The 100,535-nt window shown below is 58.8% G+C and carries 64 protein-coding genes (1 of these 64 cut by a window edge); 40 read left to right on the forward strand and 24 right to left on the reverse strand.

Annotated elements, in window-relative coordinates; genetic code table 11:
* Positions 1-347, forward strand: the 3' portion of a protein-coding gene (locus tag D9N14_RS13180) for an acyl-CoA thioesterase (RefSeq protein ID WP_290580391.1). 115 nt of this gene lie to the left of the window's left edge; the window shows 347 of its 462 coding nt (coding positions 116-462); its start codon lies beyond the left edge, outside the window; it ends in the stop codon at positions 345-347.
* Here the strand turns inward: D9N14_RS13180 and D9N14_RS13185 are convergent.
* The 4 genes from D9N14_RS13185 to D9N14_RS13200 all read right to left on the reverse strand — a co-directional run bounded on the left by D9N14_RS13185 (position 340) and on the right by D9N14_RS13200 (position 3,822).
* Entirely contained in the window at positions 340-627 is a 288-nt protein-coding gene (locus D9N14_RS13185; protein ID WP_290580393.1) for a putative quinol monooxygenase, read from the reverse strand. The two genes, D9N14_RS13180 and D9N14_RS13185, sit on opposite strands and share 8 nt — an antisense overlap.
* Positions 624-1,016: a VOC family protein gene (locus tag D9N14_RS13190; RefSeq protein ID WP_290580395.1), complete on the reverse strand. Its 393-nt coding sequence runs from the start codon at positions 1,014-1,016 to the stop codon at positions 624-626. The genes D9N14_RS13185 and D9N14_RS13190 overlap by 4 nt, the downstream gene beginning before the upstream one ends.
* 30 nt (positions 1,017-1,046) lie before the next feature.
* The gene (locus D9N14_RS13195) at positions 1,047-2,510 is read right to left on the reverse strand and encodes a WS/DGAT/MGAT family O-acyltransferase (RefSeq protein ID WP_290580397.1); all 1,464 of its coding nucleotides are present in this window, start codon (positions 2,508-2,510) and stop codon (positions 1,047-1,049) included.
* Between the two features lie 169 nt (positions 2,511-2,679).
* Complete coding sequence (locus tag D9N14_RS13200; RefSeq protein ID WP_290580399.1) at positions 2,680-3,822, reverse strand: alpha/beta hydrolase family protein; 1,143 nt, start codon at positions 3,820-3,822, stop codon at positions 2,680-2,682.
* A 157-nt stretch (positions 3,823-3,979) separates the two neighbouring features.
* On the opposite strand from D9N14_RS13200, the gene D9N14_RS13205 reads away from it, so the two are divergent.
* Entirely contained in the window at positions 3,980-6,424 is a 2,445-nt protein-coding gene (locus D9N14_RS13205) for an efflux RND transporter permease subunit (protein WP_290580401.1), read from the forward strand.
* Positions 6,425-6,441: 17 nt separating this feature from the next.
* Here D9N14_RS13205 and D9N14_RS13210 read toward each other — a convergent pair whose 3' ends face one another.
* Together D9N14_RS13210 and D9N14_RS13215 are read right to left on the reverse strand one after the other, a co-directional pair.
* Positions 6,442-6,765, reverse strand: coding sequence for a hypothetical protein (locus tag D9N14_RS13210; protein ID WP_290580403.1), 324 nt, complete (start codon positions 6,763-6,765; stop codon positions 6,442-6,444).
* On the reverse strand, positions 6,752-7,213 hold the full coding sequence (locus D9N14_RS13215) for a flavodoxin domain-containing protein (protein ID WP_290580406.1): 462 nt from the start codon (positions 7,211-7,213) through the stop codon (positions 6,752-6,754). The genes D9N14_RS13210 and D9N14_RS13215 overlap by 14 nt, the downstream gene beginning before the upstream one ends.
* Before the next feature lie 71 nt (positions 7,214-7,284).
* Here D9N14_RS13215 and D9N14_RS13220 point away from each other — a divergent pair, with 71 nt between their 5' ends.
* Positions 7,285-9,846, forward strand: coding sequence for an EAL domain-containing protein (locus D9N14_RS13220; RefSeq protein ID WP_290580408.1), 2,562 nt, complete (start codon positions 7,285-7,287; stop codon positions 9,844-9,846).
* Positions 9,847-9,896: 50 nt separating this feature from the next.
* On the opposite strand, the gene D9N14_RS13225 is transcribed toward D9N14_RS13220, so the two are convergent.
* Together D9N14_RS13225 and D9N14_RS13230 are read right to left on the reverse strand one after the other, a co-directional pair.
* Complete coding sequence (locus D9N14_RS13225; protein WP_290580410.1) at positions 9,897-12,566, reverse strand: beta-propeller fold lactonase family protein; 2,670 nt, start codon at positions 12,564-12,566, stop codon at positions 9,897-9,899.
* Between the two features lie 216 nt (positions 12,567-12,782).
* Positions 12,783-14,015: an amidohydrolase family protein gene (locus tag D9N14_RS13230; protein ID WP_290580412.1), complete on the reverse strand. Its 1,233-nt coding sequence runs from the start codon at positions 14,013-14,015 to the stop codon at positions 12,783-12,785.
* Between the two features lie 298 nt (positions 14,016-14,313).
* Here D9N14_RS13230 and D9N14_RS13235 point away from each other — a divergent pair, with 298 nt between their 5' ends.
* Positions 14,314-14,964 (forward strand): YopT-type cysteine protease domain-containing protein, encoded by a 651-nt coding sequence (locus D9N14_RS13235; RefSeq protein WP_290580414.1) that lies wholly within the window; start codon positions 14,314-14,316, stop codon positions 14,962-14,964.
* Positions 14,965-15,015: 51 nt separating this feature from the next.
* Entirely contained in the window at positions 15,016-15,969 is a 954-nt protein-coding gene (locus tag D9N14_RS13240) for an alpha/beta hydrolase family esterase (protein ID WP_290580415.1), read from the forward strand.
* A 55-nt stretch (positions 15,970-16,024) separates the two neighbouring features.
* Here D9N14_RS13240 and katG read toward each other — a convergent pair whose 3' ends face one another.
* The gene (katG, locus tag D9N14_RS13245) at positions 16,025-18,211 is read right to left on the reverse strand and encodes a catalase/peroxidase HPI (RefSeq protein ID WP_290580417.1); all 2,187 of its coding nucleotides are present in this window, start codon (positions 18,209-18,211) and stop codon (positions 16,025-16,027) included.
* A gap of 290 nt (positions 18,212-18,501) precedes the next feature.
* Here katG and D9N14_RS13250 point away from each other — a divergent pair, with 290 nt between their 5' ends.
* From D9N14_RS13250 to D9N14_RS13300, 11 genes are all read left to right on the forward strand, one after another.
* Positions 18,502-20,034 carry a M48 family metallopeptidase gene (locus D9N14_RS13250; protein ID WP_290580419.1) on the forward strand — a complete coding sequence of 511 codons (1,533 nt, stop codon included), beginning with the start codon at positions 18,502-18,504 and terminating at the stop codon, positions 20,032-20,034.
* A 391-nt stretch (positions 20,035-20,425) separates the two neighbouring features.
* A complete protein-coding gene (locus D9N14_RS13255) occupies positions 20,426-21,025 on the forward strand; it encodes a hypothetical protein (RefSeq protein WP_290580421.1) in 600 nt (199 codons plus the stop codon).
* A 2-nt stretch (positions 21,026-21,027) separates the two neighbouring features.
* Positions 21,028-30,918: a DUF6603 domain-containing protein gene (locus tag D9N14_RS13260; RefSeq protein ID WP_290580423.1), complete on the forward strand. Its 9,891-nt coding sequence runs from the start codon at positions 21,028-21,030 to the stop codon at positions 30,916-30,918.
* Between the two features lie 64 nt (positions 30,919-30,982).
* On the forward strand, positions 30,983-33,043 hold the full coding sequence (locus D9N14_RS13265; protein ID WP_290580425.1) for a hypothetical protein: 2,061 nt from the start codon (positions 30,983-30,985) through the stop codon (positions 33,041-33,043).
* Positions 33,040-34,011, forward strand: a complete 972-nt coding sequence (locus D9N14_RS13270; RefSeq protein ID WP_290580427.1) for a hypothetical protein — start codon at positions 33,040-33,042, stop codon at positions 34,009-34,011. Before D9N14_RS13265 ends, D9N14_RS13270 begins: the two co-directional genes overlap by 4 nt.
* Positions 34,012-34,020: 9 nt before the next feature.
* Complete coding sequence (locus D9N14_RS13275; protein ID WP_290580429.1) at positions 34,021-37,833, forward strand: hypothetical protein; 3,813 nt, start codon at positions 34,021-34,023, stop codon at positions 37,831-37,833.
* A 2-nt stretch (positions 37,834-37,835) separates the two neighbouring features.
* The gene (locus D9N14_RS13280; RefSeq protein ID WP_290580431.1) at positions 37,836-41,702 is read left to right on the forward strand and encodes a hypothetical protein; all 3,867 of its coding nucleotides are present in this window, start codon (positions 37,836-37,838) and stop codon (positions 41,700-41,702) included.
* 13 nt (positions 41,703-41,715) lie between these two features.
* Positions 41,716-42,468, forward strand: a complete 753-nt coding sequence (locus D9N14_RS13285) for a sulfite exporter TauE/SafE family protein (protein WP_290580433.1) — start codon at positions 41,716-41,718, stop codon at positions 42,466-42,468.
* Complete coding sequence (locus tag D9N14_RS13290) at positions 42,465-42,770, forward strand: hypothetical protein (RefSeq protein WP_290580435.1); 306 nt, start codon at positions 42,465-42,467, stop codon at positions 42,768-42,770. The genes D9N14_RS13285 and D9N14_RS13290 overlap by 4 nt, the downstream gene beginning before the upstream one ends.
* Positions 42,751-43,968, forward strand: a complete 1,218-nt coding sequence (locus D9N14_RS13295) for a hypothetical protein (RefSeq protein WP_290580437.1) — start codon at positions 42,751-42,753, stop codon at positions 43,966-43,968. The genes D9N14_RS13290 and D9N14_RS13295 overlap by 20 nt, the downstream gene beginning before the upstream one ends.
* A gap of 170 nt (positions 43,969-44,138) precedes the next feature.
* Positions 44,139-46,286, forward strand: coding sequence for a hypothetical protein (locus tag D9N14_RS13300; protein WP_290580439.1), 2,148 nt, complete (start codon positions 44,139-44,141; stop codon positions 46,284-46,286).
* A gap of 33 nt (positions 46,287-46,319) precedes the next feature.
* On the opposite strand, the gene D9N14_RS13305 is transcribed toward D9N14_RS13300, so the two are convergent.
* From D9N14_RS13305 to D9N14_RS13320, 4 genes are all read right to left on the reverse strand, one after another.
* Positions 46,320-46,859, reverse strand: a complete 540-nt coding sequence (locus D9N14_RS13305) for a porin family protein (protein ID WP_290580441.1) — start codon at positions 46,857-46,859, stop codon at positions 46,320-46,322.
* Positions 46,843-47,568 (reverse strand): DUF3943 domain-containing protein, encoded by a 726-nt coding sequence (locus tag D9N14_RS13310; RefSeq protein WP_290580443.1) that lies wholly within the window; start codon positions 47,566-47,568, stop codon positions 46,843-46,845. The genes D9N14_RS13305 and D9N14_RS13310 overlap by 17 nt, the downstream gene beginning before the upstream one ends.
* A gap of 119 nt (positions 47,569-47,687) precedes the next feature.
* Positions 47,688-47,984, reverse strand: coding sequence for a hypothetical protein (locus tag D9N14_RS13315; protein ID WP_290580446.1), 297 nt, complete (start codon positions 47,982-47,984; stop codon positions 47,688-47,690).
* Positions 47,985-48,061: 77 nt separating this feature from the next.
* Complete coding sequence (locus tag D9N14_RS13320; protein ID WP_290580448.1) at positions 48,062-49,033, reverse strand: hypothetical protein; 972 nt, start codon at positions 49,031-49,033, stop codon at positions 48,062-48,064.
* Between the two features lie 195 nt (positions 49,034-49,228).
* Here D9N14_RS13320 and D9N14_RS13325 point away from each other — a divergent pair, with 195 nt between their 5' ends.
* The 4 genes from D9N14_RS13325 to D9N14_RS13340 all read left to right on the forward strand — a co-directional run bounded on the left by D9N14_RS13325 (position 49,229) and on the right by D9N14_RS13340 (position 55,972).
* Positions 49,229-50,116, forward strand: coding sequence for a hypothetical protein (locus tag D9N14_RS13325; RefSeq protein WP_290580450.1), 888 nt, complete (start codon positions 49,229-49,231; stop codon positions 50,114-50,116).
* A gap of 191 nt (positions 50,117-50,307) precedes the next feature.
* Complete coding sequence (locus D9N14_RS13330; protein WP_290580452.1) at positions 50,308-52,665, forward strand: DUF3553 domain-containing protein; 2,358 nt, start codon at positions 50,308-50,310, stop codon at positions 52,663-52,665.
* Positions 52,666-52,916: 251 nt separating this feature from the next.
* A complete protein-coding gene (gene fusA / locus D9N14_RS13335) occupies positions 52,917-55,004 on the forward strand; it encodes an elongation factor G (RefSeq protein ID WP_290580454.1) in 2,088 nt (695 codons plus the stop codon).
* Between the two features lie 269 nt (positions 55,005-55,273).
* Positions 55,274-55,972, forward strand: a complete 699-nt coding sequence (locus D9N14_RS13340) for a TetR/AcrR family transcriptional regulator (RefSeq protein WP_290580456.1) — start codon at positions 55,274-55,276, stop codon at positions 55,970-55,972.
* Positions 55,973-55,981: 9 nt separating this feature from the next.
* On the opposite strand, the gene D9N14_RS13345 is transcribed toward D9N14_RS13340, so the two are convergent.
* Positions 55,982-56,605 (reverse strand): DUF3365 domain-containing protein, encoded by a 624-nt coding sequence (locus D9N14_RS13345; protein ID WP_290580458.1) that lies wholly within the window; start codon positions 56,603-56,605, stop codon positions 55,982-55,984.
* Between the two features lie 154 nt (positions 56,606-56,759).
* On the opposite strand from D9N14_RS13345, the gene D9N14_RS13350 reads away from it, so the two are divergent.
* Positions 56,760-57,179 carry a hypothetical protein gene (locus D9N14_RS13350; RefSeq protein ID WP_290580460.1) on the forward strand — a complete coding sequence of 140 codons (420 nt, stop codon included), beginning with the start codon at positions 56,760-56,762 and terminating at the stop codon, positions 57,177-57,179.
* Between the two features lie 9 nt (positions 57,180-57,188).
* Here the strand turns inward: D9N14_RS13350 and D9N14_RS13355 are convergent, their stop codons facing one another.
* Positions 57,189-58,307, reverse strand: coding sequence for an alpha/beta fold hydrolase (locus D9N14_RS13355; RefSeq protein ID WP_290580462.1), 1,119 nt, complete (start codon positions 58,305-58,307; stop codon positions 57,189-57,191).
* A 197-nt stretch (positions 58,308-58,504) separates the two neighbouring features.
* Here D9N14_RS13355 and D9N14_RS13360 point away from each other — a divergent pair, with 197 nt between their 5' ends.
* The 5 genes from D9N14_RS13360 (at position 58,505) to D9N14_RS13380 (ending at position 73,991) form a co-directional block, all read left to right on the forward strand.
* The gene (locus tag D9N14_RS13360) at positions 58,505-60,454 is read left to right on the forward strand and encodes a diguanylate cyclase (RefSeq protein WP_290580464.1); all 1,950 of its coding nucleotides are present in this window, start codon (positions 58,505-58,507) and stop codon (positions 60,452-60,454) included.
* Entirely contained in the window at positions 60,447-62,264 is a 1,818-nt protein-coding gene (locus D9N14_RS13365) for a diguanylate cyclase (RefSeq protein WP_290580466.1), read from the forward strand. Before D9N14_RS13360 ends, D9N14_RS13365 begins: the two co-directional genes overlap by 8 nt.
* Positions 62,265-62,645: 381 nt before the next feature.
* Complete coding sequence (locus D9N14_RS13370; protein ID WP_290580468.1) at positions 62,646-69,944, forward strand: thrombospondin type 3 repeat-containing protein; 7,299 nt, start codon at positions 62,646-62,648, stop codon at positions 69,942-69,944.
* Positions 69,945-70,059: 115 nt separating this feature from the next.
* A complete protein-coding gene (locus D9N14_RS13375) occupies positions 70,060-70,521 on the forward strand; it encodes a glutaredoxin domain-containing protein (RefSeq protein ID WP_290580470.1) in 462 nt (153 codons plus the stop codon).
* 410 nt (positions 70,522-70,931) lie between these two features.
* Entirely contained in the window at positions 70,932-73,991 is a 3,060-nt protein-coding gene (locus D9N14_RS13380) for a YncE family protein (protein ID WP_290580472.1), read from the forward strand.
* Positions 73,992-74,073: 82 nt separating this feature from the next.
* Here D9N14_RS13380 and D9N14_RS13385 read toward each other — a convergent pair whose 3' ends face one another.
* Entirely contained in the window at positions 74,074-75,453 is a 1,380-nt protein-coding gene (locus tag D9N14_RS13385; protein WP_290580474.1) for a diguanylate cyclase, read from the reverse strand.
* Between the two features lie 77 nt (positions 75,454-75,530).
* Here D9N14_RS13385 and D9N14_RS13390 point away from each other — a divergent pair, with 77 nt between their 5' ends.
* The 11 genes from D9N14_RS13390 to D9N14_RS13440 all read left to right on the forward strand — a co-directional run bounded on the left by D9N14_RS13390 (position 75,531) and on the right by D9N14_RS13440 (position 87,612).
* Entirely contained in the window at positions 75,531-76,850 is a 1,320-nt protein-coding gene (locus D9N14_RS13390; RefSeq protein WP_290580476.1) for a WD40/YVTN/BNR-like repeat-containing protein, read from the forward strand.
* A 5-nt stretch (positions 76,851-76,855) separates the two neighbouring features.
* Positions 76,856-77,158: a MoaD/ThiS family protein gene (locus tag D9N14_RS13395; protein ID WP_290580478.1), complete on the forward strand. Its 303-nt coding sequence runs from the start codon at positions 76,856-76,858 to the stop codon at positions 77,156-77,158.
* A 3-nt stretch (positions 77,159-77,161) separates the two neighbouring features.
* The gene (locus D9N14_RS13400; RefSeq protein WP_290580480.1) at positions 77,162-77,695 is read left to right on the forward strand and encodes a GNAT family N-acetyltransferase; all 534 of its coding nucleotides are present in this window, start codon (positions 77,162-77,164) and stop codon (positions 77,693-77,695) included.
* A gap of 125 nt (positions 77,696-77,820) precedes the next feature.
* Positions 77,821-78,180: a hypothetical protein gene (locus tag D9N14_RS13405; protein WP_290580481.1), complete on the forward strand. Its 360-nt coding sequence runs from the start codon at positions 77,821-77,823 to the stop codon at positions 78,178-78,180.
* A 15-nt stretch (positions 78,181-78,195) separates the two neighbouring features.
* Positions 78,196-78,834, forward strand: coding sequence for a paraquat-inducible protein A (locus D9N14_RS13410; RefSeq protein ID WP_290580483.1), 639 nt, complete (start codon positions 78,196-78,198; stop codon positions 78,832-78,834).
* Complete coding sequence (locus D9N14_RS13415; RefSeq protein WP_290580485.1) at positions 78,815-79,432, forward strand: paraquat-inducible protein A; 618 nt, start codon at positions 78,815-78,817, stop codon at positions 79,430-79,432. Before D9N14_RS13410 ends, D9N14_RS13415 begins: the two co-directional genes overlap by 20 nt.
* Complete coding sequence (locus tag D9N14_RS13420; RefSeq protein ID WP_290580487.1) at positions 79,425-81,728, forward strand: PqiB family protein; 2,304 nt, start codon at positions 79,425-79,427, stop codon at positions 81,726-81,728. The genes D9N14_RS13415 and D9N14_RS13420 overlap by 8 nt, the downstream gene beginning before the upstream one ends.
* A gap of 131 nt (positions 81,729-81,859) precedes the next feature.
* Positions 81,860-83,683, forward strand: a complete 1,824-nt coding sequence (locus D9N14_RS13425; RefSeq protein WP_290580489.1) for a long-chain-acyl-CoA synthetase — start codon at positions 81,860-81,862, stop codon at positions 83,681-83,683.
* Positions 83,684-83,764: 81 nt separating this feature from the next.
* On the forward strand, positions 83,765-84,796 hold the full coding sequence (gene astA, locus D9N14_RS13430) for an arginine N-succinyltransferase (protein ID WP_290580491.1): 1,032 nt from the start codon (positions 83,765-83,767) through the stop codon (positions 84,794-84,796).
* A complete protein-coding gene (astD, locus tag D9N14_RS13435; RefSeq protein WP_290580493.1) occupies positions 84,789-86,264 on the forward strand; it encodes a succinylglutamate-semialdehyde dehydrogenase in 1,476 nt (491 codons plus the stop codon). The genes astA and astD overlap by 8 nt, the downstream gene beginning before the upstream one ends.
* Positions 86,251-87,612: an N-succinylarginine dihydrolase gene (locus D9N14_RS13440; protein WP_290580495.1), complete on the forward strand. Its 1,362-nt coding sequence runs from the start codon at positions 86,251-86,253 to the stop codon at positions 87,610-87,612. The genes astD and D9N14_RS13440 overlap by 14 nt, the downstream gene beginning before the upstream one ends.
* On the opposite strand, the gene D9N14_RS13445 is transcribed toward D9N14_RS13440, so the two are convergent.
* Positions 87,592-88,536, reverse strand: a complete 945-nt coding sequence (locus D9N14_RS13445) for a succinylglutamate desuccinylase (protein WP_290580497.1) — start codon at positions 88,534-88,536, stop codon at positions 87,592-87,594. The genes D9N14_RS13440 and D9N14_RS13445 overlap by 21 nt on opposite strands.
* A gap of 188 nt (positions 88,537-88,724) precedes the next feature.
* On the opposite strand from D9N14_RS13445, the gene D9N14_RS13450 reads away from it, so the two are divergent.
* Positions 88,725-90,419, forward strand: coding sequence for a FimV family protein (locus tag D9N14_RS13450; protein ID WP_290580499.1), 1,695 nt, complete (start codon positions 88,725-88,727; stop codon positions 90,417-90,419).
* A gap of 10 nt (positions 90,420-90,429) precedes the next feature.
* Here the strand turns inward: D9N14_RS13450 and D9N14_RS13455 are convergent, their stop codons facing one another.
* Positions 90,430-93,132: a LuxR C-terminal-related transcriptional regulator gene (locus D9N14_RS13455; protein WP_290580501.1), complete on the reverse strand. Its 2,703-nt coding sequence runs from the start codon at positions 93,130-93,132 to the stop codon at positions 90,430-90,432.
* Positions 93,133-93,642: 510 nt separating this feature from the next.
* Here D9N14_RS13455 and D9N14_RS13460 point away from each other — a divergent pair.
* Positions 93,643-95,403 (forward strand): peroxidase family protein, encoded by a 1,761-nt coding sequence (locus D9N14_RS13460; protein ID WP_290580503.1) that lies wholly within the window; start codon positions 93,643-93,645, stop codon positions 95,401-95,403.
* A 94-nt stretch (positions 95,404-95,497) separates the two neighbouring features.
* Here D9N14_RS13460 and D9N14_RS13465 read toward each other — a convergent pair whose 3' ends face one another.
* The 4 genes from D9N14_RS13465 to D9N14_RS13480 form a co-directional block, all read right to left on the reverse strand.
* Complete coding sequence (locus tag D9N14_RS13465) at positions 95,498-95,671, reverse strand: hypothetical protein (protein WP_290580505.1); 174 nt, start codon at positions 95,669-95,671, stop codon at positions 95,498-95,500.
* A gap of 199 nt (positions 95,672-95,870) precedes the next feature.
* A complete protein-coding gene (locus D9N14_RS13470; protein ID WP_290580507.1) occupies positions 95,871-96,704 on the reverse strand; it encodes an SGNH/GDSL hydrolase family protein in 834 nt (277 codons plus the stop codon).
* Between the two features lie 269 nt (positions 96,705-96,973).
* On the reverse strand, positions 96,974-97,183 hold the full coding sequence (locus D9N14_RS13475; protein ID WP_290580509.1) for a cold-shock protein: 210 nt from the start codon (positions 97,181-97,183) through the stop codon (positions 96,974-96,976).
* Positions 97,184-97,494: 311 nt separating this feature from the next.
* Complete coding sequence (locus D9N14_RS13480) at positions 97,495-97,875, reverse strand: hypothetical protein (RefSeq protein WP_290580511.1); 381 nt, start codon at positions 97,873-97,875, stop codon at positions 97,495-97,497.
* 238 nt (positions 97,876-98,113) lie between these two features.
* On the opposite strand from D9N14_RS13480, the gene D9N14_RS13485 reads away from it, so the two are divergent.
* The gene (locus tag D9N14_RS13485) at positions 98,114-98,881 is read left to right on the forward strand and encodes an EAL domain-containing protein (RefSeq protein ID WP_290580513.1); all 768 of its coding nucleotides are present in this window, start codon (positions 98,114-98,116) and stop codon (positions 98,879-98,881) included.
* Between the two features lie 277 nt (positions 98,882-99,158).
* Here the strand turns inward: D9N14_RS13485 and D9N14_RS13490 are convergent, their stop codons facing one another.
* Together D9N14_RS13490 and D9N14_RS13495 are read right to left on the reverse strand one after the other, a co-directional pair.
* A complete protein-coding gene (locus D9N14_RS13490; protein WP_290580515.1) occupies positions 99,159-99,641 on the reverse strand; it encodes a macro domain-containing protein in 483 nt (160 codons plus the stop codon).
* Positions 99,642-99,755: 114 nt separating this feature from the next.
* Positions 99,756-100,400, reverse strand: coding sequence for a hypothetical protein (locus tag D9N14_RS13495; RefSeq protein ID WP_290580517.1), 645 nt, complete (start codon positions 100,398-100,400; stop codon positions 99,756-99,758).
* Between the last annotated feature and the right edge of the window lie 135 nt (positions 100,401-100,535).

The raw sequence follows: 100,535 nt of genomic DNA on the forward strand, positions 1-100,535 counted from the left end.
TTCGGGCTGTGTTCGGCGACTATAAAAATCTGTTGGCCCGGGGCCTCGACTGCCAAGTGGTGAAACAGACCACCCAGTGGAAAACCTCTGCCCGTTTCGATGACGTGCTGGCCATTGCGGTGCGGGCAACTCAGGTGGGCACCAGTTCGTTCACCCTGGTGTTTGAGCTGCTGAATCACGCCACCGGTGCGACGGTGGCGCAATGCGAAACCGTGTATGTGATGGTGCACGCGGCGGACTTCACCAAGACGCCGGTGCCGGATGATATCCGGGAGCGTTTGTTGCAAGGTGCCCCCGGCGTCATCATCAATCACGCCGGGGTGCCGTTGGCAGACGCCTTCAGCTGATTTCAAAAAACTCCGATTCGGGCGCTCCAGCCAGGAACTCCGCCATGGCGTTCATGGAACCGGAAGCCCGCATTTTTTCGGCATAGGCATCATGCAGTTCCTTGCTTTGCCAGATTTCCGACAACACCACCTTGCCCGGGTTCTCGGTGCTGTGCAGCACCTCCACGCCTTCACAACCTTCGGCTGCGGCGATCCTGGATTTGGCGCCTTGCAGCAATTGCAGAAAACCGTCCACCTGATCCGGCTTAACCGGAAACTGAACCAGTAATTGAAAACTCATGATGGGTTACTCCCGCTGCGATGCATGGCACAGACTTTGTTGCCGTATGGGTCCCGTAAATAGGCCACGTACAGATTGCCGAAACCACCGGCGCGAAGCCCGGGGGGATCTTCGCATTCGGTACCACCGTTGGCCAGACCCGCCTGGTGCCAGGCGTCCACGGCCGCTTCATTCGCTGCCATAAACCCCACTGTGCCGCCGTTGGCGTGGGTGGCGGCCTGACCGTTGATGGGTTGGGTGATACCAAACACCCCTGTGGGTGTGACGTAAAAGCAGCGGCCCCTGTCGTCTATGTGGCCGGGCTTGTAGCCCAGGGCACCCAGGGTGGCGTCATAGAATGTTTTGGCTTTGCTGACATCATCTGCGCCAAACATTACATGGCTAAACATGGTGTGATTCCTTCTGTCGGGTTGGGTAAGTTAATTTTCCAGCGCCACCGTCGTCTCTTTTGCGGGGCGTTGAGCCGTGGTTGAGGTGGAGGATGCCGTCGGCGTAGAAGAGGGGCCTGGCGGTTGCATGGTGTCTTCCAGCTCCACCAGCGCGTCCTCCAGATACTTGAGCAAACGCTGCATCTGCGGCACGGTTTTGCGACAGGCGATGATACCCACATCCACAAAATCGTGGCGGCTGATCAGGGTAATATTGAGGGCTCCGTAATCCACCACCAGTGACGCCGGATACAGGCCACACAACTTGGCACCCTGCCAGTACATGGTGCGGCGCGGGCCGGGCACATGGGAGATGATGACGTTGCCCAGTACCGAATCGGGGGAGAAACCGGTGATGGCATTGAGCGCACCGGGCAGGAGCTTGATGGCACCGCTCACCAGGGATTGATCCGGAGACAGTTTGCGCAGGTGGGCCTTGTTGTAATCCATGCAGTTTTTGATGGCGACCATGCGCTGGAGGGCGTCGCTCAGGTGGGTGCCCAGATGGGCAAAGGTGAATGAGATTTCATTACTCAATTCGGAGTTGTCCCGTCGCACGGACACCGGCACTGCTGCCACCAGTGGCCGGTCCGGCAACTCATGCAGGTCCATCAGGTAGCGGCGCAGGGCGCCACCGCACATGGCCAAAACCACATCGTTCATGGTGGTCTGGTAGTGGTCGGCCACCGCTTTGATACGGGGTGTGGAATAGGATTGTGCGGCAAAGCGGCGGGTGGCGCTGACCTTTTGATTGAAGAGGCTGCGGGGGGCCTGGCCACCGAACACAAAATCCGGATTGCGGTTCCAGATGTCCTGGATGTTGCTGCGCACTTCTTTCAACACCGGAATCACCGAATTCACATGCTCCCGGGCCAGGGAGCGCAGCGCCGCCAGGCTACCGGTGGCGGGACTGGGCACCGGCAGGTTGCGGGTTCGGGATTTCTTGGTGGGCACTTCCCAGGGCGGTGGCAGCTCCAGTGAGGTGTCCAGATTGGTGGACATGGATTTCAATAGCAGGCGCATGCCGGCAACGCCGTCCATCAGGGCATGGTGCACTTTGATGTAGACGGCAAAGCGGCCGTCTTCCAGGCCTTCGATCAGATACAGGCGCCACAGCGGATAGGCCCGGTCCAGGTGCCCACAATGCACCCGCGATACCATGGCCAGCAGTTCCCGGATGCGGCCGGGTTTGGGCAGGGCCACATGGACAAAGTGGTGGGCCAGGTCAAAGTCCTTGGTTTCCTTCCAGTAGTGAATGCCGCGGCGTACCACTAACCGTTGATTGAACGGTGCCGCTGCCATATTGGATTGGCGCAGACGTTCAGTGAGTTTGCTGACAAAGTCCTTGGGCGCTTCGCCTTGGGGTTCGAACAACATCAGGGTGCCGATGTGCAGCGGTTGTCGACGACTTTCAAAACGCAAAAACGTGTCATCGATGAAGCCGAGTTTCTTCACTCAACGTTCCTCCTTGAGAGTGCAAATAAAGGCTGGTGCCAAAATTTATTAGAGTTATTTTGGAAGGAATACTCTATTGACTCATTGCCACACCCTGGCTGTCAACCGCAGGGTGTTGCCGGTTCCTGCCATCCGGCTTGACTGTTCAAGCGATTGAATTGCTGCTGCTTCAGTCGATAAAACCGATGTCCTGCAGAAACGCCTTTTTCACCTGATTGGTGTGTTGCTGTTGGCGCGGCAGGGCATGGGCGCCGGGGTGCCAATGCAATGCACACTGCCCCCAGTGTTGTTGCAGGGCTTCCGAATGGCGGGGGGTGGCCAGTTTGTCCCCCAGTCCGCCAATGATCAGCAGGCGCTCGGCGGGCAGCAAGGCCGGGCGCGATAACGGACTGTGGAAGGCGGTGGTGGCGCGCACCTCCTGCATGCTGACTTTGTACCAGCGCATGGCGGCCCTGATCATGGTGTCCAGGGGTTTCCATTCCATCATGGCGTCCGGCAGACTGATCAGCGGCACCATAGGAATGGCAAACTGAAAGCGATCCTCAAGCCCGGCCATCAGCGCCGTGGTATACCCCCCCAGACTCACACCGGTGATGCCGATCTGCTCCACTGCGCGGGATTGCAGAAAATCCACCAGGGTGCGGATATCGTAGGTGCTTTGCACCACCGCATGGTTCAGGGCGTCGATGCCGCGGGACATAAAATCCATGCCGCTGACGTTCTTGGCGCGGCGGCTGCGAGGGCCGTGATGGGGCAGGGTTTTCAGTATCACGTCACAACCCAGGTGATACAGAAAATGAGAGCCCAGATAGAAATCATTGACCTCCCACCAGGGCGCCAGGAATCCGTGCACCAGGATCACCGTGGGCCGTGGCTTGTCACCGTGGCGCCAGTACCAGGCCACCACTTCATCGTTGTTCTGGTGCGACTGATGGTTGATGGCCTCATACACCGACCGCCACTGCACCTGTTCGAAGATACCGCCTTCCACCCCTTTGGGGCGGGTGGGCTCGGAGACGGTGAAGGTGGGCATTGGGCGGGGTTGGTGGAAGATCTGTTCATCGCTGCCGCGATGGGAAGCGTGTTCGCCACGCAGGGTCTGCGCCAGGCTGGCACCGGGGTAGCTGGGAAAGCTGATGCCGGCCATCCAGGCAGACAGCCCGGTGCGAATGGCCAGGTCCACCATGGCAGTGAGGCTGGTGCCGGGATCGAACGGGACTTTGACCTGCTGGGGGCGACGGTAGAAGTCTTCCGGCAATTCGGCAATCCAGGGGGCTTGGGGGTAATTCTGGTTGAGCGCGGCAGACGTCATGGCAAGTGTCCTTGTGATGGGCTCCGTGATTGGATCAACCCACTAGATTTAATAATCAATCGGTGTGCCCAATTGGTCAATAGGCCATACGGCCTATTGACCAAACATTCGCCTCAACTCATTATGGAGCCTGAATAATTGGGGTCTTTTCAAACACATGTCTAACAAGAATAAATCCAACTGGAAAGCCCGCGTGGAGCGGGGGTTCGAATCTCTCGGTTTGTCCATGGGGCATCACCCCTGGATCTGGCTGCTCAGCTGCCTGCTGATTGTGGGGGTCATGTCCTCCCAGTTGCCGCACCTGGAACAGGACACCAGCATTGAAGGCTTCCTGGAGAAAGGCTCACCGGAAATCCAGCTCTACGATCACTTCAAGGAAACCTTCGGTCGCGATGAAGTGTTCATCATCACCATTGAAGTGGACGATATTTTCAACCACACCTTCACCGGGCAGTTGCATGCCTTGCATCGCCACCTGGAGGACGAGGTGCCCTATGTGGACACGGTGGATTCGTTGGCGAATGCCCGTTACACCTATGGGGCGGACGATACCCTCTACATCGAAGAATTGTTGCCGGAGACCCTGCCCACCGACCCTGCAGAACTGCAGGCGCTCAAAGACTATGTCCTGAACAGCGACAACTATCGCAACTTTTTGATTTCCCCCGATGGCAAGATGGTGGCCATGCTGGTGCGCCTGGATTCCTTTCTGCACAGCCAGAATGCCCAGGGTGAGTGGCAACGGGGTTACCTGGGTGAGAAGGAATCCGGCGAGGCGGAAGTCAAAATACAAAGCATTCTTGATCAGTACCGGGGTGTGATGTCGGATCAGATCCGTTTGACCGGCAGCATGCCCATTGCCATGATGCTGTCGAAAATTCTGGAGCGGGACTTCACAGTGTTCTCCGCTTTGGGCAATCTCATCATCGGCATTCTGTTGTTCATTATTTTTCGGCGTTGGTCCGGTGTCTTCATGCCGTTGCTGGCCATGACCCTGGGGGTGTTGGTGACATTGTCGCTGATGGCCATCTTCGGTACACCCATGCAGGTGAGCACTTCGATTCTGCCGGCGTTTCTGTTGGCGGTGTGTGTGGGGGACAGCATCCACCTGCTGACCATGTTCTACCGCAATTACGATGCCGGCGACGAAAAAATTCACGCCATGGCCGCCGCCATGGGGCACACCGGCCTGCCCATGTTTTTCACCAGCATCACCACCGCCGCCGGTCTTGCCTCGTTCGCCACTTCGGATCTGACGCTGGTGGCGGCCTTGGGTATTTACGGCGCCCTGGGTTCGCTGATTGCCTTCCTGCTGACCATTTTTATCCTGCCCAGCCTGATTGCCATCCTGCCCATCAAGCGGCGTCCGCTTACCGTGGAATCCAATCGGGGTTTGCAACCCATTCTGGCCTGGTCGGCCCGGGTCTCCACCCGGCACCCCAAATGGATTGTGGGCACGGGGCTGACATTGCTGGTTGGAGCGGTGGCCATTGCCAGCCAGATTCAGTTTTCCCATCACCCCCTGGCCTGGTTACCGGAGGATAACGAAGCTCTGCAGGGCATCAAGAATTACGAACAGCACATGGGGTCCACCATCAACTTTGAAATTCTGCTGGATACCGGCAAAGACCGGGGCGTAATCAATGCGCCGTTATTGCAGACGCTGGACAAGGTGCAGCAGGAAATCGTCACCTGGCAGGGGGAGCACTGGAGCATCACCAAAGCCATCAGCGTGGTGAACATCATCAAGGAATCCAACCGTGCTTTGCACGATAATGATGAAACCCAGTACGCCGTGCCGGATGATCCGGCGTTGATCAGCCAGGAACTGTTCCTGGTGGAGCTGGACGAACCGGATGACATTCTCAACGTGGTGGACAAGGGGTATCAGGTGGCGCGGCTGACGGTTACCACACCCTGGTTTGATGCGATCTATGCCCAGGAAGTGGTGGAAAAAGTACAAGCCTATCTGCAGGCGGAAATGGCGCCCCACGACGTGGTGGTCAGCTTCACTGGCGTGGCGCCGATTCTGGGGGTCACTTTCGGTAAGATGTTGATCTCCACTGCGGAAAGTTATGGCATTGCTGCGGTCATCATTACGCTGATGATGATTCTGTTGATCGGCAATCTGAAGCTGGGCCTGCTCAGCATGATTCCCTCCCTGTTGCCGATTCTGATTATCCTGGCGGGATTGCACCTGGCCGGGGTGCGGTTGGATATGCTCACCATGCTGGTGGGGTCCATCGCCATCGGGCTCACCGTGGACGACAACATTCACTTCATGCACAGCTTCCGCCGTATCTACCTGAAGACCGGTGATCCCGCCCACGCGGTGGAGGCCACGTTGCTCTCCACCGGCCGGGCCATGTTGATCACATCCATTGTGTTGAGCGTGGGCTTTTCCATCTATACCCAGTCGTTGATGTCGAACATGGTGATCTTTGGTATTACCACTGCTGGCTGCATTGTGTTGGCACTGGTGGCCACCTATCTGCTGGCACCGGCGTTGATGGTGTTGGCCAACAAACAATGGCACCAGCAGCGGCCCGGTCACGAACAGGACAGTCACGACCGAAAATCCAGTGATCATGAGCGAGCCTGAGTCGGGGCGCGATGGGGTTACAGCGTTTGCGCCTGCTGATAAGACCAGGTGATGAGTTGCTTCAGCAGTTCGCCGTCAAAATTTTCCACCCGTTCAATAGTGAGCCAATGCTCATCGGGCTGCTCCTTAACCTGGCGTACCCTGGGCGGGTCCGGCAGTTCCACATAGTGTTGTGGCGTCACCCGCAGGGTGAATTGCCATTGAATCGGCGCTCCGGTTTGGAAGTAACCGAAGGTATTGGAATCCACCGTCAGGGCAAAGGCGGTGCCGGATGGCGTCAGCAGCTTGCGCTCTGCCTTGGGCAGCGCCAGGCAGAATTTCATGACATCAATGTAGTTCATGGTGAAAATGATTTACCCAGTCTTTGGCCCAGAGTGCCGCGGCAAAATGCGGTCGCTCTTCCACCTGGGCGTCGATGGTCAGCAGTTCACCCACGCGTCTGGCACCGGAACGATAGAGTGCATCCTCCAGCAGAAAGCCGGCGTGGGCAAAGCGCGGATAACCCCGGTCCCCCAATGCGATGACGCCGTAATGGCGCCCGGATAGATCCAGCACTTCATGATCCAGTGCGGAATACACCGGATAAAGGTTGCGGGGAATCTCGCCGTTGCCGGTGGTGGAGCAACACACCAGTAAGATTTCGGCAGGGTCGCGCAGCAGGTCCTGAGGGGTGGCTTCCTCATTCACCTGGGTGTGGTGACCCAGCCGGTCCATAATGACGGCTGCGGACTGCGCTGCTTTCCAGGCACTGCCCTGCACGGTGCCGACGATGATCTGTATCTTAGCCATGACCACAGTCCAGCAATATGCGCACCAGCTGAAGCATTTTCGTTGGGCCTGAATAAAGCCAATGAAATCAGATGGATGCCCTATGGGTGCAGATGAATGCTGCCAAACCGGGGTGTACGGATGCCGACATTGCCGTTGTTCGGTTGCAGGGTTTGCCTCATGGATTAAGATTCTGGTATGGACATGACGTGATAAGGCAGTTTATGGAAGCCGGGAAAGTTCTGATTGTAGAAGATGAAAATATTGTCGCGCTGGATATGCGACAACGACTTACCAAATTAGGGTATGAGGTGGTGGGGACGGCCTCTTCGGGCAAGCGTGCCCTGGAGCTGGTGGAGAAACACAGCCCGCACATCATCCTGATGGACATCCATATCAAGGGCAGCCAGGATGGCATCGAGGTGGCGCAGGCCATCAAGCAGACCCACCGCATTCCCATTATTTTCCTCACCGCCTATTCCGAGGACTCCATTCTGGCCCGGGCCCGGCAGTCGGAACCCTATGGCTACCTGTTGAAACCTTTCACGGAGCGGGAATTGCACGTGGCCATCCAGGTGGCCCTGGATAAACACGGCTTTATTCAGCAGCTGGCCCATCGGGAGGCGCACCTGAAGCTGGCGGTCAACGCGGCCCAGCTCAGCACCTGGGAAACCGACGTCAATGCGGGTGCGATCATTATGGGGTATTCCGCTGTCCAGGCGTTGCAGGAACTGACCTGGCCGCAATTGGAAGCCACCATTGTGGCGTCCGACCGGGACCGGGTGCGTCAGGGACTGGCCCGGTTGCAACGACATCCCCACAGTGAACTGGACCTGGAATTCCAGATGCAGGCCCAGAATCAAGCTCAAACCCAGGCCCGCCGCTGGTTTCGCTTATGTGGCAAGTCGTTCAGTTCCGGCCGCACACCGGTTCGGGTGGTAGGCGTGTTGCAGGAAGTGACAGAGCAGAAGCGGGCGCGGGAAAAACTCCTGCAGGCGGACATTGCCTTCCGTTGCAGTGTAGACGGCATCGTAGTGCTGAATCGGGCGCGGCGGATTGAAAGTGTGAATCAATCGTTCCTGCGCATTACCGGCAGCCGGGAAGCCGATTGCGTGGGTTCGGAGCTGGCCCTGATCAGTGAAAAAAACCTGGGGGCGGGTACCTATGCTGCCCTGTGGGAGAGTCTGCATACCGACGGCAGTTGGCAGGGGGAGGCGCGTTTTCACGATGCCCACAACCGCCTGATCCACGCCCTCATCAATATTGGCCTGGTGCCGGATCCGGACATCAGTGAGATTCAATACGTGGTGGTGGTATCGGACATCACTCCCATTCGTCATGTGCAGAAAGAGCTGGCCCATGCCGCTTATTATGACGCTTTGACCGGGCTGCCCAATCGTCACCTGTTTTATGACCGGCTGGATACCTGTTTGTCCCAGGCCAGTCGACGCAAGTTTGTGGTGGGCTTGATGTATCTGGACCTGGATCAGTTCAAGTGGGTGAATGATACCCTGGGCCACCAGATGGGAGACGATTTTTTGCGGGCGGTGGCCCTGCGGTTGCGCTCGGTTCTACGTTCCTGTGACACCCTGTGCCGCTGGGGCGGCGATGAGTTTACCATCATTGTGCATCAGGCGGATTCGACCGAAGAGCTGGAGGCGCTGGCGAGAAAATTACTGACGGTGCTGGCGCGCCCACTGCGCATCGGCAACAGCCTGGAAGTGGTGCCTCGCGCCAGCATTGGCATCAGTCTGTTTCCGGAACATACCCGGGATCGGGATGAAATGGTGCGGATGGCGGACATTGCGATGTACTCCGCCAAGAAAGACAGCACGGCGAGCTTTGCCTTTTTCCAACCGTTTATGTCGACCCAGGTGGCGGCCCATTTCAATCGGGAACAGGAGCTGCACCGGGCCCTGAAAGAAGATGAACTCAGGCTCTTCTATCAACCCCAGTTTGACAGTGACAGTGGTGCCTTGGTGGGTGTGGAGGCGCTGATCCGTTGGCAGCATCCGCTGGAAGGTTTGTTGGGTGCCGGCGAGGTTATCCCGTTCGCGGAATCCAGTTCCCTGATCCTGGAAATAGGCAAGTGGGTGTTCAACGAAGTGTGCCGGCAACTGGCATGCTGGCTTGCAGACGGTTTTGATCCCAAGCGTATTTCGATCAATGTCTCAGCCCGGCAGCTGGAAGATCGGGAATTTGGGTGTTGGGTCAGCAATACAGTCGAACAGCACCAGGTGTCCTATCGCTATCTGGATGTTGAAGTAACAGAATCCTGCCTGCAGGACAATGAAACCGGGATCAGTAATCTGTTCTGGTTGCGGGACAAAGGCGCCAACATCAGCATTGACGATTTTGGTACCGGTTATTCCTGTATGCAGTCGCTCAAATCGTTGCCGATCACAGCGTTGAAAATCGACCAGGCCTTTGTGCGCTGCGTGCACCGGGATGAAAGTGACAAAGCCATCTGCAATGCGATCATTGCGTTGTCCAGTCAATTGGGTCTGCGCACCATTGCCGAAGGCGTTGAAACCGAGGCCCAGGCGGAGTTTCTGCGCCGCGCCGGGTGCAACGAACTGCAGGGTTTCTTACTGGGCAAACCGCAGCCGGTAAGTGCGGTCACGCCACTGTTACCACGCAGCAGGCCGGATTGAAAAACAATCCGGCCTGTCTGGTTTTGGTGTTGCCCTTGTTTCAAATCACCTTAGTAGAAGGGAGACGTTTCACCATCAATTGAGAGCACAAAGGCCTTCAGGTATTCCAGGTCCGCCCCATTGCCCATTGCCTCGGCGATGGTCTGGCCGCCGGCATCCGGCAAGCGGTGGCGGTTGAATACTTCGTCCAGGGTTTCGGCGCTGCCATCGTGGAAATACGGTGCGTGGTAGGCCACACCCAACAGGGACGGCGCGTTGAAGCCGGCACCACCCAGCGCGGCAAAACCTTGAGTTGATTGCGGGCTTACCGCCACCCCTTCGTTGGGATCACCGGCTACCGAGATCACGCCCCCGCCAATGGCCCCGGCACCGCGCAGCTCCAGTGGATTGGCGCTGTCCAGGGTGCCCACGTCATCCAGAAAACGCAGCGTGTCTCCATTCAGCGCCAGGGCGATGATCTGGGGGCCACCCACCGTCAGGTTGGCATCCAGCGCCGGCTCCCGGCCCTGGGCAAAGAAATTGGCGCCCAGCGGATCGTTGTTGAAGGTGGGGTTGTTCTGATAATGCCGGATCGAACTTTTCGTCCACTTGTCACCACCGTGACAGGCGCTGCAGTTGGCGTCGAACAGGGGGCGACCATATAGCTCCGCGTCGGCCTCTGCGCTCGGCATGATGGGCGCACGCACCGCTCCGGCCACCCAATCGGTCATGGCATCCAGGGCGTCACTGATACCGCCGGTGGGGCCATGGTTGAAGATCTCGGCTGTGCGGTTAACTCCGTCCACATCGGTGGCGTGACCGATGCCGCCCTGTACCCCGCGGGAATTGTTGTTGAAGTCGGTGACGCTGCCGCGTACGGCGTTCCAGTTCAGGATCCGTTGATCCGCCCGATTGAGCTTGGAGAAGGTGCCTTCCAGGGCGATGGTCTGGCGGGGGCCGGTGGGGAAGATCCAGGTAACGTTGTCGCTGTGGCCATCATCATGACAGGAGGCGCAGCTGCTCCAGGCGTTATCGGAGGCCTTGCCGCGGAAGGCGAGGGGCTCGATATCCCGAATCGCCACATCAAAGTGACCGTCCGCGTTCAGGTCCAGCGAATCCGGAATACCCAGAGCCGTGAAGAACGCCAGTTTCCCCACAATGCTGCGGTGTTTGGCGGTGCCGGGTGCCGGTGGCGCGCTGGAGGAGATGTCCCGTTGCAGGACGCTGTTGGTGGTCAGGTCCAGTGCCGTGACGGAAGTGCTGACTTCGTTGTTGGTATACGCCCGCGTGCCGTCGCGACTCATGACCACACCGGTGGGAATATTGCCGGTCTGGAAGCGGGTGACGCCGCTGGGTGCACCGATGTCCAGGGTGCCGTCCGGTGCCACACTGGCGCGCACCACATAGTTGCCACCCCGGCTTACCATCAGAAAATCATTGCCCTGGGCATTGGCATCGATGGCCACCAGTTCGTTACCGAACAACCGATCCAGAGATGTGGTGGGGTCTGCCGGCTGGGCCTCGGTTTTGATCTGGTTGTTGAGGTTGGTGGTGGCCTGGTGCCCCGTGCGGGTGTCCAGCGTGGTCACCAGCGCCTGCACGTTCAGGTTGAACTTCACCGGCGGCTCCGGTGAGGCACCCACGTTGGGAAGGTACAGATTCCTATCCCGCAGCACGGCGCTGAACAACTGATTGGGGTAGGCCCCTTGCAGGGTTCTCGCAATGACACCGTCGGCAGCGGCATCCTCACTGCTGGTGTCCGGGCAGAACACATCACTGGCCAGAGCGGCGGCGCCATCGCCGTCACCGTTAACGCCGGAATTGAAAAACACCGTGGCACCCTGGTCCTGCAGAATGTCCCGGGTGTTTTGGCAGAAAGCCCGACGGTCGGCATTGAAGCCGCTGTTGTCCAGGGGCGCGATGGTGTAGTGGGCCACGCCGGGGTGAGATGTGAGGGCCGCCTGCACACCAAAGTAATCGACCACACCCTGCTTGGCGTCGTTAAAACCATCGGGCCGATTGTCGGGGTCGATCACCTCGGAAAAAAAACGGGTCACATACACCACTTCGTCGTGATCGTCGGTATCCCCGTCGTTACTGATGCTCACTGCCATGGGGTGGCCGCCCACCGCCACGTTGTTGATGACCGCGTTGCTGTGCAGATCGATCACCGACACGCTGCCGGCGGTATGGTTGGCAACAAAGGCGTATTGCCCGTTGGGGCTGATGGCGATGCCGCGGGGTTCTGTGCCCACCGCAATCGGGTGTCCCAGCAGGCTGGGCGTTGCGCCACTGAGGTCGATCACGCTCACGGTGCCGTCCACAGCATTGGTGACATAGGCCCGTTGGTCATCCGGTGTCAGGGCCAGGTAGCGGGGTTCCTGACCCACGCTGACCTCGGCCACTTTCGATTCGGTGTCCTGACCCTGATCATCCTTCACCTGCAGCACAGAAACACTGTTGTTCTGGCGATTCACCACCACCAGGTAACGGTCGTCGGAGGTGAGGGCGATGTTGGTGGAGCGGCTGGGTAAGGCAGCGTTGGCACGGGGTTGATCCGCGCCACGGCCGTCGTCATTGTTGCCACCACCTCCGCCACCGCCGCAGCCGAACAGCAGGCTGGTGGAGGTGCAAAGACACAGGAACAAATGCCTGGCGCGGGGCCGGCTGCTGGACAAGCGTGGCGCTTCAGCTGTGAAGCGGGCGCCACGACGGTGGTGGCGGTGTGACCCAAATAACATAACGTTCTCCCTGAATTGGTATTGGCATAGAGGCTGACAAACCGGGTTGTCGAAGGAGATACGCCCAGGGGGAGAAAAGAGTTGCACCGTTGTGGTGTGAATTTTTCACAGTCCGGCAGGTGGGAAGTAAAAGTGTGCAGTGCGAGGGGCGGGCTGGGTCGCGGGACAAGCTGAAAGGTGAGTAACCTGAACCCGTCCCCTCACACTGCAAGGAGGTTAGCCGTTGGCGCGCTTGGCCTGCGCTTCCTGGGGGACCAGATCCAGCAGCTTCATCATGTTGGTGCGCATGATTTTATCTTTGTCCTCAGCGCTCAAACCGCTCAGGCATTCCACCCAGTCGGCCGGGCGCACCAGCCCTTCCGGGTGGGGCCAATCGCTGCCGAAGATAACGTGATCCACACCCACCAGGTCAATCAGTCGCTGCGGGTTTTCTTCAAAGTGCGGGTGGAACCACACGTGCTCGCGGATGGTGTCATGAGGGTGACGGGTGAACAGTTGCGGCGCCATGTTGTAGACGTGGGCCATGCGCTCCCATAAGGGATAGAGCCAGGCCACACCGGTTTCCACGTAACATACCTTGAGGTTGGGGTGACGGTCGAACACGCCGTGGCACACCAGGCCCGCCAGGTTATGGCCCACGGTGGCCTGGTTCAGGTCCATCACCAGTTCCAGCGGGTCGGTTTTCTTGAAGGGCTGGTATTCACCCTGCAGGCCCAGCTCGCTGCGCTGGTGACGCTCGTACATGTCGTACACGCCGTTGTCGGAATTATGGAAGGTGATGATGACGTTGTTGGCGGCGAGCAATTCATAGATCGGATCGAACTCCGCCGATCCCATGCCACGGGGGCCACGAATGCCCGGCACAAACGAGGGCCGCATCAATACCACCTTGGAACCCTTGGAGACAATCCAGCGGGCTTCTTCCAGGGCTTTTTCCGCATCCATCAGAGTGATCACCGGCGTGGCAAAGAACTGGCCATCCTCACCAAAGCCCCATTCATCCAGCATCCACTGATTCAGGGAGTGGATCATGGCGTGACACAGATCCGGATCTTCGTACATATGACCTTCCACCACCGAGGCCAGGGTGGGGAACATTAGGGTGCCGCACAGGCCGTGTTCTTCCAGCAATTCATAGCGCTTGGGGGTTTTGACCCGGTATTCGGGGATGCAGCGCTGCACCTGCATAAAGTCACGATAGGACTTGCCTTCGGGGTTGTTGCCTTTCAGGTATTCCACGGTGCTGCCGGGGGCCGCCACCACTTCAAAGGTGGGATTGGGAATGTAGTCTGACAGCTTTCCGTTCACCATCATTTTGGTCTTGCCGTCGATTTCGATGAAACGCAGGGCTTTTTTATAGCGCTCCGGCAGATAGCGCAGAAAGGATTCTGCAGATTCGTAAAAATGATTATCACAATCAAAATACATTGGGTTGGCGGGCATGGACATAGTTCTTATAGCTCCTGCGTTTATTCCATAATCAACAGTGTTGTATAGTTCGGTTACTGTAGCGGCCCCGCAACGGGCTGGCTTTGACTTAGGTCATGAAATGCCGCATTTGCTTACGTGGCGCCGCTGCTTTCCCTGCACACACTGCCCTTCGAGCGTTGAGTAGCCCGTTGATTTTGTGACTTTTTCACGTTCACCCAGCGCAACCATTTTCCCACCCGCTGCGTAAGTAGAACCGAGGATCGAATCCTGGTGAGGTCACCGGGATCGAATTAACTGTTCTATCAGGAGAAGAAAAATGCCCAATCGCGCTTATGCACTGAACGACGTTGAACAACTGGTCGACAACTATCACGGAGTCTGTACCTGGGATTTCAGTCAGGGCCTGCCCCTGGACTTTATCGCCGGCCCGGCAGGAAATGGGATCTGTCTGGCGCTATCCTGCCATTGGATCAAGTATCACGCGCTGGATGATTCGCTGGTCAATCATCTGGGCGGTATCTGGAACCCCGCCAATCGAACCTATATCCAGTTCAATCACCAGGAGTACCAGCGCATCGCCCAATGGCAGCGGAACCTGGAGCGCTTTCCCGACTGGATCATGGGCTACCAGAACTGGCTGCGCAATCAGGGCCTGGGGGTGAACCGGGGTACCACGGTGCCCATGAGTGCGTCGGCACTGCGCACGGAACTGGAGCGGATTCATGGCGGCTATGCCATGATTATTCTGAAGAGCCGCAATGTGCGGGAATCCCATGCCATTGCGGTTTACATCGGGGAACAGGGGGGGGATGCCTGTTTCTTTGATCCGAATTTTGGTGAATACTGGTTCCCGAATCGCGATGACTTTTTCTTCTTCCTGCATTTGTTCGCGAACTTCGTGTATCACCGTAATCACCGAGACAACGTCGGGTTTGACAGCCATGAAATCATTCGGGTTTGGAGATAGCGTCATTTGATACAACGGCTCAGCGCGCTGGGAATCCTTTGGCTTTGTTGGGTGGCCACCGGCTGCACGGCGGCGCAGTCGCTGACGGCGGACCATGCTCCGCAGCAATCCGGGCGTCATAGCCTGAGCCTGACGGTGGATGGCCTTGAGCGCAGTATCGTGCTGCAGCTGCCCAAGCAATACGACGGCACCGATGCCAGCGGGGTAAGGCTCTGGCCGCTGGTGGTGGTGTTGCACGGTGGCGGCGGCAGTGCCAAGTCCACCCTGTGGGAAACCGGGTGGGCCGATAAAGCGGAACAGGCGGGGTTTATCGCAGTATTCCCCAATGCCGCGGCCCGTAATCCCCAGCGCCGCAGTAGTTTCGCCCTCAATCCGCAATTGTGGAACGATGGCTCGGAGCGCTTCTATGAGGGCCAGGCGGCGGTGGACGACGTACGCTTTCTGGATGCTCTGATCACACAATTGTCCCGGCTCTATCAGGTGGACCCGGGCCGCATCTACCTCACCGGTTTTTCCAACGGCGCCTCCATGAGTTTTTTGGCCGCCGCCCGGCTGCCGCACCGGTTTGCCGCCATTGCGCCGGTGGCCGGGGCCTGCTGGATTGAACCGGGCCGCCTGCGCCCGCCGGTGTCCATGCTGTACATCACTGGCACCGACGACCCCCTGAACCTGATTGAGGGCGGTGCTCCCAGGCTTGCCACCGGCAAAGCGGATGCGGTGCGCTCCAAACCCAAGCCGCCGGTGCGGGAGTCCATTCTCAAATGGGTGCGGGCCCTGGGCATGCCCGAGCAGCCGTACTCGGTCACCCGCGATGACGGTGTCAGCACGGAAAGGTATGGGCAGAAAAACAGCGCGGTGGAAGTGCGGTATGTGGCGGTGGAAGGATTGGGCCACACCTGGGCCGGTGGGCGCAGCATTTTACCGCAGTTCATGGTGGGGGCCACGTCCGACAAGATCAATGCCACCGACCTGATATGGGAATTCTTTCAGCTGCATAGCAGATGAGAACGACGGCACACCGGTGGTAACCGATGTGCCGTCGAGGCGGTTCATTGCAAGGTTATTTCAGGTCGAAGCGGTCCGCGTTCATCACCTTGGTCCAGGCGTTGACGAAATCCATCACGAACTTTTCCTTGGCGTCATCCTGGGCGTACACTTCCGCATAGGCGCGCAGGATGGAGTTGGAACCGAACACCAGGTCCACCCGGGTGGCGGTCCACTTCACAGCACCGCTCTTGCGTTCCTGCAGTTCGTACAGGTTGTTTCCCGCCGGCTTCCACTGGTAGCGCATATCCATCAGGTTAACGAAGAAGTCGTTGCTGAGGACGCCCACCCGATCGGTGAACACGCCGTGGGCCGTGCCGCCATGGTTGGTGCCCAGCACCCGCATACCACCCACCAGCACGGTCATCTCCGGAGCGGTGAGGCCCATCAGTTGGGTGCGGTCCAACATCAGTTTTTCCGCCGCCACGTCATAGTCTTGTTTCAGCCAGTTGCGGAAACCGTCATGAATCGGCTCCAACACGGCAAAGGCCTCCACATCGGTCATGGCGTCGGTGGCGTCACCGCGTCCGGAGGCGAAGGGCACGGTCACGTTGACCCCGGCATCCCGAGCGGCTTTCTCTACGGCCGCGCTGCCACCCAGCACGATTAGGTCGGCCAGGCTCACCGGCTTGCTGAGTCCGGACTGAATGTCTGCCAGCACACCCAGGACTTTCTGCAGCCGTTGCGGTTCATTGCCGACCCAGTCTTTTTGCGGAGCCAGGCGAATGCGGGCACCGTTGGCGCCGCCACGGTGGTCAGAGCCGCGGTAGGTGCGGGCGCTGTCCCAGGCGGTGGCCACCAGTTCTGCCACGCTGAGTCCGCTGGCCAGGATCTTGGCTTTCAGGTCATTGATCTCGGCATCACTCAGGGTGTAATCCACCGCCGGAATCGGGTCCTGCCAGATCAGGTCTTCGGCCGGCACTTCCGGCCCCAGGTAGCGGCTTTTCGGGCCCAGGTCGCGGTGCGTGAGTTTGAACCAGGCGCGGGCAAACACCTCGGAGAAATAAGCCGGGTCCTTGTAGAAACGCTCGGATATTTCCCGGTAGATGGGATCTTTGATCATGGCCATGTCCGCGTCGGTCATGATCGGGTTGTACTTGATACTGGGGTCTTCCACATCAACCGGTTTGTCTTCCTCTTTGATGTTGATGGGCTCCCACTGCCAGGCCCCGGCGGGGCTCTTTTTCAGCTCCCAGTCGTAGCTGAACAGCATGTGGAAGTAGCCGTTGTCCCACTGGGTGGGGTGCGTGGTCCAGGCGCCTTCGATGCCACTGGTGACGGTATCGCGGCCAAAGCCCTTGCCCTTGGGGTTGTGCCAGCCGAAGCCCTGTTCGGCGACGTCCGCACCTTCCGGTTCCGGGCCCAGTTTGGAGGCATCGCCGTTACCATGGGCTTTACCCACGGTGTGGCCACCGGCGGTCAGCGCCACGGTTTCTTCATCGTTCATGGCCATGCGGGAGAAGGTGAGGCGGATGTCTTTGGCGGTTTTTAATGGGTCGGGATTGCCGTCCACCCCTTCCGGGTTCACGTAGATCAGACCCATGTGGGAGGCGGCCAACGGATTGTCCATGGCATCCCGGTCTTCGGCATAGGCGCGCTCGGAGCCTTTGCCCAGCCATTCCTGCTCCGAGCCCCAGTCGATGTCTTTTTCCGGGTGCCAGATGTCGGCGCGGCCGCCGGCGAAGCCGAAGGTTTTCAGGCCCATGGATTCATAGGCGACGTTGCCCGCCAGGATCATCAGATCGGCCCACGACAGGCGGTTGCCGTATTTTTTCTTGATGGGCCACAACAGGCGGCGGGCCTTGTCCAGGTTGACGTTATCCGGCCAGCTGTTCAACGGTGCGAAACGCTGGTTGCCGGTACCACCGCCACCGCGGCCGTCGGCGATCCGGTAAGTACCCGCTGAGTGCCAGGCCATGCGGATCATCAGACCGCCGTAGTGACCCCAGTCTGCCGGCCACCAGTCCTGGCTGTCGGTCATCAGTTGGGTGAGGTCTTGTTTGACCGCCGCCAGATCCAACTTCTTGAACTCCTCGGCGTAGTCGAACTCCGCCCCCAGGGGATTGGGTTTGGTGTCATGCTGATGCAGGATATCCAGGTCCAGGGCCTCGGGCCACCAATCGGTACTGGTTTTACCGGCAGAGGTGCTGCCGCCGTGCATCACGGGGCATTTGCCGGCAGAGTTGTTCGAGTTGTTGTTCATAGCAAGCGTCCTTTTCGTTCTCAGTGAGTGCGGACCAGAGGTCGGCGCGGTCGTTCGTCCAGGCTGTACCACCATAGCAGAGTTAGATGAACACTTTATAGTGTAGCCTTCCTGCCAGAATAGGGGATGGGGGTTAATGAGTAAAATCTATAATATGTATGGCGGTGATAGGTGGTGGCTATGGCGTGCCGGCCCTGGCCGTGGCGGCTGGCAATCCCGCTGACAGCGCCTACGCTTTTTGTAAGAAACCCACATAACTTCATATACATTCAGAGAACAAGGACCTGACAGTGGCGAAACGGTATCGGGTGGTATCGCAGGGGGCGGTGCTCAGCGGCAAACAGGAAGAGGAGGTCTATCAGGCGCTTCTCAATATCAAACTCCAGCCGCAGCAGGCTCGCGCCCTGCTAAGTGGGCCCATGGTGATCAAGGCGGACCTGGATAACCCCAAGGCGCTGCACTATGTGGACGTGTTCTCAAAATTGGGGCTGCAGGTAAAAATCGAGGGTTATCAGGCGGCTGGATCGCAGTCGGCGTCTCCTCAGGATGAAACCTTTGCGCTGCTGGAAAAAACCTTCAGCCAACCCATCGAGCCCACCGCGTTGAGCCGCGAATATCAGAAATCCATGGTGCTGGCGTTGCTGTCGGCGGTCATTGCCCCGGCCATCTACGGCGCCCTGGTGGCGGCGGTGGTGTTGGCATTGGCCTGGTATCTGTTCAGTGGGCATGTGGAATATTTCGGCAGCATCGGTGAGCGTGCCCATAATCTTCGTCCCACTACCTGGATCGTGCTGTTGCTGGTGCCCAGCGTGATCGGCGGCATTCTGCTGTTGTTCCTGCTGTACCCGCTGTGGCCCCGGGGGCGGGCGCCGTCACCCTACATTCTCGATCGCAAAAAGAACCCAAAATTCTATTGCCTGACGGAGCAGATGGCCCAGGCCATTGGTGTACCGGCACCGGAATTCATCGAACTGATTCCGGATGTGAATGCCGCCGCGGGGCCGGTGAAAGGCATGGTGAGTCTGTGGCAGGGCAAGTTACGCCTGGTGGTCGGGTTGTCCCTGGTGTCCGGCTGTACGGTGCAGGAGCTGGTGGGCATTATCGCTCACGAGTATGGTCATTTTTCCCAGCGCAAATCCATGCTGGTGTACGCCTGGATCAATCGGGTCACCCGCTGGTTGTCGGAGTGTGCCCACGGCCAGGATTTCTGGCACCACCGCTTACTGCAGTGGCGTGAAAACTACGATGATGTGCCGGCGATCTATTTTACCCTGTTGGCCACGGACTACGCCTTGCGCGGTGTGCGCCTGCTGTTTCAACAGCTGCTGGAAATCCACATCAAAATGACCAGTCGGGTTTCCCAGCAAATGGAATTTGATGCTGACCTGTATGAAGCAAAGGTGGTGGGCAGCGAGCGTTTTCGGGCCGGTTCCCTGTCCTTGCGCAAGCTGGCCTATGCCGCCTCCTACGTGCGTCACCACAATTTTGATGCGCTCGATCAGCGGGATAAACTGCTGAAGAATATTCCCGCGGCGGTGGAGGACATTGCCCGCCGTTATAGCGATGAGATTATGAATAAAATCGAACAGAGCCTGGGGGATGAACAAACCGAATACTGGCATTCCCATCCGGCGGACATTGAGCGCATTCGCCACGCGGAACAGGCGCAGGAGCCGGGCATACTCAGCTGTGCTTTACCGGCCAAGTTGTTGTTCAACGACTTCGACCGTCTGTGTGAGAAAAGCACCATGGGACTGTACAACGCCTATGGTATCCACGGTGCCAAAGATTACGTGGTGGACAACGATCAGGTGCTGGGTTAAGCCTCAGGCACAGCTGGTCAATTCTGAATCAGTTGTGCCAAGGTTCACTTTTCCAATCAGACTAATTTGTGAAAGCTTTGCTTTTTGCCGGGTGCCGGTTGAAAACCCAAGAGTGATGATTTAACGTGCTCAGGCAATTGTTCAAGGATTAAGACCGGGTAAATCATTACGTCAGGAATTGGGTCCTTCTTAACAAGCTCTCTACGGAAACGCAGTAATCTATAACGACGTGGGTTGTGTTGTGTTTGTAGTATAAAAACTGAGCTTTTTTCTCATCCCCCGCCGCGCTTGTTAACCAAGCTTTAACACTTTTCCTGCTTGCTGCACGGCAAGTATCGCCTTTGTCGTTGGCAGCGTCGTCCATATTGGAAACTGGCCGCGAGGGAGTGTTATGGCAACCCTGTTCACCGATAAGTTGGTCGCTGACTTCAATAAGTTCAAGTGGCTGAAACGGTTGGATCAAAGCGTTATTCTCAATACCGGTGAAGCCTCGCCGGATCTTCTTAAAGTCCCCGAAAAAGATGCCCAGCGCGTGCTCAGTGAAGTGGTGCGCGTGGTGTTGGACCTGCCGCGAAATTCCACGCCGCTGGTGGTGTGGCATCACGCTGACAGCGAACTGCTGGTGCACAGCGATCAGACCACGCTGCGTTGTACCAGTGGGGTGGTTACTGTCAGCGTGAGTGTGGAATGCGATCAGTTTCAACAGCTGACCATTCCGGTGCCCATCGGCGTTGGCCAGAAGAAAGCCGTCAGCGGACTGGTGATGTCATCGTTCCAGGATCTGCAGGGGCCCCGGGGCCTGGTGGACACCTGGGCCGATGCGATCATCGCCTTCGCCTGGGAATCCCTGCTGGAAGTGGCCAGCACCATCTGCGAGCAGGTGGGACGCGATGCCCGCGGATTGCCGTTGGTGCCCGGCAGCATCGGGGCAGAACCGGACCGGCTGCTGATTCAGCCGGTGTCACGTTACTCACTGAGTGCGGGGATCTGAGCATGGGTGCGGAAGAAAATCTCGACGTCTTTTCCACCCTGGCGGAAGCCGTTGGCCTGACCCAGGATGGTCAGCTGCGCGGTGAATGGTTCCAGGACCCTATCGGTACGGCCAACGGCAGCAAGCGTGGCCTCAGCTCCATGATGTACACCCATCAGCAGCGGGAAGCGTTGATGAGTTTCGTGGACGATGTGCTGGGGCCGCCGGAACGGGAAACGGAAGATCAGGCGGTGTGGGTGCCGCTGTTCTCGGAATCCGGCGCCACCGTTTTTGTGGTGGTGGAGCAGGCCAGTGACAGCGCCCGGGTGGGTTTTGGCATCGAGTATGAAAGTGGCTCGTCCACGCCGTCGGTGGCGGTGAAAGCCCATGTGCCGGTGTTCCAGTTTGCCCGTGAAGGGGGCGCGTCCATGGATGTGTCCGGCGGCCAACCGGACTGGCTGGTGCTGGGGCGTTCCGGCGCCAACATTGAGTTGTCACTGGAAGTCACCCTCTCCAACGGGGCCCCGGTGGCCGGTGAGTTGTACGTGGGCGGTGTGTTTTTATCGATCCTGATTCCCACCGATCCGGCGGACAATTTCGCTTTGGCGGTGGGCTTCCGCCGTCTGCAGTTGCCCGGCACCCGTGTGCCAAAAGATTTCGATCTGAACGTGGATTCCCTGGCGGAATTGGGCCCGGAGTTTCTGGAATTCATGGCCGGTCTGCTGCAGGCCCAGGCAGACGCGTTGGACCCGGCGAATCCCGATACTGCTCCCTTCGCCGCCCTGGCGGGCATGTTCGGTCTGCGTACGGTCACCGACATTCCTGCCTTTCCGTTGGAGGGGCTGATCACCCGCGGCGTGCCGGCACTGATTCAATGGCTGGAATCTATCTTCACCGTGACGGCTGCCCGCAATGCCTGGCTCGGGCAGTTCGGCGCCTTGGTGGGCGGCACGGTGAACGCCAGCCGCGGTGCCATCGAGTTCAGCTCCGGCATCATTACCGGCGCCATCGGCTTGCGGGTGGCGGCTTCCAGCGGTGGCGGGGTGCAGATCACACCCTGGACCGAAGTGGCACTGCGCCCGCAAACCGGGGCGGAAGTACGCATCAGTGCCGACCTGCTCACCACCGATACCGCCACCGGTGACATCAGCGCGTTGCCATCCCTGCAAGCCGGCGCGGTATTCGGCCGCGATGCCGGGCTGGCCACCCATCTGCTGGAGGGTGATCCGGGCATTGGCTCCATTCATCTGGGTATCAAACTGCTGTCTGGGCAGCCGGCGTTTATGCTCACCGCCCACGACGTCACCCTCGGTGGTGCTGCCCATTCCATACTGGATCTGTCCAGCCCGGAGGCGGTGCTGGACGCCGCCGGAGGTGTCATCAATTCCGCCCTGGTGAACGCGCTCAATGACCTGGGGCGCCCCGGGGAACTGGTGGCCGTCCTGCTGGGCATCAACCCGCCGGCTGGCATCACCGCCTTGAATCCCCTGGAGTTGCTTACCGATCCGTTGGCGGAACTCAAGGATTACTGGCAATCCCTGAAAGGCAATGCGAGCGCGTTTGCGGACGTGTTGGCGGCGCTGCGGGAACTGATCACCGGCGCCACCGGGGCCCTCAACGGCAGTGGCACCGAGGTGGCACCCTGGGTGATCGAGATCGGCCCGTTGCAGGTGCTGGTGTATCTGCAGGGCGATTACATTTTCCTGGCGTTGTCTGCCGAGTTGGCCGCCACGGTGATGACCGATTACGAAGCGGTGATGGCGGTGCGGGCCCGCATGGCACGCATTGATGTGGTGAATCCGGCGGTGCAGTTCTTCAGTGTGTTTGCCGGTGGTCTGCATTTACGTCGCGCTGATCGCAACACCGCCCGCCTGGATCTGGGGCCGGTGGATTTATTGGCCAATGCTTTTGGCTTTGAACTGGCCTGGAACGCCCGGGATGGGGTGGGCTTTGCCGTGGCGGCGCCCGGTTTGGCGCTGGAACTGGAAGGGGGGCTCGAAGCTTCCGGTGATGCCTCCAGCACGCTGTCCGTGAGCATTCCGTTGCCTGAGTTTCATGGGGACGGTAGCGTTACCTACAGCCCAGACTGGAATGAAATCGAGCAGGCCATAGCAGCGCTGCTGGCGCGCATAGGTTCCCCCGTGGTGGATGTACTGTTGAACCTGGTGGGCTGGTCCGGTCAGGGGGCCCGCCTGCAATTGGGGGAATTGATCAGTCATCCGGAAACGGCGTTGCGCACCTGGTTGGGGGATTTGATCCTGGATTGCAGTAACGTGCGCACTGCGTTGAGTCCGTTGGCCTATCTGATCAGTGGCTTCCGCCTGTCGGCGCCGCTGGGCAGTGGCAACGAACGGGACCCATTCCGCCTGGCCATCGCCGGGGAGCCCCGGGCGCCCGGTGTGGCGGTGTGGCTGGACCCGGGTTGCCGCCTGCCGTTAACCCGCTACGAGCCGCCGCCGGGGTTCTTTGATCGCAGTGAGCCACCGGAGGAAGGGGTGCTGGTGGCGGCACTGCAGGATGCGGGCCGTAGCATTCCTGATCTGAAAGACCTGCTTGTGGGTCGGCAGAGCCTGGCCCAGGGCCTTCAGAATCTGAGTGATCGAATCACCGGCACGGACGGTCTATTGGGGCAGCCTGCCGTATTGCCACCCGGCGTCAACGGGATCGATATCGAAGGCTACAGCTATCGGGAGCTGGTGGCGCTGGGTGCCATCGATGCCATTCTTATGGAAGCCCTGGACCCGGTGCCCGGTGCCGTGCTGTATGTGGGCTGTGAAGACGTCTGGACCACCTGTTTTGATGGCCACAGTTTTGATGCCCGCAGCGGCAATGCCAGTGGCACAGTGGACGCGAGCGGTGACGGCAGTTGGTCGTTGGCGCTGCCGGACCCGGCCGCTGCCGTGGCGGCCCGACCGGATCGCGGCGCCGTGGGTGAGCAGGCGGAGCGTCTGAAAACCGCGTTGGCCGGGCGTACCGCTGCCATCACGGTGGTGGCGTACGGCGCCGCCGGTGCCGCTGCCATCAAAGCAGCAGAGACCACGCCGGCCATCGAGCGGGTGGTGACCGTGGGCAGCCCTTGGGCCCCGCTGGCCGTGTCCGGTTACACCACCGGTCTGAGCGGTGATGCTTTGCGCTTCCTGCAGCAGATTCGCCGCCCCTTTACCGAAGAACTGGATGAGCATCTGCTGGCCGGTGAATCCGGTCCGCTACTGCAGATGTCCTACGTGATTGAGCGGGCGGTGGCCGCCGCTGGATTCACCGAAAGCAAGCTGGGTGAGATTCCCCTGGCCAGTGACCAGGTGCGCCGGGCCGGGCTCAACGTGGATGCGGTGTTCGGCAAACTGGATGGCGATACCGTGGACCGGGGCCTGGCGGAACTGGTGGCGGATGCCATCGCCTATCGCTATGAATCGCTGGCGGAGCCGGTAGGGCCACCCACCGCCTTGCACGCCGGTGTAGACCTGCCGGTGTTCGATGTCAGCCTGGGGCCGGTCCTGCTGGGTGCCGGGGCGATCCTGGAATTGATCTCCTGCGATCGCGGTGCGTCCGGTGACAGCTTTGCCGTGCACACCCACCAGCAGGTGATCCTGGATCTGCATTTCGGCGTCAATGATGGCTGGCTGATCGGCGGCCCCGGTGCGTTGCAGAACGATGTGGAAGCCCGCTGGCTGTCGGTGCGGCTGTATCTTCCTATCAATTCCGGCAGCGGCACGGGCAGCTCCGGCAGCTCTGGCAGCGGCTCAGGCTCTCCGCTCGCCAAGGCGCGTTTTATTTTTCACGAAGCCAACTGTTTCGGGGTAAAGCGGGAACGCTGGGTGATCGAACCGGATGCGGATGGCATTGCGGCCACCCTGCCCACGTCGGAAGTGCATCTGCTGATGGCGGAAGTGATCGGTCGCCTGGCGGCGGAATCCGCTGAACTGGCCCAGTTGCTGGCGGACCTGGGGCTGGTGCGCTCCGGCGGTTACGATCCCCAGGGCTTTGACCGTTTGATCTTCGACACCCAGTTGGTGATCACCGATGCCTTGACCCAATCGGCCACCAGCATGGCCGGTGCGTTGCGCACCATCGGCGGTTTCACCGGCAGTGGCAGCAATCTGGCCTGGACCATCGACAGCGCCACCGTGTCATTGAATCTGCAAACCCGTTCCATTGAGGTGTCCGCCCAGCACGCTCCGGCAGAGCTGGTGCCGGTGGGTGCCTCCGTGCGCATCAACAGCAGCGGCGTGGCCGTGTCCGCTTCCCTGGGGGAAATTGATCCGGGCGCCGGTGGTATTCAGTTGCGTACTTCGATTGATACGGCCGCAGTGAGCAGCGGGCAGTTGGGCCTGGACTGGCGCTTGCCCGGTGCCGCCAACACCGCCACCATCGACTTGCTGAACCTGTCCGATCCATCGGACCTGATCCGGTTATCCGCCTCCCTGGTGCCCGCCACCCTGGCCACCGGTTTTATCAATCATCTGCGGGATGAAGCGGACGACAGCGCCCGCAGCGCCATCGACACGCTGCTGAACAGCCTCAACCTGTTGGGACCGGTGCCGGAATCCGGCCAGCGTCGCATGCTCCTGCCCTGGGCCCTGTTCCTGGACCCCATGGCCTGGTTGCAGCACGCCACCAGCGCCTGGTCGTCCGATCCTTTTGGCCAGGCGGTGATGACCCTGGACGCGGTGGCGGATTTGGTGGTGCCCGCTCGCACCGGCGCGGGGTGGCCGGTGAGCGAGGACGTTACCCTCACCTACGCCGTGGATTCCGGGCGCCTGTTGTTGGGGGTGGAGATAGACCTCAATCATACCCTGGGGACGGCGGCGATGGCGGTGTCCATCAACGGCGGCATTGCCATCAGCAGCAATGGCTCGGTTTTGCCCCAATTGACCACCGCCGTCACCTTCGATGGCAAAGGCGTATCCCTGGCCATCTCGCCGGACATCCGCATCGCCCTGTTGCGGCCCCCGGCGGCTCCCATGCCGATCTATCCCAACGGGCCGGGTGCGGCATCGTTGCTGGCCACCGGTGCGGGCATGGCCATTCCGCTGGTGTTGAATGCGTTGATTGCCGAACGCAGCAACCCTGCACCGTCCCTGCAAAAGGACGTGGGCCTGGCCCTGTTTGAAATCGGCGGCGCCCTTAACCTGCTGGAAGCGAACAGCTTTACCGATGCCCGTATCTCGGCGTTCGCGGCAGACCCGGTGGCGGCGCTGACGGCGAACCTGCCCAATCTGGTGGCCACCGCCATCGGGCAGCTGGCCGCGGCGTTGGACCCGGCCGGCACTGTGGTCAGCACCACCGTGGTTGGGCCTGGTATCACCCGCCTCAACCTCGGCAGCACAGCGCCACTGGCGGTGACTTTTGATGGCAGTGTGAGCGGTCCAGCCATTGAGCTTGCCGGCGCCATTGCCATTGCCGATGTGGGCACCCTGAGGGCCGACAAGGTGCGCCTGAGCAGCAGCGGGGTGCAGATTGCGGTGTCGTATATGGCCGACGGATTCGATGTGGGCAACGGTTTGGAATTGCTGCCCGTGGCCACCATTCGTGCCGGCGTCAGTGGCGCTGGATTCACCCGCATGGTGGGCGTGGGCCTGGCCACCGATGGGGTGGGGGACCAGAGCGTGGAGTTCCGTTGGGCGCTGGATGCCTCACCGCCGCGGGTGGTGTTGGTGAACCGCACGCTGGGCGGTGAAACCGAAGACAGCAGCCCGGAAGCGGTGGCCCTGGCGTTGTTGTCCCAGGCCATTTCCATGGCGTCCGGCATTGTGCTGGAAGCGCTGGACCCCATGGGCGCCCAGGTGGTGACCAGCCTGCAGGACGTGGTGTTCACCGGCGGTGGTGCCACCCTGGACCCGCAACTGTTTGCGGATTTCTCCGACCCCGAAGCATTGCTGAATCGTCTCTACAACCTTGCATTCAACCTGGCGGGTGCCAACCTTAAAATCACCATCGACGGCAAAGTGGATATCGGCTTCACCAAAAACGGAAATCAGGCCGGCGTCGCCATCTCTCTGACCCCGGGAGAGCGCATTGCCCTGGCCAGTGGTGATCCCACCGTGGACCTGGAAATCGTGGCCGGCTGGATCAAATCGCCGGGGATTGTGCCTGGTCTGTCGGTGTACCTGATTGAAAAAGTCGGCGACAACTTCGAGTTCAGCGCCGGCTTCGCCATTGCCGGTTTGGGCGTGCGGGTGGGCAAGAATGCCGGCCCGTTGTTGAACCTGGGCATCATGAGCATCGATGCCATCGGCGTGCATGTGTACGGCGAGGCCGGTTCCGGTGGCGGCGGTGGTGGTGTGCAGGTGCAACTGGACGGCCTGGCCATGGTGCCTTCGGCCGCCGGTGGTGATAACGCGGTGGCGAATAACTTAATGAGCGATGCCGGCAACGATGCCTCACCCTCGGCGCGCCCGGCTTTCAGCCCGACCATCGCCATTCAAAAACCGCCGGGCCAGAATCTGGGCATCAGCCTCAGTGCCGGTGATCCACCGGGCCCCTGGTGGCTGGTGATTCAGCGGCAGCTGGGGCCCATCTACCTGGAACAGTTCGGTTTTGATGTGCGGGAAACCAACGGCACCGTCACCGGTATTTCATTGCTGTTTGACGCCCGGGTGTCCCTGTTCGGCTTGAATGCGGAAGTGGACCAACTGGGTCTGCATTGGCTGGGGGGCGACGTCTTTGCCCTGGAAAACTGGGCGGTGGATCTGCAGGGCCTGGGGGTTTCCGGTGACTTCTCCGGGCTCTCCATTTCCGGTGGCCTGTTGAAAACCAACATCGACGGAAAGATCGGTTACGTGGGCATGTTGATGGGCCGCTTCGGCGTCTATGGCCTGTCGTTGTTTGGCGGCTACAACGAAGACAAGGGCCTGCCGTCCTTCTTCGTGTTCGGTGCGATACAAGGGCCGATCGGCGGGCCACCGGCGTTCTTCCTCACCGGCATCGGCGGCGGCTTGGGTATCAAGCGCGGTCTGCGGGTGCCGGACGATTTATCCAAGTTCGGTGAATACCCCTTTATCAAGGCCCTGGACCCTTCCGCCCCGGTGTCCGCCAATCCCCTGGACGAATTGCGCAAACTGGCGGAATACTTCCCGCCGGAGCCGGGCAATTTCTGGTTCGCCGCCGGCATCAGTTTCACCAGTTTCTCGTTGGTGGACGGGGTGGCGGTGTTGTCGGTGTCCATCGGCAACGGGCTCGACATTAACCTGTTTGGCCTGGCGCGCATGGCGCTGCCCCGACCCCAGGCGGCGCTGGTGTCCATCGAGTTGGGATTGCTGGCCCGGTTCTCGTCCTCGGAAGGCCTGTTCCTGATCCAGGCGCAACTGACCGACAACTCCTGGTTGCTGTATCCGGAAGTGCGGCTCACCGGTGGCTTTGCTTTTGCCACCTGGTGGAAAGGGGAGAACGCCGGTCAGTTTGTACTGACCCTGGGTGGCTATCACCCCAGCTTCCACCGTAATGGTTATCCGGTGGTGCCCCGTCTGGGGTTGGAATGGCGGGTATCCAATGCCATCGTCATCAAGGGCGGTTCCTACTTCGCGTTAACCTCAGAAGCGTTGATGGCCGGGGTGGAAATTGAAGTCAGTGCGGATTTCGGCTTTATCTGGGCGCGGATTTCCTTCGGCGCCAACGCCATCGTCTATTTTGATCCGTTCTACTTTATGGCGGATGCCTACGCCCGCATTGCCGCCGGTGTGAAGATCAAAACCTTCTTCGGCACCATTCGCATCAGCATCAGCATCGGTGCCCGCATCGAAGTGGAAGGGCCCAAGTTCCACGGCAAGGCCTCCATCGAAGTGGGGCCCTGCGACATCACCGTGCGCTTCGGCAGTTCCAATTCCATCAAGGGCATCTTTGTGGACTGGGATGGCTTCGTACCCAAATACCTGGAAGAAACCGGCCCCGGTCGGGCCCGGGCCATTTCCGGTATCAGCGGTAAAGGCAGTTTGCCGGCGGCCACCGACGGCGATACCTCGGCGCCATCCTGCGACGGCAGTGCCGAGCGTCCGTTTGAAGTGTTTGCGGAATTCGAGATCTCCATGGTCACCACCGTGCCCACCAAACGTTTTGATTTCGGCCGTTCTGATCTGGCGAAAAACATCACACCAACCTTACCCGGTGGCACCGGCACAGCCCTGGGCCTGAGCCCCATGAACGCCTCCAACCTCAGTTCCACTTTCAGTCTGCGACTGAAGAAAAAATCCGGCAACAGCTGGGTGGATCGCACTGCAGACCTGGTGCCGCTGGTGAACGGCATGAAGGAGGAATCCCAGGCCGGTGACGGTCCCAGTTATGGATTGGAAGCCTTCCCCATTGGCGTGTGGGGCTTGCCGGAAGACGCCAACCAGCCGTCGAGCCCGTTGCCCAAGGGCGACGTGATCTTTGCCGGCAGCCGCCTGAAACTGGTGGCCGCGGCGGACACCAGCAAGCAGGTGGGGCCGGAGATCGATTACTACCGGGTGGAAAGCGGACGCAAACCGTTGCCCCTGTCGGCCGCCGGGGCCAAACGGGTGACCATGCTGGGCCAGGCCAATGGCTTGGGCGTGCAGGCGGTGGCCGCGTCGGTGGACGCTGCGTTCACCCAGGCGAGCCAGTTCCTGTTCTCCGCTGCCCCCGCAACGCCGGAAGGCTTGCTGGAGCGTGGCCAACGCAGTGCCACTGCCAAGGCGGCCTACACCCGCTCCCGTACGGCACCGCCCCTGTTTGGCACCTTGATGGACGGACTGGAATCCGCCAACGGCACCAACGTGGGTGCAGCGGATATGGGCGCGGTGGTGGCCCCGGTCACCCGCCAACCCAGGGCACCGTTTGTGACCGGGCTGATGACCAGCGGCGCCGGGGTGGCGGAACGGCTGCGGGGCACCACTGTCGCCAACCGCCGCATCAAACGCCGGCCGGCACCGTCCCTGGATTCTGTGCGGGGCCGGCTCGGTCGCAGTTTGCCCATCAAGTTGAATCTCACCGCGGCGCCGTCGCGGGTTGCCGATCAAACCATTGTGGTCCGGGGTTCGGTGCCGCGCACCAACCTGGGTGGCGTGGCCCGCTCCTATCAGGGTGGCCAGGTGGGGGCGGCCATCGCTGCCGGCCTTGTGAAAGGTCTCCATCAAGGGGCTGACACCAGGGCACCGGGCACCAGGGCACCGGCAGACACTCGATTGCGCCCCGGTGATGTGGTCACGTTGCGCTTACCGGATGCGGCCATTGATACCGGCGCGCAGCGCCCTGGCCTGAAGGTGAGCGGGGAAGCGCGGGTGGTGATGTTGCTGGGTAACGGAGCCGTGCTGACGGATCAGGTGGTGAACGACACCACGCTCAGCGTACCGGCCCACACCGCCATCATCGCCATCCAGGCTAACGGCGGCGCCGGCGATCTGCTGGGCGGGGGCCGCAAAGTGCTGGGCTGGCATGACCAGTCCCGGGTGGTGCGCCTGGCCGGGCGCTCGGCCCTGGCCTCCGGTTGCATCCTGCACCTGGATGGCAACAGCGCCCGCAGCAAAGTGGGCTGGGGTATCGCTGGAGATGTGATTCGCGACGGGGCGGCGGTGTCCACCCGCTTTGCCACGGCGGTGCGTTGCGTGGGGGTCATCCTGCGCGGCAGCGAAGCCCGTCATCCGGAAGATCTGGGCATTGAACTCAACGGCGCCAAGCATGTGCGGGATGCCAGTGGCGAGGTCACGCCGGTGGTGGTGCAGGCCGGTGCCCGTTCCATTCTGTTGTTCCAGGTGACGCCGGATGCGCGCACGGCCGCGGTGTCAGTGCGGGTCACCCAGGGTGGTTCACGGCAGGTCAGTGGCGTCATAGGAGTGAACGCTGCGGTGGACGACGTCGCCGATTGGATCGCGGAACTGGGGCTGGTGGCGGTGGTGGCACGCCTGCGGGCTGCCCAGGGTGACGGTTGTGCCATCGAATGGATTGAGCCCCCGCGGCCATAACCCGGAGCAGCAGAAATGAATCCACACAAGCATGCAAACGCAGCGCACAAGAGGAGCCGGAACCATGGCGGTCGGTGAGGGAAAATTCAAACTCTATACCAAGATCACACCGCCCCTGGAGGCGGGGGACTGGCGTTTTGAGGCGTCGCAGAATCTGTCGGCCAGCACGCCCCAGGGCAGCCTGGATGAGGACGATCTGCGCATAGACCAGGAGCAGATCAACGTTCGCATCCGCTCGCCCCGCTATGTGCTGCCGCCGGACCAGGTGCTGTCCACCTATCCTCCCGCCAATTCCTTCGGCAGTTACGGCAGTCGCCTGCCCCAGGTGGTGATCAAGCGTCGCACCCTGCCCTGGGAGCGGCGCCTGGACGGCGCGCCGCAGAACACCCCCTGGCTGGCCCTGGTGCTGATTGCCGAAGGCGAGGCGCGGCTGGACACCGCCGTGGACGTGGCCGACTGTGTTACTCCCGGCGTGGTGCTGGACGGGGTGGCAGAAGTGGCGAAGGGCAATCGCCTGGTGGTGCGCAAATCCATCATCGACAAGGTGTTCCCCACCCGCAACGATGTGGACCTGCTGGCCCACGCGCGGGAGGTGGACATCCACGACACCGAGCTGATGATGGGGGACGACGACGGCTTCCTCGCTGTGGTGATCAGCAACCGCCTGCCGGTGCCGGGCAAAACCCGTTCCGGTGAATCCGTGCCGGTGAAATACCTGGCCTGCCTGGTGAATCTGGAAGGCCAGTATAACGCCCTGTTGGAGCGTTCGCCGGACCCGGTGTTTTCCACCCGCTTTGTCACCGAACGCTTGGCCTTCACCGAACACGCGGCGCAGGATGATCACCGGGTAATGGGTACCGCTGGCGCCCGGCAAGCGGACTTCAATCTGGCGGAAGGAGCGTTTGCACCGGCGCCGCTTGCTTCAACGCCTGCCGCCGGGCCGGCCAGCCGGGCTGAAGCGATGACCGGCAGCGCCAGTTTCAAAGTCAAATCCGGCGTCGCTGCCAAAGATGGTGCCACTCCTCACAAGGCGACGTCCCAGTGGTCCACCCAGGATCTGGCCAAGGCCACCTCCACCGACATCTCCCTGCAGATGGCGGCGGACTTCCGCATCGTGGATATGATCGATGCCCGGTTACTGGACCCGGAATACCGCTTCCCGGTGCTGTTGCACTGGAGTTTCACCACCACCGGCAACACCACCTTCCGCTCCCTGATGGAGAACCTGGATTCCCGTTTACTGGGGGACGTGGGGAACACCCCCTCGGACCTGAGCGGCCGCCTGCCGCTGGAAGTTGTGGAGAGCGGGCACGTGGGGCTGAACCATAAAACCCGGGAAGGGGATGAAGTGCGTTCCTGGTACCGGGGCCCCCTGGTACCGCATCCCACCCTGACCTCCACCGCCAACCGCCTGGACCTGGCCCACAGTTCGGATCAGTTGCGCATTGTGATTCCCGATGGGCGGGAGGACCTGTCCCTGGCCACCGGCTTTGAAATCGGGCGCCTGCTGACCCTGTCGCAGCCTTCCATCATTGCCTCGTTGATGCGCTGGCGCCAGGGGCATTACCACGCGGCCCGCCTCAAATCCATGCTGGTGGCCAACCGGCCCCTGTGGGAAAGCATTCTGGGGGCGGGCTTCGAGTTCAATGACCTGCACCGGCTGGGGCCCTTGGTGGGGCGCTATCTGGTGGATGCCATCGTCAAACAGCCGGAGCTGTTGTTGGGTGAGCCGCGGCCGAAAGTGTCCCCGGGGCGGCCGCTGGAATTTGATGGCCGGGCACCGGACGTGCTGGCCACCGGGCTGGGCTTGAGCGCGGACATTCTGCGCGGCGGTGATCTCAATCTGATGCTGGACAACCTGCGCAAGGTGCAGATTCCCATGGACGATCTGATCATCGATCAGGTGGGCACCATCGGCGTTCGCGAAGCCCTGGAGGCGGATCTGAATACCCAGCGCATTGATCTGGTGTCCAACGTGCTGTCCAACAAAATGCTGGATGATGTGCTCACCGGCCCCGCGTTCCCCGTCACCGAAACCATCAAACTGGATGTGTCCCTGGATGCGCTGGATCGCATTCTGGTGGATTCCATTCGCGCCCGTCAGCTGGATGAGGACGAACTATGATCAACAACAAAATCGACATTCTGAACCATCTGGCGGCGGAGCTGAAAACCACCGTCAAACCCGCCTTCACCGAGTTCCAGAAAGACCAGGATACCGCCATGCCGGCGGAGCTGCGCAACTGGCTGGTGCGTTTGCGCCTGTTGGAGGGCGTGCCCTTTGCCAACCTGGTGGCCGACAGTGAATTGCTGCCCCAGGAATCCATCCGCTGGTTTTACCTGGACCGGCGCTGGACCGATGCCATCGTGCAGGGGGCATTGAGCGTGGGCACCGTGAACAGCGACGACCGCATTCAACTGGAAGCCCAGTACGCAGCGATCCGCGCTGAGCTGGATACCGAAGAACGCAATGTGCGGCGCCGTGAAGGGGATAAACGCAAGATGGGCGCACCGGGCCCCATCAGTGGCTTTTTGCTGCGCTCGGCGGCGGTGTCCGGCTGGCCCGGTTTGCATGTGCGGGCGTTCAATGTGGACCCGGAGGAAGGGGACGACGCCCGCTACGAAGAGGACGATCCCCGTCGCATTCGCCTGTTGCGCTTGGAGCGGTTGGCACCGGCGGTGCTGCTGTGTCTGTTCGATGGCATTCCAAAAGTGGTGCACATCGAGGAGCCGCGCCAGGGCATTCAGTTTGGCTTCATGCATGAGGACAGCGGCAGCAGCCGTTCCGCCAAATTACGCCCGCGCAACAAAACCACCTTTGAATATCTGGACGAAAGCGGCGGCCAGGACATCGATGTGCCGTTCCGGGTGGGTTCCTCCGGCGTGGTGGATATCCGGCGCCTGTCCGATGCCCTGGCCACCAAGCCCAACACCGGCGCCGCCGATGGCCTGGACAGCGCGGAGTACGCCCTGCAGTTGATCCGCTTCCCCTGGCGCCAGGTGTATGGCGAGGTGGAATCGCCCCGTTTCGAAACTGTGTTCCGGGCCACCATCGAATACGAAAAGGTAGTGGAGGCAACGTTCAAGTTGTGAGGCTGACCTATGTTTAAACATCTGCTGAAAAACAAAACCCTGAGCAAAGCGGTTTTTGATGAACGTTGGGCCTGGCTGGTGCGGGCCGACACCGACCTGGGTTCCATCACCACCTGGGACCCAAAACTACCCCGCAATCGCCGTGTACTGGTGCCGGTGGATGTGCAGGCCTATGTGGCCCATGCCGAGGTGGCGGAAACCCTGGTGCCGGTGACCGGGGGCCCCGGTGATCCCGCCCCCTTTGCCGAGGGCGTGACCCCGGAGCCCGGCGTGCATCTGCATTGGGCCCTGCCGGATGCCCTGCTGCGGGGCCAGGAATCCAGTGCCGGCGGTGAGCTGGAAATGAAGGAGCTGCCGGATCGCTGGGTGGTGATTCGCGCCCTGTTCCCGGTGGGGTTGGAACGGCCGCTGTTGCGGGGCTGGGTGATTGATGCCAAAAAAGGCTCGGTGACGCCTCTGAGCACCTTCAACGGCACCACGTCGGACAACGACGACCTGCCCAACTTTGAACGCCTGGATGGCACCGTGGGGGGCTCGCCCTTGTGGACGGCCTCCTACACCGCCAGTGCCGGGCGTTTTGGTTTTCATGACCGGCTGGAGGATCTGGCCGCCCTGGAAAAGGTGGCGACCCAGGGTTTCGATCGCAACGCCGCCACCTATGTGGTGGCCGGCTGGAGTTCCGATGCCAGCAAGGACCCGCTCAACGTGGCCGGCAAGCGGGAGCTGTTTGAACTGCTGGACGAGCTGGGCTGGCACCTGGATTCCGAAGCGGAAGAGCCCAGCAGCGAACCGGATCTGCCGCTGCTGAGCCGGCTGCTGAACACGGGGGATTTCAAGCATCCCAACGAGGCACCGCCCACCAAAATTGTGGCCAAGGGGCGGGATGAAACCTTCACCTACGCCGATATTTCGCCGCAGTTGTCCATGCCGGTGGACAAGCCGTCCCGGGTGCTGATCTCCCAGCGGCCGCCCCGGTTTCTGGCCCTGCTGCACGGCATGGTCACCGGCGTCCCCATCGACCGCCCGCCGGCGGGGGTGGATGAGCGGCCCCGTTCCCAGGGTCTGTCGGTGGCCATCGGTTTTGACACCGATGACCTGGTGACGGCGTTGGGGGCCAATACCCTGGGCAGCACCCTCAGCCAGCGGCGGGCGTCTGAAATGGTGGCCGCCGCCTTCACCAGCGACCTGCTGGATCGGCTTGGCACCCCGGATGGCATGCGTGACATTGCCGAACGGGAGCACAGTGATACCTTCCGTTCCCTGCCCGGTAAGCCCCTGCCGGCGGCGAAAGCCGATCAGCTGCGGGTGGAGGATTCCGCCTCGGTGAATGCCACCACCGTGGGCCGCAAGGGCAGGGCGGCGAAAGCCCCCCGCCAACCACCGGCCAAAGACCGCGTCAACCCTATGCCCCGTTGGCGCGACAAAGTGGTGTTTGCCAAAGAGGGCAAGGCCCCCAAGGCCCCCGCCTTCACCCTGGACGAACAACTGGATGACCGGGTGGCCTCCGCCGTGAAGCAGGAGCGCCGCACGGTGCAACGCCCGGCCCCGCGGATCTTCATTCCCCAGGCACCCCAGATCGCAATCAAGGGCGCCCGCCCCAGCCTGCGCCATCACTACGACGGCTTGTACGATGACGAAGGGCGGCTGCGCTGCCGCTACCCCAACGAGGCGGTGAAATCCATCAAAGGTGTGGTCAGCGGTCAGGATCTGGTGCCCACCCTGGGTTCCGGCGCCATTCCGGCGGAAGTGCTCACCGTGGTGCGGGAAGCCATCCTGCTGAACCCCTATTGCACCCGCTGGCTGGCCCAGTCCGCCGCCAAGAATACGGATCACTTTCCCCAGTACCATGCCCGCATTCAAGGCGAGATGCTGCGGATTTTCTCGGAAGACGGCCGCTATGACGGCAGTGGCGAATACACCCTGGCCACCGCCCCGGCCGGTGCCGCGCCCCGGGCTGCGGCGGGGGATGGCTGGGCCACCGTGTCTGCTCAACAGACCAGCGTGTTGAAACAGGCGGCGGCGGAACTGGCCAAAGCCTCCTACCTGGTGGGCATGACCCCCAGCCCCCTGGGGGTGACCGCCTGGCGTCAGCCCTGGGTGCCCCTGTGGCTGGAATGGCGGGTGGAACTGATGGGCAGCACCGAGATGGCCAACTGGGAACTGGCGGATCTGGAACTGAAACCCAAAGCCAACGACGGCGAATCCCTGGTCATGGAAATCCTGGGGCGCAGTCCCATTGGCCGGGGCCTGAGCACCGCCCTGCACACCAGCATTGAACGCTGGATTCAGGCGGAGCAGGAGCGGGATGCCACCGACGCCACCCTCTCCACTTCCCAACAGAATGCCCTGGTGGCGCTGGCCAATTTTCTTGAGCCCCTGGATCTGGCGTCGGCCTCCCTGGACGGCATCCGCGAACAGTTGCTGGGCCTGGATTACACCGGGGGTTTTCATGCCGCAGTGGATGAGGACGACCGCCCCAAAGTGGTGGCGGACCCGGTGCCGTTGTTCGGCGGCACCCTGGAGTTGAAACAACTGCGGCTGGTGGATGCCTTCGGCCGCACCCTGGAGGTGCCGGTGGGCGCCGCCCGCACCACCACCTCCCTGGAAGTGGACGACGCACCGGCCACCATCCGCATGGCCGCCCGGGTGCAGAACGGCGCCCGCTGGTTGTTCCGCCTGGTGGACCCCGCCTACCAGGGTGATCCGGCGTTTGCCCCGGAAGCCTTTATCAACCAACTGGAACCGCACCTGGCGGTGAACCCGGTGGCGGGTTTTCTGCTGCCGGACCACATCGACGAATCCCTGGAGCTGTTCGACCGCAAGGGTACTGCCCTGGGGCAGATCTGCCACCATGAACTGACCGGTGCCGTGCGCTGGGAACCGGCCCCCGGCCGGCCAGTGCCGCCGGGAGCGGGCCCGCTGACGGATCTGGAGCCGGGTGCCCTGCCCATGGGGCAGCTGGCTGCCGGCGTGGTGCGCACCGATGTGCAGAACCGCGCCGCGGACACCCCGAGCACTGACAGCTCCCTCACCTCGCTGCTGCGGGCCATCGACACCACTCTGTGGACCGTGGACACCTACGGCGGCCTGGGTTCCTCCACGGTGGCCGGCCTGGTGGGCCGCCCCATTGCGGTGGTGAAAGCCACCTTGCGGCTGGACCTGCCCGATGACCTGGAGGATGTGAACCTGAACGGCGCCGATGCCGATGCCCGCCGGGCGGCATTCGAAGCCTTGCGGGATCAGGCATTCCCGGTGCAGCTGGGGGATCTGCAGCGCAGTGACGATGCCTTGCTGGGATTCTATCTGGACGACGACTACGACCATTTCCATCTGGTGGACAAAGTGGTGGCCGCCATCGCCCGGGACAGCGGCCGCCGTCGCGGTCAGCTGGGCCTGTTGGGCAAGGTCACCGTGCCGGACGTGGTGCCCCTGGCACACCCATTCCTGGTGCCGGAAGACACCCTTTACCTCCGCCCCGGCCAGACCCATCGCCTGACCCTGTTGATGCTGCCCGCTGGTCGGGTGCACCTTACCTCCGGCATCCTGCCCCGCAAGGCGCTGGCGCTGAACGATGCCTGGGTGGGCAAAGGCCTGAAGCGGGTAATCCCGTCGGTGCGGGTGGGCCCGGTGTTGGTGGACCCGGAGGAGATCCGTCTGCCGAAGGTCCATCTGTTAGGTGACAAACAGCAGTTCACCCGCCGCACCGGACCCTTGACCTGGCGCGATGATCCCATCATCTCCGCCACCCAGTCGGCGTTGTTACCCCGCATGCCCCACGAGTTCCAAGAGGGCTGGATCAGGATCGTTGACGGAGAAGAATAATCATGGACGAGACATTGACCCCGCAGCAGGTGGAAGAGCAGCAGGCCCGAGCGCGACGGCAACAACGCAAGAACGCCAAGAAGAAACACGCGGCGGCGCGGGATGCGTTTTTGGAGGAAAGCACGGGCTTTGTGGATCGCGACGCGTTGCACAGCGCGCTGGAATTGCTGATGGAACGGGAAGGCCTCAACCTGGACGAGGCAAGCGATCAGCCGGGTGGCGCGGCGCCCCAACCCCGCGCCCTGGCCATGGGGGCGCCCGCGCCGATGGCATTCCCCGCCAACAACACCAATCGCTGGAACCCCATCGGGCCTTCGGTGGTGCGTCAGGGGCAGGCCGACGGCCGGCCCCGAGTGTCCGGACGGGTGCGGGATCTGGCGGTCAGCAATGATGGCCAGCGGGCCTATGCCGCCACCGCCAAGGGCGGGGTCTGGTATACCGGGGATGGCGGTGCCACCTGGGAACCGGTGGGGGGCTGGGCCAATGAGCCCCGCCGTCGCGGTGGCAACACCTCCGCCTTTGCCTGCGGCTGCCTGTTGGTGAACTTCGGCGCCGCCGTGGCCAACGATTTTGTGATGGTGGGGACCGGCGAAATCGGTGCCCGCCAACGCCCCGCCAACTGGTTGTCCATGCGCGGAATGGGGGTGCTGGTGGCCACCGGGCCCGCCAGCCAGGCCATCCAGAACGATCCCTGGGAGGCCGCCACCGGCATTAACCTGCTGGAAGGGGTCTCCATCGTGCGCATGGTGCGGGTGCCGGGCACCCCGGCAGGGCAGAATGGCGACCAGGTGATCGCCGCTACGACCGGCGGTTTGTTCCTGGGCACCCGCAGCATGGTGGGTGGCAGCCTGGCGTATACCTGGGCGGCCATGGCCGCACCTCCCATCCCGGCGACGCCCCCCGCCGCCAACTTTGCGGTACCGCCACCGGCCAACTGGGCTGCCAGCCGCGACCCAACCGACCTGTTGTACGTGGGCAATCGCCTGTTTGTCTGCTTCCGGGATTCCGGGGTGGCGTTCTCTGACAACAACGGCGGTGTCTTCAACTGGATCACCATGAACTTTGCCCCGGCGGCGCCGGTGGCCACCGCCCGTCTGGTGGGCCGCATGAGCCTGGCGCTGAACGATGACAACAACCGGGTCTATGTGCTGGGGGAGGTGGACACCAACCCCGGTGCCGCCGGCAACGCACAGATGCCCCACGTGTGGCAGATTGCCAACCCGGCAGCGGCCCTGCCCGGAGGGCCGGTGGCGACCCCCCTCAACAACGTGCCCACCAACGGCAATCTGTGGCCCGGCCAGCGGGATTACGACCAGGCCATCCTGGCCACCACCTATACCCCCGCTGCGGCACCCCCGGGCACCCGCACCGACCGGGTCTACATCGGCGGCTCGCTGGTGTGGGTGGCCAACTGGAATGCCGCCATCTGGTGTTTCGATGTGAACGGCGCCAACCTGGTGCCCTCGCCGGGCGTTTCCGACCGCCCCCCGGGCACCACCCACGGGGCCGATACCGCCGGGCTGGTGGGCAACCATGTGCACCCGGATGTGCATACCCTGCGCAAAGCCAACAATGCCGACGGCAGCCACCAGGTTTGGGTGGGCTGCGATGGGGGAGTGTTCCTGTCCCTGCGCAATGGCCAGACCAACACTTTCTCTTCCCGCAATGTGGGGCTTGCCTCCATCGAATCGGAGTTCATGGCCTCCCATCCCACCTCCAGCCACTTTGCCATGCTGGGCTGCCAGGATAACGGCCGCCAGGTGCGGGTGGGGGACAGCGTGTGGGAAATGAAAACCAGCATGCAGGGGGACGGCGGCGGGGTGATGTTCCATCCGGTGCAATCCCATTATGTGCTGGGGCAGTTCACCCAGGCGGATTGGGCCTGTGATCCGGCCGGACGCTATGTGCCACCGGCCATTCCACCGAACACGGCGAACCCGGCGGGCTCCGATCCCGAGTTTGCGGCCAGCTTTTTCTATTCCGGTATTGATGCCATTCCGCAACCGGCTGGCAATCGGGCCCGCGTGGCCCTGGGCACCAACCGGGTGTGGATCACGGACAATCTGGGTACGGCCAACCCCAATACCTGGCGGGTGCTGCCCATCACCGCGCTTACGGTGCCACCCACCTTTGCCAACGCGCGGGACCCACGGCTGGCCAACCGGTTGCCCAATGCGGCCCAGGCGGGCTTTGGCGTGCCCCCCGGGTTTGGGCCGGTGATCACGGTGAAGTGGGTCAACCCCACCACGGTGCTGGCGTTGTATCACCGGGGGGTGGTGCGCTACACCGAGAACCCCGTCTCCCCCGGGCAATGGACTTCCACCAATCTGTTGCAGCCGGGTATGGCGGCGGTGGCGCCTTTGGTGGTGCCCAATGCCACCTTCTTCACCGACATTGCCCCGGTGCCGGGCACCAACGATTTTTATCTCACCGGCACCGGCCAGACCCGTCAATGGACCCCGGCGGTGCCGGCCACCCCCACCAGCGCGGCGGTGGCGGCGATTCCCCCCGCGGCCGCGCTGGACACCTGTTACTACTACGATGATGCCGCCGGCGGCTTTCGCACCACCGGGTTGGGCAATGCGTTGCCGACGCCCGTCGGTCTCGCGGCCAGCCCCATCGATCCGGCCTATTCCGTGGTGGTGGACCCGGCCAACGTCAACAACGTCTATGTGGGCACGGCAACGGCGGTGTGGACGGCCACCAAAGGCGGCGGCAATATCCACGGTGCCTGGCTGCCGTTTGTGAATGGATTGCCGGAATCCACCGTGCAGGATCTGCATATCTGGAGCGATCCGGCGGCCGCCGCCGGGTCACCCCGTTTGTTGCGGGCGGCGTTGCAGTCCCGCGGCGTGTGGGAGGTCAACCTGGCGGCGGCGGAACCCAGTCGCACCTATCTGCGGGTGCACGAGCGGGATGACCGGCGTATGTTCCCCACGCCCCTGAAAAATCCGCGGCGCCATCCCACGGCAGCGGATGTGGCGGTGTTCCGCAGTCCGGATATTGTGATCCGGCCGGAATCGCCGGTCACCACGCCGCCTTCGTTCCAGGGCACCAACCTCACTAACAACGCGCTTACCTATCAACTGTGGACGTTCCAGACCGCATTCCGCTGGTTGTTCCCCAGTATCATCCCCAACGGCGAGTGGTCTGATCAGTTCGGGGATCTGGTGGAGCGCCAGCGGCGCACATTGGCGCTGCCCAATGCCGGTTCCCGCCGGGTGGATGCGGCCCTCTGGGATTGGGTGATGGCCAACGGGCTGGATGAAAACGGGCGCCCCGGCGTGTACCGGGCACCCTGGCAGAATGCCCTGGCACCAACCCTGCCGGCATCAGAAATCGATCTGATGGAAACCGTGGTGCCACGGCGGGATACCAGCAATATCTGGCAGGTGTATCGGGAACGCAGCGTGGTGGATATTCTGCTGCATCACCGCGACACCCGACCGGTGCCCGCCAATGATGCCTATGCCGTTTTACTGTGGCGTCATGCCCCCAGCCACAACACCCTGCTGGCCAGCGACTGTACCGACATCGTGCCCTATGTGCGCAGTCTGGTGGGGGGCGGTGCGGCGCTGGCGATGCCGGCTGGCTGGAACGTGGCGCTCACCGGCGGCAATGCCTTGCACCGTCTCAGTGTGCCCCTGGCTGCCCGCATGCCCCGCGCTGTTTCCGCCAATGTGGACTTAACTGCGGTGCCCAGCGGGCGCCGGGTGTTGTTGCTGGCGGTGGCCGGCTCCACCGCGGATGCGTTTTCGGCGCTGCCCAGTGGCGCCATCACCCGGGTGGATGATTTTGTGCGCCACTGGCCCCATGCCGCCGCCCGCATCATCAGTGTCTGGCGCCGTCCCGGCACCCAGCTTTTCTAACGAGGAACCCTGTATGGAATTCGATGTGTTAACCCTGTCCATTCTGATTCTGGTGGTGCCGGCGTCGTTTGTGTTGTCGGCGGCGGCGGGCCTGGGGGGATCGCTGATTCTGGTGCCCGCCCTGGTGATGGCGCTGGGGGCAAAGGAAGGCGTCGCCCTGGCGGCCCTGTTGCTGGCGGCCAACAACGTGGCCAAGGTGGTGGTGTACCGCAAAACCCTGCCCCTGGCCCAGGCGGCGCTGATTGCGGTGGCAGTGATGGTGGGGGCGGCCCTGGGTGCCGGCCTGATGGTGCAGGCGCCGGAGCGCTGGGTCACCATCGGCGTGCTGATCGCGTTGATCGCCACCTTTGCCGGGGATTTGGTGGCCCGGCGCGGCGTGTCGAAAGATGCTTCCATGCAGGCGCCGGCACGCAAAGCCTGGGCCGGGCTGCTGGCGTTCACCTCTGGTGCCACCTCGGGATTTTCCGGTACCTCGGGGCCGCTGAAAGGGGTGGCCCTGCGCAGCCTGCCGCTGGATCGCCAGTATCTGGTGGGGGCGGCGTCCCTGGTGTCCCTGGTGGGGGACATGACCAAAGCCGCAGTGTTCACCCATTCCGGGTTGCTGGGGCAATCCCACCTGATGCTGGCGGCGGTACTGGTGCCGGTGATGGCGCTCTGCACGTTGGCGGGGCGCAGTCTCAATCAACAGGTGGGGGAGAAAGGCTTTGCCATTCTGTTCTGGACGGTGATGGCCGGTTACGGCGTACGGTTGGTGACAGCATTATGAGCGCAGCAAAAAAGCCGGCCAAAAAGGCCGCGAAAAAACCCGGCACCCTCCACAAAAAAAGCAAACAGAAACCGGTGCATCAATCCGATCCGGATCTGCAGATGGAACCCACAGTGCCGGGCAAACCGGATTTTGACCAAAAGGATCAGAACATCTCCCCCCAACGCAAGGCGCCGGGGCCGGGTGCACAGCGCCGTAGCCGTGGTGATGGCTCTGGTGGAACAGGTTCTCGCACGGCCACCCGCAAAAAAACCAAACCCAGCCCGGAAGCGAACATCAAAGATGACCACGATTCTCAGTGATATCGGCCTGAACCAGACCGCCACCGGCCGCCAGACGGCCACCATTGCCGAGCCCAGTCTGGCCTGTTCCGGCAAGCGTATGTTCGTGACCGGCAATTGGTTTGCTGCCCGTTCCACCAGTGCCGGTGCCCGTTGGAAATTCATCGACCCCTACACCGAACTGCCGCCCGCGGGGGCCGGGTTTTGCTGCGATCAACTGGTGCTGTATTCCAAGCCCTGGCGGCTGTGGGTGTGGCTGTTGCAGTTCGCCAAAAACACCACCGGCAATCGCATCCGGGTGGCGGTCAGTTCCACCGGCGCCCCCGGCAGTTGGACGTTTTGGGATACCACCCCCCAGGACATCGATCCCAACTGGCGCAATGTCTGGCTGGACTATCCGGACATGCTGGAAACCGACGGCAACCTGCTGCTGTCCTTCAACCTGTTTTCCACTGCCACCGATCACTGGCAACGGGCCGTGGTGCTGCGCTTTCCCATGGCCACCTTGAAGGCGCGGGGTGAACTGCAACGCCAGGCCTGGTCCACGGATCAGTTTGGTTCCCTGCGCTTTGCCAGGGGCGCGGGCAACGTCGCCTATTTCGCCAGCCTCAGTTACAGCGCACCGCAACTGCAAGTGTTCCGCTGGGCCGACAACACCTCCGCCGTCACCCAAACCAGCGTCGCCGTCAGCGATTGGGCGGATCGCCATTACGTGTCCCCGTTGCCCGATGGTGGCAGCTGGTTAAACCGCCTGGACGCCCGGGTCACCGGTGGCTGGATGGCAGAAGATCGCCTGGGCTTTGCCTGGAGTGCTGCGGCGGATGCAGATCACCCGCATCCGTTTATTCGCGTGGTGCGCATCAACCGCAACAACATGGCGCTGGTGGACGAACCGGATCTGTGGAGCACAGACCGCGCCTGGGCCTATCCCGCCATGTGCCCCAATCAGCGGGGTGATGTGGGGGTGACCGCGTTTTGTGGCGGTGGCGGGCGCTTTCCCACCCATGCGGTGGGCCATCTGGATCAGAGTTCCGGCACCTGGGAGATGACCTTGGGGCAGGCCTCCACCCATGGGCCGGGTAACGGTGCCTGGGGGGATTACCTGGACATTCGCCCCGACCCGTCGCGCACCACCTACTGGCTGGCCAGTGGCTTTGTGTTGCAAGGTGGCGCCAGCCGCAATCACATTGTGCCGCGGGTGGTGTTGTTCAAACCCTGAGCCGCATGCATTCATCCTGATAGTTCGGTTTAAGGTTTTTATTAAAAAAGATTGTCGCCTCAGGTCAATTGTCTCTCCGGGTTCAGGCTTCGAGAATGGCAGCAGGAACGGGATGTTCCTCTGTATTGAAGAACCTGCACATAACAAAAAGAAGCATAAGGAGATGCGTTGTGCTGAGTGTCAGCCCTGGCCGTTGGGCCACCCACTGGATTCGTGTTTGGATACTGCCCTGCCTGGCCCTCGCCAGCCTGATGCTCATCGGGGGCTGCAATGCCGGCGCCGACGACGATCAAATGGTATTAAAGATTTCCTGGCGGGATGGCTTTTTCTCGCAGGGGTTTCCTACCGACTTGCGCAAGGTCGATCTGCACAATAATGATCAGCGCATCGATGTGAGCGGGTTCCCCCGGCCGCTGCAATTGTTTTCCCTTACCTACACCCATCAGATTCGACATCAGGCATTCGGCTATTCGCCGGCCATGCCGTTGTACATGCAGTTTGGCACCGGTTTGCAACGGGCGGCCCATGTGGATGATCTTGCCCCGGTGGACTTTGCCAACCACACTGCGCCGGTGCAGGTGATCGACATTGATCCCGCCTCACCGGATTACGGCACCCGCTATCCCCTGGCCATCGCCATGACGGCAGAGCCGGATCAGTATCGCCCACAGAATTTATTGCAGGTGCGCCCGGTGGGAAAACCGCTGCGTGAACAGACCACCTATGCCTTGGTGGTGCAGCGTGAATTTGCCCAACAGGCCGACAGCATTCAACCGAATCCGGAGCTGACCGCGCTGCTGCAGGGCCACAACCCGTGGACGGTGAACCCGCTGCTGTTGCCCGGTGATGCCCGCCGTGCGCAGCAGGTGTACGCGCCCCTGGCCCGGTTTATCGAAGCACATTCTGATGCGCCCTCTGATGCACCCACGAATGCACCCACTCTGGCAGCCGCCGACATCATCGGCGCCACCGTGTGGACCACCGGCAATGCCAGCCACTATATGAAAAACATCGTGGAAAAAGCAGCCCAGTGGACACCGGCGCCACTCGACAGCCCCTGGGTGTTGCGGGAGGAAACCGCAGACTATTGCGTGCTGGAATCCAGTTGGCAGGTGCCGGTGCTGCAGCGAGGCCTGATTCCGTTTTTCAGTGGCGGCAGCATCGAATTCGATGCCCAGAACAACCCCGTGATTCGGCGCCATCGCACTGCCCCGGTGATCGTCACCATTCCCAAACAACCCATGCCATCGAGGGGATACCCGCTGCTGCATTACCACCACGGCACCGGTGGCCTGGCCACCCAGGTGTTTGAACGCGGGCTGACGCGCGCCGACGGCAGCCAGATCTATCTGGGCAGCCCGGCCCAGGTGGCCGCGCAACGGGGTTGGGCCACCGCCGCCATGGCCGGGCATTTGGGGGCAGATCACCAGGAGCAGCTGCGCCTGCTGGACACCGTGCTGGAACTGATCCCCGGTTTTACCCTCAACCACACCACCTATAACTTTTTAAACCCCAAAGCCATGCGCGACAACTTTGCCCAGATGCTGGTGGAGCGGGCGCAATACCGCCGACTGGTGATGGGCCTGTCCCTGGATGCCGGGCTGTGCCCGGGTGCGTTCGCAGCCGGTGGCCAAATCCACTTTGATCACAACCTGCAGGCGGTGATGGGGCAGTCCCTGGGTTCCATGACCGCCTCAGCCTCGGTGGCCACCGACCCGGTAGGCTACCGCGGCCTGATTGCCACCGGCGCCGGCAACTACGGCCTGGGCCTGGCCCTCTACTATTCGCTGGGGGACACCGATGTGGGCGCAGTGATCGAGGACATTTATCTGAACGTCGAACCCGGCACCGTGGCCGGCGACCCCTTCCACCCGGTGTGGGCCCTGGCGGAACTGATACTGGCCCCGGCCAACGTGGCCACACTCCTGTCCAATGACCCAATCGCTCCTGCCCCTCATGTTCTGGTGGTGGAAGGCCATTACGACGAGCAAGTAACCCTGCCCATGCAGCGCCCTTATCTGATCAGCCTGGGGGCGGACTTCATCAATCATGAACTGGAGGTGGACCCCGCTCATCAATTGCTGCCGGATCTGCAAACGGCGGGCTACCAGCAGTTGTTCTCACCGGTGGCGGGTAATCGGGCGGGGCGCACCGTGGGCGTGGTGCGCTATGCCGAGGACGGCATCATGACCGGCCACCACGTGGCATTCCAGTATCCGCAGCCGCAGCATCAATACGGCTGCTTTCTGGAGGATCTGGCCCTGGGGCAGACGCCGGTGCTGATTGCCGGAGTGGAACTGGGTGGGGCCTGCCGCTAGGGCAAACCGGCTACGTAACCTGAGCCGTTGCTATTATTTTTCACCTTCAGCAAAACGATAGACAATGGTGGACATTAGAGTTTGATCAACAAAACCATCACCGAAGCCCTTGAAGTAACGGTAATCCAGCTGTAGCGCCCACTTGGGCTGTAGCGTCCAGTGCAAACCTATTCCTGTGTGGAACACCGTATCGGAGTACGCTTTGCCTTCGGCACCCAGCATCTCACCCAGCCCCACGACAACATAAGGTCGCAGACTGTCCTCGCTGCGCCAATAGTATTTACCCTGCGCATAGTAGTTTTCGAAACGGTCACTTCCCCCCAACTCACTATCGGGATGAGAGCGGGAATAGAATAATGAGGCTGACCATTTTCGATTAAAATGCAGCCCCAACGCCACCCCCCCCATGTCGCGGTCTTTCAGGTCGCGATCATTGTCGTAATCAATATAGCCATAGCTGGCAGAAAGGAAGACAATACTTTTGGTGACCGGGTCCTCGGCAAAGGCGCTCCCTGAGCATAGGCAAAAAACAACGAGCAAGGCTGCCTTGATGGCATTAGAACTGGTACGCAATGTTCAGGCTCCAATAGAAATCAGCTGATTCAGCTTCGTCGAAACTCAACGCCGGTTGGCTGGACACCCAGGCACTACCCGCTTTGACCACTTCCCTGCCCATCATTTTATTGATTCCTACACCGATGGAGTCCACCGGATCAAGCAGAAACAGCGATATATCACCCCAAAAACGCGAACCGTACACGGTTCCGCCACGTCGGCGTATTTCCTTTTCCTTGTTATAAGACCATTCACCCCAGAGCCAGCCCCCAACAGGCGTTACCACAAGATCCTGGATGGAGGGTACTTCGGCAAATGCCTCCAGACCATATTCCCAATAAAATGTGGACATCATGAACGAGTAAACAAAGGAATCCCATTGGCGATATCCTGATTTGCGTGCCACCTGATAATAAACACTACCAAAATAGGGGTGGCCTATATAGTTGATATACCAGACGTCACGATCCCAAACCGGCCCCTCTTTGACGTTGTCACGCCATTTTTCGAGCAAGCGGTCGTCACTGCGATCCCAGTTGGAAATTTCCGGTGGCAACATCGCTATAAAGCCTGCAACACCTAATCCCAAACCAAACATTAATTTGGTCTGGGACCACAAACGCTCCTTGTCTTCGCCATGGGTGGGGTTGAACAGTGAAACATGGTAAGGGTTATCCTGCAGATCCAGGGGCAACTCACCTTGAGGCCACTCAGATGTGGTGTCCATCACCGTGTACGGTATAACCGATTTCTCTTCTGTGGATGGCTCATCCGCGTATACGGTTACGGCGTTACAGGTCAGGAAGACCAATATACCTGTTGAGTGTTTCAGGGGGGGCTCCTTCTTTATCCGGTCGTTCGTTTCTCGCAGCTAATGGGGTTTACTGGATCATAACGGGCAGCCCACAGAGAATTGATTCTGACCCAGCGGTACAAAGTCAGGGGATGGACGTTATCACTGTTAACCACTTCATAGCGTTGATCTGCATCAGCTTCCCATTCGAACTGACAGCGGTAATTCCACTGGTAAGTCTGGTATACAACCGTGAGTGAATGGGGGCCCGGCGCCAGCTCCAGCACGTAGGATGATTCTACGGCGTTACCATCAACCTGAGTAACCGGATAGCTGGTGATCACCAGCACCCTGCCATCCGGGGCTGCCGGCCCCGATGCAATGCATCCCCCGAGGTTGGCGCATATACCAATCCAGGTCAACCACCTCACCGCGCCGTCACCCCAATATTGAAACCGGACACATCATCTGAAAATGAATAGCCAGCCTTGACGCCAATATAGCGCCAGCCGAACCAATCCAAAGGTTTAATGTGCATATCCCAGTCCAGGCCGACACCAATTTCATGCAGATCATTAAACCCCAATGCACTTTTCTTTTGATCCAGGTAAGCGTTGTAACTGTAGTAGGTGTTCCAATACCATTTTTGATTGCGAAAATGCCACTCTGTCGGTCCGCTCAAGGTACCTTTCACTAACATGGAGTGACTCCAATCCCAGGTATCCAGTGCTGCGTTCTCCTCACTGAATGTGTCAGTATACATTATGTTGTAGCGACCCATCAGGTCTACGCCCAAGCGCTCGCCCCACTCTGAATACAACAAGTCCACCGAAGCAACCCCGGTCACCGAATCGACAGTATTGGCCCTGAAAAAGGCCTCTTCAAATTGCTCGGAATTCAGAAACAGCGCACCCTGGGCTGTGCTTTCTGTTTCAATGTGCGAAACGATCAAAGAGGCAAAAGGTCGAACCTTGAAGTGCTGGTCAATGGGGAAACTCAGCCCGAAATTACCCCGCAATGCGGCAATATTGCGCTTTACCTGCACATCTACCTCATCACCAAAATCATCCACTAATACAAAGCGATCATCCAAGCCACCACCAATCAGCGACAAGCCCCAGTAGCCATTGTAAATATTGGGCTTGATTCTGAACTCTGCGCTGAATCCCAGGCTCGATCTCCACAGGTCTGATTGCCGGTTCGTTTTGTCCACGGTAAGGGCACTACCTTCTACACCTGGCGCAGTCGCGATATTCACGAAGGCAATAACGGCTTGTCGCAGATCTGAAACATCCAGATCACTGATGCCTTCAGGTATATCCACCTGGGCATGACAAAGTTGCCCCATTCCCAGCAGAGACATAAGCGCGAGAACAATTATCGGTTTTACTCTGAACATTCGAAACTCAGAAGTCGGTATCCTGGACAATGGCTTTGGTGGATTTTATAGCATATGGTTACCACTCAATGCATTCACTTTCAGAGGCGATTTTTTCTACTCGGCTTTTCTCTAGATCATCACAAATAGCTTGCACGCGTCTGTTGCATTTTGGGCAATTCGCCTACAATCAGAAAATAGCTTAAAAGATCTCGAATGAGGGAAACAGTGCGAGCGGCAGAACCAGTACCCCACAACTCTAAAATGGTTCGCTATGGGTGGATAGCTGCCCTGATTGACGCTCTTATACAGTCTTTCGTCCTTGTGAAAGTGTTTAACTCAACTGCCAGCCTGAGCGATCAAGTGCTATTAGTGCTTTTCGTCGTTCTGAATGTGGCAATGGCAATTGCAATCTTCTTAAGGCACCGACTGACCGTTGTTGTGGCCCTGGCGTTCCAATGTGTAGTGTTCGTAACCACTTTTTTTTACGTGGAAAAGCTTTCAGATCTTATCTATAGCTGTGTGTTTCAATTTCCATTTATGTATTTCTATGTTCGAGCTACATTGGAAATTAATCGTATTCATCGGCAGGCCACCATCGCCAACTCAGCACCTCAAAGTGAGAAAAGTCTTACTTTTGAATATGGACCCAAAAGAATTCTGGCTTTGATGACGGTGGCGACAGTCTGTGGAATAGCGGCCTGGTGGTGTTGGATTCAGGTACAAGACCCTTATTTCATGATCAGCACTCGTAAGTTGAGCCTCGGCATTACGGCAAGCCATTACTTTTTGTATTTATTTATGGCTGCGTTATTGTATCTGGTCGGTATGGCAACCTATGGGTTGGTTGCTGCTTTAGTTCCAAAGCAGGTAACCATTAATCCCGCCTGTGTGGAAATTCCGAACTACTTGCTGGGAAACAGCATGCGCAGAGTAAACTTCACCGATATTGCAAACGTAGAAATGAGATCCGGAAGGCAAGGAGAGGTGCTTATCATTCACTCCTTGCATGGCAAAGCCAGGCTGGTTGAATCCTGGTTTCCCAATTCAGATGACTACATGACGGTGGCCAAAGCCATAGGGCGCCGCAAATTCACTGGCTAGAGCGGTTGGCCATCGGTAGAAATGTTCAATTAGAATGCTAGCCGCTGTTCACTGCTGAACGTAGAACATTCGTTCCAGCCTGTCTGCTTTTTCCAACCAGGCATTCAGTATTCAAGCATCAATATAGGGGTGTGGCCAGAAGGCAGCGCTAGTCTAATATTGTAAATATCCCAAGCAGTGTTGCGAAGTCGATGAATATACGTATCAATTTGGTATTGCATAAGATCCGGCAAAATCAAACCAAAATTGGCCAGGTGCGAATATGGCTCGCTCTGGGGTTGTTGGTGTCTGGCGCGACACTATTCCATTCAGTGCCCGCTGGAATGCTGCTCGTGGGCGCGGTCATAGCAACCCTCCTGGTGACCGTATTGGGATATTTAATGATAGTAATGGAAGGTGTCAAAAAGAACCTGCTATGGATACCATTCTTTATTGGTTATCACTTCATTGTGGAATATTTCACGCAAAGCCACATAGATATCATCCAGTTGGCAGCCATGACCGTTGTGTTCATGTCAATTGTGGCGATCTTATCGCTTCGGCTGTCCCGATATTGGGCGCTAAAAACAACATTCAAAGTGTTTCTCGACCAACCTTTGTGGAAAGAACTGGTGTGGCCACGATATGGCCGTGGGTTCAGTGGTGGATCGCCTGCGGACCAAGCCATTCATACGATACTTTGGGTAAGGAAAGGCAACCAGGAAGCGGCAGGGTTGTTCAAGAAATTGCTACCAGACATACGGGAGCTTGAAGGCAATCGACAGGTCACATTGGGGAAACTTCGAGAAGTGGTGACGCAGTCGAATCTGAAAATATCGAAACGCCAGTTTGACCGACTGTTTTCCTATGAACCCAGCCGTGCGTATAACAGGATATTCCGCCCGCACCTGAGCAGCACCGAGCTCGAACCACCTATAGTGTATAAGCCCGGAGACCGGGTGATGTCACCGGTCAATCGAGAATGGGGGGTAGGTGAAGTCATTGTCGTGGATCGGAATCGGCTATGGATATTTTTTGTTAACGGCGGAGTCAGAACCATAACGCTGAGTTATGCACCCACTATTGAAAAGGTGTCTGGGCGGAAAGCACAGCATCCTGGCCTTGATAACATCAATATTACCAAAGCTGAACTGGGCATACCGGAATACTTTGGTTATGAGCACTATGTGAAGAATAATGCCCGCCCAGCATTGTTTTTGTCCAAAACATTTGAGGACACAGGGTCTTTAACCTATTTTGGTGGTAGGCCGATGGCACCTAAAGGCTTTCAGTGGCCAAAAAGCGAGTGCTACGGACAGCGCCGTTGCATGCAATTCCTCGGGCAAATCGATCTTAGAAGCCCTCAGATAAATGATATTGATCTTGGTTTGTATGGTGATTTGCCAACCGATGGGATTCTATATTTTTTCATCGATGAAAAAATGTTTGAGGAAGGAAAGACTTCGCAAACTGTATTTTATATCAACTCTGGACTGGATGATCTGTCACCGGTGAATCAAGATGGCGATTCGTCATTAACGGTTGGAAGGTACAGTAGCTACAGCCCTCAACGGTATCGTTATGGCACTGAAGTCGAGCACACAAATTTCCCCACCTTTTTATATCCAAAATTCGAAGTGAGAATGGAGCCAATTGTTGATATCAGAGACCCGTACGGTGTCTTCTCCAACTATATGTTTGAAATCGGGCGCAGCCAGTTCAAGGAATTGGATGAACATGTGCAGAAGTTGCAGTCTGATAGCATCCTGGCGGCACTCAGAGCGATTCATGGTACACATGGTGCCGAAAAAGGCCTCGAAGATACCGATTGGAAGCTGGCCCGCATACTGGACCCGGATCGGGTGACAAACGAATTTGAATTGAGGGAGCCAGAACCGGACGTGTCACCCATTGTGAAGCGGTGGCCACAAACATGGTTGCATGTGAGTTTATGGTTAAGCAGTAAAGAGTATTTTGCCGCCGAGAGAAGCGATTTCTGTAAATCGCCAACGCACCCATTGGAGCGCCGCTTTCTGGAAACCTGTGAGAACCTGGTGCAAACCGCGGAAAAGAAAGGCCCCTACACACAACTGCTCGACTCAGAAAGATTAGCGATACGTAGATGGATATCGAAGTCTTTCCTGCATTGCCTGGAAATTCTGCGGGAAAGGGGAAATGATGAGCATGATCGCCTGATTGCACGGAGGATTTCCGGTTTTCTTCGCTATTCGATCGGTTACTCTTTGCGACCGGCTATGGCCCGTTGTCTTGATCTTGAGCAGCCCAATCGCGATCTGTTGAACGCTGAAGAAAAGGAGGATTTTCTGAGCTGTTTCCTGGTGAACAAGAAGGATCGTGTAGATATACGTCATCAAATGCTGGGCTATGGCACCAATATGCAAGGCACGGCAGAAAAGCACATCGACAAAGTACTGCTGCTTCAGTTGTACTCCGACGGCGTCATGTCGTGGGATTTCGCTGATGTAGGCATCCTTCAGTTCTGGATAACAAAGGATGATTTGAGGAAACGGCGTTTTGATAAGGTGGTGGTCACGATGGAAGGGTGCTAGTGCATAATTAATAAACGCGTCTTGCCGCTCTGAGTACCCCAAAAAGCCCCCATTTCAGACCCCCGCCACCCCCAAACTGTTCACATATACAGCAAAACCCACCCAAAGCAGGCCCCCAGGCCCGTTTAAGGCCTTCCCCGGGCGTCCCAAAAATGAAAGATAATTGACATAATCGAGAGCTATCTTAACGGAGCGTTCATCGGTATAATTGCGCGCTTTTCCACCCTAACCTGCCATGAAAGTTTGAAGCCATGACTGACCTAGCCCTATATCGCAACATCGGCATCTTCGCTCACGTTGACGCCGGCAAAACCACGACCACCGAGCGTATCCTTAAGCTCACAGGTAAAATCCACAAAACCGGCGAAGTGCACGACGGCGAGTCAACCACTGACTTCATGGAGCAGGAAGCCGAGCGCGGCATTACCATCCAGTCCGCCGCCACCACCTGTTTCTGGAACAATCACCGCCTGAACATCATCGACACCCCCGGGCACGTTGACTTCACCGTAGAGGTGTACCGCTCCCTGAAAGTACTGGACGGCGGCATTGGCGTGTTCTGTGGCTCCGGCGGTGTTGAGCCGCAATCCGAGACCAACTGGCGTTATGCCAACGAATCCGAAGTTTCCCGGATCATTTTTGTTAACAAGCTTGATCGTATGGGTGCTGACTTCTACCGCGTTGTTGGCCAGGTCAAGAAAGTCCTGGCTGCCAACCCGCTGGTCATGACCCTGCCCATCGGTATCGAAGACGACTTCGTGGGTGTGGTGGATCTGCTGAGCCAGAAAGCCTACATCTGGGATGATTCCGGCCAGCCCGAAAACTACAAGGTTGAGGAAATCCCGGAAGATCTGAAGGAAAAAGCCGCCAAGTACCGCGAGCAACTGGTTGAAACGGCCGTTGAGCAGGACGATGACCTGATGATGGCTTACATGGATGGCGAAGAGCCCTCCATCGAAGACCTCAAGCGCTGCATTCGCGAAGGCACCCGCAAGCTCGACTTCTTCCCCACCTACTGTGGCTCTGCGTTCAAAAACAAGGGCATCCAGCTGGTGCTGGACGCGGTGGTGGATTACCTGCCGAGCCCCACTGAAGTGGACCCGCAGGACCTGACCGACGAAGAAGGCCAGCCTACTGGCGAGAAAGCCATTGTTTCTGCTGATGAGCCGCTGCGCGCCCTGGCGTTCAAAATCATGGACGACCGTTACGGTGCCCTGACCTTCGTACGCATTTACTCCGGCAAGCTGAACAAGGGTGACACCATCCTCAACTCCTTCACCGGCAAGACCGAGCGTATCGGCCGCATGGTGGAAATGCACGCCAACGAGCGTACCGAGCTGACCTCTGCCCAGGCCGGCGACATCATCGCCATCATCGGTATGAAGAACGTGCAGACCGGCCACACCCTGTGTGACCCGGACCACCCCTGTACCCTGGAAGCCATGGTGTTCCCGGAGCCGGTAATCTCCATCGCCGTGTCCCCGAAAGACAAGGCTGGCGTCGAGAAGATGGGTATCGCCATCGGTAAGCTGGTTGCTGAAGACCCGACCTTCAAGGTTGAAACAGATCAGGATTCCGGTGAAACCATCCTCAAGGGCATGGGCGAATTGCACCTGGACATCAAGATCGACATTCTGAAGCGTACCTACGGTGTTGATCTGAATGTGGGCAAGCCACAGGTGGCCTATCGCGAATCCATCACCAAGGCCGTTGAAGACAGCTACACCCACAAGAAACAATCCGGTGGTTCAGGTCAGTACGGCAAGATCGATTACCGCATCCGTCCGGGAGAAACGAACTCCGGCTTCAAGTTTACCTCCACCGTTGTGGGCGGTAACGTACCGAAGGAATTCTTCCCGGCCATTGAAAAGGGCTTCAAGAGCATGATGGAGACAGGTCCGTTGGCCGGTTTCCCGGTGCTGGACGTTGAAATCGAGCTGTACGACGGTGGCTACCACGCTGTTGACTCCTCCGCCATCGCGTTTGAAATTGCCGCCAAGGGTGCGTTCCGTCAGTCCCTGCCGAAAGCGGGCCTGCAGTTGCTTGAGCCGATCATGAAAGTGGACGTGTTCACCCCGGACGCCAACGTGGGTGACGTAATCGGTGACCTGAACCGTCGCCGCGGCATGATCAAGGATCAAGAGCCAGGCGCCACTGGTGTTCGCATCAAGGCTGACGTACCGCTGGCTGAAATGTTCGGCTACATCGGTCACCTGCGTACCATCACTTCCGGCCGTGGTCAGTTCTCCATGGAGTTCTCCCACTACATGCCTTGTCCGCAGAACGTTGCCGAAGCGGTGATCGAAGAAGTGAAAGCCAAGAAAGCGGCTGACAAGTAAGACCTTAAGCAACCTTCACGTTGCTGATAAAGGCCCGGTGCATGCACCGGGCTTTTTTTTGCTGCGGAAATCCGGAATGGCACTATTGCAACCGTTATAGTCTGCACCCCAGGCGGCTGATTATGCCCTCTCTGCTGCGAGATTGACCCGGCCCGGGCCCCAAACTGGCCCCATCTGGGGTGCCTATTTGCCGATTTGGCCATTAACAGTGGGGGAAATTGCGATATTATGGGGGGAATTGATGGCGCAGTAAGGACCGCTTCTCCCCCATGAAAACCAAAGACCGCATATTGTTGACCAGTCTGAAGATGTTCAATGAACAGGGCGAACGCAACGTGTCCACCAATCACATTGCGGCGGCGCTCAACATCAGCCCCGGCAATCTGTATTACCACTTCCGTAACAAGAACGAGATCGTGTTCCAGTTGTTCCTGCGTTACCAGCAGGAGGTGCAGGGTTTCATGATCGTGCCGGAGGGGCGCCACGCTTCCTATCAGGATAAGGTCAATTACCTGGAGGCCATCCTCAACAGCATGTGGGATTACCGGTTTTTGCACCGGGATCTGCAGCACCTGCTGCAGGATGATGAGCGCCTGCGGGATGCATACCGTGCGTTCTCCTCGCGCACCGTGGCCGATGGTCGGCGCATTCTGCAGGCCATGGCGGATGCCGGTGTGCTGCTGGCCAATCAAGAACAGATCGACGCCCTGATCCTGAATATCTGGGTGCTGGTGGTGTCCTGGTCGTCGTTTCTGCAGTCCATTTCCATTCAGAACAACAACGGCAGCACCATGCGCAAAGCCCTGCTGAAGCGGGCGATCTATCAGATTATCGCCCTGGAAGAGCCGTTCCTGTGCGAATCCATCAAGCCCCTGTTGCCGGAGCTGAAAAAACACTACCTGGCGGGGGAGAGCACCGATCCGCTGGCCCTGTTCCCCACCATTCTGGATGATGTGCAGCAGCGCTAGGCTGCTGATTTAAAAGCTTTTCTTCAAGCTGAATGCACCCCGCAATTGCCCTTCTTTAAAGCCGGTGGCCTGATCCTGCGGATACAGGTCCTGCAGGGTGCTGCGCACCGGTCCGGCAATGTTACTGCCGTGGCAGTTCAGGCACAGGCCCGCGGTGGGTATGGCGCTCATATAGCGATACACCTTGACCCCGCCTTCCGTCACCCAAGCGGATGTTTTCAAATTGGCCACGGGGGCGCCGCGGGCAATCTTGTCCTGCCATTGGGACAGGATCTGTTGTTCCCAGGCATCCGGCGCGTTGTCGGGGTTGCGCACCTTATGGCTGGTGCGGGCCACTTCCCAGCCCTGTTCCTGGGCCAGGCGATTGGCGATGGCCGGAGCGCTGCTGCGACAGACCTTGATGGCCTCCACCGGTCCGGATGCCATGATGGTGCCCTGCAGCACGGCCTTCAGCTCCTGGCCGAACAACTGAGTGATGTCTTTGGCCTGCTGTTCCAGTTGCGCCAGGCTGGGTGGGCTGGCTACAGGGTCGGTTGGGGTGTCGGCGTGGCTTGCGGTCATGGGCAACACAGCGAGTGCCATGGGGAAAGACAGATTGGCGACGCGGGTGACGAACTGACGGAATAGCCGCATGGGGCCCCCTCTTTTGTGTATTAGAAAGTTCTAATAATAGTGCTTTTTGCGGTATTTAGTCACTTGTTTGGCCGAACCGATTGGCATAGTCTGGGTCGAACTTCAAACACAATGATCAGGATCAATGATCGACAAGACTCGAGAGGAGAGCACGATGGAGCGTCGTAAGTTTTTTGCCCTGGGGCTGGCGGGTATGGTGGGATCGTCACTGGTGGCCCGTGTTGCCAGTGCCGCGCAAAGTGCGCTGAGCACCAAGTTGGCGGGCAGCGTTTATTACACCAGGGAAAGCCCGGGACGCTGGAGTGCCAAGGTGGCCGGACACGCTCCGGTGGTGGACGTGAAAGGCGGGCAGGTGACCGTGACCACGCCCCACGAAATGAACGGCTATGAGCACTACATTGTGAAGCATACGGTGTTCGACAAAGACATGAATATCCTGGGCGAAACCATGTTCGACCCCACCCAGGCCAAAGGCCCCATTTCCAGTCACGATCTGAAGGGTTACAAAGGTACGGCCTACGCCCTCAGCATGTGCAACAAGCACGACTGCTGGCTGACGGAATTCAGTGTTTAATCAGAACGATTAGTCCGAACGCTGCGCTAACCATTCTGCCGTGATGGCCCAGGTGTGTTCCTGGGCCTTGCCGCCGGCAAACACGCCGGCATGCCCGCCGGGCACCACCATAAATGTCTTGTCTTCCATGGTGCCCAGTTCCATGATTTTTTTGGCCGCCGCCACACTGACGATGTTATCGCTGGCCCCGGCAAACGCCAACAGATTGCTCTTGATGCCGGTGAGGTCGGCAACGCGATCACCGATCCTGACGCGGCCATCTGCCAGCGCATTCTTGATACCGAATTCGAACACCAATTGTTGCACGGTGGCGCCCGGGTAATCCGGCATGTTGTTGAACCATTCCCGGGTGGTGAGGTGTGCCTTCACATAATCCCGGTCCGATAGATTCCGCACCAGATCAAAATAACTCACCACGCCGGCCAGGGGGTTGGTCATCTTGAACAGCACCGACAGTACATCACCGGGCACATGAAAGCGCTGGGTGTCGGCCAGCGCCCGCGGAATGGGGACACGCCGGGTGTAGCGTTTCACCCAACCCAGCACCTTGCCGTAGGCGTGGCTGGCGTGAAAATCGATGGGGCTGGCGATGGTGACGATGTTGCGGATCTGTCCGTGGTTGTGTGCCCCGGCGTACAGCAGGGTCAGCAGGCCGCCCATGCAGTAGCCCACCATGGAGATGCGCTGTTCGCCGCTGTGTTCCTGCACCTGGGATACGGCTTTCTGCAGCCAGTGATTGACGTAGGTGTCGATGGAAAGACCGGCATCGTGTCGGGACGGAGCCCCCCAGTTCACCAGATACACCTGAAACCCCCTGGCATTCAGAAACCGCACCCAGCTGCGTTCGGCCATCAGGTCATAGATCCAGTGGAAGACCCCCAGGGGCGGCACCAGCAGAATCGGGGTTCTGTGTTGCTGCGTTTGGGGCGCGACCGCGTCACCGTCCAGTTCGAAGGGAATGTTGTCCTGGTGCGGATAGTAGCGCAACTCCATCAGGCCGTCGGAAAACAGCACCTCATGGGCGGTTTTGTCCGCCACGATGAATTTTTCCGTGTGGGTGCGGCGCTCGATGGCGTTGCGTACAAAAAAATAGGACCGTCTCAAGAACGAGGGGGCGGTGCGGTTCATATCCCAATCCGGTGTGCTTAATCAGGTGTTTGGCCAGTGCGTTGGCCAGATTCTGAGTCCATTAGCTCAGACAGAGTATAGTCCTGATTATAACTAGTGCTAACAGTTATAAGCCGGTTACGAATCGCTACAGGATGTAATGGAGAAATTCGCGACGGGTTTCTATATTTGTATCAGGCGATCAAGAAATAATCTAAATGACGAAGCTGATTTCAAATCTACTATCCCTGGGTGGCGCGATGGCCCGGGCCGCACTGCTGTTGTCTGTGCTGACGGTGTCGTGGCTGGCGGCACCGCTGTCGGCGTCTGCCCAGCTGGTGGCCCTGGACACGGCGCTGCAGGGCCGTTACCTGGGGGAATACCTCAGCGTCTGGGTGGATCACGACAAGAATACGCCGTTGCGGAAGGTGGTCCAGCAGCAGGATTGGCAGCCGGTGGGGGAAGCCATCCCCAATTTTGGCCACACGGCGTCGGTGTACTGGTTTCGCCTGGATGTGCAGGCGGCCGCGGAATCCAAATCCTGGCTGCTGGTGAACTCCAATCCACTGATGGATTACCTGGACGTTTATGGGGTCAGTGAAGAGGGCGACGTGGTTTCCCATTATGCCGGTGGCTCCCAGCGGCGCACCACCGAGCAGGATATTCGGCATCGTCACAACCTGATTCCAGTGCACATGGGGGAGCACAGTCTGCTGTCCTATTACATCCGGGTGGAAAGCCAGCACTCGGTGCAACTGCCGCTGACGCTGTGGTCGCTGGAGGGATTCCTGGCGTGGGATGAAATGACCGGCGTGCTCACGGCAGCCATGCTGGGGGCCCTGTTCATCATGCTGTTGTATAACCTGTTTCTGTATACCACCCTGCGGGACCCCATCTATCTGGCCTACATCGGCTCGGTGTTTGGCTTCATGATGCTGCAGGTGTCACTGAAGGGATTTGGCTTGCGCTTCCTGTGGCCCAACCAGTTTGCGGTGTCCTCAGTGGCCGTGTTTGTGTCGGCCTATGCCACCATCTTCTTCGCCACCACCTTTGCCAGCTGGTTTATGCAGCTCAAGGAGCGTGGTTTCCGCTTTATGATCGTGTTGGACATCACCCGCTGGAGTGCATTGGGCTCTGCTCTGCTGGTGCATGTGCTGCCGGACATGATGCGCATGTACCTGATGGTTTTCCTGGGCATTTCAGCGGTGACCATGGGCATCATCGCCATCTTCACCTATTACCGTTCCGACGACCGGCCCATCAAGATTTTCACCATGGGCTGGATCGTGTTGTTGATCGGGGCCCTGTTGTTCCTGATGAACCGGCTGGGATTGGTGAGCGTGAACGTCTGGACGGAACAAACCCTGTCGGTGGGCTCGGTGTTGGAAATGATCCTGTTTTCCATGGCGTTGGGGGATCGCATCAACAGTGAAAAGGAGCAGAAGCTGAAAGCCAAAGCCGTGCTGCTGCATTCCCTGAACGCCGAACGGGAAGAAAAGCAACGCATCCTGTTGAGTGAGGAAACCGCCCGCAAAGCCAAGGAGAAAACCCTGCAGATCCGCCGTGATGCCAACCAGCGCCTGGAGGCTGAAATCGAAGAGCGCACCACTGAGTTGCGCCAGGCAACCGAGGCGCTTTCCCTGATGGTGCAGAAAGATCCCTTGACCGGCACCTACAATCGTCATCACTTTAATGAGTCCATTCATGCCGCTTGCCGGCGTGCCAGCGAAACCCGGGCCGAACTCTGCCTGATGATGGTGGACGTGGATCACTTCAAACGCATTAATGATCGTTATGGGCATCTGGCGGGGGATCGTTGCCTGATCCAGGTGGCCGGTGTATTGCGATCCCTGGTGCAGGGGGAGGGTGCGGAGATCTGGCGTTTTGGTGGTGAGGAGTTTGCCGTGATTCTGGAACACCGCACTTTGTTGCAGGCGCAGCAGTTGGCGGAGCACATGCGGGCTTCCCTGGAGGCCACCAGTTTTGCTGATGCCAACGGGCCCCGGCATATTACGGTCAGTATTGGTGTGGCGGGCCTGGTGCCACGCCCCAATCAGCGTCCGGAGCAACTGGTGGATCTGGCGGATCAGGCGCTCTATGCGGCCAAGCACAGCGGCCGTAATAAAGTCTGTCTGTTTGAGCGTGAAGGAGGGCAGCACCTTGCATAGTGGCGGGTATCGTGGCTGGATGTTGCTGAGCCTGTTGTTGCTGTTGGGTGTGGCCCGGGCCGACCCCATCGAGCAGCACGGTTGGTATTACCTGAAGGATAACCAGTACACCCTGGATGAGGTGCAGCGTAACGGTTTGCCCTGGCAGAAATCCCGCTGGCAGGCACCCAACCTGGGCTTTACCTTTGAGCCTCATTGGTTCCGATTGCAGATTCCCAACGGCAGCGTCAGCCCCGGCAATTGGTATCTGCTGATCGAAGACGCCATTCTGACGGAAGTCCGCTTCTGGCTGGTGGAAGGCAATGCGCCACCGCGGGAAGTACGCCCGGCAGACACGCGCATGCCCCTGTACCCGGTACAGGTTCAGTTCGGCCAGCATTACGAGGTGTACCTGCGGGTGGAGTCGAACACCGCCCTGCAACTGCCCACCAAATTATTACCGGAATATGAGCTGGTCACCTACAAGGAAGTTCAGGACACTGCCCTGGGCCTGTTTGTGGGGATTCTGTTTGCCATGATGCTGTACAACCTGGTGTTGTATATTTCCATTCGCGACACCACCTTCCTGTTGTATGTGGGGCATTCCCTGGCACTGCTGTTCTTTGTGTTCAGTTGGCAGGGGCTGGGCAATCGTTATCTGTGGAGCAGCTACCCCGACCTGCAGAACATGAGCGTGGCGCTGGCCACCTTTGCGGTGATCGCGTTTTCCACCTGGTTCTGTGGCGTTTTCCTCAACATCAATGAAAAGAATTTCAAAGCGGTCAAGCTGTTCTGGTTTATCCGCAATCTGGGCTTTGTAGGCATTGTGATCACGCCGTTCCTGCCGGCCGAGGTGGCTACCTACAGCTCTTCGCTGCTGAGCTTTTTTGCGGTGCTGATGGTGGTGAGTGCTATGGTGGCGCGGGTGTCACTGCGGCATCGCCCGTCCCGTTTGTTCCTGATGGGCTGGACCATGTATGTGATCGGGGCCCTGGTAATGGGTTTGAACAAGTTCGGCTGGATCGAGGTGACGGCGGCGTCTGAGAACCTGATTCTGTGGGGCGCTGTGTTTGACATGGTGCTGCTGTGCATTGCGCTGGGTGACAAGTACCACGAGGAACGCAACCTGAAGTTGCGGGTGCAGGAGATGACCATCAAAGCCGTGCGGCGGGAAAAAGAAGCCAAAGAGCTGGCCATCGAAAAACAGCTGCAGGCGCAGCGGGCCCTGCAGGAGGCGGCCGATGCCCAGGAGGATTATTCCATGTTGCTGGAGCGCCGGGTGCGTGAGCGTACCCTGGAGCTGAAGCGCACCAAGCAGGATCTGGAACACATCAGTGAGCTGGATGCCCTCACCAAACTGAAGAACCGGCGTTTTCTCATTGAGCGGCTGCAACAGGAGCAGCAGGCCTGCATGCGCTCGGGCTATTCCTTTGCGCTGGTGATGGTGGATATTGATCATTTCAAGCAGGTGAACGATTCCTACGGCCACCTGGCGGGGGACGAGTGTATCCGCAGTGTCGGCCGCCTGATGCAGGAGCAGTTGCGTCCAGATTCGGACATCGTCTGCCGCTACGGTGGTGAGGAATTTGTGCTGATTCTGCCGAACACCGGTGAGCCGGAAGCCCTGCAGGTGGCGGAACGGATACGGGCCTATGTGGCGCAAACGCCGATCCTGTGCGATGGCCGGCGCATCATGGTGACCGTGAGCGCGGGCGTGATGGTGGTGGATCGGGCCATCCTGTGTAATCAGGGCGAAGATGTTATCCAGCAGGCGGACCAGGCGCTCTATCAGGCCAAGCATCAGGGCCGCAATTGCGTATGCCTGGCCTAGGCCCAGGCAAAATATTTAGACAAATTTTATCTATCAAATCCGTTTCGTTTTCCCCGCAATGAATAAAACGCCCCGTCATTTACCCTGGTGCCAGCAACGGTTGTCGCTCTTATTCCCTGAAAAAGGCGATTTTCTGCAGGTAAGCACAGTGCCCCGGATATGCAAGCGTAAATACTGCGCCTGAGCCGCTTCGGTATTCCTGATGACACGGCGTCCGCCGTGGTTGAAATTTTTTTCTACACTGAAAAACGCTGTCCCTGAAATGGGCTGGCCGTGTCTTGTTGCTGCAAAAGGAAATTGAATATGGATTCCCGATCCGGAACGAATGCAAAGATGCGCGGCGGAATGCTGTCGTGTTTGCTACTGATGATGCTGAGTGTTGTGACAGCGTGCAGTGATGGAGGGGGCAGCAGCGGCTCGTCTTCCTCCGGCGGGGGCGGCGGAGCCTCACTGAGCCTCTCCGGTGGCGGTGTGGATGGCCCCCTGGCGTTTGCCACCGTCACGCTCTACACCATCGACACCTCCGTTGCGGATTTCAAAGGCCAGGTGTTGGGTGAAGGCACCACCGACAGCCGGGCCGGGATCAACGGCATTGATAAACCCAGCGCGGACGACGCGCCCTATCTGCTGGAGTTCAGCGCGGATGCAGACACCCGCGACCTGACCGCCTGTGAGGATCTGGACACCAGTGGCAGCATCGATGTGGCCAGCGAGTGTCTGGCTCCGGTGGTGGGTACGTTGCGCACCGTGGTGACGGCGGACATGCTTAACAGCGACCGCCCTGTATACGCCACGTTGCTGACCACCATGGCCACGGACCTCGCGATTGCTGCCACCTTCGATGCCTCTGGTGATGAGGCAGCATTGCTGACAGCGCTGCCGGATGCGGCAGCACAGGTGAAGTCCACGGTGGGCTTTGGTCTGGGCAGTGGCACGGACATCTTCACGACCCCTCCGATTCTGGACGCCGACACCGACACTGCAGAAGAGCAGGAGCAGGTGGCAGCCTATCGCTCCGCCGTACAGGCATTGGCGTCGGTGGTGGACCAGATTGCAAACTCCGTTGGCGGTGCTGATCCGGTGGCGGTGTTGACTGTAATGACGGAAGACCTGGCGGACGGTGAGATTGATGGCCAGGTGGATGGTGTGACCGCCGATTTGTACGACGGTGACGGCGATGGCAGCGGTGATACCAACGGCGCCAACGCCGCGTTGGTGTTGCTGGATCAGGATCCGGAATCATTGCCGGTGCCCAACGATCCTCTGGGTCGTACCGTGGGCGATATGGCGGCCATTCTGGTGGCCGAAATCGAGGACACCGGCAACGATGACGTGGCCGCCCAGATCGATGAAAACACCGAAGTTGAGCTCAAGCCCGCTGCCAAAAATCCGGATCTGGACGGCGACGGTGTGCCCAACGAGAGCGACGCGTTCCCCACTGATCCCACCGAAGATACGGACACCGATGGCGATGGCATCGGTAATAACACCGACACCGATGATGACAACGACGGCGTGGCGGATCTGAATGATGCGTTCCCCACCGATCCTGATGAGAAAATGGATACCGACAGCGATGGCATCGGTAACAACGAAGATGAGGACGATGACGGCGACGGTGTACCGGACGACGAGGATGATTTCCCCCTGGACCCCAGCGCCTCTGATGCTACGGATGTGGACGCCGACGGCTGGGCCGTGGGGCAGGACCCGGACGACAACGATGACACCAACCCGGGCATTCAGTTTGTGGATACCGACAACGACGGCCTGGCGGACAGCGGTGGCAGCAATCCCGACACGGATGATGACAACGACGGTGTACCGGATGCGGAAGATGGCCCCGGTGGCAGCTTTGCCCTGAATCCCAACGAACAGTCTGATCTGGATGGCGACGGATTCGGTGATAACTCGGACGATGATATCGACGGTGATGGCCGTCCCAATCACACCAACGGTGACGGCGTGCGGAACGATGCCGCCTCCATTGCCACCACCAACCGGGATCGTTTCCCGCGCAACAACACCGAATGGGCGGATACCGATCGGGATGGCATCGGCAACAACACCGACGAGGACGATGACAACGATGGGGTGTCCGATGCCGATGAATCAGCAGCCGGAACCGATCCCCTCAAGCGGGACACCGATGGAGACGGCGCCCTGGACGGAGTGGATGCCTTCCCGTTACTGGCCTTTGCCAGCTTTGACCTGGACGATGACGGGGTGCCGGTGCGTCCGGCCAACCTGGCGGACGCCGATGTACCGGCGGGGCAGAAATTCGATAACTGCCCGGCCACGCCCAACCCGGAGCAGGTGGATACCGATGGCGATGGCAAGGGCGACAAGTGCGACACCGACGATGATGGTGACGGTGTGGCCGACGTGGACGATGCCTTTCCGCTGAACAGTAATGAAAGTGCGGATGCGGATCAGGACGGTATCGGCGACAACAGCGACCCGGATGACGACAACGACGGTGTGTCCGACGACAACGATGCCTTTGATAACGATCCTGCGGAGTTTGAGGATACCGATGGTGATGGCATTGGTAATAACGCCGATACAGACGATGATGGTGATGGGGTCCCCGATACTGAGGACGCCTTCCCCAAAGACAGCAGCCGTTCCAGCGTTGATGATCAGGATAACGACGGCTGGCCGGTGGGTGATGATTCCGACGACAGTGACGGTAACAATCCCGGTATTCCCTACGTGGATTCTGACGGTGACGGCCTGGCGGACAGCGGTGGCCTGAACCCCGACCCGGATGATGATAACGATGGTGTGCCGGATACAGAGGATGCCTTCCCCAACGATCCCACCGAATCTGTGGATACCGACGGTGATGGCACCGGTAACAACACTGACACGGATGATGACGACGACGGTACCCCGGACAGCGCCGATGCGTTCCCGCTGAATGACCAGGAAACCGCTGACGCGGATCAGGATGGCATTGGCGATAACGCCGACGAGGATGATGACAACGACAACATCCCCGATAGTCAGGACAGCAACAGCACCAATCCCGACGTGGATGGCGATCAGGTGCTGGATGGATACGACAATTGTCCTTTAGTTGCCAATACCCAGCAGAAAGACAGTGACTTCGACGGCATTGGTGATCTGTGTGACACCGATAAAGACAACGATGGCGTCAACGATGACGTGGATAACTGTCCGGCGGTGGCCAACCAGGATCAAGCCAATGCCGATGGTGATGAATTGGGTGATCTGTGCGACAGCGATGATGACGGTGACGGCGTAGCGGATGCGGAGGACGCCTTCCCGCTGGATGCCTCGGAATCAGCGGATACTGACAGCGACAGCGTGGGTGACAACAGCGATAACTGCCCCCTTGTGGCCAACCAGGACCAACTGGATACGGATCAGGATGAAGTTGGTAACCTGTGTGATGACGATGATGACAACGACTCCCTGTCGGATTCGGAGGAAGCCAGCCTGGGCACAGACCCCTTACTGGCCGATACCGATACAGACAGCGTGGGTGATGCGGCCGACAACTGCCCGCTGAATGCCAATCAGGACCAGTTGGACAGCGATCAGGACAGCCAGGGTGATGTGTGCGACAGCGATGACGACAACGACGGTGTGGACGATGGCGCCGACAACTGTCCCCTGGTATCCAATGCAAACCAGGAAGATGCCGATGGTGATGGTGAAGGTGACGCCTGTGAGGCACCGCCGGTGGCCATTGCCGGATTCTGGCTGGCCAGCATCACGGCCGACACTGAAGATGAAAGTGGCTCTCTGCCCAACAGCATTCCATTGAGTGAAGTCTGTGATATCGATGTGGGTGACAGCCATGCCGGCGTGGCCTTCGTCAAGCAGCAGGGTGGCAGCATCAAGCTGGTGTTCGACAATGACGGCGGCGAGGACGACGGCGACACTGGCTCGGTGGACGGAGAAGGCAACGTGCAGTTCGGCTTCCAGGACGATGGCGCCCACAACGAGTACGACTACTCCAGTGGCAGCCCGGTGTTCCTGTACAGCGTGGCGGAAGCCTTCAGCTTCAGCGGCACCGTGGATGACATCAACGCACCAACGCTCATCACCGGCACCAGCGTGACTGAAACCTTCAACGTGTTCAGTGGCGAGGACGGCAGCGGTTCGCAGATTGCCTCCTGCAGCTACACCTACACGGGCACGTTGTCCGTCATGAGCCAGGTGGAAGCGGCCACGGTACTGAGCACCTCCGGCAGTGACCAGGGTGTAGCCTTCCCCCATGCGGACCGGGAGTATTTTGATCCTACCGGAGTGGATATCCATCGTTTCGGCTACACCCAGTTCGACACCACCGGTGGCTACGAATATGAGTGGGACGGCAGCAGTTGGGCCCTGTTCAGTGGCAGCAGCTGGATGCTTACGGCCACCGGCTGGAATGACTTCGATGAAACTCCCGGCATTGACGGCACTCCGGGCACCACCTTCACCCTGGCCCGCGCACCGGGTGGACCGTACGGTAGCCAGTGGCTGGTGACCACCTATGCCGCCAGCGTCAGCGGACTGCCCATGACGGAGTTCCTGGATGGCGATTGGGAAGACGCGGTGGCGGACCCCAGCGCGGTGTTCAGCAGCAGCGATGCCCGTGCCATAGGGGTGACCGTGCTGAGCCAGGTGGATGAGTATGAGCTGGGCTGTGATTACGGCATGCCGAAGCGGGAGCTGATCAGCTGTGAAAACTGGGTTTGGAAAACCTATCCGGAAGCCGGTGAGGACGCCGCCACGGCGGACAATCTGGCCACGGCCCTGACCGATATCCTGCACAGCACCGGCAGTGCTCCCAGCACGCCCATCGGTGGCATTCCAGTGGGCGAAAGCTGGACCCCGGCGGGCACCTCGCTGCAACTGTTTGCCTGGCTGCAGGGCAGCGATGTCAGTGGTGCGGCCGGTACCAGCGGTAGCGTGGCGTTCTATACCCATGATGGCAGCAGTGCCAACGCCAGCCTGGTGTCCGATGCCTCTGCGACCTGGAGTATCAGCGATCCCATGGGCACCGGTGATCTGGTGTTGATGTTCACCTTGCCGGACACGCTGGAAGTGGAGCACTTCTATTACCACTTCGAGGAAAATCCCAATGTGATGATCGCGGCAGTCTCTCTGAGCGATGCCACCCCCTATGTGCGCGTGGGTTGGTTCTCGCCCCAGGGTGAACAACGGGAGTACCGTGGCCTGAACGTGACCGCCTGGAACGAGCTGATCAACGGGTTCAGTTATACCGAACCGGACAGCGACAGTGACGGCGTGGTGGACACCGAGGACAATTGCCCGCTGGACGCCAACGCGGACCAGGCCGATACCGATGGCAATGGTGTGGGTGACGCCTGTGACGGCGGAGTGGAACCCATGGACTCGGACGGCGACGGTTGGTATGACACCGAAGACAACTGCCCCGATGTGTTCAACTCCGATCAGACCGACAGCGACGGCAACGGCATCGGTGACGCCTGTGACAGTGGCCTGCCTCTGGATTCCGACAGCGATGGTGTACCGGACGACAGCGATGCCTTCCCCACCGATGCCACGGAGCAGAACGATGCTGATGGTGACCAGGTGGGTGACAACAGCGACGCCTGCCCGTTCCTGGCCGGCAGCAATCAGACACCTGCCGATTGCGCCGATCCCGGAGTCAATATGGCCGGTGTCTACTTCATCGACTGGACCGGTTCTGGTACGGAATACGATGAGGAAACCCAAAGCTGCGTCACCATCACCGAAACCAGCGGCAGTGAACTGGTGCAGGTGGAGCAGATCGGCAATCAGGTGATCCTGCGGGGTGAAGACGAAGACGGTGGTTGGGAAGACCTGGGCACCATCGACGCCAACGGCGGCTTCTCCTTCAGCAACAGTGACAGTACTTCCAGCTTCACGCTGTCCGGTGATTTTGTTGCCGGAACCAGCTTCAACGGCAGTTACAGTGAAGAGGAGGGCAGCTGTTCCGAAAGCGGCAGTGTTGTCTTCACTCCGGGAACGGCGGTGCAGGAATCCACCGTGCTGGCCGCGGGTATTGCCTGGTTCGAAAGCGATGCCTGGTATGACGGTGCAACGCAACAGGAGCAGCGCTTCTTCGAGTATGGGCTGATCACCGACGGTGCGGCGGAATCCTTCTTCGAGTACAACGCCAGTACCGGCGCCTGGGATGAGCTGGTGGACGATGAAGTGGATCTGTACATCACCGCCAACGGGCTGGACACCGCTCTGGACCGTTACACCATCAGTGGTTACGTGAGCGGGGGTGAAACGGCGATCCTCAGCCCCTTACAGGAGGACGGTGTCACCGTATCATCACTGGTCACCTCCCACGTGGAACTGGCCGAGTTCAATGTGGAAGGCAAACCCATGGCAGCGTTGTTGGGTGAGGATTTCCATGCCGGCCTGACGCAGGACGATGTGTTCAGCAGCGGCGCCCGCGCCTATGTGGCCACCATCACCGAGCAAACCGAGAGCTATCAGTTCTGGTGCGATGATGACTGGAATGCCTTTGTCGCCGACACCTACACGTGCGCCAACGTTGTGGCCACGGCCTGGCAGGATCAGAATGGCGACGGCGAATCGGATCCGGTGGCCGCCACGGCCCTCAATGATCTGGTCTATACCCCCACCGAATTTGAGAGCGGCAGCATCAACTCCGGTGGTTTGTGGATCGGTGAAGGTTGGGATATGGGTGGCCGCTTCTCGGTGAATCTGTTCCTGATCAGCGATGATGGCACCACCGCTGGCGCCAACCCCACGGCCCTGGTGGTGAAGTTCTATGATTCAGCCCCGGATTACTGGGGGGACAAAATCGTTATGGATGAGATCGGTTTCACCGCCACCAGTCTGGGCGGCATCGACCTGGTGCAATGGGATGTACCGGATGTGGCGGCGAAAATCACGGAGCTGGATGAGTATGAACGCCACCCCTTCATTTTCGTCGAGTCCACTCTGGATGGCAGTGCGCTCGTGCGCCGTGGTGAACGCGTGTTGCAAAACACGCAGGAGATGGACATGGTGTTCAACACCACGGCCCGTGACCAGATCCTGGCGGCGTTCAGCACCATCGCCGGCATCTACACCAACACGTCCGAATCGGTGTTGTTCGCCATGTTGCCCAACGGTCTGTACTTTGGCATCCAATGGATCGAAGGCAATGGTTTTGTGGGCTTTGAACGGGGTGGATACGAACACTATGGCAATGAGCTGTTCGTGTATACCGAGCAGAACCACGATGGGGAAGCCCTGTTCTGTGATCAGGGTGCGGGTAGTACCTGCAGTGACCTGATGTACGAAGTGGATGTGTCTGCCAGTGCCCTCACCCTGTTCCCGGGCACCGTGGATGAGTTTGCCCTGGACCGTGAAGCCTTGACTGGCGATGGCATCGTGGGCGCCTGGCATCTGCAGAATGACAGTGTGCTGATGATGTTCCTGCCCGCAGGAGAATACTTTGCCATTCAGTGGCAAGAAGAGAATGGCTTTGTGGGCTTTGAGCGGGGCACCTATGCGTTGAACGCTGATGTGTTGACGGTGACCGTGGACCAGAACAACGATGGCGAAGCCCTGGTGTGCAATGCGGCTGCGGCCAGTTGTGCGGCCCAGGACTTCACCATCAGCTTGTCCGAGGAGCAGATGATCATCGACCCCAGTGGTGACGCGGTCACCTTCGAGCGCGCCTTGTAACGTCGCTTTGTAACAACGCAGCACCCCAACACACCCGCCAAAAGCGCCCCGGCCACCGTGCCGGGGTTTTTTGGTTATACTGTAAGGACTCTGACTAAGCTGTGTGGATTAATGTGTGAACTCAAAAATCGTTTTGCGTGCCCTGGTCACTCTGTTGTGTCTGCTCTGCAGTGGGCTGGCCAGCGCTGAGATTTACAAGTGGGTGGATGACAAGGGACGGGTGCATTTTGGTGACGCGCCCCGGAAAAACCAGGCGGTGGAAACCATTCAGTTGGAAGTCAATACCTACGAATCCGTCAGTTATGACGATGTGGAGTTTGCCGAGCCCAGCGTCAGAAAACCGCTCAACCAGAAAATCACCATGTATTCCACCAGTTGGTGTGGCTACTGCACCAAAGCCCGCCAATACTTCACCAGCAATAACATTCCCTTCACGGAATACGATATAGAAAAAAACCCGAGCGCCCGTCGTGCTTATGACGCCATGGGTGCCAAAGGCGTGCCAGTGATTCTGGTGGGCAAGAAGCGCATGAACGGCTTCAGCCAGCAGGGATTTGAGAATATTTACAATCCCTGAGCCCGATGCTGCGTCGAGCTTTGCCGGCTAGTGGATTCTTTTGTCAGGATTATTCAGAAACCCACCCCTCTCCCAAAACGTTTGTAGCGAAATCCTTGCCAGACTTTGTTACAGCTTGTGTCTGTGCAGAGCAGTTCACAGGTTGAAAGTTACGGCTGTCATTTCCTCGCGGTGCGTCTTGGTCAAACTATAATCAATAATGTTCACGATGATTTGAAGCTGACAACACCAACAACAAGGCAACTCTAACCAAATAATCAAAATCATCCTGGGTGTTGCTTGCTTTTCTTCAGCGCGGAATAAACCACTTTTATTGTTTTTCTACACCAATGCATTGGCGATCTGTGCATTAGTGCGCGGTTGTGCGCGCTGCCTTTTGGGGATCGCACCGACGGACTGAGGAAAAAGTAATGAGCAGTAATAAAACGAATAGCTTCGTGGGATTGTTATCGGCTGGGGCGTTGTGCGTGGGTGCCGCACTCAGCAGTAATGTGGTGGCGTCAGCGGGTTCGCATGGTATGCATCCGGGGCATCATGGTAAGTGGCCGGTGTTCTCCAATACGGTGCCCACTCCGGAAATCAATTACCGGTTGTTTGAAACCCTGCAGGTGCGCCCGCTGGCCCTGTCCCCTGATGGTAAATACCTGTTTGCCGTCAACACGCCGGATAACCGGCTCGAAATTTATCGCACCTCAGGCAAAGGCAAAGGTCGCAAAAGCGGAAAACTGAAAGCCATTGGTTCTGTCAGCGTCGGGATGGAGCCGGTGTCGGTTGCCGTGCGCAACGAGCGTGAAATCTGGGTGGTGAATCACCTGTCGGATTCCGTCAGCATCATTAAACTGGAAGGTCGCCACGGCAATGCCCGGGTGGTGCGTACCCTGCACGTGGGTGACGAGCCCCGTGACATCGTATTTGGCGGGCCCAATGGCAACCTGGCGTTCATCACCACGGCCCACCGCGGCCAGAACAGTGGCGATGATCCGGATCTGCACAACCCGGCCACCGGTCGCGCCGATGTGTGGGTGTTTGACGCCGACAACCTGGGCACGGCCGCCGGCGGCGAGCGCTTGAATAAAATTGTGTTGTTTGCCGATACCCCCCGGGCCCTGGCCGTCAGCGCCGACGGCACCCGGGTATACGCGGCACCTTTCTATTCCGGCAACCAGACCACCATCGCCTCCAAAGAAGCGGTGGCCACGGTCTACGCCGACCAGATGGACCCCACCAATCCGTTCTTCTTTTTCGGTAACGACGGTTCGCGCCAGCCCCTCACTTCCCGCGTGGTGAAATACAAAGCCGGCCCGGACGGCAGTTATCATTGGTACGACGATCTGGGCACCAACTTTGACGCCTGGGTGCGGGTGCAACTGCCGGATTACGATGTTTTCACCATCGACGCCAGCCAGTATCCGCCGCAGCAGATTCAGGCCCAGACCTATCCCCATGCCGGCACCACCCTGTTCAACATGGCGGTGAATCCGGTGAACGGCAAGGTGTATATCTCCAACACCGATGCCCACAACGATGTGCGCTTTGAAGGGCACAACCCGGGTATGAACGTCACATCGGTGCGGGGCGATATCGTCGACAGCCGTATCACGGTACTGGACCCGGCCAGCGGCGCCATGCAATACAACAACCTCAATCCGCACATTGTGGATGGGGAAGGGGATGGCAGTATCAGTCTGGCATTCCCCCAGGACATGACCGTCACTGCCGATGGCAGCAAACTGATGGTGGTGGCCCAGGGCTCCGGCAAACTGGCCATCTATGACACCGCCGATCTGGAGGCAGGCACCATCACCGCCAACGGGCAGGATCAGATTGCCCTCAGTGCCGGTGGACCCAGCGGTGTGGTGTATGACGAACGCAGCGGCAACGCTTATGTGATGACCCGCTTCGACAACGGTATCTCCATCGTGGACGTGGACCGTCGCCGTGAGATCGGTCACACCACCATGTACAACCCGGAGCCGGAGCACATCACTGCCGGCCGCCCGTTCCTGTATGACGCCAGCTACACCTCCGCCAACGGCACCCAGGCCTGTGCCAGCTGCCACGTCGGCGGCGACATGGATCACCTGTCCTGGGATCTGGGCAACCCCGGTGGTGCGCCGCTGCCGATTACCACCACCGGCTCCCCCACGGATATCTTCACCTTCCTGCCGGAAATCATCATCAGCCTGCTGCCCACCTCGGCCGAACTGTTTGAGGAATTCCTGCCCATCAAAGGCCCCATGACCACCCAAAGCCTGCGTGGTTTGGCCAATCACGGTGCCATGCACTGGCGCGGGGATCGCAACGGCGCGATCCAGCAGGACGGCACTCCCTATCTGGATGAAAACGGCCAGCCGGTGGTGTCGCAGCAACCGGACTCCGGTATGTTCAACGAGTTCCTCGCCTTCAATTCCTTCAATGTGGCGTTCCCCGGCCTGGTGGGGCGTGACAGCATGCTGACAGAAGCGGAGATGAATGACTTCACCCGTTTTGCCCTGGAAATGATGTATCCACCCAACCCGATTCGGGCCCTGGACAATACCCTGTCCCCGGTGGAAGCCATGGGTGAGGCCATATATCATCAGCAAATGCCAGTGATGGACGAAATGGGCAATCCGGTGTTCGATGAACAGGGCAATATGCTGATGACGGAGTTACCGGTGGATCGACTGCACAACTGTAATGGCTGTCATACCCTGGACCCGACCGGTAACGAAGGCTTCACCGATAAACCCGGTTTCTTCGGTACCAGTGGCCGGCTCTCGTTCGAGAATCTGCCCATGGTGTTCAAAGTGGCCCACTTCCGTAACATGTACCAGAAGGTGGGTATGTTTGCCTCAGCACCGGACAGCAACCGCACCCTGACCCCCATCCCGCAGATCAATCCGTCCATCCCGGCGGTGCGCGGCTACGGCTACCAGCCTGATGGCGCGGTGGGCAGCGTGGAGCATCACCTCACCGGTCAGGTGTTTGTGAAGAACATGAATTTCAGCAACCCCATTGGCCCCAACCCGGGTGGCCTGCCCACCTTCCAACTGGATGAACACGGTGAGCCCATTCCGATTCCGGATCCTGCCGGATTCACAGCCCGGCGTGCACTCAGCTCCTACCTGATGGCGTTTGATTCCAACTTCAAGCCCATCCTGGGGCAGCAGGTCACCTATCACCAGGGCATGGGCACCGATGCCACTGACCGCATTGCGTTGATGACCGAGCGTACCCTGGCCGGCGAATGTGATCTGGTGGCCAAGGCCAACTTCATGGGGCGTGAGCGCGGCTTCATTTACGAAGGCGGACTCTATCGCACCGACACGGCCATCTTCCCGGCCCTCACCGAGGCCCAGTTGCTGGGGCTGGCGTTGAATGAGAAACATGCCATCACCTTCACCTGTGTGCCGGTGGGAACCGGCTACCGTATCGCCATTGACCGCGATGCGGACGGCGTTGCCGATGGCGATGAACGGTTCCTGTAAGCCATAAAAAAAAGACGATAGGAGCGAAAGGGAGAAGCCCCGCCGGCAACGGTGGGGCTTTTATTCTGGTGGAGCGGGAGCATCAGCACAGGGTGTAACGATCTTTACCATCCTGCTTGGATTGATAGAGCGCTGCATCGGCCTGTTTGAGCTCTGCTTCCAGATCCAGTTCATCGGTGTTGGTGGCCAGTTTGATGCCCAGGCTCACGGTGATGGAGATGGACTCGTGCTCAGTCAACTCGATATTGAGTTCGCGAATGCCGTGAATCAAGCGCTCGGCGATGCTGTCCAGATTCTGCTTTTGCTCGATGGCCACGGTGAACGCAAATTCCTCGCCGCCGTAACGACAGTAAGCGTCATCCACACGAAAAAACTGGCTAAGATACTGGGCAAGGGCTTTCAGGGCCCGGTCACCGATGTCATGGCCGTGGGTGTCGTTCAGGCGTTTGAAATTGTCGATATCCAGCAAGCCAAAGGCCACCATCAACTGCCTGCGATTGCAGGACTTGATCAGCTTGTTGGAGTGATCAATAAAATAGCGGCGGTTGGGAATGTTGGTTAACGGGTCGAAGAAGGCCAGGGTTTCCAGCTTGGCTTTGGCTTTCTGCAATTCAACGGTGCGTTCTTCCACCAGGCGTTCCAGGTTTTGCTTCAGGCTTTTCAGATCCTGGTTGCGTTTTTCCAATTGTTCCTGGTGGAACTTGCGCTCGGAAACGTCCCGTTCAATGGCCGCAAAGTGCGTCACTTCCCCGTATTTGTTTTGCAACGGCATGATGTTCATTTCGATCCAGTAGGGGCGGCCGTTGCAGTCGTAATTGAGCAGGGTTTCGCTGACCGCCTGCTGTGCCTCAAGGGCCTTTTGAATGCGGGCCCGGGATGCTTTGTCCGTGAGGGCGCCCTGCAACATTCTGGGGGTTTCCCCGATGATGTCCTCCTCGCTGTATCCGGTCAGTTGCTCAAACGCTTTGTTGACATAGACGATTTTGGGGCCGGTGGGATAGTCGATGTCATTGGCTTCGGTGACGATCACGATGTCCTGGGTGTTCTCCACAATGTCGCGGAAAGAGAACAGCTCCCGGGAATCGGAAATGTCGGTGAAGGTCACCACCACGAAGCGGTTTTCGCTGTTGTCATCGCCCTCGTGGTAGGCGTTGATCATGAACCAGCTGACTTCTTCCCGGGAACTGTCGATGACCCCCATGATCTCGTTGGTGAGGCGCTCCGAGGAATTCTTGACCTTGTTGACCGGGTAATCCTCGATCAGCAATTTTTTGCCGGCATCATCCACGAAGCTCCATTGCGGATCGAAGGCATCCTTACCGATCATTTGCTCATAGGTGAGTCGCATCAGGCGCAGCGCGGTGGGATTGGCATAAATAATCGAAGTATCCCATCGATGAATCACCACACCGATGTGAGCGTGTTCCAGAAGGTTCTGTAAATTGAGTTCGCTGATATCCAATGCAGCACCCGGAATAGCATCCCTGTCCTACCCAGTGTAGACCAAAGTGGGGCGCCACCGGCACCTGAGCAGTATTTGTGCGCATCCGTACAGGCGCTCGCCCCTGTGACGGATTCGGCATCCCCGCTTCTGGTTTTGGCCTGGTGGCCGGGGTAGTATGGCGTTGGCTGTTCCGCTGCGCTTGTTTTCCTTACCCCTCTGAGGGCGACACCATGTCCAACACCATTCTGCTGGGAACCCGTAAAGGTACTGTAATCATCGAGCAAACCGCCTCCGGCTGGCGGCCCAAACCCATCGCCCACGAGGGGATGCCGGTGTGCTATGCCGCCCGGGACCCCCGTGATGGCACCCTGTGGGCCTCTCTGGACCATGGCCACTGGGGGCCCAAGTTGTCCCGTTCCCGCGATGGCGGTGCCAGCTGGGAGGACGCCCCCGCCATCAAGTATCCCGCAGGCGCGCGCTACATTGTGAAGTACCTGCCGACTCCGGACTTTGACCCAGAGGCCCCGGTGGGCGCTCCGGAGTATCAGGATGCCACGGTTTATAAAATCTGGAACCTGGCCTTCGGCGCTGCGCAACAACCCGGTCGCCTGTATGCGGGCACCATTCCCGGCGGCTTGTTTGTCAGCGATGACGGCGGTGACAGCTGGGAGCTGAATCGCCCCCTGTGGAATCATCCCAGTCGCGGCGGGGACCTGTTTGCCGGCGACGCCAGCAGCGAAAACACCTGGGGCGGCACACCGGCCAGCATCGACTATGGGGTGTTTGAGCCGGGGATACATTCCATTGTGGTAGACCCACGGGACCCGGACCATCTGTACGTGGGGGTGTCTTCCGCCGGCGTGCTGGAAAGCACCGATGGGGGCCAAAGCTGGCACGGCCGCAACCGGGGCATGCTCATGGATTACCTGCCGAACCCCGCGGCGGAATGGGGCCATGATCCACATTTTGTCACCGTTTGCCCGGGGCAGCCGGATCACCTGTGGCAACAGAATCATTGTGGCGTGTTCTACAGTGAGAATGGCGCGCAGAACTGGAACAAGGTCAGCCGGCCCGACGCCGGGGTGCACTTCGGTTTCCCGATCGCGGCCGATGCGAAGGCAGGGGGAACCGCCTGGGTGGTGCCGGCGCGGGCGGATTCCGAACGCATGGCCATTGGTGGCGGTCTGTTTGTGGCGCGCACCCAGGATGCAGGCCGTTCCTGGCAGACGTTCCGTGATGGGCTGCCGCAGGAACACGCCTACGACATCGTACTGCGCCACAGCCTGGACGCGGCCGGTGATTGCGTGTGCTTTGGCAGCACCACCGGCAATGTGTATCTGTCGCAAGACCGGGGGGAAACCTGGCAATGCCTGGGCAGCAACTTCCCGCCGGTGTATTCGGTTCGCTTTGGTTAATGTCGATGACTGAGACCAGGATCAAGCCCATGGCCCGGGTGGAGATGACGTCGCACCTGTTTCGCTTTTTTCCCGCGTTAAAAGGCCGGGAAATCATCGTGCCCGGGCAATCGGTCGCGGAAGTGTTGGCGGCGGTGAATGAATTGGCGCCGGGCTTTACCGATTACGTTCTGGATGAACGGGGTGCGGTGCGCCGGCATGTGCTGATCAGCGTCAACGACAGCATGCTGGTGGACCGCAAAACCCTGTCGGACCGCGTGCCGGAAGGGGGCACTGTCTATGTCTTCCAGGCCCTTACCGGGGGTTGACGGATGCGGTTCCGGATTCACACCAGTCTGAACGGGCTGGAGCCGCTGCAGCGACTGATCAATGCCGCTTACCGGGGTAATGATGGCCCGGGACGTTGGACTACCGAACAACACCTGGTGGCCGGAGACCGTATCCACCGGGATGCACTGGTGAGTCTGATCCAGCATCCACAGACCGAGCTGATTGTCGGTGTGGAGGGCATGGCGGGTGTGGAAGAAGGCAACGTGGTCAGCTGCATCGCGATTAAGCAATTGGAGGATGCCGTCGAGTTCGGCACCTTTGCCGTGGCGCCGGCATTGCAGGGTCTGGGTTACGGGGCGCAACTGCTGGATTTCGCCGAAGCCCATGCCCGCCGCTACCGGCTGCCGTTTCAGGTGTGTGTGGTGACCCAGAATACCCAGCTGATCCGCTTCTATGAGCGCCGTGGTTATGTGCGCACGGGGGCCTTACTGCCTTACCCAACCGACCAGAATGTGGGGCAGCCCAAGTGTCATGACATCAGTCTCACCCCATTGGTGAAACCCCTGTGTTGGTGAGACCCCGTTTACGCCCTGCAGGTACGTGCTGGCGATCAATTTGTGGTAAGTTAGGGTTTTGCCGTTTTACGTTTGATTGCAGCCCGACATAATAACCAACCAATTGATATACGGACTGTTTTGCCATGAAAAGAGTATTGCTCATCGGTGTCGCGCTGGTGGTGCTGGGCGGTTGTACCGGCTACCGTATGACCTCCAACGTGGTGCCTTCCAGCACCGACCGCGAAGCCGGGGATTATCCGGTGACCATCACCGAAGGTGACCTGGATGTACCCTATGAGGAGATCGGCCCCTTGGAAGTGGTGATCCGGCCGGCCTCCATGTTCAACGAGGCTCCCACCCAGCGCCATGCCCGCCTGGGGCTGATGCAAAAAGCCCGTGCCATGGGGGCCACGGCGGTGATTCATGTGACCTACGAAGAAGGGTTCGACATCATCAGCTTCGGCCACATAGAAGCCCGGGGCGTGGCGGTTAAAGTCAAATGATACGGCTGAGTCACCATGCTCTACGGCCAACCTCACCTAGCCTGCCATGAGTGCGATGCCCTGCTGACCCGGGTGGCCTTGCCGCCCGGTAAGAAGCTGGTGTGTCCCCGTTGCAATTGCACACTGCGCAAGCCAGCCCGTGATCCGGTCAATCGCGGCATGGCACTCAGTCTCACATCCTTAACCCTGATGGTGCCGGCCTTCACCATGCCCATCATGACGTTCAACATGCTGGGGCTGGATACGGTGGACACCATGATCAAAGGGGTGCTGCACCTGTTTCAGGCCGGGTTCTGGTGGATGGCATTGCTGGTGTTGTTCTGCAGCATACTGGCGCCCACCCTGGAAAGTGCCCTGGTGCTGTCCATCTGCCTGTTGGTCCGGGCCCGGCGTTATGGCGGCCTGTTGATCCTGTTGCTGAAGCTGCAGGCCCGCGTGCGCCGTTGGGCCATGCTGGAAGTGTATATGCTGGGGATACTGGTGGCCTATGTGAAGATGATCGACTCCGGCCAGGTGCACATGGGTGTGGGCATGATCTGTTTTTCCGGCATGATGCTGGCCACCACCCTCAATACCATGTTGTTCGATACCCACAGCATCTGGGAGCAAGTGGGTCGCTATCGGGGAGGCATCCATGAAGTCCGCCCGCGCTGAAGGCCTGGTGCTGTGTACCGACTGTCATCTGCTGGTGCGGGCGCCCCGCGCCCACCAGGGCGCCTGCCCCCGCTGCGGCGGCGCTCTGCATGCCCGTATTCCCAACAGCGTATCCCGCACCTGGGCCCTGGTGGTCGCCGCCTGGGTGTTGCTGGTGCCGGCCAACCTGTATCCCATCATGACGGTGATTTATTTCGGGGAAGGGGAGCCGGATACGATTATTTCCGGGGTGATCAAACTGGCAGAAGAGGGCATGCTGCCCATCGCCATCGTGGTGTTTGTAGCCAGTATTGCGGTGCCGGTGCTGAAGTTATTGGGCATTATGTTGCTGTTGTTTACGGTACACTTCAAATGGGCGTTGAGTAAAACCGAATGCACGGTGTTGTATCGCATCATTGAGGTGGTGGGGGCCTGGTCCATGCTGGACCTGTTCATGATCTCCATACTGGTGACACTGGTGGACCTGGGCACGGTGGCCCAGATCACCGCCGGCCCCGGTGCCACGGCCTTTGCCACGGTGGTGGTGATCACCATGTTTGCGGCCATGAGTTTTGACCCGCGTTTAATCTGGGATTTGCAGGAAGATTCGAATGACTGATCAGGAATACCATGAAGCCCTGGTGAAGGAATCCAGGTCGATCTCCATTATCTGGTTGTTGCCCATGGTGGCGGTGGTGATCGGTGGCTGGTTGCTGGTGAAATCCCTGGTTGAGGCGCCCATCGAAATCACCATTGATTTTCCCAGCGGCACCGGCATGGAAGTGGGCAAGACCAAAGTCATCTACGAGGGCATCACCGCCGGGGTGGTGTCGGATATCCGCCTGGACACCACTGACCTGGAAGGGGTGATCGCCACCGTCGAAATTGATCGTCGGGTGGAGCCGCTGTTGCGGGAGAGCACCCAGTTCTGGCTGGTGAAACCGGAGATCAGCCTCAGCGGCGTCACCGGCCTGGAAACCATCGTCACCGGCAACTACATCGGCGTCAAAGTGGGCCTCACCGGCAAAAAGACCACCTTCTTCAAGGCCCTGAGTGAGCCGCCGCCCCTGGATACCCAGGTGCCGGGCCTGCATCTGGAGTTGCTGGCATCAGACCTGGGCTCACTGCATGTGGATGCGCCGGTGTTGTTCAAGAAAATTGTGGTGGGCTCCGTCACCCAATACCAGTTAAAACCAAAGCAGGATCAGGTCAGTATCCGCATTCACATCAAACCGGAGTTCGCCGGTTTGGTGAGTAAGCAAAGCCGTTTCTGGAACGTCAGCGGCATCAAGGCCAGCGCCGACCTGAGTGGTGTGAAAGTGCAGACCGAATCCCTGCTGTCGGTGGTGCAGGGGGGCATTACCTTCGATACCCCGGCCTTCACCGACACCAATCCGCCCGCGGACAACGAGGACGTGTTCACCCTGTATGAGGATTACGAGGCCGCTCAGCGCGGGGTGCGGGCCAGCATCACGTTTCGCCCGCCGGTGAGCCTGGAGCCGGGCAAAACCAAAGTGATGTTCCAGGGGTTTGAAATCGGCCTGGTCCACGCGGTGGATTTCAGTGAGGACAACCTGGCCGTCACCGCCGCCGTCAGCTTCCATCCGGAAGCCGAACCCTATCTCACCAGCGCCACCCGTTTCTGGCTGGTCAAACCCGAGATCAGCCTGCAGGGGGTGAGTGGGCTGGATACCTTGCTCAGCGGCCGTCAGATTGTAATGGAAGTGAAACCGGATCAGCAGGCCGAACCGCAACGGGATTTTGTGGCCCTGAAAGAAGCCCCCAAAGTGGATTACAGCCGCCCCGGCCTGCACCTGAAACTGGAGAGCGCCGAGCTCAGTTCCGTCAGCCGTGGCACCCCGGTGTTGTATCGGCAGGTGGCCGTGGGGGAAGTGCAGGCAGTGTCCCTGTCCCGCAGCCGCAACAGCGTGATTGCCGACATCACCATCGAGCCGGAATACGCCCGGCTGGTGAACGACCACTCCCGCTTCTGGAAAGCCAGCGGCATTTCGGTGAGCGGTTCCATCACCAAACTGAAAGTGCGGGCGGAATCCCTCACCAGCATCGTGCAGGGCGGTATCGCGTTCTATAACCCGGATGCGGGCAGTGGCAAAACCGTGCACAACGGCCATGTCTTCAACCTGTATGAAGACTATGAACTGGCCCGGGAAAACGGCATTGCCATCCGCATTCGCCTGCCCGGCAGCCGTGGCCTGGAAGAGGGTACCCTGATCAAATACCAGGGCTTCACGGTGGGGGAGGTGAAACGCATCGAATTGAATCCGGATCTGAGCGGTGTCACTGCCCACGCATTTTTACGCCAGTACCCGCAGCAATTCGCCGTGCAGGGCAGCCGCTTCTGGCTGGTGCAGCCCAAGATCGGCATCACCGGCGCCTCCAACCTGGATACCCTGCTGAAAGGTCAGTATTTCGAAGTGAAACCCGGCACCGGTGCTGCTCACTATGACTTTGTGGCACTGGCGGAGCCGGCACCGGTGGCGCGCCCTGACAGCGGCCTGAATGTGGTGCTGAAGTCACCGCGGCTGGCGTCCATCCGCCCGGGCTTGCATGTGTATTACCGGGATGTGGTGGTGGGGCAGGTGACCGGCTTTGAGCTGGCCCCCACGGCGGATGAAGTGCTGGTTTACGTCAACATTGAACCCCCCTTCCATGTGTTGGTGCGACCGGGTACCCGCTTTTGGAACGCCAGTGGTGTGAACATCGATGTGGGGTTGTTCAGTGGCGCCAGCATCAAAACCGAATCCCTGGAATCCATCCTGGCGGGCGGCATCTCCTTTGCCACGCCGGAGACGCAGCAGAGTACCGAGCCGGTGGCCAGTGGGCAGGCGTTCACCCTGCACAGCGAAGCCAAGGAGGAATGGTTGCAGTGGAGGCCGAAAATTCCGCTGCAGTAATCGCAACGCATTGACCCTGGAGGCGCAGGGGTGGGACCGGTCAGTCTGGCCTCCTGCAATCAAGTTTGCGATGATGGGCGGCGATGTATCAAAACAATAACCGTTATAACAGCCGCCACCAGCCTCCAGCCATGAACCCAAATAAACAAGTCAGCCTGTCTGAAATTGCCGCCGGTATTCTGCGTGCGGTGCCCGATGCCCCCGCCTTTTTCCATGGGGTGCGCCACATGCTCAATGCGGGCCCCGACAAAAAAATGTCCATTGGCCGTCTTCTGGAACAGCAGGCAGCCCGCTATCCCGCCAGCCCGGCCCTGAAATTCGAAGACAAAGTCTGGAGCTATGCCGGCTTCAATGGCTGGGTCAACCGCATTGCCGCTTTGCTCCAGCAGCAGGGCGTAGGGAGTGGTGATGTGGTGGCCATCATGTCAGAGAATCGCCCGGACATGCTCGCCTGCACTGCCGCTGCGGCCAAACTGGGTGCCATTGCCGGCATGATCAACTATAACCAGCGCGACGACGTGCTGGTGCACAGCCTGGGCTTGATCAAACCCAAGGTACTGGTAGTAGGGCAGGAATCTGTGGCGGCCCTGGAAGAGACGGCCTACCAACCTCTGCAGAATCCCCACCTGCGTTATCTGTGGTTGGGGGATGATCCGGACCAGTGCCCTTTGGGCTATGAGGATCTGGAAAGCCTTACCCGTCTGCTGCCCAGTGTGAATCCCGCCACCACCGGCAACGTGCGCAGCCAGCAACCCTGCTTTTATATTTTCACCTCCGGCACCACCGGCATGCCCAAAGCCTCCGTGATGTCCCACGGCCGCTGGTTGAAGGGGGGCTCTGGCATGGGCCTGCTCACCGCCCGCTTGAGCCATCACGACACCTTGTATGTGCCGCTGCCGCTGTATCACAACAATGCACTCACCGTGAGTTGGGGCTCGGCCCTGGCCAGCGGTGCCTGTGTGGCGCTCACCAAAAAATTCAGTGTGTCGCGCTTTTGGGATGAGGTGCGGCAGCACAATGCCACGGCGTTCTGTTATATCGGGGAGCTGTGCCGTTACCTGTTGAACCAGCCGCCTTCGCCACAGGATCAACAGCATCGGGTGCGGGTGGTGATCGGTAATGGTTTGCGGCCGGAAATCTGGATGGAATTCAAAACCCGCTTTGGCATCCAGCGCATTTGTGAGTTTTACGGAGCCAGCGAGTGCAACCTGGCGTTCGTCAACAGTTTTGATGTGAATTGCACCGCCGGCTTTTGTCCATTGCCGTTTGCCGTGGTGGAGTGCGATCCGGAAACCGAGCAGCCGGTACGCGATGCCGACGGCCGCATGCGCCGGGTGGCCACCGGTGGGGTGGGCCTGTTGATCACCAAGGTCAACCGATTGGCGCCATTTGATGGCTACACGGACGCCAGCGCCAGTGAGAAGAAACTGCTGCGCAACGTGTTCCGGGATGGGGACACCTGGTTCAACACCGGCGATCTGGTGCGGGATCAGGGTTTCAAGCACATTCAGTTTGTGGACCGGCTGGGTGACACCTTCCGCTGGAAAGGTGAGAACGTGGCCACCACCGAAGTGGAGGCCGCTTTCAAACAGGTGGATCAGATTGAGCAGGCGGTGGTGTACGGCGTGCAGGTGCCCCATGCGGATGGCCGGGCGGGCATGGCGGCCATCACCCTGCGCGATACGGGACAGGGCACGACCCTGGATGGCGCTGCACTGGCGGCGGCACTCACCTCAGCGTTGCCGGCCTATGCGGTGCCATTGTTTGTGCGGGTGCGGGACGAACACGAAATCACCGGCACTTTCAAGAATCGCAAGGTGGAACTGAAAAAAGAGGGCTTTGACCCCGCCCACTCGACGGACCCGGTGTACCTGCTGGACACGCAGGCCGGGGCCTATGTGCCGTTGACCCCGGAGCGTTTTCAGCAGATTGAAAACGGCGAGCTGCGCCTGTAAGGAATCCGTCACTGGCCCTGCACCACCGCTTTGGCCTATAGTGAGGAATGTAGGTGAGTGGCACGGCGGTGGGAGGAAGACATGCTGGTAGTTCGACTGGCACAACGCCAGGATCTCCAGGCCATAGTGGAATTGGCCCAGTCCACCGGCGGTGGTCTCACCAACCTGCCGCCGGATGAAGCCACTCTTTCCCGCAAACTCTCCCACGCGGTGACCACCCATCAGAACCTGACTGCCCACGGCGATGGCCTGTTCTGGTTTGTGCTGGAAGACACCGCCAGCAAAAAGCTGGTGGGAGTGTCCGGCATCGAATGCGCCATTGGCATGGACCAGGCCTGTTACACCTACCGGGTCAGTACCATTGTGCACGCCTCCAAAACCCTGGATGTCTATCACCAGTTTCCCACCCTGTTTCTTACCAGTGATCACAGTGGCGCCAGCGAATTGTGTTCCCTCTATCTGCATCCCCGGTTCCGCCACAGCAAGGCCGGGGCGCTGCTCTCCAAATGCCGCTTTTTATTTATGGCCCAATATCCGGAGTTGTTCGCCGATAAAGTGATTGCCGAGCTGCGGGGGTATCTGGATGAAGACGGCACCTCACCGTTTTGGGAAGGGTTGGGGCGGCATTTTTTTGATATGGAGTTTTCCCAGGCGGACTACTTAACGGCGCTGAACCAGAAGCAATTTATTGCCGAACTGATGCCGCGTTATCCGTTTTACACCCGCTTTCTGCCGGACTCGGCTCGGGCGGTGATCGGCAAGGTGCATCGCCAGACCGAACCGGCCCGCAAGCTGCTGGAACATGAAGGTTTTCGCTACGAAGGCTGCGTTGATATTTTTGATGCGGGGCCCACGTTGGAATGCTACGTCAACCGGGTACGGGCCATTCGCGACAGCTACCTGGCCAGCCGACTGCAGGTGGAGGCGTTGCAGGGTTACCCCCTGCTGGTGTGCAACCCCAATCGCACGGAGTTTCGCTGCAGTTTGCTGATGCCCGACAGCGCGGGGCGATTCCCGGTGGAGGTGGCTCAGTTGTGGTCCCTGCTGCAGTTGGCACCCACGGAAAAGGCCCGCTGCATTGTTCTGTATCGGGAGGCCAGTCAACATGAATAACGCGGTATGCATTGATCACCACTGGAGCAACGGCCAGGGGGCGGAATGGGCGTCCCGGGACCCGGTGGATGAACGGCTTGTATGGCAGGGGCGAGCGGCGTCCCGCGAACAGGTGGACAGTGCGGTGGAGTCTGCCCGTCGCGCCTTTGAGGGCTGGTCATCGTTGGCACTGGAGCAACGGCTGCAATACCTGCATCGCTATGTGGCCCGTTTGCAGGAACAAGCGGAAGCCCTGGCTCTGTTGATCAGTCGCGAAAGCGGCAAAGCCCTGTGGGATGCCCGCACCGAGGTGGCGGCCATGGTGGGCAAAGTGGCGATTTCCATTCGGGCGCATGAAGAGCGCACCGGCCGTCATTGCAAAACCACCGCCCAGGGTGAATTGCTGATTCGCCACAAACCCCACGGTGTGCTGGCGGTGTTCGGGCCCTTTAATTTCCCCGGGCATTTGCCCAACGGGCACATTGTGCCGGCATTGATTGCCGGTAATACGGTGGTGTTCAAACCCAGTGAGCTGACGCCGGCGGTGGCCTGCGCCATGGTGGAGATCTGGAACGCCGTGGGTTTGCCGCCGGGAGTGCTGAACCTGGTGTGCGGTGACAAGGCCACCGGCGCCGCGCTGGTGGAACACCCGCAGCTGGATGGCATTCTCTTCACCGGCAGTGCACAGACCGGGCGCTATCTGCATCAACAGTATGCAGGCCAACCCCATAAAGTGCTGGCGCTGGAAATGGGCGGCAACAACCCCCTGATTGTGGAGCCGGTTCAGGATATTTCAGCGGCGTTATTTGTGACGCTGTTTTCCGCCTTTGTGAGCAGTGGCCAGCGCTGCACCTGTGCCCGCCGCCTGCTGCTGCCGGCAACGGCCTGGGGCGATGACTTTCTGGCGCAACTGGTGTCCGCCTGTGGGCGCTTGACGGTGGCGCCGGGCCGCGCCGATCCGCAACCCTTCATGGGGGCGGTGGTCAGTGCCGACGCGGTGCAGCATCTGCAACATGGTCTGCAGCTGCTGCAGAATGTGGGTGGTCAGGTGCTGCTGGCACCCCGCCACCTGAACGCCAACGGCACCTTGATGACCCCGGTATTGCTGGACATGTCCCAGGCCCAGCAGAAGCTGGATGACGAACTGTTCGGCCCGGTGTTGCAGGTGTTTCGCTACCGCACATTGGAGGACGCCATCGTCCAGGCCAACGACACCCGCTTCGGTCTGGCCGCCGGCATCATCACCGATGAGCAGAGCCACTTCGAGCAGTTCTATCAGCGCATCCGGGCCGGTGTGGTGAACGGCAACAAACCCCTCACCGGTGCCAGCAGCGAAGCACCTTTCGGTGGCATCGGCGCCAGTGGCAACCACCAGCCCAGCGCGTATTACGCCGCGGATTATTGCGCCTATCCCACCGCTACGCTGCGTGACACTCAGGTAGCACTGCCGGGACAATTACCACCGGGGATGCAGCATGCGTTGGCGTGAGGTTAACTTCGACGGGCTGGTGGGCCCCACTCACAATTACGCCGGCCTGTCCTTCGGCAACCTGGCATCGGTCTCTCATCAGGGGGCAGTGTCCAATCCCCGCCAGGCAGCGTTACAGGGCCTCAGCAAAATGCGCTGGCTGATGGATCGCGGCTTTGTGCAGGGCGTGTTGCCGCCCCAGTTGCGCCCGAACCTGGCGGCCCTGCGTCAGTTGGGATTTCAGGGGCCGCCGCCAACGGTGTTGCGGCAGGCCTGGCAACAGGCACCGCAGATCTTCAGCATGTGCTGCTCGGCGTCTGCCATGTGGGTGGCCAATGCGGCCACCGTGTTTCCCTCCTGTGATCATGTGGTGTCTCAGTTTAAGCCCCAGTCCAAGCCAGAGGAACAGCCACGCTGTGTTGTGGTGCCCGCCAATCTGATCAGTCATTTTCACCGCAGTCAGGAGGTGGCGGCCACCTCGGCCCTGCTGCACTACGTGTTCGCTGACGCCCGCTATTTTCAGGTGCAATCGCCGCTGCCGGCGGTGAGTGCCTTTGGGGATGAAGGTGCGGCTAATCACATGCGCATCGGGCTGGGAGCAGAGCCGGCCCTGCATGTACTGGTGTACGGCAGCGACAGCCATGCCCCGGGCAATCCGAAAAAGTACCCCTCCCGCCAGACCCGCGAGGCCAGTGCCGCCCTGGCCCGGCTCAGCGGTCTGCACGAGGATCAGGTGATTCTGGTGAAGCAAAGTGCCGAGGCCATTGATGCGGGTGTGTTCCACAATGATGTCATTGCGGTGTCCCACGAGGGCCTGTTGCTGTGCCATGAAAAAGCCTTCCACAATCAGGACCAGGTGTTGCAGGAGCTGACCCGGCGGGGCGGTGATCCGTTGCGCATTGTGGAGGTCAAAGAGGCCGAGGTCAGCGTCACCAAGGCGGTCAGCACCTATTTGTTCAACAGCCAGTTGCTGGGGGAGGCAGGCCAGCGCACCCTGTTGTTGCCGGCAGAGTGCGAGCAGGATGCGGCGGTCAAAGACTATATTGAACACACCTTGAAAACCGCGCTGGATTTGCAGGAAATCGCCTATCTGGATCTGCAGCAGAGCATGCGTAATGGCGGCGGCCCCGCCTGTTTACGCCTGCGCATAACGCTCAGTGAGGTCGAACTGGGGGCGTTGCAGGGCAAACTGATTCTGGATGATGAACGGCATCAGCGGCTGGTGGATCTGGTGGCGCAGCGTTACCCGCAACAGATGCTGCCGGAGCAGTTGGCGGAGTGGGATTTCGCCCGTGAAATGCAGTCCATCGTGGAGGACATCTACCGGGTGTTGGAACTGCCGCTGGACTTACTGCAGCCGTTCCAATAACAGTCCGGCCCGCTGACCCAGGGCCACCTGACTGTTCAGGAACAGGCTGTAACGGGGTCCGGGCAGGCGAAACACACCCTCTCCAGGCTCGACCCCGTCGCAATAAAATGCCGTGCCCGCCGGGTGTTCGCTGAAGTTCGGTTCGGACTCCTCAATCAGAAAGCGGAACTGCTCCGTTCGGCGCACGATGGCTTCTGCCACCCGGTACTCTGTCATCTGGTGCTCTGTCATCTGGTGCTCCACCATCGGGTACTCGGGCAGCCTGGCGACGTCGCCGACGGCACCCGTGGACGCTTCCACCAGGCCTTGCAGCCACTGGGCGAGTGCAGTGTCGGTACTCTTGTCCGTGGCGTGGGAGCCGCATTCCAGCGTGAAACTGTCCGCATCAAAGCGATCGTGGCTGAACTGGGAGAAGGTATGGGCCCGCTGGGTTTGCCGCACCAGGGCGCCAACACCGGCCTGGCCCAGCGCCGCCGCCCAGGGCCGGCGATATTCGCGCCGGGTGACCGGCAGCAGGGCAAAGCGCTGGATGAGAGACGGTTTGATGGTGCTGTGCAGGTCCAGGTGCCAGTCGATGCCCTGGCACTGCTGCGCAAAGCGGGCACAGGCCTGTTCCAGTTGCCGGGCCCGCCGGGCTTCAATACTGTCCTCCCGGGGCGATCCAACCTGGGCCGCGCCGAACAGGCGATTCAGATTGAAGTCCACAAAACGCTGACGGTGGGCGATGGCTGCGGGGTTGCCGAAGATCAGCAACAGCGGGCGCGGGAGTTGGACGCGGTGCTTCCGCAGCCGATGCAACAGGGCGGCGCACGCGTCAATGGGGCCGGTTTCATCACCGTGAATGCCGCAGCTGACCATGATGCCGGCCCCGGCAGACCGGGTCTGCCCCGGAAAGTAATAGACCTGCTCACACCACTCTTCCATCGCCGCCGTGCTCCGGTTATGACTAAACGAAATATAGTCCAAAAGGTTCATTACGGTCATTCGGTCATATTGAGCCAAATATCCCACTCACGGCAAAAATCCCGCCAGATGGTCATAAATTAGCCGCCAATTTTGTGAATTGGTCTACAGTTTAACCATGGAGTTTCAGTAAGCATTCGGGATTGACCATGAGATACAAGGCGATGATGTTGGCCGGCCTGGCCCTGCAGGCCGGTGTTGTGAACGGCATGGGGTTGGGGCAGATGGATGTCCAGTCCTACTTGGGCTCACCCCTGCACGCGCAAATCGGATTGCTCTTCCCGGGGGATTACCAAACCTCGGAAATCCGGGTCAATCTTGCTCGACAGGATGTTTACAGCCGGTTTGATGCCCGCTATGTCGCCAGCCACGGGGACCTGCAGTTTGACGTGGTGACCCAGCCGGATGGCAGCAAAGCCATTCTGGTACGCTCCTCCAAGCGCATCGTTGAACCCTTTCTGGACATTGTGCTGGAGCTGAACTGGCCCACGGGCACCACCTATCGACGTTATAACCTGTTGCTGGACCCGCCCGGGTACGCCACCCGCTGGCGTGAACCGCAGCCGGCGCTGACCCCGGCACAGCCGCGGATGGGAGCAAGTGCGCGCCCGATGCCGGATGCTGGTACTGTTACCCGCACTGAAACCGTTCCCCGCGCGGACGTGACCCTGGAGGGCCGCTATCGGGTGCAGAGTGGGGATTCTTTGTGGAAGGTGGCGCGGGCTTTCCGTGAGCGCACCGGGCTGTCCACTCAGGCCACCATGGATGTGCTGTATCGCCACAACCCCCAGGCGTTCGTGAACGGAGATCGTAACCGGATCAAACTGGGGGCGTTGCTGTCAGTGCCTGCCGCTGCGGTCCCTCAATCGCACCAGCAGGACCCGGTGGCGAGTAATCCTTATCCGGCGGCGGCACCGTCGATTTCCTTCACTCCGGAAACCCCCGTGGCAAGCCCCATCAGCGACGTGGAACAGCTGCAAGCGCAACTGGCGGCACTGCAATCCGAGCGGGCGGAACTGGTGGCGTTCCAGCAACAGGTGCGCGCGGAAATGGCGCGGCTGGAGCAACAGCGGGAGCAAATGCAGTCCACCATCGCCCTGGCTCAACAGCGACAGCAGGAGATCGCCCAATCCGTCAACACCACTACGCCACCGCCATCATTGCGCGCGCAACCGTTGCCTGAGATGCAGCCCACCCAGGAACCTGTCCAGACACCAGCCCAGACAGCCACCCCGCTGGCGGTGGCCCAGGATCTGATTGGCAGCGAACCGCAGGCTGGTCATCAGCTGATTGAAAAATCCGGCTCTGGCTTCTGGTATTTACTGGGCCTGTTGCCCATGGGCGTGCTGATCGGGTTTGTTGGCCTGCGCTCACGCCGGGTGCAACAGATCAAACAAACTGAAACCCTGCGGGATGAGGATTTGTATGAACTGGTGTTCGGCACCAAGCGGGATCGCAGCCAATCCGATTCACCGGAGCAGTTGCAAAAAGCCATTCACCAGATCAAGGAAAAGGCCAGCCATCAGGAAGTGCTGAACAAGGAGTCGCAGCGCGCTGAAGAGGAAGCAAGTCACGACGATGTGAAGCAGATGATCGAGTTGTATCTGATGTACCATCAATACCAGCGCGCCCTGGCAGTGATTCACTCCGAGATCGCCAAGCGCCCCACCCGCAAAGACCTGCGCCTGTACCTGATGCAGGTGTTTGCCCAGACCCGGGATTGGGATGCCTTTGAGGAACAGATGGATGTGCTGCAGCGCATGGGCGATGCCGACCTGATCGAACAGGCCGAGCAGTTGCGCCAGGATTATATGCTGGAGCCATTACAGCGGGATGCCGGTTAGGGTGTAAGGATCAGCCCTCGCTGCTGCCGATCAGGGCGTGCTCCTGCGCTTTCACCACGGCCTCGGTGCGGTTCTTGGCCTGCAGCTTGCCAAAGATGTTCTGCAGATGCCACTTCACCGTGGTCAAGGCGATCTCCGAGCGGTTGGCGATGGTTTTATTGCACAACCCCTCCGCCAGTAATTTCAGAATCTCATATTCCTTATCCGTAAGCCCCAGCTTGCGGTAGTTCGCCAGCGACGTGCTGGCCTGCTGCTGCGACGCCAGCGAGGTCTCCGTGTTCACCCCGACCGTTTGCAAACAGGCGCGCACTTCCGAGATAAAACTGGGCACGATCTGGGCTTTAAAGCCTTGCTGTTGATCCACTGCCTGCCACAGGTCACACCAGCCAAAATCGTCATTGATCAGCGTGCGTAAAAAACGGGATTGTTGCGCCAGGCTCATGGCTTCATTCAAACTCTTGCTGGCTTCGTCCTGCTGCCCCAGTTTGAATTCGCACAGGGCTTTGATGCACGAGAACAGGGTACGGTAGCGGTTATCCATCAGGTTCAGGCTTTTGATCAGGCCTTTCACTGCGTAGATCAACGCCGAGGTGTGATTGCGTTGTTCCAGCAACACCAGAATATAACACTTGATCCAGTGCAGGCGTTCCTTATCGTGCTGGTGCTGGAACAGTGATTCCACACTAAGATGATCCATATCCAATTCGTATTCCGTCGCCGCGGGCAATACGGATTTGCCCTGGCGGCGCAGAATGCGCATGGTTTCAAAGCAGAGCACGGCATTGAGGCTGGTGTTCTCCCGGTGGCGCACCCGGGTTTTTATGCGCTCCATTTCCGCCTGTGCCGGCTCGATCTCCCCTTCGCTGATGTAGAGCCGGGTCAGTCCCACCTGGGCCACCACGCTCTCGTACTCCCACTCCGAATTGATCAACTCGGGAATGGCGCTCAGGTAGAGCGCCTTGGCTTCGGTCAGGTGATTGCTCTCATACAGAAAATCCGCCAGGGTGGATTGCAGCATGGCGATGGCGTGCCGCTGGACCGGTTCCTGCTCCCGGGGCTGGGTGGCCGGGTTACCCGGCTGCATCTGCTGCAGATCGGCGCGCACCTGCTCAATCACCTCGCGGGTGTTGCCCTCGTTGAAATCACAGCGCCACAGCAGGCACTTGGCGTGGCTGAGATGGCTGGGGTTCTGGTTGATGCGGTGAAAATGCATGGCCTTTTTCAACGCGTGCTTGGACAGGCTGGAGGCCCCCACCGCATGCAACATGTTGGTGTACTGGCTCAACACTTCACCCTGGAACAGGCTGTTCTTGTCCAGGCAGCCTTCCAATAGCGCGGAACGGGCATGGTAAGTGGGGCGCGGACGGGCGCCCACGGCCGCCAGTGCCCGCAGCACAAAGACATTATCGTCAATGTCGGCGGGTTGGCCTTCCACCCGGTCCAGCCAGCGGCAGGCATCCTCGATCCGCTTTTGCAGAATCAGCGCCCAGGCATAGTACAAGGCCAGGGAGGGGGCCGTGAGGCGATGCGGCTCCGGGATCAGTTCCACCAGGCGAATGATGGCGGCGGCGTTACGCTTTTCATACCAGATCCGACAGCGGGAAAGCAGAATCTCCTGGGACCAGGGCTTCTCGATGGAGCGGATCACGTGCTCAACGCATTGCGGGTTAACGTTGCGATCCGTCAACCAGGGTTCAGAACGTTTCAGGATGCGTGGCAACAGATCCCGATAACGATGCAACAGGCAATGGAAAAAGAACGGCTGCATCAGTTGCGACCAGACAAAATGCGGTTGCTCCGCGCCCTGATGGTCTTCACTGTGGCGGAACAACAGGGGCTTGTAATGCAGCAGCCAGTCCAGGGTGGCGTCCTCCGCCACACCGATCAGCTGCGAAGCCTGCTGCAGGTTAAAGTGGCCCATGATCGACAGGCTGGCCAGGCGCAGCACTTCCATCGGCTCCATGTACAGCAGCACATTGTCCTCGATCCATTCGCTCAGGTGCTGGCACTGCACCGCGCTTGACTCCGTGGCATGATCCAGCAGCAGCGTCAGCACTGCCGGGATGCCGTCGGATTTCTGCAGCAGGCGCTGGATTTTTTCCGGGGAGCAGGTGCCGGTACGTTGCAGGAGCAGGGTTTCCACTTCTGCAGCGGTCATACGCAGGTCATGCAGGTTAAGGCAGTGCAGCTGCTCGCTGCCGTACAGCTCCGTCGGTGGAACATTCTGCAGTGGAATAAAATCATCCACCGCCAGATAGAGTTTCAACAGGCCGTTCTGGCTGCGGCTGCTTTCCACCAGGTAATGAATGAGCGCGCTGTGCTGGCGGGTGTCCAGTCCATCCATCAACAGGTGCAGGCGGTTGGGTGTGGGGGGGTTACCGGGGCGATGCACCATGTCCACCAGGGAGGGGGTGCTGAAGTCGCCTCGGGTCGGGGTGCCGTGTTGTTGCAGATGTTCCTGCAGGCAGCGCAGTACATAGTCCAGCCCCTGGCCATCCGTCAGCCGGATCAGCAGCACCCGATGCTGGCCATGCTGTTGCACCAGTTGCTCGCGGAGCTGCTCCAGCAGCACGGATTTACCCATGCCTTTGGGCGCCCCGATCCACAGCACAGGGTGTGGTGATGCCAATACCTGCGCCGCCAGCCGTTGGCGCGGCAGGTGCTGGGGTAAGTCATTCGCCGCTGTTGCGGTCTTTTTATAAGTCGAGTTCATCGCAATATCTTTGGGTGCTACTTCAGACTAAGGGTCAAAAGTGAATGCCTGCGAGTGTTTCATTTTAGGGTGTCGATCTGCCCGTCACAATGCACGCTCCTGGTGAAGCCCCATACCAAGGGAGGGTGCACAAAAAGAAACTGATTTTAGACAGGATGCAGCCGTGGTCGCAAATTAACCTTGTATAAATCAGATGGGCGGGGCATTCCGGTCGTATCCGGCCAAATTTGCAATTGCCCACAATTTGGATGCGTATCGTTGCAAAGACTTACCGGTGGATAACATTACTCATTTGAATTAATGGGTTGATTAATTCCTGTGACTTATGTTGAGTTCTGGTCCCACCGGGATTGCCGAGCCCCTCCCATTTTGCGTCGAACCCGTTTGTCTCCCATACCTATGTACGGCGTCCGGCTTGAACAAACTGGATATGCTTTCAATCATGAGGGTACACGTCCGTATCTTTCAGCTGTTATCGATAGATAATTATAAAAACGACTTGGAGCAACTATGAACGTATATATGAAATGGTGGATCTTCGGACCGCTGATTGGATTGCTTACGCTTAGCCAAATACGGTGCGAACTGTTCGAGAACAACCTGTTCGATACCTATGCCGAAGGCGAGTGGCCGGTGGTGGCGTGTGAAGGCAGTGATTTGATCTACCGCTCCTACGACGGTCGTTGTAATGATCTGGACCTGCCCGCCATGGGGATGGCCGGCGTGCGCATGGGGCGCAACATCAACCCGGACGTTTCCTTCCCGGATGAGGCCAACCTGCTCAACCCCAATCCCCGCACCATCAGTAAAGAGTTGCTGACCCGGGAAAACGGCGTCAAGGAAGTTCCTTTCCTGAACTACCTGGCGGCCAACTGGATTCAGTTCATGATTCACGACTGGTTTGAGCACGGCCTGCGGGACCATGGCGACCGGATTCACGTGCCGGTGGACGGCGGCGATTCCCACAACAGCGGTGATGGCACCATGCCTGTGGGCCGCACCCCGGCCGACCCCAGCAAGAACCCTACCGACGGCCGTGCCCCCACCTTCATCAACGAAAACACCGCCTGGTGGGATGGTTCCCAGATCTACGGCAGCGACATGGAAACCAACCATCGCCTGCGCACCATGGTGGACGGCAAGATGCGCATGGAAAACGGCTTTTTGCCCATGGGGGACGATGGCCTGCCGGAAACCGGTTTCAACCGTAACTGGTGGGTTGGCCTGGAGATGATGCACACCCTGTGGGTGCGTGAGCACAATGCCATCGCCGACATGCTGAAGCAAAGTCATCCCAACTGGGGCGATGAGCGCCTGTTCCAGACCGCCCGCCTGATCAACGCCGCGCTGATGGCCAAAGTGCACACCGTGGACTGGACCCCCGCCATCCTCAAAAACTACACCCTGCGCGAAGCCATGTTCGCCAACTGGCGCGGTATCATGCCCTACTGGTTCCCCAAACTGGGCAACGAAGCCACCGACGGCATCATTGGCGGCCCGACCCAACTGGAAGGCGTGCCTTTCAGCCTGACGGAAGAATTCACGGCGGTATACCGCATGCACCCGCTGCTGCGGGACTACGTGGAAGTGCGTGACCACAACAACCACAGCGTGCGCCAGGTGAGCCCGCTGCAGGAGCATGCCCTGCAGGGCGGTGCCCAGGTGATGCGTCAGGAAGGCATGGCCAACATGTTCTACTCCTTTGGTCACACCCACCCCGGTTTGCTGGAACTGAACAACTTCCCCAGCTTCCTGCAGAACTTCCCGGCGGAACCCGGTGTTGCCATGACCGACCTGGGTGCCATCGACATCCTGCGTGATCGTGAGCGTGGCATTCCCCGCTATAACGAGTTCCGCCGCCAGATCGGTTTGAACCCCATCACCGATTTCACCGACATCACACCCGACGTGGCCCTGGCGGAAAAACTGCGTGACCTGTACAACGACGACATCGAAGCCATTGACGTGATGATCGGCTCCTACGCTGAAGGCTACCGCCCACCGGGTTACGGTTTTGGCGAGACCTCGTTCCAGATCTTCATTGCCATGGCCTCGCGCCGTTTGATGGCCGACCGCTTCTTCACCGAATCCTATACTCCGGAAATCTACTCAGCCGAGGGCCTGGACTGGATCGACGACAACAACTTCCGTACCGTGCTGTTGCGTCACTTCCCGGAATTCAGCGATGACCTGGCCAACGTGGGCAACCCCTTCTTCCCCTGGGATGAAGAGAACGAGTGGTTCCTGGAGGAGTATCGCGTACGCCGCTAAGGGCGACTGCTTGGATCAGGAAGAGACCATGAAAAGGCCCCGCCAGTGTGCGGGGCCTTTTTGTAGGCGGAGACGGCTTAAAACGGAATGGCCTTCAGCGAATCCACTTTCGGGCCAGTGGATAGCACAGAATGCCCAATACAAGCCATGTGCCCCCCAGATAGGCTAAAGCATTGTCCGGTGCTTTAAAATGCACGGCCATCGAGATGACCATAACCACAAAAATAATCCCAAAACTGATGATCAAGGATCCAATGATGTATTTCATGTTGGGTGCCCAGTAGAAGAATGTGGGTTGTTCGCCAGATTGCGTTCTACTGTCATGATAGATCAGTCTGCGCTTCACCGGTATCCGCAGCAATCAGACAAGCGACTGGGGTAATTACCCCATATGTTTCCACAAGCGCGGGTGCTGTTCACTCTTCATATCCAGGTCGCTGTCATTGGGCCGGGTTGCACCACCGGCTTTAATGGTGCCTCTGGTCTCGGTAAATGGCGCGCAGAAAGTGGAATGCCGCCCGCATCGCGGTGGCTTCATCCGGATGAATACCGTCGCCACCGTGGGTAAAGTGACCCCAGGCGTTGACCAATATGGCGCCGGGCAGCTCCTGACGGATTCTGGCGGCATACAGCTCACCAAAAGCATCGTATTGCTCATTGGTCATAGCCCAGCTGAGCCCCGAAAGCTGGGCGAACAACGGCAGATCAAGATCCTCTGCGCTGGCAAACCTGGCGTACACTGGTTTCATGCCCAGATCCAGCACCTCTTGCCCCACGGCAATCAAGCGGTCCAGGGAGGCGTGTTGCTCCGCCAGGGAGCAGGGGCTGGTCAGCGCCTGGTCGATGCCAAACGAATCAGAGTGCAGGCAATCGTTGCTAAGACTGATGATGACGTAATCCGCATTGTAACCGGCCGGACCATTCGCATCGAAAAGGGTTACCCGCCGTAACGCGCGTTGCAGTTGGGTGGAATAGCTGTCCCAAGTGGCCGTACCACACACCGGGTTGCAGGTGACCCGGCTGAAGGTGGTGGCGCCGCCCTGGCCTTCATTGCGTACCTTGGCTCCGAAACGTGTCAGCGCCATGCCCAGGTCGACATAGTCACCGGCTCCCACCGAAATACCCTGCAACGGGCCCTGCAAATCCTGCTGCAACGGTGTATTGCCATTGGCATAGGAGGCACCGATCAGGATCAGCGGTTTATCCGGCACCAGGGCATGCTGGAAAGCATAGGTGGTACTGGCGAATAGGGCGGCGATGAGTAAAACACAATGTCGAACGAAACGAGTCTTCCGATTCATGTTGGATTCTCCCTGAGCATTCTATAAGCGACTGCATCTAAACGATGTCAGTTCAGTTATGGGGGCATTTAGTGAGCGTATTGCGCTGCACAAACGTCTATTGTGTAAAAAGTAGACATTTCAGTAATAGCACACAAATTGGCACTTGGCACAATTCTGGGTAACGGATTTGGCTAGGGGCGGGGGGGTATCGTTGTTTGAATTTTTGTATTTCAGGCATGAAAAAAGGCAAGCCATGACAGCTTGCCCTTTTCAGAATTAACGCACTACTAGATGGCTACAATGTTCTCGGCCTGCGGACCTTTTTGGCCTTGAGTCACAGTAAACTCAACCTGTTGGCCTTCAGTCAGCGTTTTAAAACCAGAACTTACGATAGCACTATAGTGTGCAAAAACGTCTGGACCCGATTTTTGCTCAATGAAGCCAAAACCTTTAGATTCATTGAACCATTTTACTGTACCAGTAGATTTATTAGACATGCTAAATATCCTGTATATAAAAATTATGGGTATGCCTTCGTAAGGCACGAATAAGCGGGAAATGAAGGCTGAAATTTAGAAACTACAGGACGAAGAACTACAAAGAATGCGACGTAATGGAGGTTATAAAAAATCGACTTACTTTCAAGCTGTGCCAACAGTATAGACTGCCTGTGGCAAAGTCAACTGCTTTTTCAGGTAGTGCCTGAAATCCTTTCCTGAACGCTTTGGTCAGGGATAATCCAGAGCGGAAATGGGCATGACCACCAGCCCAACCACCAGCCCAGCCCCCACAGTCGCTCGTTAGGCGACTATTGATTATGGATGCCTTTATAGATCAGAACGAATCCAGAGAATACCAGCAGTACAGTGGCAACCCAATCAACGAGCACCACCCTGGAAATGAGCTCATTCGGTTTGCCAATTACCCACGACAGATAAATGAAGCTAGACGTACTTACTATACCTGCCACAACTGCCATCGGCTGATACGACTTGTTGAACGCAGCGAGAATCATAAAGGCACCCAGTAATGAAAACAAAATAGCCCGGTGCCTTAGCAGAAGCTCTAGATCAAAATCCGGTGGAGCAACACCGTACAATTCAACCAGGTGATCAGAACCTAAAGCACCTTTTAACGGTAAAAGGTGGACGATGCCCACAACGATAAGTACGACGGATATTGCGTTCATGGTACCACCCTATACTTGTGACCATTAAAGGGTAATACGTCTACTAACCCAGGCAACTACCTGTAAGGTAATATTGTTGGTGTCGGGTTTTCATGGGGAGCGTGATGTTCGAGGCCAGTGGATATCAACTTTTCTACGATGAAAAACGCAATCGCGTGAATATGGAGGCAAATTTTTTGAAGCCTCCTATACTTTATTTACGCTGCTATCTTTAACTATCACGCTTTACATCCACGACATGAGTAAACCACTCGACTTTAGGAAGCTTTCCTGTAAACAATGCCAGGAAAATACAATACTGGATTTTGACTTCACCATGGCGTTCCAACCGATTGTCAGTACTCGTCAAAAGGTCGCTGTTGGGCACGAAGCGTTAGTAAGGGGGTTGGGTAATGAGTCTGCATTTAGTGTCTTAAGCCGAGTAAATGCCGACAATCGTTACCGTTTTGATCAACTTTGTCGGGTGAAGGCGATTTCTTTGGCTTCCACCTTAAACATGCAAACCTATCTCAGTATCAACTTTCTGCCAAATGCCATATATCGACCAGAGCTATGCATTCGAACGACGCTGGAAGCGGCAGAAAACTATGGTTTTCCTGTGGAACGAATTTGCTTTGAATTAGTGGAATCGGAACACGTTTCGGACAGCCAGCACCTTTTGAGTATCATGAGCTATTACAAGCGAACTCAGTTCAAGGTTGCTATTGACGATTTTGGTGCTGGATTTTCAGGATTAAATCTCTTAGCCGATATTCAACCGGATATTCTTAAGTTTGATAGAGAACTCATTCGTAACGTGGATACAGATTCTAGGCGCAGAAAGATCATCTACCATCAAGTCAACATGTGTCGCGACTTGGGAATAGAACCTTTGGCAGAGGGCGTTGAAACCCGGGAAGAATTGGATGTCCTCATGGACATGGGCGTTGATCTAATGCAGGGGTACTGGTTCGCGAAGCCTGCTTTTGAATCCTTGCCGGCGATCCCTGCTGAGAAGTTTCTCTAAAAAAAGAACACCAGCAATACTTAAAGAAAGTATTGCTACATTAAATAAATTAAAAGCAGTGGCTTCCCATGCACCCCTTAGTTAAACCCAGCCTTGTGTATTGAATTGACAAAATACCAAAATATGGTATCTAGCGGTATTCGTTAAATTCATTGGTATACCCCATGGCTGTACTCGCCCATCATCTGACGAGTTACCGAGTATTTCTTTCACCTTGTTCTCAGAATCAGTGCTCATTGCTTCCCTTGCAGCGCTTGTTAGCACTTTGAACCCCTACTTAACCTAAAACCGACTTCAATTCGTATACATAATCAATGCTATTACAAACGACCCTTAATTCCGTTAGGTCCGTATCCCGATATTCACTGACTACCGAAGCTAGGATTTTAGCAAAGTGCTGATGTGTAAGATCTCCATAACCACAACCCAAAGCACTTGTTGCGATTACCGAAACACCATATGTTTGATCACAAATGTCCAAAGCATCTGCTAGAACACTACGCACTATTTCAGGATCTGTATAATACATATCGTCGGTAGCGACAGTATGGATCAGTAGTCTCCATGGCATAGCTTCGGTTCTACAATTTATTACGAAACCAGGTTCAATCTTGCCAATTACCTGATCCCTAGCCGATTGAATTAACCTTTCCTGGATTTTCCCACCAAATCTCTCGATGAGTGATTTACCAACACCACCACTCAAGTTCAAGTGAGCATTCGTAGAATAGATTAACGCATCTACTCTTTGATCTAACATGTCTCCATGCACTACTTTTATTTGAAGCATATGACCAATCTGATTTTGTGCTAACGCCGCAAGAAGGGGCAATTGTGAAGCGCAGCGTAACAATTGTCCCGCTTGCTTGCTTTGTTAGGCATTTGATAGCTCATAAATTACTACCTTGGGAAGAGGGAGAGCAAGTACCTTTTTGCCCCAGGGAAAACCAATTTCTAGTGTTTCTTCACTTGGCATTTTTTCATGCAAAAAAGGGTCGCCTGCTTTTTCAGGAGGCTTCCAATTTGCATCAGGGACCAACCTTACAACACAATTGTTTAGTTTAAGATTTTTTAAGTCGAGGATATTTATTTCACAAAACTCAAAATACCCTTTACACAATTCGTCATCTTCAATATCTCCATCTTCCCAAGGAAGCCACCATTCTGTGCAAGACCTTGGAATCGCTTGAACAAATGTTGTTTCATTAGGACTGAAACAATAGCTTGCTGCTTCACCGAAAAAATATTCTGATTCATATAGAGCCTTCAACTGATTCCCTATTTCGAAAATGCTGAATGCTTCTTCACTTTGACCTGAATAGTATGCAAAAACTAGTTTGGTTTTAGTGGGAGATAAATGAATAGATCCACCACCGAAACCTGCAGATGGATATCCAAGCGTGTGGGAATCTATAACATTCCCATTAAAAATTAAGTTAATAGATAACTCGGTCGCATTAAGCTCGATGGTTTTTCCATCATCTAGCGTGACCGTCTTACATTCGTCGAATGAATCCATGCTGAGTGTCGTGCTTAAATTCCAATTCTAAACGCACCGTCCTGTTCAATCGACTATGTAAGAACGGCCAACTGCCTTATTCTTAAATGCGCCAACAATTAAAAATATCTCATATGCCATATTTAAGGATACGAC

Source organism: Ketobacter sp., from assembly GCF_003671495.1.
Taxonomy (GTDB): domain Bacteria; phylum Pseudomonadota; class Gammaproteobacteria; order Pseudomonadales; family Ketobacteraceae; genus Ketobacter.

Excerpts from the sequence above, each read along its gene's own strand:
- D9N14_RS13455 (WP_290580501.1), bottom strand. The coding sequence starts at position 93,132 with ATGAACTCGACTTATAAAAAGACCGCAACAGCGGCGAATGACTTACCC.
- D9N14_RS13340 (WP_290580456.1), top strand. The coding sequence starts at position 55,274 with ATGAAAACCAAAGACCGCATATTGTTGACCAGTCTGAAGATGTTCAAT.
- D9N14_RS13355 (WP_290580462.1), bottom strand. The coding sequence starts at position 58,307 with ATGAACCGCACCGCCCCCTCGTTCTTGAGACGGTCCTATTTTTTTGTA.
- D9N14_RS13220 (WP_290580408.1), top strand. The coding sequence starts at position 7,285 with ATGGATGCCCTATGGGTGCAGATGAATGCTGCCAAACCGGGGTGTACG.
- D9N14_RS13285 (WP_290580433.1), top strand. The coding sequence starts at position 41,716 with ATGGAATTCGATGTGTTAACCCTGTCCATTCTGATTCTGGTGGTGCCG.
- D9N14_RS13475 (WP_290580509.1), bottom strand. The coding sequence starts at position 97,183 with ATGTCTAATAAATCTACTGGTACAGTAAAATGGTTCAATGAATCTAAA.
- D9N14_RS13410 (WP_290580483.1), top strand. The coding sequence starts at position 78,196 with ATGCTCTACGGCCAACCTCACCTAGCCTGCCATGAGTGCGATGCCCTG.
- D9N14_RS13270 (WP_290580427.1), top strand. The coding sequence starts at position 33,040 with ATGATCAACAACAAAATCGACATTCTGAACCATCTGGCGGCGGAGCTG.
- D9N14_RS13395 (WP_290580478.1), top strand. The coding sequence starts at position 76,856 with ATGACTGAGACCAGGATCAAGCCCATGGCCCGGGTGGAGATGACGTCG.
- D9N14_RS13360 (WP_290580464.1), top strand. The coding sequence starts at position 58,505 with ATGACGAAGCTGATTTCAAATCTACTATCCCTGGGTGGCGCGATGGCC.
- astA (WP_290580491.1), top strand. The coding sequence starts at position 83,765 with ATGCTGGTAGTTCGACTGGCACAACGCCAGGATCTCCAGGCCATAGTG.
- D9N14_RS13275 (WP_290580429.1), top strand. The coding sequence starts at position 34,021 with ATGTTTAAACATCTGCTGAAAAACAAAACCCTGAGCAAAGCGGTTTTT.
- D9N14_RS13330 (WP_290580452.1), top strand. The coding sequence starts at position 50,308 with ATGAATATACGTATCAATTTGGTATTGCATAAGATCCGGCAAAATCAA.
- D9N14_RS13415 (WP_290580485.1), top strand. The coding sequence starts at position 78,815 with ATGAAGTCCGCCCGCGCTGAAGGCCTGGTGCTGTGTACCGACTGTCAT.
- D9N14_RS13225 (WP_290580410.1), bottom strand. The coding sequence starts at position 12,566 with ATGTTATTTGGGTCACACCGCCACCACCGTCGTGGCGCCCGCTTCACA.
- D9N14_RS13405 (WP_290580481.1), top strand. The coding sequence starts at position 77,821 with ATGAAAAGAGTATTGCTCATCGGTGTCGCGCTGGTGGTGCTGGGCGGT.
- D9N14_RS13490 (WP_290580515.1), bottom strand. The coding sequence starts at position 99,641 with ATGTTAGATCAAAGAGTAGATGCGTTAATCTATTCTACGAATGCTCAC.
- D9N14_RS13295 (WP_290580437.1), top strand. The coding sequence starts at position 42,751 with ATGACCACGATTCTCAGTGATATCGGCCTGAACCAGACCGCCACCGGC.
- D9N14_RS13325 (WP_290580450.1), top strand. The coding sequence starts at position 49,229 with ATGAGGGAAACAGTGCGAGCGGCAGAACCAGTACCCCACAACTCTAAA.
- D9N14_RS13400 (WP_290580480.1), top strand. The coding sequence starts at position 77,162 with ATGCGGTTCCGGATTCACACCAGTCTGAACGGGCTGGAGCCGCTGCAG.
- D9N14_RS13350 (WP_290580460.1), top strand. The coding sequence starts at position 56,760 with ATGGAGCGTCGTAAGTTTTTTGCCCTGGGGCTGGCGGGTATGGTGGGA.
- D9N14_RS13450 (WP_290580499.1), top strand. The coding sequence starts at position 88,725 with ATGAGATACAAGGCGATGATGTTGGCCGGCCTGGCCCTGCAGGCCGGT.
- D9N14_RS13185 (WP_290580393.1), bottom strand. The coding sequence starts at position 627 with ATGAGTTTTCAATTACTGGTTCAGTTTCCGGTTAAGCCGGATCAGGTG.
- D9N14_RS13445 (WP_290580497.1), bottom strand. The coding sequence starts at position 88,536 with ATGGAAGAGTGGTGTGAGCAGGTCTATTACTTTCCGGGGCAGACCCGG.
- D9N14_RS13480 (WP_290580511.1), bottom strand. The coding sequence starts at position 97,875 with ATGAACGCAATATCCGTCGTACTTATCGTTGTGGGCATCGTCCACCTT.
- D9N14_RS13380 (WP_290580472.1), top strand. The coding sequence starts at position 70,932 with ATGAGCAGTAATAAAACGAATAGCTTCGTGGGATTGTTATCGGCTGGG.
- D9N14_RS13440 (WP_290580495.1), top strand. The coding sequence starts at position 86,251 with ATGCGTTGGCGTGAGGTTAACTTCGACGGGCTGGTGGGCCCCACTCAC.
- D9N14_RS13420 (WP_290580487.1), top strand. The coding sequence starts at position 79,425 with ATGACTGATCAGGAATACCATGAAGCCCTGGTGAAGGAATCCAGGTCG.
- D9N14_RS13235 (WP_290580414.1), top strand. The coding sequence starts at position 14,314 with ATGCCCAATCGCGCTTATGCACTGAACGACGTTGAACAACTGGTCGAC.
- D9N14_RS13425 (WP_290580489.1), top strand. The coding sequence starts at position 81,860 with ATGAACCCAAATAAACAAGTCAGCCTGTCTGAAATTGCCGCCGGTATT.
- D9N14_RS13200 (WP_290580399.1), bottom strand. The coding sequence starts at position 3,822 with ATGACGTCTGCCGCGCTCAACCAGAATTACCCCCAAGCCCCCTGGATT.
- astD (WP_290580493.1), top strand. The coding sequence starts at position 84,789 with ATGAATAACGCGGTATGCATTGATCACCACTGGAGCAACGGCCAGGGG.
- D9N14_RS13255 (WP_290580421.1), top strand. The coding sequence starts at position 20,426 with ATGGCAACCCTGTTCACCGATAAGTTGGTCGCTGACTTCAATAAGTTC.
- D9N14_RS13460 (WP_290580503.1), top strand. The coding sequence starts at position 93,643 with ATGAACGTATATATGAAATGGTGGATCTTCGGACCGCTGATTGGATTG.
- D9N14_RS13310 (WP_290580443.1), bottom strand. The coding sequence starts at position 47,568 with ATGGACACCACATCTGAGTGGCCTCAAGGTGAGTTGCCCCTGGATCTG.
- D9N14_RS13290 (WP_290580435.1), top strand. The coding sequence starts at position 42,465 with ATGAGCGCAGCAAAAAAGCCGGCCAAAAAGGCCGCGAAAAAACCCGGC.
- D9N14_RS13280 (WP_290580431.1), top strand. The coding sequence starts at position 37,836 with ATGGACGAGACATTGACCCCGCAGCAGGTGGAAGAGCAGCAGGCCCGA.
- D9N14_RS13205 (WP_290580401.1), top strand. The coding sequence starts at position 3,980 with ATGTCTAACAAGAATAAATCCAACTGGAAAGCCCGCGTGGAGCGGGGG.
- D9N14_RS13190 (WP_290580395.1), bottom strand. The coding sequence starts at position 1,016 with ATGTTTAGCCATGTAATGTTTGGCGCAGATGATGTCAGCAAAGCCAAA.
- D9N14_RS13485 (WP_290580513.1), top strand. The coding sequence starts at position 98,114 with ATGAGTAAACCACTCGACTTTAGGAAGCTTTCCTGTAAACAATGCCAG.
- fusA (WP_290580454.1), top strand. The coding sequence starts at position 52,917 with ATGACTGACCTAGCCCTATATCGCAACATCGGCATCTTCGCTCACGTT.
- D9N14_RS13210 (WP_290580403.1), bottom strand. The coding sequence starts at position 6,765 with ATGAACTACATTGATGTCATGAAATTCTGCCTGGCGCTGCCCAAGGCA.
- D9N14_RS13465 (WP_290580505.1), bottom strand. The coding sequence starts at position 95,671 with ATGAAATACATCATTGGATCCTTGATCATCAGTTTTGGGATTATTTTT.
- D9N14_RS13260 (WP_290580423.1), top strand. The coding sequence starts at position 21,028 with ATGGGTGCGGAAGAAAATCTCGACGTCTTTTCCACCCTGGCGGAAGCC.
- D9N14_RS13495 (WP_290580517.1), bottom strand. The coding sequence starts at position 100,400 with ATGGATTCATTCGACGAATGTAAGACGGTCACGCTAGATGATGGAAAA.
- D9N14_RS13470 (WP_290580507.1), bottom strand. The coding sequence starts at position 96,704 with ATGAATCGGAAGACTCGTTTCGTTCGACATTGTGTTTTACTCATCGCC.
- D9N14_RS13320 (WP_290580448.1), bottom strand. The coding sequence starts at position 49,033 with ATGTTCAGAGTAAAACCGATAATTGTTCTCGCGCTTATGTCTCTGCTG.
- D9N14_RS13215 (WP_290580406.1), bottom strand. The coding sequence starts at position 7,213 with ATGGCTAAGATACAGATCATCGTCGGCACCGTGCAGGGCAGTGCCTGG.
- D9N14_RS13230 (WP_290580412.1), bottom strand. The coding sequence starts at position 14,015 with ATGTCCATGCCCGCCAACCCAATGTATTTTGATTGTGATAATCATTTT.
- katG (WP_290580417.1), bottom strand. The coding sequence starts at position 18,211 with ATGAACAACAACTCGAACAACTCTGCCGGCAAATGCCCCGTGATGCAC.
- D9N14_RS13265 (WP_290580425.1), top strand. The coding sequence starts at position 30,983 with ATGGCGGTCGGTGAGGGAAAATTCAAACTCTATACCAAGATCACACCG.
- D9N14_RS13345 (WP_290580458.1), bottom strand. The coding sequence starts at position 56,605 with ATGCGGCTATTCCGTCAGTTCGTCACCCGCGTCGCCAATCTGTCTTTC.